The 115,343-nt window shown below is 47.8% G+C and carries 105 protein-coding genes and 1 tRNA gene (1 of these 106 running past the window's edge); 64 read left to right on the top strand and 42 right to left on the bottom strand.

The genetic code is table 11. The features are described from left to right. The 7 genes from ACFW2W_RS16615 to ACFW2W_RS16585 form a co-directional block, all read left to right on the top strand. Window positions 1-204, top strand: the 3' portion of a protein-coding gene (locus ACFW2W_RS16615) for an ATP-binding protein (protein ID WP_378180296.1). The gene continues 2,418 nt to the left of window position 1, outside the view; only the last 204 of its 2,622 coding nucleotides appear in the window; the start codon falls outside the window, past its left edge; the stop codon is at window positions 202-204. A 275-nt stretch (window positions 205-479) separates the two neighbouring features. Further along, entirely contained in the window at window positions 480-3,356 is a 2,877-nt protein-coding gene (locus tag ACFW2W_RS16610; RefSeq protein ID WP_378180293.1) for a GAF domain-containing protein, read from the top strand. Window positions 3,357-3,585: 229 nt separating this feature from the next. Further along, window positions 3,586-3,900 carry an ArsR/SmtB family transcription factor gene (locus ACFW2W_RS16605; protein WP_378180290.1) on the top strand — a complete coding sequence of 105 codons (315 nt, stop codon included), beginning with the start codon at window positions 3,586-3,588 and terminating at the stop codon, window positions 3,898-3,900. A 21-nt stretch (window positions 3,901-3,921) separates the two neighbouring features. After that, the gene (locus ACFW2W_RS16600; RefSeq protein ID WP_378180287.1) at window positions 3,922-4,776 is read left to right on the top strand and encodes a phosphate ABC transporter substrate-binding protein; all 855 of its coding nucleotides are present in this window, start codon (window positions 3,922-3,924) and stop codon (window positions 4,774-4,776) included. Then, the gene (gene pstC / locus ACFW2W_RS16595; protein WP_378180284.1) at window positions 4,757-5,608 is read left to right on the top strand and encodes a phosphate ABC transporter permease subunit PstC; all 852 of its coding nucleotides are present in this window, start codon (window positions 4,757-4,759) and stop codon (window positions 5,606-5,608) included. Before ACFW2W_RS16600 ends, pstC begins: the two co-directional genes overlap by 20 nt. A gap of 115 nt (window positions 5,609-5,723) precedes the next feature. After that, window positions 5,724-6,641 (top strand): phosphate ABC transporter permease PstA, encoded by a 918-nt coding sequence (gene pstA, locus ACFW2W_RS16590; protein ID WP_378180281.1) that lies wholly within the window; start codon window positions 5,724-5,726, stop codon window positions 6,639-6,641. 60 nt (window positions 6,642-6,701) lie between these two features. Continuing rightward, window positions 6,702-7,523: a phosphate ABC transporter ATP-binding protein gene (locus ACFW2W_RS16585; protein WP_378180279.1), complete on the top strand. Its 822-nt coding sequence runs from the start codon at window positions 6,702-6,704 to the stop codon at window positions 7,521-7,523. On the opposite strand, the gene ACFW2W_RS16580 is transcribed toward ACFW2W_RS16585, so the two are convergent. Continuing rightward, a complete protein-coding gene (locus tag ACFW2W_RS16580) occupies window positions 7,504-8,007 on the bottom strand; it encodes a GNAT family N-acetyltransferase (RefSeq protein WP_378180277.1) in 504 nt (167 codons plus the stop codon). The two genes, ACFW2W_RS16585 and ACFW2W_RS16580, sit on opposite strands and share 20 nt — an antisense overlap. Window positions 8,008-8,074: 67 nt before the next feature. Next, the gene (locus tag ACFW2W_RS16575) at window positions 8,075-9,205 is read right to left on the bottom strand and encodes an RNA polymerase sigma factor, RpoD/SigA family (RefSeq protein WP_378180369.1); all 1,131 of its coding nucleotides are present in this window, start codon (window positions 9,203-9,205) and stop codon (window positions 8,075-8,077) included. Between the two features lie 808 nt (window positions 9,206-10,013). Between ACFW2W_RS16575 and priA the strand changes: the two genes are divergently transcribed. Then, the gene (gene priA / locus ACFW2W_RS16570; protein ID WP_378180275.1) at window positions 10,014-12,599 is read left to right on the top strand and encodes a primosomal protein N'; all 2,586 of its coding nucleotides are present in this window, start codon (window positions 10,014-10,016) and stop codon (window positions 12,597-12,599) included. Between the two features lie 29 nt (window positions 12,600-12,628). Here priA and ACFW2W_RS16565 read toward each other — a convergent pair whose 3' ends face one another. From ACFW2W_RS16565 to ACFW2W_RS16550, 4 genes are read right to left on the bottom strand one after another with little or no spacing between them, the layout of a single operon-like run. Continuing rightward, the gene (locus ACFW2W_RS16565) at window positions 12,629-13,357 is read right to left on the bottom strand and encodes a Uma2 family endonuclease (protein ID WP_378180273.1); all 729 of its coding nucleotides are present in this window, start codon (window positions 13,355-13,357) and stop codon (window positions 12,629-12,631) included. A gap of 40 nt (window positions 13,358-13,397) precedes the next feature. Then, window positions 13,398-14,171 (bottom strand): Uma2 family endonuclease, encoded by a 774-nt coding sequence (locus tag ACFW2W_RS16560; protein WP_378180271.1) that lies wholly within the window; start codon window positions 14,169-14,171, stop codon window positions 13,398-13,400. A gap of 33 nt (window positions 14,172-14,204) precedes the next feature. Further along, window positions 14,205-14,888, bottom strand: coding sequence for a response regulator (locus ACFW2W_RS16555; RefSeq protein WP_378180269.1), 684 nt, complete (start codon window positions 14,886-14,888; stop codon window positions 14,205-14,207). Window positions 14,889-14,942: 54 nt separating this feature from the next. Then, window positions 14,943-16,043 carry a sensor histidine kinase gene (locus ACFW2W_RS16550; RefSeq protein ID WP_378180267.1) on the bottom strand — a complete coding sequence of 367 codons (1,101 nt, stop codon included), beginning with the start codon at window positions 16,041-16,043 and terminating at the stop codon, window positions 14,943-14,945. Window positions 16,044-16,288: 245 nt separating this feature from the next. Between ACFW2W_RS16550 and kdpA the strand changes: the two genes are divergently transcribed. The 7 genes from kdpA to ACFW2W_RS16515 all read left to right on the top strand — a co-directional run bounded on the left by kdpA (window position 16,289) and on the right by ACFW2W_RS16515 (window position 26,936). After that, complete coding sequence (kdpA, locus tag ACFW2W_RS16545; RefSeq protein WP_378180265.1) at window positions 16,289-17,980, top strand: potassium-transporting ATPase subunit KdpA; 1,692 nt, start codon at window positions 16,289-16,291, stop codon at window positions 17,978-17,980. A gap of 89 nt (window positions 17,981-18,069) precedes the next feature. Next, window positions 18,070-20,187, top strand: coding sequence for a potassium-transporting ATPase subunit KdpB (kdpB, locus tag ACFW2W_RS16540; RefSeq protein WP_378180263.1), 2,118 nt, complete (start codon window positions 18,070-18,072; stop codon window positions 20,185-20,187). A 48-nt stretch (window positions 20,188-20,235) separates the two neighbouring features. Beyond that, the gene (locus tag ACFW2W_RS16535) at window positions 20,236-20,502 is read left to right on the top strand and encodes a potassium-transporting ATPase subunit F (RefSeq protein ID WP_378180261.1); all 267 of its coding nucleotides are present in this window, start codon (window positions 20,236-20,238) and stop codon (window positions 20,500-20,502) included. Between the two features lie 107 nt (window positions 20,503-20,609). Beyond that, window positions 20,610-21,218, top strand: a complete 609-nt coding sequence (kdpC, locus tag ACFW2W_RS16530; RefSeq protein ID WP_378180259.1) for a K(+)-transporting ATPase subunit C — start codon at window positions 20,610-20,612, stop codon at window positions 21,216-21,218. A 75-nt stretch (window positions 21,219-21,293) separates the two neighbouring features. Then, entirely contained in the window at window positions 21,294-22,427 is a 1,134-nt protein-coding gene (locus ACFW2W_RS16525) for a sensor histidine kinase KdpD (protein ID WP_378180257.1), read from the top strand. Window positions 22,428-22,456: 29 nt separating this feature from the next. Next, window positions 22,457-23,686, top strand: coding sequence for an anhydro-N-acetylmuramic acid kinase (locus tag ACFW2W_RS16520; RefSeq protein ID WP_378180255.1), 1,230 nt, complete (start codon window positions 22,457-22,459; stop codon window positions 23,684-23,686). Between the two features lie 82 nt (window positions 23,687-23,768). After that, entirely contained in the window at window positions 23,769-26,936 is a 3,168-nt protein-coding gene (locus ACFW2W_RS16515; protein WP_378180367.1) for a VIT domain-containing protein, read from the top strand. Window positions 26,937-27,456: 520 nt separating this feature from the next. Here ACFW2W_RS16515 and crtA read toward each other — a convergent pair. Beyond that, window positions 27,457-28,287 (bottom strand): cyanoexosortase A, encoded by an 831-nt coding sequence (gene crtA / locus ACFW2W_RS16510; protein ID WP_378180254.1) that lies wholly within the window; start codon window positions 28,285-28,287, stop codon window positions 27,457-27,459. Window positions 28,288-28,333: 46 nt separating this feature from the next. Beyond that, window positions 28,334-28,909 (bottom strand): leucyl/phenylalanyl-tRNA--protein transferase, encoded by a 576-nt coding sequence (gene aat, locus ACFW2W_RS16505; protein WP_378180252.1) that lies wholly within the window; start codon window positions 28,907-28,909, stop codon window positions 28,334-28,336. 187 nt (window positions 28,910-29,096) lie between these two features. On the opposite strand from aat, the gene ACFW2W_RS16500 reads away from it, so the two are divergent. Then, window positions 29,097-29,426 carry a hypothetical protein gene (locus tag ACFW2W_RS16500; protein ID WP_378180250.1) on the top strand — a complete coding sequence of 110 codons (330 nt, stop codon included), beginning with the start codon at window positions 29,097-29,099 and terminating at the stop codon, window positions 29,424-29,426. Window positions 29,427-29,489: 63 nt separating this feature from the next. Here ACFW2W_RS16500 and rpsN read toward each other — a convergent pair whose 3' ends face one another. From rpsN to rseP, 3 genes are all read right to left on the bottom strand, one after another. Continuing rightward, window positions 29,490-29,792 (bottom strand): 30S ribosomal protein S14, encoded by a 303-nt coding sequence (gene rpsN / locus ACFW2W_RS16495; protein ID WP_378180248.1) that lies wholly within the window; start codon window positions 29,790-29,792, stop codon window positions 29,490-29,492. A gap of 58 nt (window positions 29,793-29,850) precedes the next feature. After that, the gene (gene nth / locus ACFW2W_RS16490) at window positions 29,851-30,567 is read right to left on the bottom strand and encodes an endonuclease III (protein WP_378180246.1); all 717 of its coding nucleotides are present in this window, start codon (window positions 30,565-30,567) and stop codon (window positions 29,851-29,853) included. Window positions 30,568-30,656: 89 nt separating this feature from the next. After that, window positions 30,657-31,748: an RIP metalloprotease RseP gene (rseP, locus tag ACFW2W_RS16485; protein ID WP_378180244.1), complete on the bottom strand. Its 1,092-nt coding sequence runs from the start codon at window positions 31,746-31,748 to the stop codon at window positions 30,657-30,659. Between the two features lie 257 nt (window positions 31,749-32,005). On the opposite strand from rseP, the gene ACFW2W_RS16480 reads away from it, so the two are divergent. The 3 genes from ACFW2W_RS16480 to ACFW2W_RS16470 all read left to right on the top strand — a co-directional run bounded on the left by ACFW2W_RS16480 (window position 32,006) and on the right by ACFW2W_RS16470 (window position 34,034). Then, window positions 32,006-32,077: transfer RNA gene (locus ACFW2W_RS16480), tRNA-Gly, on the top strand. Between the two features lie 276 nt (window positions 32,078-32,353). After that, window positions 32,354-32,770: a hypothetical protein gene (locus ACFW2W_RS16475; RefSeq protein ID WP_378180241.1), complete on the top strand. Its 417-nt coding sequence runs from the start codon at window positions 32,354-32,356 to the stop codon at window positions 32,768-32,770. Window positions 32,771-32,774: 4 nt separating this feature from the next. After that, window positions 32,775-34,034 carry a glutamate-5-semialdehyde dehydrogenase gene (locus tag ACFW2W_RS16470; protein ID WP_378180239.1) on the top strand — a complete coding sequence of 420 codons (1,260 nt, stop codon included), beginning with the start codon at window positions 32,775-32,777 and terminating at the stop codon, window positions 34,032-34,034. An 82-nt stretch (window positions 34,035-34,116) separates the two neighbouring features. Here ACFW2W_RS16470 and ACFW2W_RS16465 read toward each other — a convergent pair whose 3' ends face one another. Continuing rightward, window positions 34,117-34,968: an acyl-CoA desaturase gene (locus tag ACFW2W_RS16465; protein ID WP_378180237.1), complete on the bottom strand. Its 852-nt coding sequence runs from the start codon at window positions 34,966-34,968 to the stop codon at window positions 34,117-34,119. Between the two features lie 172 nt (window positions 34,969-35,140). Between ACFW2W_RS16465 and ACFW2W_RS16460 the strand changes: the two genes are divergently transcribed. Together ACFW2W_RS16460 and ACFW2W_RS16455 are read left to right on the top strand one after the other, a co-directional pair. Then, window positions 35,141-36,370 carry an aminotransferase class I/II-fold pyridoxal phosphate-dependent enzyme gene (locus tag ACFW2W_RS16460; RefSeq protein WP_378180234.1) on the top strand — a complete coding sequence of 410 codons (1,230 nt, stop codon included), beginning with the start codon at window positions 35,141-35,143 and terminating at the stop codon, window positions 36,368-36,370. 75 nt (window positions 36,371-36,445) lie between these two features. Further along, the gene (locus tag ACFW2W_RS16455; protein WP_378180231.1) at window positions 36,446-36,823 is read left to right on the top strand and encodes a GxxExxY protein; all 378 of its coding nucleotides are present in this window, start codon (window positions 36,446-36,448) and stop codon (window positions 36,821-36,823) included. Window positions 36,824-36,895: 72 nt separating this feature from the next. Here ACFW2W_RS16455 and ACFW2W_RS16450 read toward each other — a convergent pair whose 3' ends face one another. Beyond that, window positions 36,896-38,092: a Coenzyme F420 hydrogenase/dehydrogenase, beta subunit C-terminal domain gene (locus ACFW2W_RS16450; protein ID WP_378180228.1), complete on the bottom strand. Its 1,197-nt coding sequence runs from the start codon at window positions 38,090-38,092 to the stop codon at window positions 36,896-36,898. Window positions 38,093-38,325: 233 nt separating this feature from the next. Between ACFW2W_RS16450 and ACFW2W_RS16445 the strand changes: the two genes are divergently transcribed. Continuing rightward, on the top strand, window positions 38,326-39,312 hold the full coding sequence (locus tag ACFW2W_RS16445) for a PspA/IM30 family protein (RefSeq protein ID WP_378180225.1): 987 nt from the start codon (window positions 38,326-38,328) through the stop codon (window positions 39,310-39,312). A 273-nt stretch (window positions 39,313-39,585) separates the two neighbouring features. Here the strand turns inward: ACFW2W_RS16445 and ACFW2W_RS16440 are convergent, their stop codons facing one another. Beyond that, window positions 39,586-40,722 carry a hypothetical protein gene (locus ACFW2W_RS16440; RefSeq protein ID WP_378180221.1) on the bottom strand — a complete coding sequence of 379 codons (1,137 nt, stop codon included), beginning with the start codon at window positions 40,720-40,722 and terminating at the stop codon, window positions 39,586-39,588. Window positions 40,723-41,087: 365 nt separating this feature from the next. On the opposite strand from ACFW2W_RS16440, the gene ACFW2W_RS16435 reads away from it, so the two are divergent. The 3 genes from ACFW2W_RS16435 to ACFW2W_RS16425 all read left to right on the top strand — a co-directional run bounded on the left by ACFW2W_RS16435 (window position 41,088) and on the right by ACFW2W_RS16425 (window position 44,554). After that, window positions 41,088-42,473: a 16S rRNA (cytosine(967)-C(5))-methyltransferase gene (locus ACFW2W_RS16435; RefSeq protein WP_378180218.1), complete on the top strand. Its 1,386-nt coding sequence runs from the start codon at window positions 41,088-41,090 to the stop codon at window positions 42,471-42,473. A gap of 72 nt (window positions 42,474-42,545) precedes the next feature. Continuing rightward, window positions 42,546-42,968, top strand: coding sequence for a TerB family tellurite resistance protein (locus ACFW2W_RS16430; RefSeq protein WP_378180215.1), 423 nt, complete (start codon window positions 42,546-42,548; stop codon window positions 42,966-42,968). A gap of 335 nt (window positions 42,969-43,303) precedes the next feature. Then, the gene (locus ACFW2W_RS16425; RefSeq protein WP_378180212.1) at window positions 43,304-44,554 is read left to right on the top strand and encodes an S-layer homology domain-containing protein; all 1,251 of its coding nucleotides are present in this window, start codon (window positions 43,304-43,306) and stop codon (window positions 44,552-44,554) included. Window positions 44,555-44,805: 251 nt separating this feature from the next. Here ACFW2W_RS16425 and ACFW2W_RS16420 read toward each other — a convergent pair whose 3' ends face one another. Next, the gene (locus ACFW2W_RS16420; protein ID WP_378180209.1) at window positions 44,806-46,299 is read right to left on the bottom strand and encodes an ATP-binding protein; all 1,494 of its coding nucleotides are present in this window, start codon (window positions 46,297-46,299) and stop codon (window positions 44,806-44,808) included. Between the two features lie 444 nt (window positions 46,300-46,743). Between ACFW2W_RS16420 and ACFW2W_RS16415 the strand changes: the two genes are divergently transcribed. Beyond that, entirely contained in the window at window positions 46,744-47,064 is a 321-nt protein-coding gene (locus ACFW2W_RS16415; protein ID WP_378180206.1) for a DUF3155 domain-containing protein, read from the top strand. 154 nt (window positions 47,065-47,218) lie between these two features. Here ACFW2W_RS16415 and ACFW2W_RS16410 read toward each other — a convergent pair whose 3' ends face one another. The 3 genes from ACFW2W_RS16410 to ACFW2W_RS16400 form a co-directional block, all read right to left on the bottom strand. Continuing rightward, on the bottom strand, window positions 47,219-47,752 hold the full coding sequence (locus ACFW2W_RS16410) for a cofactor assembly of complex C subunit B (protein ID WP_378180203.1): 534 nt from the start codon (window positions 47,750-47,752) through the stop codon (window positions 47,219-47,221). A 101-nt stretch (window positions 47,753-47,853) separates the two neighbouring features. Next, on the bottom strand, window positions 47,854-48,207 hold the full coding sequence (locus tag ACFW2W_RS16405) for a PadR family transcriptional regulator (protein ID WP_378180365.1): 354 nt from the start codon (window positions 48,205-48,207) through the stop codon (window positions 47,854-47,856). A 187-nt stretch (window positions 48,208-48,394) separates the two neighbouring features. Next, window positions 48,395-48,988 (bottom strand): hypothetical protein, encoded by a 594-nt coding sequence (locus ACFW2W_RS16400; protein ID WP_378180200.1) that lies wholly within the window; start codon window positions 48,986-48,988, stop codon window positions 48,395-48,397. A gap of 136 nt (window positions 48,989-49,124) precedes the next feature. On the opposite strand from ACFW2W_RS16400, the gene ACFW2W_RS16395 reads away from it, so the two are divergent. Further along, window positions 49,125-49,718 carry a DUF3611 family protein gene (locus tag ACFW2W_RS16395; RefSeq protein WP_378180197.1) on the top strand — a complete coding sequence of 198 codons (594 nt, stop codon included), beginning with the start codon at window positions 49,125-49,127 and terminating at the stop codon, window positions 49,716-49,718. 150 nt (window positions 49,719-49,868) lie between these two features. After that, window positions 49,869-51,161, top strand: coding sequence for a serine--tRNA ligase (serS, locus tag ACFW2W_RS16390; RefSeq protein ID WP_378180194.1), 1,293 nt, complete (start codon window positions 49,869-49,871; stop codon window positions 51,159-51,161). A gap of 111 nt (window positions 51,162-51,272) precedes the next feature. Here the strand turns inward: serS and ribH are convergent, their stop codons facing one another. Together ribH and psbZ are read right to left on the bottom strand one after the other, a co-directional pair. Continuing rightward, window positions 51,273-51,878 (bottom strand): 6,7-dimethyl-8-ribityllumazine synthase, encoded by a 606-nt coding sequence (gene ribH / locus ACFW2W_RS16385; protein ID WP_378180190.1) that lies wholly within the window; start codon window positions 51,876-51,878, stop codon window positions 51,273-51,275. 122 nt (window positions 51,879-52,000) lie between these two features. Beyond that, a complete protein-coding gene (psbZ, locus tag ACFW2W_RS16380) occupies window positions 52,001-52,189 on the bottom strand; it encodes a photosystem II reaction center protein PsbZ (protein ID WP_378180187.1) in 189 nt (62 codons plus the stop codon). Window positions 52,190-52,347: 158 nt separating this feature from the next. Here psbZ and ACFW2W_RS16375 point away from each other — a divergent pair, with 158 nt between their 5' ends. From ACFW2W_RS16375 to ACFW2W_RS16350, 6 genes are all read left to right on the top strand, one after another. Further along, the gene (locus ACFW2W_RS16375; protein ID WP_378180363.1) at window positions 52,348-55,077 is read left to right on the top strand and encodes a CBS domain-containing protein; all 2,730 of its coding nucleotides are present in this window, start codon (window positions 52,348-52,350) and stop codon (window positions 55,075-55,077) included. A gap of 176 nt (window positions 55,078-55,253) precedes the next feature. Then, complete coding sequence (locus tag ACFW2W_RS16370) at window positions 55,254-56,705, top strand: serine/threonine protein kinase (RefSeq protein ID WP_378180184.1); 1,452 nt, start codon at window positions 55,254-55,256, stop codon at window positions 56,703-56,705. Window positions 56,706-56,774: 69 nt separating this feature from the next. After that, window positions 56,775-57,101, top strand: a complete 327-nt coding sequence (locus ACFW2W_RS16365) for a DUF6825 family protein (RefSeq protein WP_378180181.1) — start codon at window positions 56,775-56,777, stop codon at window positions 57,099-57,101. Between the two features lie 132 nt (window positions 57,102-57,233). Beyond that, window positions 57,234-58,988: an ABC1 kinase family protein gene (locus ACFW2W_RS16360; protein ID WP_378180178.1), complete on the top strand. Its 1,755-nt coding sequence runs from the start codon at window positions 57,234-57,236 to the stop codon at window positions 58,986-58,988. A 39-nt stretch (window positions 58,989-59,027) separates the two neighbouring features. Beyond that, window positions 59,028-59,765 (top strand): Stp1/IreP family PP2C-type Ser/Thr phosphatase, encoded by a 738-nt coding sequence (locus ACFW2W_RS16355; RefSeq protein WP_378180175.1) that lies wholly within the window; start codon window positions 59,028-59,030, stop codon window positions 59,763-59,765. A 60-nt stretch (window positions 59,766-59,825) separates the two neighbouring features. Next, window positions 59,826-61,043, top strand: coding sequence for a glycosyltransferase (locus tag ACFW2W_RS16350; RefSeq protein ID WP_378180172.1), 1,218 nt, complete (start codon window positions 59,826-59,828; stop codon window positions 61,041-61,043). On the opposite strand, the gene ACFW2W_RS16345 is transcribed toward ACFW2W_RS16350, so the two are convergent. Then, window positions 61,004-62,266 (bottom strand): glycosyltransferase family 4 protein, encoded by a 1,263-nt coding sequence (locus ACFW2W_RS16345; RefSeq protein WP_378180169.1) that lies wholly within the window; start codon window positions 62,264-62,266, stop codon window positions 61,004-61,006. The two genes, ACFW2W_RS16350 and ACFW2W_RS16345, sit on opposite strands and share 40 nt — an antisense overlap. A 164-nt stretch (window positions 62,267-62,430) precedes the next feature. Here ACFW2W_RS16345 and ACFW2W_RS16340 point away from each other — a divergent pair, with 164 nt between their 5' ends. The 4 genes from ACFW2W_RS16340 (at window position 62,431) to ACFW2W_RS16325 (ending at window position 65,924) form a co-directional block, all read left to right on the top strand. Further along, window positions 62,431-63,354: a hypothetical protein gene (locus ACFW2W_RS16340; RefSeq protein ID WP_378180166.1), complete on the top strand. Its 924-nt coding sequence runs from the start codon at window positions 62,431-62,433 to the stop codon at window positions 63,352-63,354. A 101-nt stretch (window positions 63,355-63,455) separates the two neighbouring features. Then, complete coding sequence (locus ACFW2W_RS16335; RefSeq protein ID WP_378180163.1) at window positions 63,456-64,151, top strand: hypothetical protein; 696 nt, start codon at window positions 63,456-63,458, stop codon at window positions 64,149-64,151. A 3-nt stretch (window positions 64,152-64,154) separates the two neighbouring features. Next, window positions 64,155-64,808 (top strand): FHA domain-containing protein, encoded by a 654-nt coding sequence (locus ACFW2W_RS16330; RefSeq protein ID WP_378180160.1) that lies wholly within the window; start codon window positions 64,155-64,157, stop codon window positions 64,806-64,808. A 78-nt stretch (window positions 64,809-64,886) separates the two neighbouring features. Then, window positions 64,887-65,924 (top strand): UDP-N-acetylglucosamine--LPS N-acetylglucosamine transferase, encoded by a 1,038-nt coding sequence (locus ACFW2W_RS16325; protein ID WP_378180157.1) that lies wholly within the window; start codon window positions 64,887-64,889, stop codon window positions 65,922-65,924. A gap of 83 nt (window positions 65,925-66,007) precedes the next feature. Here the strand turns inward: ACFW2W_RS16325 and trmFO are convergent, their stop codons facing one another. The 5 genes from trmFO to ACFW2W_RS16300 all read right to left on the bottom strand — a co-directional run bounded on the left by trmFO (window position 66,008) and on the right by ACFW2W_RS16300 (window position 72,329). Continuing rightward, entirely contained in the window at window positions 66,008-67,354 is a 1,347-nt protein-coding gene (gene trmFO / locus ACFW2W_RS16320; RefSeq protein ID WP_378180361.1) for an FADH(2)-oxidizing methylenetetrahydrofolate--tRNA-(uracil(54)-C(5))-methyltransferase TrmFO, read from the bottom strand. 155 nt (window positions 67,355-67,509) lie between these two features. Next, on the bottom strand, window positions 67,510-69,012 hold the full coding sequence (locus tag ACFW2W_RS16315) for a site-2 protease family protein (RefSeq protein ID WP_378180154.1): 1,503 nt from the start codon (window positions 69,010-69,012) through the stop codon (window positions 67,510-67,512). 45 nt (window positions 69,013-69,057) lie between these two features. Further along, a complete protein-coding gene (locus ACFW2W_RS16310) occupies window positions 69,058-69,201 on the bottom strand; it encodes a hypothetical protein (RefSeq protein ID WP_378180151.1) in 144 nt (47 codons plus the stop codon). Window positions 69,202-69,249: 48 nt separating this feature from the next. Further along, entirely contained in the window at window positions 69,250-69,372 is a 123-nt protein-coding gene (locus tag ACFW2W_RS16305; RefSeq protein ID WP_378180148.1) for a hypothetical protein, read from the bottom strand. An 11-nt stretch (window positions 69,373-69,383) separates the two neighbouring features. Next, window positions 69,384-72,329, bottom strand: coding sequence for an ATP-binding protein (locus tag ACFW2W_RS16300; protein WP_378180145.1), 2,946 nt, complete (start codon window positions 72,327-72,329; stop codon window positions 69,384-69,386). A 4-nt stretch (window positions 72,330-72,333) separates the two neighbouring features. Between ACFW2W_RS16300 and ACFW2W_RS16295 the strand changes: the two genes are divergently transcribed. Then, on the top strand, window positions 72,334-72,498 hold the full coding sequence (locus tag ACFW2W_RS16295; protein WP_378180142.1) for a hypothetical protein: 165 nt from the start codon (window positions 72,334-72,336) through the stop codon (window positions 72,496-72,498). Window positions 72,499-72,890: 392 nt separating this feature from the next. After that, the gene (locus tag ACFW2W_RS16290) at window positions 72,891-73,070 is read left to right on the top strand and encodes a hypothetical protein (RefSeq protein WP_378180139.1); all 180 of its coding nucleotides are present in this window, start codon (window positions 72,891-72,893) and stop codon (window positions 73,068-73,070) included. Here the strand turns inward: ACFW2W_RS16290 and ctpA are convergent. Beyond that, on the bottom strand, window positions 73,035-74,270 hold the full coding sequence (gene ctpA, locus ACFW2W_RS16285; protein ID WP_378180136.1) for a carboxyl-terminal processing protease CtpA: 1,236 nt from the start codon (window positions 74,268-74,270) through the stop codon (window positions 73,035-73,037). The genes ACFW2W_RS16290 and ctpA overlap by 36 nt on opposite strands. A gap of 181 nt (window positions 74,271-74,451) precedes the next feature. Here ctpA and petB point away from each other — a divergent pair, with 181 nt between their 5' ends. The 5 genes from petB to ACFW2W_RS16260 all read left to right on the top strand — a co-directional run bounded on the left by petB (window position 74,452) and on the right by ACFW2W_RS16260 (window position 79,048). Further along, complete coding sequence (gene petB, locus ACFW2W_RS16280; RefSeq protein WP_378180133.1) at window positions 74,452-75,120, top strand: cytochrome b6; 669 nt, start codon at window positions 74,452-74,454, stop codon at window positions 75,118-75,120. A 177-nt stretch (window positions 75,121-75,297) separates the two neighbouring features. Beyond that, window positions 75,298-75,780 (top strand): cytochrome b6-f complex subunit IV, encoded by a 483-nt coding sequence (gene petD, locus ACFW2W_RS16275; RefSeq protein ID WP_378180130.1) that lies wholly within the window; start codon window positions 75,298-75,300, stop codon window positions 75,778-75,780. A gap of 192 nt (window positions 75,781-75,972) precedes the next feature. Next, window positions 75,973-76,974: a GDP-mannose 4,6-dehydratase gene (locus ACFW2W_RS16270; protein WP_378180127.1), complete on the top strand. Its 1,002-nt coding sequence runs from the start codon at window positions 75,973-75,975 to the stop codon at window positions 76,972-76,974. Window positions 76,975-76,985: 11 nt separating this feature from the next. Then, on the top strand, window positions 76,986-78,140 hold the full coding sequence (locus ACFW2W_RS16265; protein WP_378180359.1) for a glycosyltransferase family 4 protein: 1,155 nt from the start codon (window positions 76,986-76,988) through the stop codon (window positions 78,138-78,140). A gap of 485 nt (window positions 78,141-78,625) precedes the next feature. Then, window positions 78,626-79,048 (top strand): hypothetical protein, encoded by a 423-nt coding sequence (locus ACFW2W_RS16260; protein WP_378180124.1) that lies wholly within the window; start codon window positions 78,626-78,628, stop codon window positions 79,046-79,048. 21 nt (window positions 79,049-79,069) lie between these two features. On the opposite strand, the gene ACFW2W_RS16255 is transcribed toward ACFW2W_RS16260, so the two are convergent. After that, window positions 79,070-79,504 (bottom strand): hypothetical protein, encoded by a 435-nt coding sequence (locus ACFW2W_RS16255; protein WP_378180117.1) that lies wholly within the window; start codon window positions 79,502-79,504, stop codon window positions 79,070-79,072. A gap of 247 nt (window positions 79,505-79,751) precedes the next feature. On the opposite strand from ACFW2W_RS16255, the gene ACFW2W_RS16250 reads away from it, so the two are divergent. Both ACFW2W_RS16250 and ACFW2W_RS16245 read left to right on the top strand, forming a co-directional pair. Then, window positions 79,752-80,102: a hypothetical protein gene (locus ACFW2W_RS16250; protein ID WP_378180114.1), complete on the top strand. Its 351-nt coding sequence runs from the start codon at window positions 79,752-79,754 to the stop codon at window positions 80,100-80,102. A gap of 176 nt (window positions 80,103-80,278) precedes the next feature. Further along, complete coding sequence (locus ACFW2W_RS16245; protein WP_378180111.1) at window positions 80,279-82,498, top strand: pentapeptide repeat-containing protein; 2,220 nt, start codon at window positions 80,279-80,281, stop codon at window positions 82,496-82,498. A gap of 53 nt (window positions 82,499-82,551) precedes the next feature. On the opposite strand, the gene ACFW2W_RS16240 is transcribed toward ACFW2W_RS16245, so the two are convergent. Beyond that, window positions 82,552-82,962 carry a VOC family protein gene (locus ACFW2W_RS16240; protein WP_378180108.1) on the bottom strand — a complete coding sequence of 137 codons (411 nt, stop codon included), beginning with the start codon at window positions 82,960-82,962 and terminating at the stop codon, window positions 82,552-82,554. 265 nt (window positions 82,963-83,227) lie between these two features. Between ACFW2W_RS16240 and ACFW2W_RS16235 the strand changes: the two genes are divergently transcribed. After that, window positions 83,228-84,418, top strand: coding sequence for a glycosyltransferase (locus ACFW2W_RS16235; RefSeq protein ID WP_378180105.1), 1,191 nt, complete (start codon window positions 83,228-83,230; stop codon window positions 84,416-84,418). Window positions 84,419-84,457: 39 nt separating this feature from the next. On the opposite strand, the gene ACFW2W_RS16230 is transcribed toward ACFW2W_RS16235, so the two are convergent. Both ACFW2W_RS16230 and ACFW2W_RS16225 read right to left on the bottom strand, forming a co-directional pair. Further along, window positions 84,458-86,080 (bottom strand): adenylate/guanylate cyclase domain-containing protein, encoded by a 1,623-nt coding sequence (locus tag ACFW2W_RS16230; RefSeq protein ID WP_378180102.1) that lies wholly within the window; start codon window positions 86,078-86,080, stop codon window positions 84,458-84,460. Between the two features lie 399 nt (window positions 86,081-86,479). Then, window positions 86,480-88,090, bottom strand: a complete 1,611-nt coding sequence (locus ACFW2W_RS16225) for an adenylate/guanylate cyclase domain-containing protein (RefSeq protein WP_378180099.1) — start codon at window positions 88,088-88,090, stop codon at window positions 86,480-86,482. A gap of 552 nt (window positions 88,091-88,642) precedes the next feature. On the opposite strand from ACFW2W_RS16225, the gene ACFW2W_RS16220 reads away from it, so the two are divergent. Then, complete coding sequence (locus ACFW2W_RS16220) at window positions 88,643-90,166, top strand: protein kinase (RefSeq protein ID WP_378180357.1); 1,524 nt, start codon at window positions 88,643-88,645, stop codon at window positions 90,164-90,166. Between the two features lie 47 nt (window positions 90,167-90,213). Here ACFW2W_RS16220 and ylqF read toward each other — a convergent pair whose 3' ends face one another. Both ylqF and ACFW2W_RS16210 read right to left on the bottom strand, forming a co-directional pair. Further along, a complete protein-coding gene (gene ylqF, locus ACFW2W_RS16215; RefSeq protein ID WP_378180096.1) occupies window positions 90,214-91,077 on the bottom strand; it encodes a ribosome biogenesis GTPase YlqF in 864 nt (287 codons plus the stop codon). Window positions 91,078-91,140: 63 nt separating this feature from the next. Continuing rightward, window positions 91,141-91,563 (bottom strand): universal stress protein, encoded by a 423-nt coding sequence (locus tag ACFW2W_RS16210; protein WP_378180093.1) that lies wholly within the window; start codon window positions 91,561-91,563, stop codon window positions 91,141-91,143. 176 nt (window positions 91,564-91,739) lie between these two features. Here ACFW2W_RS16210 and ACFW2W_RS16205 point away from each other — a divergent pair, with 176 nt between their 5' ends. After that, window positions 91,740-92,939: a phosphoglycerate kinase gene (locus ACFW2W_RS16205; RefSeq protein WP_378180090.1), complete on the top strand. Its 1,200-nt coding sequence runs from the start codon at window positions 91,740-91,742 to the stop codon at window positions 92,937-92,939. A 93-nt stretch (window positions 92,940-93,032) separates the two neighbouring features. Here the strand turns inward: ACFW2W_RS16205 and ACFW2W_RS16200 are convergent, their stop codons facing one another. Beyond that, window positions 93,033-93,200 (bottom strand): hypothetical protein, encoded by a 168-nt coding sequence (locus ACFW2W_RS16200; protein ID WP_378180087.1) that lies wholly within the window; start codon window positions 93,198-93,200, stop codon window positions 93,033-93,035. A gap of 73 nt (window positions 93,201-93,273) precedes the next feature. After that, a complete protein-coding gene (locus tag ACFW2W_RS16195; protein ID WP_378180084.1) occupies window positions 93,274-93,534 on the bottom strand; it encodes a hypothetical protein in 261 nt (86 codons plus the stop codon). A 532-nt stretch (window positions 93,535-94,066) separates the two neighbouring features. On the opposite strand from ACFW2W_RS16195, the gene ACFW2W_RS16190 reads away from it, so the two are divergent. The 6 genes from ACFW2W_RS16190 (at window position 94,067) to ACFW2W_RS16165 (ending at window position 99,473) form a co-directional block, all read left to right on the top strand. Then, window positions 94,067-94,363 carry a UPF0175 family protein gene (locus tag ACFW2W_RS16190; protein ID WP_378180079.1) on the top strand — a complete coding sequence of 99 codons (297 nt, stop codon included), beginning with the start codon at window positions 94,067-94,069 and terminating at the stop codon, window positions 94,361-94,363. A 9-nt stretch (window positions 94,364-94,372) separates the two neighbouring features. Further along, window positions 94,373-94,864, top strand: coding sequence for a DUF3368 domain-containing protein (locus tag ACFW2W_RS16185; RefSeq protein ID WP_378180076.1), 492 nt, complete (start codon window positions 94,373-94,375; stop codon window positions 94,862-94,864). Window positions 94,865-95,005: 141 nt separating this feature from the next. Next, the gene (locus ACFW2W_RS16180; RefSeq protein ID WP_378180073.1) at window positions 95,006-95,233 is read left to right on the top strand and encodes a type II toxin-antitoxin system HicB family antitoxin; all 228 of its coding nucleotides are present in this window, start codon (window positions 95,006-95,008) and stop codon (window positions 95,231-95,233) included. Between the two features lie 109 nt (window positions 95,234-95,342). Further along, the gene (locus ACFW2W_RS16175) at window positions 95,343-96,761 is read left to right on the top strand and encodes a serine/threonine protein kinase (RefSeq protein ID WP_378180070.1); all 1,419 of its coding nucleotides are present in this window, start codon (window positions 95,343-95,345) and stop codon (window positions 96,759-96,761) included. Between the two features lie 76 nt (window positions 96,762-96,837). Further along, the gene (locus tag ACFW2W_RS16170; protein WP_378180067.1) at window positions 96,838-98,184 is read left to right on the top strand and encodes a type IV pilin-like G/H family protein; all 1,347 of its coding nucleotides are present in this window, start codon (window positions 96,838-96,840) and stop codon (window positions 98,182-98,184) included. Window positions 98,185-98,285: 101 nt separating this feature from the next. Then, on the top strand, window positions 98,286-99,473 hold the full coding sequence (locus tag ACFW2W_RS16165; protein ID WP_378180064.1) for a serine/threonine protein kinase: 1,188 nt from the start codon (window positions 98,286-98,288) through the stop codon (window positions 99,471-99,473). Window positions 99,474-99,495: 22 nt separating this feature from the next. Here ACFW2W_RS16165 and ACFW2W_RS16160 read toward each other — a convergent pair whose 3' ends face one another. Continuing rightward, a complete protein-coding gene (locus ACFW2W_RS16160) occupies window positions 99,496-101,685 on the bottom strand; it encodes a recombinase family protein (protein WP_378180061.1) in 2,190 nt (729 codons plus the stop codon). A 44-nt stretch (window positions 101,686-101,729) separates the two neighbouring features. On the opposite strand from ACFW2W_RS16160, the gene ACFW2W_RS16155 reads away from it, so the two are divergent. Next, entirely contained in the window at window positions 101,730-103,106 is a 1,377-nt protein-coding gene (locus ACFW2W_RS16155; RefSeq protein WP_378180058.1) for a proton extrusion protein PcxA, read from the top strand. A 66-nt stretch (window positions 103,107-103,172) separates the two neighbouring features. On the opposite strand, the gene hpsU is transcribed toward ACFW2W_RS16155, so the two are convergent. The 4 genes from hpsU to ACFW2W_RS16135 form a co-directional block, all read right to left on the bottom strand. Continuing rightward, complete coding sequence (gene hpsU / locus ACFW2W_RS16150) at window positions 103,173-103,766, bottom strand: hormogonium polysaccharide biosynthesis acetyltransferase HpsU (protein WP_378180056.1); 594 nt, start codon at window positions 103,764-103,766, stop codon at window positions 103,173-103,175. Window position 103,767: 1 nt separating this feature from the next. Then, window positions 103,768-104,721 carry a glycosyltransferase family 2 protein gene (locus ACFW2W_RS16145; RefSeq protein WP_378180053.1) on the bottom strand — a complete coding sequence of 318 codons (954 nt, stop codon included), beginning with the start codon at window positions 104,719-104,721 and terminating at the stop codon, window positions 103,768-103,770. Between the two features lie 51 nt (window positions 104,722-104,772). After that, complete coding sequence (locus ACFW2W_RS16140) at window positions 104,773-105,735, bottom strand: glycosyltransferase family 2 protein (protein WP_378180050.1); 963 nt, start codon at window positions 105,733-105,735, stop codon at window positions 104,773-104,775. An 86-nt stretch (window positions 105,736-105,821) separates the two neighbouring features. Next, window positions 105,822-106,559 (bottom strand): hypothetical protein, encoded by a 738-nt coding sequence (locus ACFW2W_RS16135; protein ID WP_378180047.1) that lies wholly within the window; start codon window positions 106,557-106,559, stop codon window positions 105,822-105,824. Window positions 106,560-106,846: 287 nt separating this feature from the next. Here ACFW2W_RS16135 and cobU point away from each other — a divergent pair, with 287 nt between their 5' ends. Together cobU and ACFW2W_RS16125 are read left to right on the top strand one after the other, a co-directional pair. Continuing rightward, complete coding sequence (gene cobU / locus ACFW2W_RS16130; protein WP_378180044.1) at window positions 106,847-107,401, top strand: bifunctional adenosylcobinamide kinase/adenosylcobinamide-phosphate guanylyltransferase; 555 nt, start codon at window positions 106,847-106,849, stop codon at window positions 107,399-107,401. 113 nt (window positions 107,402-107,514) lie between these two features. Then, complete coding sequence (locus ACFW2W_RS16125; protein ID WP_378180041.1) at window positions 107,515-107,928, top strand: hypothetical protein; 414 nt, start codon at window positions 107,515-107,517, stop codon at window positions 107,926-107,928. 26 nt (window positions 107,929-107,954) lie between these two features. Here the strand turns inward: ACFW2W_RS16125 and ACFW2W_RS16120 are convergent, their stop codons facing one another. Next, complete coding sequence (locus tag ACFW2W_RS16120) at window positions 107,955-108,911, bottom strand: ribonuclease Z (RefSeq protein WP_378180038.1); 957 nt, start codon at window positions 108,909-108,911, stop codon at window positions 107,955-107,957. A 359-nt stretch (window positions 108,912-109,270) separates the two neighbouring features. On the opposite strand from ACFW2W_RS16120, the gene ACFW2W_RS16115 reads away from it, so the two are divergent. Next, on the top strand, window positions 109,271-110,416 hold the full coding sequence (locus ACFW2W_RS16115) for a SpoIID/LytB domain-containing protein (RefSeq protein WP_378180035.1): 1,146 nt from the start codon (window positions 109,271-109,273) through the stop codon (window positions 110,414-110,416). Window positions 110,417-110,547: 131 nt separating this feature from the next. On the opposite strand, the gene ACFW2W_RS16110 is transcribed toward ACFW2W_RS16115, so the two are convergent. Then, window positions 110,548-111,867 carry a hypothetical protein gene (locus tag ACFW2W_RS16110; protein ID WP_378180032.1) on the bottom strand — a complete coding sequence of 440 codons (1,320 nt, stop codon included), beginning with the start codon at window positions 111,865-111,867 and terminating at the stop codon, window positions 110,548-110,550. 68 nt (window positions 111,868-111,935) lie between these two features. Here ACFW2W_RS16110 and ACFW2W_RS16105 point away from each other — a divergent pair, with 68 nt between their 5' ends. The 4 genes from ACFW2W_RS16105 to ACFW2W_RS16090 form a co-directional block, all read left to right on the top strand. Beyond that, on the top strand, window positions 111,936-112,574 hold the full coding sequence (locus ACFW2W_RS16105) for a pentapeptide repeat-containing protein (RefSeq protein WP_378180029.1): 639 nt from the start codon (window positions 111,936-111,938) through the stop codon (window positions 112,572-112,574). Window positions 112,575-112,737: 163 nt separating this feature from the next. After that, the gene (locus tag ACFW2W_RS16100) at window positions 112,738-113,958 is read left to right on the top strand and encodes a caspase domain-containing protein (RefSeq protein ID WP_378180026.1); all 1,221 of its coding nucleotides are present in this window, start codon (window positions 112,738-112,740) and stop codon (window positions 113,956-113,958) included. A gap of 444 nt (window positions 113,959-114,402) precedes the next feature. Beyond that, a complete protein-coding gene (gene tnpA, locus ACFW2W_RS16095) occupies window positions 114,403-114,846 on the top strand; it encodes an IS200/IS605 family transposase (RefSeq protein WP_378180023.1) in 444 nt (147 codons plus the stop codon). Window positions 114,847-114,991: 145 nt separating this feature from the next. After that, window positions 114,992-115,343: transposase (locus tag ACFW2W_RS16090; protein WP_378180020.1), on the top strand; the 352-nt coding region annotated here is incomplete at its 3' end.

The raw sequence follows: 115,343 nt of genomic DNA, 5'->3' as shown, positions 1-115,343 counted from the left end.
GACAATGGCTTGGGGATTCCATCTGAGGTTCAGCCAAGACTCTTCGATCCCTTCTTTACGACGAAAAACGTTGGCAAAGGAACTGGGCTGGGTTTAGCGATTAGCTACCAAATTGTAGTGGAAAAACACGGGGGACAATTGGAGTGTATTTCAGCAGCCGGTCAAGGGGCTGAGTTTGCCATCAAGATTCCAATTAGAGTTTAAATTAACTGACCTTCTTAAGAGCGAACCGACAGGTCGGCGCAACGCGCGATCGCGCTGGGGAATTTCCGGACTGACCGAATCTACCACGACGCCGTTGACTCCGTAATCCTCAACCCTAGGCTATTTAGGGGAAATCACCAGGCTCAAGATGCGTTTACCCAGTGGACGGGAAAGAAAGCTAGAAACTTTAGCTGCTGGATAGGATTTATAGCAACTCATTTTATAAAAAATCCCCAAATCTACAGCATTTTTTTAAAAGTTCCATATTTTCACGTATGACTGAAGTTAGTCAGCACACCGAAAATAGATACAGTGCGGAAAAAGCCACAAATATTATAAGCGTCGTGGATAAAGAAATGACTTTCAGTAGAAATACGCAAGTTTTACAGCCAGAATTAGATCGGGAAGGATTGCTGCACCGAATCACTAACCGGATTCGTCAATCCCTAGAATTTCAAGAAATTTTAATCGCAACGGTGGCAGAAGTCAGTTCGTTACTAGAAGCAGACCGAGTCATGGTATATCGGTTTCATGCTGATGAAAGTGGAGAAGTGATTGCCGAATTTATTCATAAAAATCGCCTTCCGTCTTTAAAAGGTTTGAACTTTCCAGCGGATGACATTCCTCCCCAAGCACGCGAACTCTATCGGAAAGTGCGTCTGCGTTCGATTGTGAATGTTGCTTCCGGACTTATTGGTTTATCGCTACTGGATTCTCCAGAAACCGGAGAATCCCTAGAAACCAGAAAGATCCACTATCGCCCTGTAGACCCTTGCCATGTGGCATATCTCAAATCAATGGGCGTGGAGTCTTCGCTGGTGGTGCCGATTCTGCATGGCGATCGCTTGTGGGGGCTTTTAGTCGCTCACTATTCGCAACCGCAAGTAATTTCAGAACGGGAACTGGAAATTGTCCAGATGGTAGCGGATCAAGTGTCGATGGCGATCGCCCAATCAACTTTACTCACCCAAACCCGCGAAAAAACTCAACGAGAAGTCACTCTTAACCGTGTCTCTACCCTGCTGCATTCACTACATACCATTGAGCTGCAATCAGCCCTTGAGGAAACCGTTACCGCTTTGCAAGGTTCCGGTGGCAGACTGTACATAACCCCAGAAACCACTGGCTTGTCAGCGGTGGTATACACCTGTGGCAATCAATTGACGCTAGTAGAACCGGGAGTGGTAGCAGCAAATCCTGCCTCATCCGTTCTAATTGAGCAGCATCCTCTCTGGCAAGAATGGTTAAGTGGGACCAATTTAAACCTCGTTACAGCAGATGCTAGCGGTAGCAGTGGCATTGTGGCGATCGCTGATTTGTATAAACAAACATATTTGCAACCGCTAGGAACCGTATTTCAATCTACTCTGATTCAAGGCGTGTTGATTGTACCCCTCCAACACCGTCAACAGTTGGTGGGATACTTGACCATTTTTCGAGATGAAATTGACACAGAAACGTTATGGGCTGGGCATTTTGACCCCGATACGCGACAAGTCCACCCCCGTAAATCCTTTGAACTTTGGCGACAGCTAAAAAGAGGTCAACCTCGCCAGTGGACTCCGGAAGAGATTGAACTCGCTGATGCTTTGGGCGATCGCTTCTCAATGGCGATTGAGCAGTATGGACTGTACCAAAAGGTGCAGCGTCTGAATGTCAACCTCGATTGTCAAGTCCAAGAGCGTACAGTCAAGTTACAACAATCCTTGGAGTGGGCTAGCGTTCTTAAGCAAGTCATCGACCAAATCCGCAGCACTTTGGAGCTAAAAACCATCCTGCAAACCATCGTGCGCGAAGTCCGGAACCTGTTAAATACAGATCGAGTGATAATTTACCAGTTCACCCGACGCTGGCAAGGCGAGGTGGTTGTCGAAGAGGTCACTTGCAAAACGAAATCAATTCTGGGGCAGGTATATGACGAGAACTGCTTTCCTATAGAGTACGCAATCTTATACCAGGGCGGACGGGTTCGGGCAATTAGCGACGTGCATCAAGCTTCTTTGCAAGCTTGTCATCTCGAATTCTTGGAACATATTCAGGTAAAAGCCAATTTAGTCGTCCCGATTCGCAGAGGGGAGCAACTGTGGGGGCTACTGGTTGCCCATGCGTGTCATGCGCCAAGAGTTTGGAAGGCGGAGGAAGTCGATCTGCTGCAACAACTCGCCGATCAAGCGGCGATCGCGATTCAGCAAGCCGAACTCTACCAACAGCAAGCGGAATTACTCGCTCAAACCCAGCAGCAAGCAGAACAACTCTCTAGCGCCCTCCAAGAGTTACAGAAAACCCAAACCCAGCTAATTCAAACCGAAAAAATGTCGAGTTTGGGTCAACTGGTTGCCGGTGTCGCTCACGAAATTAATAATCCGGTTAATTTTATCTACGGCAATATCAGCCACGTTGATGAGTATACCCAAGATATGCTCAGACTCATGGAACTCTACCAACGGCATTACCCGAATCCCCATGCGGAAATTGTGGAGCGAGCAGAGGCGATTGACATAGAGTTCCTGACTTCGGATCTACCCCAGATGTTGTCATCGATGAAGGTTGGAGCTGACCGCATCCGCCAGATCGTTCTGTCTTTACGCAATTTCTCCCGACTGGACGAGGCTGAGAGGAAGCCTGTCGATCTCCACAGTGGCATCGACAGCACTCTGTTAATCTTGCAACAGCGACTGAAAGCAAAGCCAGACCATGCCGATATCGACGTGGTGAAAGATTATGGAGACTTGCCGCCTATCGAGTGCTACGCCGGTCAGCTAAATCAAGTTTTTATGAACGTCATCAGCAACGCCATTGACGCTCTAGAGCAACGCGATGAATTGCGATCGCTTGAGGAAATTAAAAACTTACCCAGTCAGATTACGATTCGCACTTTTGTGATGCAGGACAACCCAGATGGTATCCCCCGCGTTGTCATTCAGATTAGTGACAATGGCCCTGGCATGAGTGCAGACGTGCAGTGCCAAGTTTTCGATCCCTTTTTCACCACCAAGCCGGTTGGGAAAGGCACGGGTCTGGGACTTTCCATTAGCTACCAGATTGTGGTAGAAAAACACGGCGGTTTCTTTAAATGTATGTCTCAACCCGGTCAGGGTACTGAGTTCTCGATAGAAATTCCCCTGAACAGCCAGTTAGTACAAAGCTGCTAGAACGGCTTACACTCGGAAACCTCCTTTCCTTGCAAGGAAAGGAGGTTCTGTTTTTCAGGTGAAAAATCTGAATTTTCCCGACATCTTGGGAGCAACTGCGTTATCTCAGCATTGGTTAAGAATAGGTTAATTTGTAATTAATAAACAGTTATTGATATAAATATAAGTTGATATCAATCTCGATCCAGGGCAAGCCTGGGTTGGTTCCCAACTTCGCACAGGTGAATCTATGAGTACCCAAAAAGTCTCATCGCAGTCCTTTTGTGCCCAAAAACTGAAAACTTTGGCAGATTCAACGCGGCTTCAGGTTTTAGAACTGCTCATCAGCGGTCCCAAGCACGTTGGCGAGATGAATGCCGTGCTGGGATTGCAACAGAGTTTGCTATCGCATCATCTAAAAGTTTTGCGGGAAGAGGGTTTTGTGACGGCGACGCGAGATGGCAAGGCGGTGCTTTATCAGCTAGCTCCTGCAATCGGTAGGGCAAATGCTGGTCGGGCGATTGATTTGGGATGTTGTTTCCTTTCCTTTGATTCCAATCAATAAAAAAACCTCAATTTATAACAGATGAAAAACCTAAGACTGCTGGTGCCGCTTTCTATGGCGTTGGCGACCTGCTTTTGGCTGCAATCTTGCGGGAAGCCCCAAGAAGCGGCAACCCAGTCGTCTGATAAGTTACAAGGCAAGCTGGTTTTGACGGGATCGAGTACGGTAGCGCCTCTGGCGGCTGAGATTGCCAAGCGCTATGAAACTCAACATCCGGGAGTCCGGATTGACGTGCAAACGGGCGGATCTTCGCGGGGAGTAGCAGATGCCCGTCAGGGGGTGGCGGATATTGGGATGGTTTCGCGAAGTCTCAAAGACAGCGAGAAGGATTTGCAAGCTTTTACCATTGCTAACGATGGCGTCTCGGTCATTCTCAATCAAGACAATCCAGTTAAAAATCTGACCGACAAGCAAATTGTCGATATCTACACCGACAAAATCAATAACTGGAAACAAGTCGGGGGGAAAGATGCGCCGATTACGGTGGTCAATAAAGCTGAGGGTCGATCCACCCTGGAACTGTTTGCCGACCACTTCAAATTAAAGACAACTGACATTCGCGCCGATGTGGTGATTGGCGATAACGAACAAGGGATCAAAACCGTAGCAGGGAATCCCAACGCGATCGCTTATGTCTCCATTGGTTCTGGCGAATATGGTGCCACTCACAATACTCCGATCAAACTGCTGCCAATAGAAGGAGTAGACGCCTCCATCGCCAACGTCAGCAACGGCACATTTCCGATTTCTCGTCCTCTCAATTTAGTAACAAAAACCACACCTACTGGATTGCAAAAAGACTTTATTGATTTTGCCGGTTCTCAAGATGTGCAAGACATTGTGAAGGAGCAATATTTTGTCCCAGTCGCGAAATGAAGTCATACTCGTCTGGATATTGCGGGGAATGGCGATTGTTTCTGGCGCGATCGCTCTTTTAATTCTGCTATTCCTGATCTGGGAAACCTTGCCGATCTTGCAAAATATTGGGCTGACGCGCTTCTTTAACGACCCCTCCTGGCATCCAGCTAGCGAAGAATTTAACCTAATGCCGATGCTGTGGGGGTCGCTGTTTGTGACGGCGGGTTCTGTGCTAGTCGCAACACCATTGGGCATTCTTTCAGCAGTTTTTTGTCACTATTACGCACCCCCGATTCTAGCCAAAATTTACCGACGCTTAATTGAGCTTTTAGCAGGGATTCCCTCAGTCGTTTATGGTTTTTGGGGTTTAGTCGTGCTGGTGCCAATTATCGGGCGGATTCACCCGCCGGGACCGAGTTTATTCGCTGGGATTCTTATCCTAACTCTGATGATTCTTCCCACCATTGCCCTCGTCGCAGATGCCACCTTTGCCAACGTGCCCGCAGATTACCTGCAGGGTGCAGCGGCGCTGGGATTGGGACGCTGGGCAATGGTGCGTGGTGTGGTTTTTCCGGCAGCAAAATCAGGGCTATTAACGGGGATCATCTTGGAGACGGGACGGGCGATCGGTGAAACAATGGCGGTGCTAATGGTTTGCGGTAACGTCGTGCAGGTACCAAAGGGTGTATTTGAGCCAGTGCGGACGTTGACGGCAAATATTGCTCTAGAGATGGCTTATGCCGTGGGAAATCACCGCGCCGCCTTGTTTGTCAGCGGGTTGATATTGATGGCAATGATTGTGGTTTTAGTCGTTGTTGCCGAAACGATTAATCAGGGAGATTTTTATTAATAGGATTCAATGTAGGTTGGGTTGAGGAACGAAACCCAACAAAGGCTTATCAATGTTGGGTTTCGTTCCTCAACCCAACCTACAATTATTCTTACCTGGACGGTATTACACATCTATGACTAAACCCTTGGTAAAATCACCAGTAAAAAGGCGAGAATCAAAAGAAGGAACCCATCTTTTGGGTTTAAAATCTTTACCTGTTTATGAGTTAATTTCAATTGTAGTTGTCTGGGCATCTGTCGCTTTAATAACAGCTTCGCTGTTATGGCTATTGAGCGAGATTTTTGTTTCTGGTATCGGTCAAATTAACTGGGAGTTTCTGACAACAACGCCCCACAATGCTGGTCGAGATGGAGGAATTGCACCCATTTTAGTCTCGACAGCGCTGATTGTAGGAGTTTGCATGGCAGTTTCAATTCCTTTAGGAGTAGGGACTGCAATATTGCTGGCTGAATTTACCTCAAATGAGAGTATTTTGGGGCGGTTGGTGCGCCTTAGCTTGGATGTTTTAGCAGGCGTCCCTTCAATTGTTTTCGGTCTTTTCGGCAATGCTTTTTTCTGTAAAACCTTGGGAATGGGCTTTTCGATTCTTTCTGGTGGGTTGACGCTGGCGTGTATGGTGCTGCCGATTGTGATTCGCTCAACCCAGGAGGGTTTCCGAGGCGTACCGGATGACTATCGACGTTCGGCGGCGGCGCTGGGACTCTCGCGTACAGCAACATTATGGGAGTTACTGCTACCAGCCGCAATGCCTGGATTAGTCGTGGGGTTGCTGTTGGGTTTGGGAAGAGCGATCGCTGAAACTGCTGCTTTAATCTTTACCAGCGGTTATGTCGATCGGATGCCAGAGTCACTGTGGGATTCCGGGCGATCGCTCTCGGTTCACATTTACGATCTCGCCATGAACGTCTCTGGTGGCGAACCAAACGCCTATGCCTCTGCTCTCGTATTAGTCAGCTTTCTATTACTCATTAATGCTGCAATATCTTGGCTAGCAGAGCGTTTTCGGCAATCCCGAATTTGGGTAGCGTAAACCAATCTTACCTCGCGTTCTTCCTTTGCATACTTCGCGTCTTTGCGGTTCAAATTCTTCATGAAACACTCTACAAGCGAAATTCATATCCAAGAGCAAAATTTAGCCTCACTTCCCAGTAATCCACCGGAAATAAAAACCGAGAATTTAAGCCTTTCTTACGCGAATAAACCCGCATTTAAAGATGTCACACTCGCGATTAAATCAGGTGAAATCGCAGCTCTAATTGGCCCTTCCGGTTGTGGTAAAACAAGCTTTCTCTCTTGTCTGAACCGCCTTACCGATTTAACGAACAACTGTCGGTTATCAGGGCGGATTCTGCTGGGGGATCGAGATGTGCAAGAAATCGATGTAATTTCATTGCGCCGCCGGGTAGGAATGCTATTTCAAAAACCCAACCCCTTCCCACTTTCCATTATCAGAAATCTTGAATTTCCGCTTAGAGAACACGGAGTTAGGAATCGAGAAAAAATCGATGAAATTGTCGAAGATGCTTTGCGGGATGTCGGCTTGTGGGATGAGGTGAAGGACAGGCTGAAATCTCCTGCCCTTGCCCTTTCTGGCGGTCAACAACAACGGTTGTGTCTTGCCAGAGCGATCGCACTCATTCCCGATGTTCTCCTAATGGATGAGCCTTGCAGTGCCCTCGATCCGCTTTCTGGTGAAGTCGTAGAGGATTTGATCGTCAATCTGCGCGGCAAATATACAGTCCTCGTCGTCACTCACAATCTGGCACAGGCAAAGCGGATTGCGGATGATGTGGCGCTGTTTTGGGTTCAGGATGGCGCTGGACAATTGATCGAATCCGGTTCAGTTGCCCAGATTTTTGAATCTCCCCAGCACCCTCTAACGGCTGCCTACGTCACTGGCAGAAGGGGTTAAGGGTTGCAGCCATACTCACGAGAGAATCGCCCGTAACGCGGCAAATCCGCCAGTCGGGCAAAACGTCAGCACCCATGCACTTGTAGAATGCGATCGCCGGTTCATTCCAATCTAAAACGCTCCACTCCAAGCGTCCACAGCCGCGAGATAAAGCCAACTGAGCTAGGTGGGTGAGAAGCGCCTTCCCGATCCCCTGACGCCGATATTCCGGGAGTACAAACAAGTCTTCCAGATAAATTCCCGGCTTCGTCAGAAAGGTGGAATAGTTATGGAAAAACAGGGCAAACCCCACGGCTTGCCCCGCATATTCTGCTAGAATTGCCTCGACATAAGGCTTAGAACCGAAGAGATGGTCTTTTAGGGCGTCAGCATTGCCAGTGACAGCGTCAGAGAGTTTCTCATACTCCGCCAGTGCTTTAATTAGCCCAAACAGCACCGACGCATCCCCAGGCTCCGCTGGACGTAAAATCAATTCAGTAGTCATTAGTCATCAGTCAGTGGTCATTGGTCAATCATAAAACTAATAACTAATCACTGATAACGAACAACTTTTACGTGAGCCATCCTTTCAAGCGTTTGGCAACCTGGGGACGCCGCAGTTTCCGCATCGCTTTACTTTGAATTTGACGCACTCGTTCGCGGGACAAATTAAATAAACAGCCCACTTCTTCTAACGTGTAGGGTTCGCTGCTGGTTAAACCATACCGCAGAGATATGACATCTTTTTCCCGATCGGTAAGAACGTCGCCCAACACTTCCCAGATTTCCTGGCGCATCATGGCTTCGCTCATCTGCTCTTCGGGAGATTGATTATCGCCATCTTCCAACAGATCCATCAGTTCCGTCTCTTCTCCCTTCCCGATGCGATGGTTGAGAGAAAGCGATCGCCTTCTAAGTTGCAACAACTGACGCAACTGCGAAGCCTCAATATCTAAAGATTGCGCCAGTTCCTCTTCTGTCGGATTGCGGTGCAGTTCTTGCTTGAGTTCTCGCTGCGCTTTTTTGAGCTTGTTTAACTTCTCGACAATGTGAATCGGCAATCGAATCGTTCTGGCATCGTTGGCGATTGTCCGCGTGATTGCTTGCCGAATCCACCAATAGGCATAGGTAGAAAACTTGTAACCTTTGTCGGGATCAAACTTTTCCGTAGCGCGGTTTAATCCCAGCGCCCCTTCCTGAATTAAATCGAGGAATTGAACACCTCGGTTCAAATATCGTTTAGCAATAGAAACAACCAATCGCAGGTTCGAGCGAATCATCTTCCGTTTCGCTACCCGTCCACGATACAGCAGATGTTCCATCTGCCGTTCCGAGATCCCATCTGCTGCTGCCAGTTCTGCTTTTGTGGGATCGCGTTCCAACTCTTTTTGTAATTTTTCTTGGAGCGCTTCTATTTTGACTAAATATTGGACGCGATGGGCTAATTCCACTTCTTCATCTGGTTTCAGAAGTGGATAGCGTGCCATCTCCTTAAAAAACGCTCCTACAGTATCGTCGGAGATGGTTTTGCGGTATTCAGAGGGGCGGGCATCGGCTAATTTATCGATTTCCTCTGAAATTTCATCTTCAACACTGACGATTTCTATTTCAGTGGTTTCTTCCATTTGCTGGTCGGTAATATCTACAAAATCCCGATCGGATGTAGATTCCACGTCGCTTCGGTTCAGGTCAGCAATATTCATAGCAAGGTCTGAGTCGGTATTGGATAAAGCGAGTTGATGGGAACGGATGCTCTCTTTGTACATATCCATGACGGACTGAAGACAGGCTCTACGAGCATAGACTCAAGGGTCAACTTTATTTTTACTGTCTGGATTCTTTGCTAATTTTGAGCTTCATTTATCCGCTCGTGGCTATGCCAGATCGGTTCCCAGCTTTGTAACACTCAAAATTTTTTTCCAACCTTTCAAGTTACAAATAGCTTTTTAAGGCTACCAGAAAATAGCTTTTTGATTGTTTCCCTGATTACATTTCTCGATTACAGAATCTAGAAGCGCTTTAGATTTGGTATGCGTCTTAAGAAAAAATCAGGGAACATGAAGGTGATGCCCTAGTCTATCAGAAGCTTGCCATCAGCTTTGAGGTCGTAGATAATTTTCAATTAAATTAAATTCAAATCCATGCCAAACCTGGGAATTGTTTGCATCTTTCTGACTCCTAATTCAGGAAAGTTTAAACTTTTTTAAATTTCCTATGCTATTCACACAGGATCTCATATACTTGATAGCTTTCCTCTCTATCGATAGGGAGAAAATAGGCATCCGCGCTCTGCACGATAGATAGAGGATAGCAAGTATACTCACATACAAGCATCCAGGCGGGACATTTGTATCCTACTTTTATCCTAGTCGTTACGACCTCAGACGTTGTTGAATTTCAAGTCCCTCAAGAGTCTACAGCCAGCTAAAATTAACTGGTCTACAGTAAGCGACAAGCATGGCGGTCTGGAGAGCTGGCTGTAGCATCTGGCTGCCAAGGGAGAGGGGGAATATGTCGTCAAATCCCAATGTCGGGCGTTCGGGCATTGTGCTGGAAAGTAGAGCATCCTACGACCAGTCTGATTCTGGACAGAATCGATGGATAGAAGTGCTGGTGGATTGTCCAGAAGCAGAAGCGCAGAAGCGGTTGTATACCTATCGGTTGCCCGCCCAGTTGCAAGTGCAGCCGGGGGATATTTTGAGCGTGCCGTTTGGGGCGCAAGTTTTGGGAGCGATCGCTATCCGGATTTGCGATGCACCGCCGCCAGATTTGAACCCAGCCAAAATCCGGGATGTGGAGGATGTGGTGAGTGCTGGGTTTTTCCCGCCGACTTACTGGCAACTGCTGAACCAAGTCGCAGAATATTACTACACCCAGCTGATTCAGGTGATTCGAGTAGCGCTACCGCCGGGATTGTTAGGGCGATCGCAGCGTCGCATCCGTCTTGCCCCAGGAGAAGGGGAGAGGGGGGGACAAGCCGGACAAGCGGGAAGTGCCAATTACTTGAGTCCATCTGCCTGTCAGATTTTGGAACTTCTGCAAGCTCAACCCTCTGGAGACTACAGCTTCGTCTACCTCCAGCGTCAAGTTAGAGGAGCGTATCGAGCAATCCGGGAGTTATTGCGGGTTAAATTAGTCGAAAGTTACCTGGAACCGCCCAGAACCCAGCGACCGAAGTTACAGAAAGCCGTGACGCTGGTTGCCGATGTTTTTCCCCTCGACTTGACGCAGCGCCAACGGGAAATTTTGGAAGTGCTGCGGCGGCGCGGCGGCGATTTGTTGTTGACTGAGTTGCTGCAAATCTGCAATGCCAGTTCATCCACCATCAAGACGCTGGAGCAAAAAGGCTGTGTGGTCATTCAAGAACGGGAGATGTTGCGAACTTCCGCAGAACCGATCTTGGCTGGGGATCAACCGAAAGCATTAACACCTGCTCAATCTGAGGCGTTAGAAGCGATCGCATCTTTATCTAGTTTTGCGAGGGTGCTGTTGCACGGAGTCACGGGTTCCGGGAAGACAGAGGTATATTTACAAGCGATCGCCCCGATCTTAGAACGGGGACAATCTGCCCTCGTCCTCGTCCCGGAAATTGGTCTTACACCCCAACTCACCGACCGATTCCGCGCCCGTTTTGGCAACAAAGTCTGCGTCTATCACAGCGCCCTTTCCGATGGCGAACGCTACGACACCTGGCGGCAAATGCTGGCGGGTGCAGCCCAAGTCGTCATTGGCACCCGCTCAGCCATCTTTGCCCCACTGCCACGCCTGGGGCTGATAGTGTTAGATGAGGAACACGACTCCAGCTTCAAGCAAGACCAACCCGCACCCACTTATCACGCCCGCACGGTTGCGACTTGGCGTGCCGAGTTGGAAAACTGCCCCCTCGTCTTAGGTTCCGCCACCCCTTCCCTAGAAACCTGGGTGAATATTACGAGTCAGGAGTTAACCTCTTCAACTGAAAACTCTCTTACCCATTACCTCTCATTGCCTGAACGCATCCAATCGCGCCCTCTACCGCCGGTAGAAGTGGTGGATATGCGCCAAGAGTTGCAGCAAGGGAATCGCTCGATTTTTAGCCGGTCGCTTCAGGAAGGCTTGCAGCAGCTACAAGATGAGGGGAAACAGGGAATTTTATTTATCCATCGGCGGGGACATAGTACCTTTGTTTCTTGCCGCAGCTGTGGGTATGTGATTGAGTGTCCTCACTGCGATGTTTCGCTGGCGTATCACCACACTCATGAAGAAGCCGCTGAATTATTGAGGTGTCATTACTGTAATTTTGTGCGATCGCATCCTCAATCCTGCCCCGAATGCGGTTCCCCCTACCTAAAATTTTTCGGCAGTGGCACCCAGCGAGTCGCCCAGGAATTAGCGCAGCAGTTCCCTCAGTTGCGCTATATCCGGTTCGATAGCGACACCACCCGCACCAAAGGCGCTCATCGCACGCTGCTGACGCGCTTTACCAACGGAGAAGCCGACTTGTTAATTGGGACTCAAATGCTCACCAAAGGGCTAGATATATCCCAGGTGACACTGGTGGGAGTTGTCGCCGCTGATGGGTTGCTGCATCTACCCGACTACCGAGCCTCAGAAAGAGCATTTCAAACCTTGACACAAGTTGCAGGTCGTGCTGGTCGAGGCAATGACCCCGGTCAAGTAATTATTCAAACTTACACCCCAGAACACGCAGTCATTCAAGCAGTACGGCGTCACCAGTATCAATCTTTCATCGAGACAGAGTTAGAACAACGAGAGGCGCTGAATTATCCTCCCTACGGACGTCTCATTTTGTTGCGGCTAAGCAGCACCGATGCCGCTGAAGTTCAGGAAACTGCCGAAATGCTAGCAGCGGGGCTGGCTTCAAATACACTCCAGGGGGATAGCAGTTCAGATGCCCATCCCACCAGCCCGATGTATGAGATATTAGGGCCAGCACCGGCGAGTATCTTACGGGTGGCGAATCGATATCGATGGCAGATTATGCTCAAGTTTGCGCCTGATTCGCTGCCAGAATTACCGGATTTCAACGAGTTGCGCCTCCTCTGCCCGTCCTCAGTCAGCTTGACAATAGATGTTGACCCGCTGAATTTGATGTGATATCCAAACCAGAAACCCGGTTTCCGATCTTAAGCTAATTCATCCGGATTAACACCCATTGCCCTCAATCGTTCTGCCAAGCGTTCAGCGCGTTCTTCTGCAAGCTGTGCTATCTCAGTACCGTCTAGCAGCAAGTTTCCCTGAGCATCCCACCAGCGCAACCAGGGAAATTCCATATTTGTATATCGACCTTGCCAAATTCCCAACTCTACTCCTAAAGGCTCAATGGGATAGTGTCCGCGCTCGTTAGGCTGCATCATCTGATAGCGCCCGTTAATTAATTGGTACACTTCCACTCGTGCCAGATTTACTTCATAGATGCCATAGAAGGGAACTCGAATCGCCTGCTCGTAAACCCAAAACTTGCCAGTTATCGGGGTTCTGTCTCGTTCTTGGGAACCATCGCCTGAGACAAACTCCAGCGCCATCAGCGGCGCAACGTATTCTTGCCACAAGACATAAGAACGTCGGTATTGACCGTTCAAAGTCGGCGGGACATTCGGCACATAAAACCAGTCTGGTGCTTCTGCTCCTCTTTCAGGCGGTTCTGTTATCCGCCAATAGATACCGCTATCTCGACCGATGCAATATTGCCCATCGGGATGAATTTGCTGCAAAACTGGTTCTATACAGTGGGTCAGCAGATCGCCTTGGGGCGGTTCTTGAAAGTTTTTCACAAATGTGCCATCCGACTCTGGTAATTGGGTATGGTCGGGAAGGGTGAAACCAATGGGAAATGGTGTTTCTGTTGATGTCATAGGAACTTGCTAATATACCGACCGATCGCGGTTTTTTATCTCACGTTAACTCATCGGGATTAACGCCCATTGCTCTTAACCTTTCTGCTAAGCGTTCAGCGCGATCGCGTTGCTGTTCTATCTGAGATTGAGCCTGCTGATTGCGTTCCCATCCAGTTAACAATAGGTTCCCCTGAGCATCCCACCAGCGCAACCAGGGAACTTCTGTATTTTGGTATCGACCCTGCCAAATTCCTAACTCAACTCCCATCGGCGGAATAAGGTAGCGTCCTCGCTCATTAGCTGGCATTCTTACATAGCGTCCCGCTATCAACTGATAGACTTCTAGTAACGCTGGTCTAGGAGAAGAATCAACAAGCACTCCAGCATCAAAGATGCCATAAAAGGGAACGCGAATTGCCTGCTCATAAACCCAAAACTTGCCACTCATGGGGGTTTGGTCTCGTTCTTCGCTGCCATCTCCAGAGACAAATTCTAGTACAATCAGCGGTGCTATGAGTTCTTGCCAAATTACATAAGAACGTCGGTATTGACCATTTAAAGTCGGCGGGACATTCGGCACATAAAACCAGTCGGGAGCTTTGCATCCGTTTAGCGGCGGGTCAGTTATCCGCCAATAGATACCGCTATCTTGACCGATGCAGTATTGCCCATCGGGATGTATTTGTTGTAAGAGTGGCTGTATAGAGTCGGTGAGCAAAATGCTTTGCGGATGTTCTTGAAAGTTTTGCACGATGCTGCCATCCGACTCTGGTAATTGGGTATGGTCGGGAAGGGTGAAACCAATGGGAAATGGTGTTTCTGTTGAGGTCATAGGAACTTGCTAATATAAATGAATCTTGATTAATTATTCTTGTAGTAACAAATCTACGGCTACTAATCCTTTTTGAATTGCCAAGATGGCGGCTTGAGTGCGATCGCGTACCTCCAACTTTTGTAAAATAGCGTGGACGTGAACCCGAACTGTACCCAAGGCGATATTTAGAAGTTCGGCAATTTCCTGATTTGTCTTCCCGGCGGCAATTAATGCTAAAATCTCCAATTCCCGACTGGTAAGCGGAGTTGCTAAAGGTTCAGCGGTTTTAGATGCAAGTGCTGAGTGTGGATTTTCTGTAAATGCAGCGCGAATTTCTGCTGTCCCCGTTTGATCCCACCATGAGGCACCGGCTGCAACTGAACGTAGTGCTAAAATTAATAGTTCAGCTTCGATTCCTTTGAGACAATAGCCATGAGCGCCAGCAGCAATTAACCGCTCAATTAAAGGCTTTTGGGAATGAGAAGTTAAAACCAAAATCGGCATTTTGGGATGACGCTGTTTAATTTGGCGACACGCTTCAACGCCTCCCAAACCAGGCAATCCCACATCCAACAACACTACATCTGGTAAATAGCAATTCGTCAGTTCCACAGCGGTTTCGCCATCAACCGCTTCTCCAACGACTTCTAACCCTTCCTGTTGCAACCGCATCCGCAGTCCCAGGCGAAACAGTTCATCATCTTCCACTAATAAAATCCGCAACGAAGGTTTCATCTTTAAGGTCTTAAAAGTTAAGTTGCAATCATAAAAATTTTTAATGATTAATTTTTAATTCCCACCGGGTAGTCGAAAGCCAAACATTGCCCCGCGTGGTTTCTGGTTTTCTCCCCAAATTGTACCGCCGTGCGCTTCAATAATCTGACGAGTCAGATATAAACCCAGTCCAGATCCTGTAGCAACGCGATCGCTATGTCCTTGATAAAATCGCTCAAATAGGTAGGGTAACTCTTCTTCTGTGATGCCCTGCCCATTATCGAGAATTTTCACAATTTGATAATCAGCATGGTACTCCAGTATGACTTCTACCTTACCGCCACGCGGGGAATGATTAATGCCATTAGTGAGTAAATTTATAAAGACTCGCTGTAATTGCAAGGCATCTCCATTCACCCACAAAAAGCGGCGAAAATCGGTTGAACCATGACTGAGAGTAATGTACACCCGACGCGAAGAAGCTAAATCTGTCAATGTAGCGATCGCTTCAGTAGCCAAGGTAACTAAATTCACGGGCGAAAGCACCAGTTTTAGCCCTTTGGTATCGTTACGATATACATCCAGCAGCGTCTCCACCAGATGTAATGTCGAAGTGTGAGAACGAACCATCATCGCCAAAACTTTTTGTTGCTGAGACGTACAAGCACCGAAGTGCCCTAATTGGAAAGATTTAATCGTTGCAATCGCGCCTAATAAAGGAGTTTTGAGATCGTGTGTCAAAGTGGAGGCAAAATCTTCACGAAGACTTGCCAGTTGTGTTTGCGATCGCAATTGGGCTTGTTGTCTCTGCATCGCCTCTTCATAACGCTGGTTGCGACGCAGCAACCAGCAAGTCACCGCCAACGCTATCACTGCAATCAATCGGTTTGCCACCGTTGACGGTTGGATCGGTTCAATAGTGGGAGAAAACAAATTTAAGATAGTTAGACTAGCAGCAGAAAGCGTGAGTTTAAGCGTTGCGTGGCGACTCAAGCGCGAATTCGTCAGTAAAATTGGTCCGATATAGAGGTAGCCAAATACATAGGATGGAGGTGTGGAAAACTCCAGCATAATCAAGACAGCAAATGCCCCTGCAATTAGCCAACCCATATTCGAGTGCTGATTTTTTATCACAAGATTTGCTTTGATAGCCACCAAGGTGCGTAACCTCCTCATCAGATTTAGTTTTAACTGATGAACGGCACCACATGACCTATACTATATCCTCAGTTTAGCGACAAACCTGAATCTATACTTGCAGATATAGAAGATGTATTAATACATATATATCTAGGTTATATATGTAATCTAATTGTGGTATTTGTCGCTTACGTATTAGGATGCTAATCAGACAAGTTAAAGATTTATTTGTCTAATTTATCTGCAAGTAAATTGTACTTAGATTAAATTAGGTTTAATTTATGTGGCAAGGCTTCTTTCAAATTGTCATAACCTTATCTATTCTGGTAGTAACAAGTAAGGTTTTGGGCGACTACATAGCTCGTGTATTTAAAGGAGAAAAAACCTTTTTTGACCCGGTAATGATACCGATAGAAAAAGCTATCTACGCACTAGGGGGCGTGCGAAACCAAGACAATCAGACGGGTTGGCAGTATGTCCGTGCCGTGCTTTATACCAACTTGGTCATGGGTATATTAGTTTATCTAATTCTCATACTACAGCAATTCCTGCCCCTAAATCCTACCGGATTAAGTGCCCCCAGTTGGGATTTAGCACTGCACACAACAATCTCATTTTTGACCAACACAAACCAGCAGCATTATTCTGGCGAAACCACCTTCAGTTATGCCAGTCAGATGTTAGCGCTGGGTTATCTAATGTTTACCTCAGCCGCGACAGGATTAGCAGTGGGAATTGCCTTTATTCGCGGCTTAACTGGCAGATCGCTAGGTAACTTTTACGTTGATTTAATCCAATCCATTACGCGGATATTGCTGCCTCTGTCCATCTTAGGAGCGCTATTGTTAATAATTCTGGGCGTTCCGGAAACCTTAGCTAGACCGCAGGTAGCTACCACCTTAGAAAATGGAATACAAATCATTGCCCGTGGCCCTGTAGCCCACTTTGAAAGTATCAAACAGCTAGGAGAAAATGGCGGTGGATTTTTTGCCATCAACTCCGCCCATCCATTTGAAAATCCCAATGGCTTCTCCAATCTGCTAGAAACAATTGCGATGGTTTGCATTCCGGCGTCGCTGATTATAACCTACGGCATCTTTGCCAATAACAAAAAGCAGGGATGGCTGCTATTTTGGATGGTATTTATTATTTATGCTGTCTTGATTAGTATTACTGCCATTGCCGAATATCAAGGAAATCCTCTAGTTAATAATCTCCTGGGAGGACAGCAACCTATTCCCAACTTAGAAGGCAAAGAAGTTAGATTTGGTTGGGCACAGACAGCACTTTGGGCAATTACGACAACAGGAACTATGTGCGGTGCTGTCAACGGGATGCACGATTCTCTAATGCCTCCGGGAGGCTTTTCCACCCTGTTTAATATGTTCCTTCAGATTGTCTGGGGTGGTCAGGGGACTGGAACAGCTTACTTGTTCATCTACCTAATTTTGACAGTATTTCTGACAGGCTTGATGGTGGGAAGAACCCCAGAATTTTTGGGGCGAAAAGTTGAGAAAAAAGAAATCGTTCTTGCCAGCGTCGTGCTACTCATCCACCCGATAGCAGTATTGATTCCCTCAGCCATTACTCTCGCTTTTCCCAACACCCTGGCTGGAATCAGTAACCCCGGCTTTCACGGCATCTCCCAAGTCGTCTACGAGTACACCTCAGCCTCCGCCAACAACGGATCTGGCTTTGAAGGATTGGGCGACGCTACCCTGTGGTGGAACTTGAGTACGTGTTTCAGCCTCTTACTCGGTCGCTACATCCCGATTATCGCCCTGCTGCTGTTAGCCGACAGCATGGCTCACAAACAACCAGTACCCGAAACTAGCGGCACCCTCCGCACCGATACACTTCTATTTACCGCCGTCACAGCGGGAATTATCTTGATTTTAGGCGCACTAACCTTCTTCCCAGTTTTAGCACTTGGTCCTATAGCCGAAGCTTTCCAAATTGCTAAAGGAGGGTAATTTTTAACGCTCTCGGTACGCAAAGTTATAACAACCTTTGTTCAAATTTTGAACCTTGTTTGGGTTTAAACTTTAAGGAATCTTGAAATATGACTTCTAACAATATTTCTTCTCCCCAGCAGCCAAGAGGGGCACGTTCTTCGCGCAAACATACCCCCAAGGTAAATACTAAAGGGCTTTATCAGCGAGCTTTCCGGGATGCTTTTGTCAAGCTCAACCCACGAATCATGCTGAAAAATCCAGTTATGTTTCTAGTGTGGGTTGGCACCATCATCACTGCACTGGTAACAATTGACCCAAATTTGTTTGGCACAGTACCGGGCGAAAACCAGCGGCTATTTAATGGTCTAATTACCGTAATTTTGCTATTTACCCTGCTATTTGCCAATTTTGCGGAAGCGGTGGCAGAAGGACGCGGTAAGGCACAAGCCGACTCGATGCGGGCAACCAAATCGGACACAACTGCTCGGAAATTATTGCCCGATGGCTCAATTGAGGAGGTATCTTCAACTAATTTAAGGCAAGGCGATCGCATTAAAGTTATTGCTGGTGATATCATCCCCGCCGACGGGGAAGTGATTGCTGGTGTCGCCTCCGTCGATGAATCGGCAATTACTGGGGAATCTGCGCCAGTGTTGAAAGAACCAGGCTCAGATATTGCGAGTTCTGTTACAGGCGGCACGAAGATTATCTCCGATGAACTAACTCTGCGAGTAACATCCGACCCAGGTAAGGGGTTTTTAGACCGGATGATTGCTCTGGTGGAAGGCGCAGAACGTAGCAAAACACCCAACGAAATCGCCTTGACGGTATTGCTGGCAGTTCTGACTCAGGTGTTTCTGATTGTCGTAGCAACGCTGCCATCATACGGCAACTACGTAAATAACCCGGTGGGCGTAGCCACGCTGATTGCTCTGTTAGTGGCGTTGATTCCAACCACGATTGGCGGCTTGCTGAGTGCGATTGGGATTGCCGGGATGGACAGAGTCGCCCAGTTTAACGTGGTAGCGACATCTGGACGAGCCGTAGAAGCGTGTGGCGATGTCAATACCCTGATTTTGGACAAAACGGGCACGATTACCCTAGGAAACCGTTTAGCCGAGGAATTTATCCCAGTTAACGGTCATTCGATGGATGATATTGCTAAAGTTGCTCTGGCTGCCAGCGTATTTGATGAGACGCCAGAAGGCAAGTCAATTGTCAGGCTAGCAGAGAAGTTAGGGTCAACAGTGGATTTTGACCGCAATGCAGCTGAGGCAATCGAATTTTCTGCCAAAACGCGCATGAGCGGTACGGATTTGCCCGATGGTGGTGAAGTCCGTAAGGGTGCGGTAGATGCGATCAAGGGATTTGTGCGTTCGCGAAGCGGGGCGGATGCTCTCTCCCGTGATGGTAATCTGGCACCAGACCTCAATGCAGCCTACGAAAAAGTTTCCCGATTCGGTGGCACACCTCTAGCAGTTTGTCAAGGTAGCGACATCTACGGCATCATTTACCTGAAAGATATCATCAAACCAGGTATACGCGATCGCTTTGACCAACTGCGGCGGATGGGCATTCGCACCGTTATGTTAACTGGCGACAACCGAATCACCGCTTCCGTTATCGCCCAAGAAGCCGGAGTCGATGACTTCATCGCCGAAGCTACGCCAGAGGACAAAATCGCCGTCATTCAGCGCGAACAAGCAGCTGGTAAATTGGTTGCCATGACTGGCGATGGCACCAACGACGCCCCAGCCTTGGCTCAGGCTAATGTGGGTGTAGCAATGAACTCTGGCACTCAGGCGGCGAAAGAAGCTGCGAATATGGTGGATTTGGATTCTGACCCCACCAAGTTAATCGACTTAGTGACAATCGGCAAACAACTGTTAATTACTCGCGGGGCGCTGACCACTTTTTCACTTGCTAATGATATTGCCAAATACTTCGCTATTATCCCCGCAATATTTGCTTCATCTGGAATTAACAGTCTCAATGTTATGGGATTAGCTAGTGCCAAATCGGCGGTTTTATCAGCTCTGGTTTACAACGCTTTGATTATTCCCGCTTTGATTCCTTTGGCGCTGACTGGAGTCAAATTCAGACCGCTCACGGCTAATCAATTGCTGCAACGAAATATCCTAATTTATGGCTTGGGTGGAGTGATTGCGCCGTTTATTGCAATTAAAGTAATTGATGTTTTGATTGCTGCTGTGGGTTTGGCTTAAAAACGAACCGCTCCAGGACACAAAAAGAAGGAGTGAACGCGGAGATTTATGAACAGATTTAATTTGAGTGAGATATTTTCGGGGGAAATGGCACAGAGTATTGATTTGTTGAAAGCTCAATGGCGCAAGCAACCTTTGCTGCGGCAACTATTTATTTTGTTGTGCTTGAATCTGCTAATAACGCCAGCTGTGCAAGCCGCAACCGGAGGAACTCTTTCTTCAGGACAAACTTTCTGGTTGATGGCGCTCGGTCTGGTAACTATAACCTTGTCGATTTACCTATTTGTGGTTATTTTCCAACCGGAACGCTTCTAAAAAATAATTTTGAGGTTTGAATTTTGAATTTTTAATAAAACTCAAACCTCTGCAAGCAAGGGCGGGGTTTTCCCGCTCCTACAAAACTCCCATTTTTTAGGTCTTTTATGCGAGAAACCATTAAAGCAATTCGAGTCACTTTAGTTCTCTGGCTTTTAACAGCAATAATTTATCCCTTGTTCACGATAATAGTTGGGCAAGTTTTGTTTTCCTATCAGGCAAATGGTAGCATCATCGAAAATCAAGGACGAGTCTATGGCTCTGCCTTAATTGGTCAACCCTTCTCTTCTCCTGAATATTTCACAAGTCGTCCCAGCACGACGAACTACAGTAGCTTTACAACCGCAGAACGCGATCCAAAGAATATAGGTCAAATCACTGGTGTATCTGGTGCTAGCAACCTTGCTCCTAGCAATCCAGATTTACTCAAGCGGGTAGAAGCAACAACCCAACAATTGAAAGCGTCTGGTATCCAGCCCACAGCCGATTTAGTTTACACGTCTGGCTCTAGCTTAGATCCACATATCAGCGTAGAAACTGCCTATAACCAAGCCGCAAGGGTGGCGGCGGCTCGCTCTTTATCAGCAGATCGAGTTCAAGCATTGATTCCCAAATACACTGATGGTAGATTTTTGGGGATTTTCGGCGAACCTGGGGTGAATGTCCTCAAGTTGAATTTGGCACTGGATAATTTACCATCTGCCAGTAATTCATAGTTCATAGTTCATAGTGAAAGGCAATGAACAATTAACAATCAGCAATGAGCAATGAATAATTAACATTCAACAATTATGATTCCTAAAAGTGAGTTTTCAGGAACGCTGAATTCTAACATTCGTCCCGCCAGACGAGGCAAGCACAAAATATACATTGGTATGGCTCCCGGTGTCGGTAAAACTTACCGGATGCTGGAAGAAGCCCACCAACTTAAACAGGAAGGGATTGATGTTGTCATCGGGGTTCTGGAAACCCACGGGCGCAAGGAGACAGCCCAAAAAGCTAAGGGGCTAGAGATAATACCCCGCAAAACAATTATTAGAGGCGGGATGACTCTGACGGAAATGGATACAGATGCCATTTTGGAGCGTCAACCGCAGTTGGCGTTAGTAGATGAACTGGCGCATACAAATGTCCCCGGTTCTCTACGGGAAAAGCGCTACCAGGATGTTGAGGTGATTCTGGATGCAGGAATTGATGTCAATTCTACGGTGAATATCCAGCATCTGGAAAGTCTCAACGATCTGGTGGCGCGAATTACTGGCGTTGTGGTGCGAGAACGCATTCCCGATCGGTTGTTGGATGAAGCAACGCAAGTGGTGGTGATTGACGTTACGCCGGAAACTTTGGAAGACAGGTTGGTGGAGGGGAAAATCTACGCGCCGGATAAGATAGATCGGGCGCTGCAAAATTTCTTTCAAAGGCGTCATTTAGTAGCGTTGCGAGAGTTGGCGCTGCGGAAAGTGGCGGATAACGTTGAAGAGGATGCGATTACTTCTACACCCAGTGATGGATTTTGCTCAGTTCACGAACGGGTGCTGGTGTGTATTTCGACTTATCCGAATTCGGTGCAATTATTGCGACGCGGGGCGAGAATTACTGATTATATGAGGGGTCGCCTGTATGCGGTGTTTGTGTCCCATCCGGAACGCTTTTTGACGAAGGAAGAAAGTTTATATATTGAAACTTGCGAGAAGCTGACTTGGGAATTTGGCGGGGAATTTTTAAGAGTAACTAATCTTGACGTACCGCAAGCGATCGCTTCTGTCGCTCAAGAGTATCGCATTACTCAAGTGGTGCTTGGGCATTCTCAAAAATCTCGTTGGGAGTTATTCTGGAAGGGGTCTTTTGTCCAGCAGTTGATGCGCTATCTCAAAAATATCGATTTGCACATCATTGCATCTGAACAAACCTCATCTAAACAATGAATACAACTGATTAATTTTTAATTACTAAAATGATGCGTGTAATTGGTTTAATTAGCGGCACGTCGGTAGATGGCATTGACGCCGCTTTAGTAGAGATTACTGGTAAAGACTTGGATATAAAAGTGACTCTGCTAGCAGGAGCCACCTATCCTTATCCAGATGCGCTCTCAAAGCAAATTCTAGAGGTCTGTGGCGGGGCATCTTTGTCAATGGCTGAATTTGCCCAATTAGATGATGCGATCGCTTCCGCCTTCGCTCAAGCCGCCCAAAACATTCAAAACGGCAACCCCCCAGCCGAGTTAATTGGCTCTCACGGACAGACAGTTTTTCATCGCCCGCCCAAAGAGCAGGGGAAAGGGGGAGAAGAGGAGAATTCTATGCTTCATCCTTCACTCAGTCCTCAGTCCTCCGCCCTCAGCACTCCTTTAGGTTACAGCCTGCAATTAGGTCGGGGTGCCTTAATTGCCCACCTGACGGGCATTCCCACGGTGAGTAATTTCCGGGCGGCGGATATTGCTGCCGGTGGACAGGGTGCCCCGATGGTTTCAGGGATAGATGCCTATTTATTGAGCCAGCCTGACAAGAACCGATGTGTTCAAAATATTGGCGGTATTGGTAATGTCACTTACCTACCAGCGCGTCGCGGCAGCTGGCTAGAAGATATCCGAGGCTGGGACACCGGGCCGGGAAATGCGCTTCTAGACCTGGCGGTGCAGTATTTAACGAATGGAGCCAAAAGCTACGATCAAGATGGAGCATGGGCCGCAGCAGGCACAATCTGCACCAATTTAGTAGAGCGATGGCTCCAGCAGGACTACTTCCAGCAGCAACCGCCCAAATCAACGGGTCGAGAGCTATTTAGCTACACCTATCTCCAGCAGTGTATTGCAGATGCCTCTGCTTATGAGCTGAGTAGCGCTGACCTGCTGGCGACGCTGACTGAACTTACTGCTGCGTCAATTGTTCATAGCTACCGCACTTTCCTGCCACAGATGCCTGAGGAGGTGTTATTGTGTGGCGGTGGCAGCCGCAATCTCTACTTAAAGCAGCGGCTACAAGCGACTTTGGAACCCGTGCCGGTGTTGACGACGGATGAAGCGGGTGTGAATGCTGATTTCAAAGAAGCGATCGCTTTCGCTGTTTTGGCATATTGGCGACAGCTAGGCATTCCTGGCAATCTTCCCCAAGTTACCGGCGCAACTTCCGCCGTACTACTTGGAGAAGTTCATCTTCCTACAAAGCTCAAAACCATTTCCTGAGCGCGTTTTCAGCCAATTCTTCATACTAATTTTAGAAATGAAATGGCTAGAATGGCGTGAACGGTTTTGAAAAATGGCTGCTATGACAACCTTTCCGCCTCAAGAAAGCACAGCTCACGATCAGCGTCGGTGTTATTGCCTGAATCCTAATTGTAAGCAGCCAGAAAATCCTGGAAATGCCTCTATCTGCGAAAGTTGCGGATCTCAGTTACTGCTACGCGATCGCTATCGTGCGATTAAACCGATTGGTCAAGGGGGTATGGGGAGAACTTTTCTGGCGGTGGATAAGTCCCAGCCATCGGAACCGCGCTGTGCGATCAAACAGTTTTTTCTCCAACAACAAGGAACTAACAATCGCCAAAAAGCAGCAGAGTTATTCCGTCAAGAAGCAACTCGCTTAGAGGTAGTTGGCAAACATCATCAAATTCCCGAACTGCTGGCATCTTTTGAGCAAGACGATCATCAGTATCTGGTGCAACAGTTTATCGATGGAGAAAACTTAGCTCAAGAATTAGCACAAAAAGGACCATTTAAAGAAGTAGAAATTCGGCAACTCCTGCAAAGTTTGCTGCCAGTGTTGCAATTTGTCCACAGTCAGCAGATGATTCACCGGGATATTAAACCCGAAAACATCATTCGCAACCGTCGAGATGGCAACCTCGTGTTAGTCGATTTTGGCGCAGCAAAGTATGCGACTGAGACGATGTTAGGCAGAACTGGAACGGTTATTGGTTCTGCGGCGTATACGGCTCCCGAACAAGCAAAAGGTAAGGCAGTTTTTGCGAGCGATTTGTATAGTTTGGGTGTTACTTGTATCCATTTGCTAACCCAAATTCCTCCTTTCGATCTGAGCGATACGAGTGAAGATACCTGGGTTTGGCGGCATTTCTTGAAGACGCCAGTGAGTAATCAGTTAGGTAGCATTCTCGACAAAATGTTGCAAACGGGTACGAAGCGGCGCTATCAATCAGCAGATGAAGTGTTGCAAGATTTGAATGCGCGATCGCTCCCAATTACTAAACGTAATTCTAAGAAAAAATGGCTGATAGCCGGTGCCTTCCTGTTGTTTGGATTGGTGGGAGTGCGGTACTTAGTATCTCCTGTGGCGGAGATGGTAACTCAGCAAATTGAGAAGCAAGCGTCTCTGACGGAAGGCAGCTTATTCGCTATCATAGACGGACAGCAGCAAGTGTTTCCGTTGAAACATACGGAAGTAGTGGCGAAAGTAACAGGAAATGTGTCGCGGGTGGAGGTAACGCAGACCTTTGAAAATCCCTTTAATAATCCCTTAGAAGCTGTCTATAAGTTTCCACTTCCCGATGAAGCGGCAGTGGATGACATGGAAATAAAAGTAGGCGATCGCATTATCCGAGGCGTCATCAAAAAGCGCGAAGAAGCGAAGAAAATTTACGAACAAGCTAAACAAGAAGGCAAAACTGCTGCATTATTAGACCAAGAACGAGACAATATTTTTACTCAGTCCTTGGCTAACATCAAACCAGGCGAAAAAATCGATGTGACAATTCGCTACAGTGAAAGCCTGAAGTTTGAAAAAGGTAACTATGAATTTGTCTTCCCAATGGTGGTAGGACAGCGATACATTTCAGGAACTTCAACGAATAATCAAGGCAATACAAACTCAGTTACCGACGCTTCGCAGATAAATCCGCCGACTTTACCAGATGGAACTCGTTCGGGACAAAATATTGGCGTAACGGTGGAAATTGAAGCGGGGGTGCCAGTGAAAGAAGTGCGATCGCCTTCTCATCAAATCCGCACCACTCAAGATGGTCGCATTATGCGGGTTGAATTGAGCAAGGAGAACGCAATTCCTAATAAAGACCTGATTCTGCGTTATCAGGTATCAAGTGCCCAAACCGAGTCCACAGTCTTATCTGAGGCGGATGAACGCGGCGGTCACTTTGCCGCCTATTTAATTCCAGCAGTGGAGTATCAAAGTAATGAGATTGTACCCAAAGATGTGGTATTTCTCATGGATACTTCTGGATCTCAAAGTGGCCCGCCAATCGAGCAATCGAAGGAACTGATGCGCCGGTTTATCAATGGACTCAATCCCGGCGATACCTTTAATGTTATTGACTTTTCCGATAGCACAACGCAGCTATCTTCCACACCTTTAGCGAATACGCCGCAAAACCGTGAGAAAGCCCTAAATTATATCAATCGCCTAGATGCTAACGGTGGCACCGAGTTACTCAATGGAATTCAAACAGTCTTGAATTTCCCCGCCTCACCAGCAGGACGCCTGCGGAGTATTGTCTTGATTACTGACGGTTTGATCGGTAACGACCAGCAAGCGATCGCAGAAATTAAAAAGCGGCTGAAGCCTGGAAATCGGCTTTATAGCTTCGGTGTTGGTCCTTCAGTGAACCGCTTCTTGATCGATCGTCTGGCAGAGGAAGGACGGGGTACTTCTGAAGTTGTTCCCCCTAATGAACCCGCTCAAAAAGTCGTCGAAAAATTCTCCCAACAAATCAACAATCCCGTACTAACAAATATCGAAGTTGACTGGGAAGGGACTGGAAAAGCACCAGAAATCTATCCGCTAAAGGCACCAGATTTGTTTGCCAATCAGCCATTAGTATTGTTTGGACGCAAAGGCGATCGCGCCAAGGGAACTTTGCGAATTACTGGGATCGTCGCGGGTGGCAAACGCTATGAGAAGAAGTTAGCGATTGAATTTGACGGCGGTGGCAATAGCGCGATCGCTCAACTTTGGGGACGCGCCCGGATTAAAGATTTGATGAATCAAATGTATGGCGGCGAAAATCCAACTGCTGTCAAAGCCGTTACAGATACCGCGCTAGCTTATCGGTTGTTGTCGCAATACACTTCCTTTGTCGCTGTCACTGAAGAAGTGCGAGTCGATCCCAAGAAAACTCAGCAGGTACAAGTGCCGGTAGAAACCCCAGAGGGTATGGACGCCGAACCAACTTCTAGTCAAAACGGTAACGTGCCCCCACTCAGCCAAGCACCGCCCCCTAGCAAAGCGCTAGTAGCTAGCAAACCACTAACCGTCAGCAAAGTGCCGCCATCCCAGTCAGCACCCTCAGCAGCCAACAGCGTGCCGCTATCTAGTCCAGCACAGCCATCCAGCCAATCGTCAGCTCCCGATCCAGTGCCCGAACCCAGCCAAATCTTAGGCAACATCTTGGCTATTCTCTTGCTGGGGATGTACTTTGCCTGGAAGCGGTTGAAGGGTTTAAAAAGCACTCCGCCTCGCAACTAATTCCATTTCAAGATACTGCTGTTACATTTCTCGCCCCCCAATTCATCACGGAGTTGGGGAATTTCTTATTTTATAATCGGCAAAAGATATGGGCAATTAAAATGATACGGAACTTTTATTCTTGCTGTCTATTTTTAGCATTTAAAATTGATATACTAACTCAAACAAAATACATTTAAAAATAATTGTAGGTTGGGTTGAGCGCCTAAGCGAAACCCAACCCATGCGAAAATATCGTTGGGTTTCGTTACCTCAACCCAACCTACTAGCGCATCCAGCCTAAAATACTGGGTTGAGAAAATTCGCTAAATCAAAATCTAACTCAAACAAAATACATTTAAAAATAATTGTAGGTTGGGTTTCGCTTAGGCGCTCAACCCAACCTATGCGAAAATATCGTTGGGTTTCGTTACCTCAACCCAACCTACAAGGGTTTTTATTTTTAGAGAGAATTGAATAGAATCGGTGTTAGAGGGATTGATTATCTTGCAATCAGCCAAAAACAGGTGCAATTAAAATTCTATGTACTCCCATTTTCACCGATATTTTTTATTAGCCAAAATCGACAGATTAATCCAAAAATTAATACAGAAGTTAGAGAAAATATCAGCGAACCATCCCCTAAATGCCAATATTCAAAAGCTTCTTTGTTAGACAACCCTGCCAAAACAGTCATCAAAGCCACCCGCATCCCATTTAGCGTAAATGCTACGATGACGGCGACTAATGGCAATAAAATCTTTTCCTTCAATTTAGTAGGAAAAATTAGTAAAAAAACTAAAGTTAATCCCAATAGCTGAAGAATTGTACCTACACCAGAACAAGCTCCTCCAATTTGTACAGAACCCGTTGGCAAACTTAAAATCTCCCCTTGCTGCACAACTGGGAAGCCTAAAAACCAAAGAAGAACAGATGTGAATTTAGCGGTTAATAAAGATACATTTAAAAATTTCAATATTAATTGTTGATTTAAGACGAAAAAAGCCAGAAGCAGCAATTCCCGCCAATATTGCTTTAATCCTTTAACACCAGAGGCAATTAAACCCAAGCCCAGCATTGAAATCAAAGGTGTAACGTGAAGGGTAAAACCATAGGCTGGGTAAAGACTTTTAAAAAGTACCAAACTAATCAGTGCTAACCCAACAATGCTAGAAAAATTGTCGCTTTTCAGCTCTAATGCGTCCCGTTTCTTGCAAAGCAGGGACACAACAGCAACCCAAAATAAGAAACTTGTACTCAGCAGTTCAGTATTACCACTCCTCCAAGTCAAAGTAAGATGAATCGTAATTAAGCCTGCCGCGATCGCTAACAACCAGAATTTCAAGTCTTTAACAAGTTTTAGCCTGCTCATGATTCGATAAAAGTTTTGCTCGGTAGGACTCACCCGCTAACTGCGGCTATACTAAAGAACACCGACGCTGCAACGCTTTCCGTAACAAGACTTGATATTGTGGATCGTTAACGATGTAGGCACCAAAGCGTTCTAAATGGGGATTCATCATTTGGGCGTCAAAGAAAACAAAATTGCGATCGCGCAATCTTTCCACCAACTTCACCATCGCCACCTTTGACCCCTCTGGAATCCGGTAGAACATCGATTCCCCAATAAACGCGCCCCCGATGACAATTCCTAAAATTCCCCCAGCTAGTTCCTCTCCCTGCCAAGTCTCGAAGCTATAAGCCCAGCCCTCTTCGTAGAGTGCCCCATAAATCTCTTGTAGTTCTGGGGAGATCCACGTTGTTTCTCGATCCGCACACCCAGCCACCACACCCTGGAAATCCCGATTGACGGCAACGGTAAAGCGTTCTTGGTTGAGAACACGCCGCAGTGACTTCGGGTAGCGAAACTGCTCATCTAGGGGAACGAGTGTCCTCTGACGACTGGAATACCACCCCAAGCCATTGTCGTCATCCGCCATCAAGAAGTAGCCTTGGGCATACCCCTGAATAATGGTGGGAATATCAAACTCCATGCACTCAGCCCAAGCGGGTTAATGACGTATTATCCGTGTGTATATCTCTAAACAGCCACAAATGGCTGGGTAGATGTCCTGATGAGATAGAGCCATCTTAATATCTAAAATACTGCCCCAACTTTTAGAATCATTGAGTCGGCAGCTGAAATTTAAAAGCTGATAAGCGAAAAGCTGATACGTGAAAATGTCTCAACCCATCCCACCGATCGCCTTACCACCAGCCGAAAATCCTCAGCAGGAGGGCAAATGGCTGCAAAGTGCATTGCACAAGTGGCTTGATGAAGAGTTTATTCCGGAGGCTGTCAATCAGGAGATTGCCCAAAGAGCTTCCCAGATTTATGTCCGCCAGCGGATGGAAGGTGAAAACGACCTGGGTTCTCTGGTGATTGCCATTCTGACAGAGATGCAGGCGTTTGACTTTTCCAAAAGTTTTTATAGCGAGTTTGCGATCGCGAATGCGGTCAGTGAATTGCTCTTAGACAGTCTTGGCATCGACCGCTGTTGCGGTCAATAGTCAATAGTCAATAGTCATTGGTCAAACGTAATCAACTAAAGACTAAAGACTAAAGACTAAGGACTACCAGCTAGACTTGACCACTCCCGGCAACAGACCTTGGTGTGCCCATTCCCGCATAACGTTGCGAGACAGACCAAAATCCCGGTACACGCCTCTAGGACGCCCAGTCACCCAGCAGCGATTCCGCAGGCGCGTGGGCGCACTGTTGCGCGGCAGTTGCTGTATCTGCCGATGAATCGTCAGCTTCTGTTGTTGGGTCGTTGCATTATGAAATTCTTCCTGCAACGTTTCACGCTTAGCGGCATACTTATCTACCAGCTTCTGGCGTTTTTTCTCCCGCTCAATCATGCTCTTTTTAGCCATGAATTATCCTACTTCTTCCCAGCAATAAAGACACCATTCTCCATTCTAGCGGATGGCATCAATTAGAAGCTTCCACAATTTGAGGGGATATGGCGAGGCTAAGATTTACAGAATCCGACGCAGACAAATTGGCAGCAGGACACAAATCCGCGAGGACACAAGCGTGGCACGCCGGATTCCTGGCTGTACAAATTGCCCGACCGTGATAGACCAACCGAATTGACCAATTTTCCCAATCCTCTAAGGGCAATAGTCTCATTAAATCTCGCTCTATCCGCACTGGGTCTGTATGTTCTGTCAAACCCAATCGATAGCTAAGGCGCTTCACATGGGTATCCACCGTCACGCCTTGATTGATGCCGTAAGCATGAGCGAGAACTACATTTGCCGTCTTTCGCGCTACTCCTGGTAATTCCAGCAACAATTCCATTCGTTTTGGCACCTGTCCTTTAAATTTCTCCACAATGAGACGGCAGGCACCTTGAATATTTTTAGCCTTGTTGCGATAAAAGCCGGTTGAACGAATCAGGGTTTCCAACTCAGCAATATCAGCGGTTGCCAAAGCTGGGGCGTCGGGAAACCGAGCAAATAACGCGGGTGTTACTTGATTCACCCGCTCATCGGTACATTGAGCTGAGAGAATGGTTGCGACCAATAACTGTACCGGCGTCTCGTAGTTCAGCGTACAGGGTGCGTCTCGATACAATCGCTTCAAGCGAATCAGAATCTCCAAAGTCCGTTGCTGCTTAGCTGACCATGTACGGGTAATGCTCATAAATTGTCAATTATCGAATTGGTAAGGGCGCACGGTCGTGCGCCCTTACTGGTCAGTTATCCCTTGTTAAGGACGACAGACAACTGCGTTCATTGCAAGAGTTTTTGAACCCACTCCAGGTTAGCAGTGTCTCGAACAATCAAGAAAATTCCCAAACCCAGCAGCAACATCAAACCAGTTTGCATAATCCCATCTTGGATTTGAGTCGGCAAAGGTTTACCCCGCAAACCTTCAATCAATAAGAAAGCCAGCTGACCGCCATCTAGAGCCGGTAGGGGCAAAATGTTGATAATTGCCAGGTTAATGCTGATCAAGGCAGCAAACTGAAACAGATTCGCCGCGTCTGATTTGGCAATACTGGCACCAAGTTCCACAATTTTAACCGGCCCAGCAACCTGATCGGCTGTTTCGCCAAAGTTACTGATCAGTTGTACAAAGCCCTGAGCCGTTAAAACTACGAATTCTTGGTACTTTGTAGCCGCAGCGGTCAAAACTTCCACAGGATTCTTGAGGTGCCGACGGACTACTTTGCCGCTAGGAGCTAGCTGGACACCGATGCGACCTTTCCCGTCGCTTCCGGGTTGCGGTGTCACGGTCAGGGAAATGATTTGACCTTGACGTTTAACGCTCAGCGGGATTGGCTGGTTGGGATTGTTTTGAATGACCTCCATAAGCTTGGGGATGGCTTCCTTGGAGGCTTTCAGTGGTTGACCGTCTGCCAAGAGAATAATGTCTCCTGCTTTGATGCCAGCCTTGAGTGCAGCAGAACTTACCTCTGAGGCGACTTGGGGAACCAGGACACCAGGCTGATAATTAAATTCCTGAACGCCCACTAAACCCAGTTGAGTCGCTAGCAGTAAGTAAGCAAATAGCAAGTTGGCGATGACACCAGCGCTGATGACAATGGCTCTGTCGAGGATGGGTCGGTTGCGTAGTAGATTGGGGTCTTCTGGGGGGATATCACTGTCGGGGTCATCATCGGGGAAACCGACAAATCCGCCTAGGGGAAAAGCTCGGATGGCATATTCGGTTTCCGGTCCCTGGTACTTCCAGAGAATCGGGCCAAAACCGAGGGAGAAGCGGTTGACGTGAATTCCTTGAAGACGAGCTGCCATGAAATGACCCAGCTCATGTACCACAATCAAAAGTGCCAAGACTGCGATCGCCGCAAAAACAGGCATATTAATAATTAATTCAACTAACTACATACTTCTTCATTCTACGGTGTTGCGTCCGGAAGCTGGGTGAGTTGAGAGAAGAGGAGCCGGGAAGTGTCACAAGAGAGGGTGGAAATTCCTTCCTCGCCTCCCCACAGAAATCGCTTCACCAAGCTGTCACACTCTAGCCAACTTCCAACCCCATCGCGTGGGTGATGAAATGATTAAAGATAGTTGACAGATGCTGAGAATTTTGAGAATCTAGATATAGATAAAGTTTTGCGGGTATAGCTCAGTGGTAGAGCGTCACCTTGCCAAGGTGAATGTCGCGCGTTCGAATCGCGTTACCCGCTCTTCTAGTTAAAATCATATAAAAAGTAGCCATTTCTCCAGGCGTAGGTCTCCAGAGGTAGAGAGGCAACATCTGATTATCTATAAGTCGGAGCATTTCTAGGCAAAGGTTTACAGTGTTAAAATTCGCCTAGATGGTCTGTGGCTTCAAGGGCATTCAGTCGTACCCAGTCCCAAGAAAGGCGGTTGCTAGGTGCAAACTAAAAAAGTCTAAGAGACGAACCCGGTTCCGAAAATCCTTAAGTTAACACTTTCATATCTTTGTTTAATTAGCGCTTGTGCCATCTCAGAAAGATCAGAAGATTGACTTAAATAACGATTACCCGTGCCCATGCCGACGTAGAGGGCGTTTAATCCCGATTACGCTGACAGAAGCGTTAGGCTGCGATCGCTGCCAGCAAATCTTTGTGGTAGAAGAGAGTGGGTATGCGATCGAACAACTTTCTACAAGCTATCCCTACAAGCGATCGTGGCGGTGGACGGGTCATCGCTGGAGTACCGCTCATCCAGGTCTTGGGGACAGCTACCTACCCGTGTCCTTAGGAATTATTGCGGTGGTACTGATCGCAGGGCTTTGCTTAGCTCAGATTTCACCTCCAGCCCCTCCTGGTATCATTATTGTGCTGTGTGCGATGGTGAGCGTGCTGGCGCTACTGGTGCCAGCGCTCTTCATCTGGCTGACTCACCGACGTTAGCCCAATGGCAATCAACGCTTTTACTCCCACCCCCGACCCAATGACCGCCGTTCATCGCGCTTATGAAGCTTCCCTGGAATTGGCAACCACCAAGGGAGTAGAGCGTAGCCGTGCTGTTGCAGCGATGGCGCAGGCACTTCAGAGATCCTTAGACGATATTTTGGAAGCAAACACCCTGGATCTGGAAGCTAGTCGGGAAATGGCAGCGCATGAGCTGATTTTAGATTGGTTGAAGCTGACACCGGAGCGGCTGCAAACCACTATCCACATTTTGCAACGGTTAGCTGAGTTATCCGATCCGATCCGGCGGGTGATGAACGCGACTTATCAGCTAGAACACTCGCAAACCTACTCTCAGCTAATGCCGCTGGGGGTAATTGCCTTGATTTACGAAGCCTTTCCGGAGTTAGGAGCGATCGCTGCTGGGATGTGTCTGAAAACTGGCAACAGCCTGATTCTCCGAGGTGGAAGCGAAGCCAGCCACTCTAATACAGTCATTGCCCAAGTTTTACAATCAGCCTTAGAACAGGCGGGTATGCCACCCGGTTGTCTGGAGCTACTACCATCAGATCAAGGCGCTTCCATCCGGGATTTAGTCATCCAAGACCGATACATCAATTTGGTGATTCCCTACGGTCGCCCCAGTTTAGTCCAAAAAGTGATCCAGCTCTCAACTGCACCCGTCTTGAAGTCGGCGATGGGAAACTGCTACCTCTATTGGTCGCCTACGGGTAGCTTAGATATGGCTCGGAACGCAATTTTAGACAGTCATCAGAGCGATCCTGACCCCGTTAATGCGATTGAAAAGGTTTTGATTCATCCAGCTGGCAAACCTTCATCTCTGACGATGCTTTGGAACAGCCTCAAGGAAAAAGGGTTTCAACTCAGAGGAGATAAGGATCTGGTGACACAATTTCCAGATTTGAAACTGACTGAGGAATTGGAGTGGAGTCAAGCCTATCTTGACAAGATTGTGGCTTTCAAAGTGGTAGAGAGTATCGAGGAAGCGATCGCCTGGATTAATCAATACAGCAGCGGTCACGCCGACTGTCTAGTTTCTGAATCCTATCAAGAAAGCCGCCAATTTGCTCTCGGCGTTAATAGTGCCTCCGTCTATCTCAATTCCTCTCCCCGATTTTCGCGTAACCCGAAGGGAGGAGATTCGCTATTTCTGGGAATGTCTAACCAAAAAGGACATCGCCGAGGACCAATTGGCTTGGAATCTTTTACCACCGTGAAGCACGTCGTGCAGGGACACAACTAAAAAGGCAAAAGAGAGAAGGATGGAGGAGAAAACTGTTTCATCCTTCATCCTTTGTTTCCGCTTTCTTTTGCTTTTTTACTATTTATTGTTTACTTTCTTCGGCCAGTTTTACCTTCGAGGCTAAACCGAGCGCCTGAAGGAATTGAATAGTCATCCACGTCAGGTCAATTTCCCACCATTTTAGGCCATGTCGAGCGGAATATTGAAAAGCGTGGTGGTTGTTGTGCCAACCTTCGCCATAGGTGAGTAAAGCCACCCACCAACAATTGGTTGAGCGATCCTCAGATTCGTAAGTGCGATAGCCAAATTTATGCGTTGCACTGTTGACAAACCAAGTGCAGTGAAACACTGCTACGACTCGAACAAAAATTCCCCAAACCACAAAAGGCCAACCGCCCAAGAAGTAAAGAATTAGACCTAAGACAACCTGAATGGGAATGAAATAGTTTTGGAAAAACTGATAAACTGGGTCGCCAGAAATATCTTTAGTAACGCGAGGGATGTCCGTATCCGCAGGGTTTTTATAAAGCATCCAGCCCATGTGACTCCACCAAAAGCCTTTATTGGAATCATGGGGATCTAAGTTTTGATCCGAGTGCAAATGATGGAGGCGGTGTATGCCTATCCAGTTAATCGGGCCTCCTTGGCAGGAAAGGGTGCCGCAGAGAACAAAAAAGTATTCTAACCACTTAGGCGTTTGGAAACTACGATGCGTTACCAGACGATGAAATCCCAGCGTAATTCCCAAGCCACCCGTCACCCAGTGGAAAAAGACAGCGACACCAACTGCAGCCCAGCTGAAGTTACTGGGAAACAAGGCGAAAAGCGCTGCGATGTGTAACGCAGCCATGTAGATAATAATGACCCAATCAGGACGGAGAGGCGAGTCTTGTCTCACCTGTTCTTGAGCTTTAGTTGTGGTCGCAACAGTCATGCAGTAACCTTGATAAGAATTGTGCAGCCCAATCTGCTAAGTGGATTTGGGATTTTGGTCTCGGTCTGTAAGGGCGGCTTGTTTGCCCCGCCTTGACTGGAAATGCAAATTTTTACATTGGCAAAAGCTCCAAAATCTAAAATAAATAAGAAATCTCTTTCTCCAGGTATTGATGAACAGCTTTCAACAGCTACAGGAAGCAGAAAAGGTACTGTTTCCGATTTTTTCCGCAATTGACGCCACAGTCAAGCAAAATCTCAAACGAGTGCTGGAAGCCTTTCGTCACCATCGGGTGGGGGCGCACCATTTCGCTGGTGTCACCGGCTACGGTCACGATGATTTAGGGCGACAGACGCTCGATCGGGTATTTGCCGAAGTAATGGATGCCGAAGCCGCTGCGGTTCGAGTGCAGTTTGTTTCCGGTACTCATGCGATCGCTTGTGCCTTATTTGGAGTTCTTCGTCCTGGAGATGAAATGCTGGCAGTAGCCGGTGCCCCCTATGACACACTAGAAGAAGTCATTGGTTTGCGAGGGCAAGGCCAAGGCTCCTTACTTGATTTTGGCGTTAGTTACAAAGAATTGGCTCTTACTGGCGAAGGAATTATTGATTGCCAAGCGCTGGCGACAGCAGTTAGCGATCGCACCCGTCTCGTGTTAATCCAGCGTTCCTGCGGGTATTCCTGGCGTCCTAGTCTTTCCATTACCGACATCGAAAAAATTGTTTTCCTGGTTAAACAACAAAATCCCCACACGATTTGCTTTGTCGATAATTGTTACGGGGAATTTATTGAAGAACACGAACCAACTGCTGTCGGTGCCGATCTGATGGCTGGCTCTTTGATTAAAAATCCTGGTGGTACTATTGTAACATCTGGCGGCTATATTGCGGGTCGGGCAGACTTAGTAGAAGCCGCTGCCTGCCGTTTGACTGCACCAGGAATTGGCAGTAGTGGCGGTGCCAGTTTCGATCAACATCGCCTGCTGTTCCAAGGATTGTTCCTCGCACCGCAAATGGTCGGGGAAGCCATGAAAGGTAATCACCTGACGGCTTACGTTTTCGATCGGCTGGGTTATGCAGTGAATCCTTTACCAATGGCACCCCGCCGCGACGTAATTCAAGCCATCAAATTGGGTTCGCGTGAGAAGCTGATTGCCTTTTGTCGAGCCATTCAACAGCACTCGCCCATCGATTCCTATGTTGATCCCATACCCGGTGATATGCCGGGATATGAGAGTCAGCTAGTGATGGCTGGAGGCACGTTTATTGAAGGCAGCACCTCTGAATTGTCAGCCGATGGGCCGCTGCGAGAACCATACGTTGTATTTTGTCAAGGGGGAACCCATTGGACTCATGTAGCGATCGCTCTGGAATCTGCGATTGAAGCCGTGGGACCAGCTTAGGATAATTTCGCGCAAAGGCGCAAAGACGCTAAGAAAAACTTTGCGCCTTTGTGTCTTTGCGCGAAACTAAATAATATGACTGAAAACGAGATCGCTAAAGAGATTGTTGATGCTGCCTACAAAGTTCACACCCACCTTGGACCGGGGTTGTTTGAATCTGTGTATGAAGCAGTTCTAGCTTATGAGTTAGAGAGACGAGGGCTGCGGGTAGTTCGGCAGCAGCCTATCCCGGTAATTTACGAGAGTGTAAAACTGGAGGAAGGCTTTCGAGCCGATCTGATCGTCGAAAACAAGGTAATTATTGAACTCAAGTCCTTGGAAAAACTGGCTCCGGTACATAAGAAGCAACTGCTGACCTACCTTCGCCTGACTAACAAGCGGCTTGGCTTGCTGATAAATTTCGGTGAGGTACTGATCAAGGATGGTATTACGCGGCTGGTGAATGGGCTGTAGGAATTATTTCGCGCAAAGACGCTCTCGTCGCAAAGTTTTTCTTAGCGTCTTTGCGCCTTTGCGCGAAACCTTCTAAGATTCTGGTAACTTATACTGCCCGACAATCCGCTTGGCATATTCTGGTACGTGCGCCTCTAACTTCTCCGGATGATTGCGCTTCACATACAAATAATTGCGGGTAAAGTGGGAATCAATTGAGAAACGGGCATACTCTAAACCTTTGGGGCCAATTTTTTCAATCACAACTCCCATCAGCTTTGCCGCCCACATCGGGAGAGTAACGCCTTTATCATAGGCAGGGATACTTTGTTGTACCGCTTCTTTGCGGTTTCCTTGGGACATCACTGGCTGCGTGTCTATCTGATCTTGCACCAAATCCAGCATTTCTTTGCCAGTGTCATTCCGCACCACAATCCACTGCCAGCCAAAAGGTGCGCCCATGTATCCTACTACTAAATCTGCCAGAGAATTGACATAATCAAAGCAGCTCATGCAAGAAGGAGCAAATACATCCTTTAACTGGTTTGTCTTCAGTCCAAAGAAAGGCACCATTTCCATAGAGCCATCTTCGTGCTTGAAGTGAACCCGGAAATCTTGCATAAACTCGTAATGCACCACTGTATCCGGGGAACGGCTGGTGGTTTCTAAGAATTTTTGCAATCCGGCGCGGTTAACATTATCGACGCAGGGCGTACCCAAAACGTAAAGCTTTTCTAGTCCCAGTTGCTTCTCGACTGCGCGTAATGCCTGGATTTGGCAACCAACGCCAATTACCAACAGCCGCTTCATCCCAGATTGCTCAATTTGCTCCAACACCGAGAGATTAGGGGACAGCGTTGGTTTATTCACCCGCGCTGCTAGAATCTCCTCTGGAGTTCGAGCGATTATCGGCATCGGCTGAAATCTGTCTTCCTTAGTATTCTGGACGCAGACGACACCTTCAACCATGCCGCGATTCAGCATTTCGATGGCAATGGTGCTGACAATTCCCGTCCACTGCGCCCCCTCAATTGGCTCAGTTTTCCGCGCCGCCATCATGTCTTGACTAACCCCAAAGTACCAATCATCGGGATTATCCAGATTGCGGCTTCTTCCGTGAGTTTGTTCTTCTAGTTCCGCTATCTGCTGATTAAGAAATGCACACGCTTCCTTGACATAGTGAATATAGTATGTGTCGCACAGCCCGCACTCGCTACATAGTTCTTTAGCAGGGCGACGGCTAGAGGGTTTGAGGGCTTTGGCTTTATCGTGAGGGCGCACTGAGGTCATATTAAGGGCAGTTTATTAACTAAAACATTTACCAGAGCAAGATAGCCCAAAGCTTACTTTTACACAAAAAGCGAGAGAGTTGATGAAGACTTCAGTAATTATTACGAAGCATTAATAATTGACTTAGTTTAATTTTGAGTAAGTTCTACTACCCAAATGCCACTGCGATAGTTATCTGAACTGACACCAGAGCTATGTGAATTCTCATATTCCTCAAAAGGCAAGAAACACTCATGGGATTATTCGAGCGCATTAGTCTAAATGCCAGAGCCAATCTAAATGACGCGCTTAGCAAGGCTGAAAACCTAGAAAAAATTTTGGAGCAGTCCATCATTGATATGCAGGAAGACTTAGTGCAGTTGGGTCAGGCAGTTGCCAGAGCCATTGCGACGCAAAAACGGACTCAGCAACAATACAACCAAGCCCAAACCGAAGCAGATAACTGGCAAAACCGCGCCCAGTTGGCTCTGCAAAAAGGCGATGAGAATCTTGCTAGAGAAGCGTTAGTACGCAAAAAAGTAAATTCTGACACTGCCAATACCCTGAAAACTAGTTTGGATCAGCAAACAGCTCATGTAGAAACCCTCAAGCGCAATTTAATTGTCCTAAAAAGTAAAATTTCTGAAGCCAAACAGAAACAGGATAGGCTCAAGGCACAGGTACAAGCTACCAAAGCTCAGGAACAGCTTCAAAGCGCTGTGGGACGCTTAAATACCAGCAGTGCGATGAGCGCCTTCGAGCGCATGGAAGAAAAAGTTTTGGAATTGGAAACCCGTTCTCAGGTGGTTACTCAACAAACTCCTTATTCTATCGAAACTCGATTGCTGAAGCTTGAAGGTGAGCTTAAAGCTATGAAAGCTCAATTACTAATTCAGCAGACAGCTATTGTAAACAGCCTTACACTGAACTCCACTGCTTTAGAAGAGGTGAGAGATATGCTTCAGGAAGTTCGTTCCCAGTCTAAAACGGAACTGGCTACTAAAGATTTTCTTTTCCAGCCCATGCAAGAACTGATTTCCTATAATTTAGACGAGCAATTTGCCATGCTGGAATCTGGCAGCGACCTTAATGATGAATTGGAGGCGATAAAAGCACAACTGACTGGTTATTCTACAACCCAAGTACAACTACCGCCAGCTAACCAAAATACCACCTCTAAATCTAATTCAGCAGTTGATAACGAATTGGAAGACCTAAAAAAGCAACTAGATAACCTTTAAAAAGTAGACTGTCTCATAGGAAATAGACTCGCTTAACCTGCTTCATTATTGAGGACAGAGCAGGGAAAGAAAGAGCGATCGCTCTTTCTTTCTCTTCCTTCGTGTTCTTTGCGTCTTCGCGGTTCCACTTCTTCCGTACAGCTAGTCTTCGTGGTTCCACTTCTTCCGTACAGCTAGGTAATGTAGGAGCGCGATCGCTTTCCCACCTTCCACCAAAACGCCAAACCCAGCCAGTTTAACTAGCTGGGTTAGCAAATTTATACTACAACCCTATCACCCAGGGCGAACATCAAGACAGCCTTCTGCATAATTCACTTCTGGCACTTTACCCGCAATCATGCGATTTACAGTCTTGCCATTCGTAGACACAAACACGAGACGCAAGTCTTTTTCAGCAAAGCTGCTTGGTTGAACGACCCAGGCTTTACCTTTTTCGCTGTTGAGAAGACGAATTACCTGAATTTGTCCCGGATAAGCAGACTTAATCGTGCTTTCTGTATCGTCAACTTTGATACCATGAACAGTAGTAATTTTATTGGTTTCAATTTCCACCGTAGCGATCCGACCTTCCGTGACCATGAAAGTAACACCCTCAGGCCCCTTTGCTGGCTTGTAATAGTCACAAACGCGATTGGGATTTTGCCGGGATGGTACTATTTGAGTCCCAGCAACGCCTGATGCCTCAGCAACAGTCATGTTAATTTTAACTGACCCAATGCCGTTCATCGATAGTCTCGATTGGGTTGTCAGTTTTTCGGCTTTCTTTAGGCAAAAATTCTCGCCACTTTGATCGCTTAAGCAGTTGCCGTTCCTATCCAGAATAATAACTGAGTTGATAGTTGAAAATTGCTTAAGTGTGGCATTAATAGAGCTTTTTTGACGAGCATCATCTCCAATGCCTCCCGAAACAACCGACTTACAAAATTTCAGTTTAGCAATTCCATTAGTGATGGAAATCGTAAAATCTTTGCCGCAGTTGGAACTGCCTTTGAATTCAATAGGATCGCTCAAACCACGAACTTTTTCCTGACTTGTAGGACCTGCGATTAATTGCTCAATGGCAAACTGGGCTATACTCGGACTGTTTGTTGTTCGCCAAACTGGCTCAACATAAGTGAAATCTTGCCCGCTTTGGGGGTCTTTAGGAAAAAAGACTTTGACATTTTTTGGAGTGGCTTTTACTGGCTCGAAGCTGCTTAGAAGAGCTTGTTTGGTTTGAGCGGTTTGTTCTGAAGAAGATTCTTCTAAGTTTGATTGGGAACGGGTTGCTTCTGTCGATGGTCTGATTGCGGATTTGAGTGTTTCTGAGGATTGTGCGGCATCTGTGACTTGAGTTCCACAGGCACTGATACCCGCAACTGTCAATAACAAGCAGAAAGATAATAAAGTTGATTTGCGGATGCGGTGCATTTTGTCTTTAGAGATAGATGAATGACTAATTTCTTACGTCCTCTATTGTAGAAAGCCGTCAGCAGAAAACTGATGCGGTTGTGTGTCAATACTTCGAGTGACATTAAGTGGAAACAAGCTCTTGTGAGTTGTTTCCTGAAAAAGTAGAAACGTTCTGTCTGGCAAAAAATGGAGTTTGAGGGCTGACAGGGGCTTTCTGAATCTCCTGAAGCCTTCTGGCGGTCACTGGGACAATCGAGAGAGTGACACAGACAGTTGAAGGGAACGTAAAGTCGTTGTTTCAATAAAGACGTAGAGAGAAACCTGCTGAATCAAAGTGAGACAGCAATGCTTCCAAATGCATCTGCTAACGCATACTAAATAGTATGCAAAATCCTCGTCAAATAGCATTTCTGGCACTTCGGGATGTCCACCGTAAAGGCGCTTTTGCTGACGTAGCACTCGACCGACTGCTGCGTCAAGCAGACTTAAGTGCTACCGATCGACGGTTAGTGACAGAGTTAGTTTATGGGAGTGTAAGAAGACAGCGATCGCTCGATGCACTCATCGACCATCTAGGTAAAAAGAAAGCCCACCAACAACCCCCAGACCTCCGCGCCATTCTACATTTAGGCTTATACCAACTTCGTTATCAAGACCGAATTCCTGTCTCGGCGGCTGTTAATACTACCGTGCAATTAGCGAAAGAAAACGGATTTTCTGGACTTTCCGGCTTTGTCAATGGTCTATTGCGGCAGTATATTCGTCTAGCGGAAGGCAAGAAGCCGGGAAACATGGGAGGGGAAGTTCAGGACTTAGAATCTGACCCTCTACATCTGCCAAAAAATCCAGTTGAACGATTAGGCATCTTACACAGCTATCCCGACTGGATTATTGAAGTATGGCTAGAACATCTGGGTTTAGAAGAAACGGAACATCTGTGTGAATGGATGAACCAAACACCGGCAATTGACCTGCGGGTAAATCCCCTCCGCGCTGAGATAGAGAAAGTTGAGGCAGCACTGCAAGCTGCGGGTATCTCAGTTAGTCGCGTGCCCCATCTACCGCAAGCTTTGAGACTAACTGGCGGCACAGGTGCGATTCAAAATTTACCTGGTTTCAGCGAAGGTTGGTGGACGGTGCAAGATAGTAGTGCCCAGCTAGTGAGTTATCTGCTAAATCCCCAACCGGGTGAAGTCGTCATCGATGCCTGTGCAGCACCGGGGGGAAAGACAACGCACATCGCCCAATTGATGGAAGACAAGGGAACTGTTTGGGCGTGTGACAAGACTGCTTCTCGTCTCCGGAAACTGCAAGAAAATGCCAAACGGTTAAGTTTGCACTCGATTCAAATTCAGGAGGGGGACAGCCGCAACCTACCCCAGTTTATCAATCTAGCTGATAGGGTATTACTTGATGCCCCCTGTTCTGGATTGGGTACTTTGCATCGTCATGCTGACGCCCGTTGGCGGCAAACCCTACAGACGGTTCAGGAACTTTCAATTCTGCAAGGCGAACTATTAGATCGAGTGGCTACCTGGGTTAAACCGGATGGCATTTTGGTTTATGCAACTTGTACGCTGCATCCATTGGAGAATGAAGGTGTTGTTCGCGCCTTTTTAGCGAGTCACCCCAATTGGCAGATTTCGCCACCCAACCCCAGTTCACCAGCAGCAGCCTATACTACCCCCGCTGGATGGATCGAAGTCTGGCCTCACCGGCATCAAATGGATGGATTTTTCATGGTGCGGCTACAGCAGAAAAATGGGTAAGCCTCTATGGTAGTTGTGGTTGCAGAAATCTGTTGATGGATTAATCTGTTAGGGGAAATAAGGGAGAAGCCAATGGTAGCCAATTCTAGTGTTAAACAGCTTGTCAAAATTCTCATCGGTGCAGCTTGGATTGATGGCAAAATTCAGCCAGAGGAACGGCAATATCTTCAGCGAGTGGCGAAGGAAAAGGGCATTGCTGACGATCCTGAGATTCAGCCTTTGTTGTATGAACTCGTAGCTGTAAGCCCAAGCGAGGTCTACAATTGGGTGCAAGATTATTTAGGCGATCGCCCCAGCACCGAAGATTACCAGCACCTCATCGAAGCCCTCAGTGCCTTAATTTATAGCGATGGCGAGGTAGCGATCGAGGAAGCTAAACTCCTGACTCGATTACAGCTTCTAGATCCCAACAGTGCCTCCCAGAAGTCAGCCCCTAGTCCTGTCCTCAAAGCTATTCAAAAACTCTACCATCGGTGGGTTGACCATCAGAACTAGCTTTGAGACTAATAGATAAAGACCAGAATTTCGACACAATCATTCCACAAGTTAGGGCACGCTACACATAGCGTGCCTTTTTTTTGCATTCCCAATCTATTGTTATCGGCTTCCAGAGGCTCTGGAAGCCAATTTTTTCTACAACAAGCAACTATTTTTGCAAAATCTGCGTCTTTCCCTCTTGGGGAGTCCAGAACTTTCCTCTGAAACTGTCTATATTTCTATAATCTGTCACGGCAGTAAATAAATTTGTTGAGATTGAAATTTCTAGGAACCTATCAGGTAATCTTAGGTCTAAATAATCAAAGGAATGTGAAAAGTGGAGAAGGTTCTCAATGTCTAACTTAAATCGCTTGAAATCTGGAACAGCTTTACTACTAATGCTGGGAATGTCGGCAGGTTCGATGGCTCCCCTAGTAGAAACAATTGTGTCACCGGCACCGGCTGTTGCTCAAAGTATCAACTTTAGTGATGTATCCTCAAGCTACTGGGCTGCTAGTTTTATTCAAGAGCTGGCACAACGGGATGTAATCGCCGGGTTCCCCGATGGTACGTTCCGACCCAACGATCCGGTGACTCGTGCCCAATTCGCGGCGATGGTTCGTAAAGCCTTCAACAAGAATAAAATCCGCAATGCTGTTAATTTTGTGGATCTTTCATCGACTTACTGGGCATATTCGGCTATCCGCGAAGCTTATGAAATGGGATTTTTGTCAGGTTATCCTGGTAATGTCTTCAGACCCACACAAAATATTCCCCGCGAGCAAGTTCTAGTTTCGTTGGCGAATGGCTTGAATTATACTGCCAGCAGTTCCGTAGCGACTGATTTGCAAGTGTATAACGATGCTTCTTCTATCTCTAGCTATGCTCGCAATAGCATTGCTGCGGCGACAGAGAAGAGCATTGTGGTGAACTATCCGACTCTCCAGACGCTGAATCCAACTCGGAATGCGACAAGAGCGGAAGTGGCAGCTTTCATATACCAGGCATTGGTGAGTTCTGGACAAGTAGCGGCAATCAACTCGCCCTATATTGTCTCTCTTCAGGACACACCACCAGAGAACACGACTGTGGCGATTCCGGCTGGAACCACGATCCCAGTTAGGTACGAGAAAGAAAGAATTCTGGTTACAAAGGACGAGAAGGCACCGCTAACGCTGACGGTGGCAGCAAATATCACCACATCTGATGGAACGGTACTAATCCCCTCTGGAAGTCAAGTGGTTGGTGAACTGCAACCGGCTCAGGGAGGCTCTCAGTTTGTGGCAAAGGAACTGGTTTTCACAAACGGTCAACGGGTGGCTATCAATGCTACTTCTCAAACCATTACCAAAACCCAATCCATTACCAAGGGTTCTAGCGTCACTAATATCCTCAAGAATGCCGCATTAGGTGCGGCGGCGGCGGCGGCGGTTTCCGCTGTAACGGGTGACAAAGCGATCGCTACCGAAGAAGTCTTGGGCGGTCTGGGAATTGGTGGACTCATCGGACTGTTCCTAGGTCGGGATAAAGTCGATCTGATTGCGATTGACCCAGATACCGATCTGAATCTGAAGTTAAATGAAGAGTTAGTGCTGGAGCAGTAATATTTGTCGGATGAAGTGTGCAGTGTGTAATTTCAGATGACCGCTGATTGCTTCATCCTTTAAGCAGATAGGTACAAAAAAATAGGCATTTTCTCGCGCCCGATTTCTTCCCAGAAATCGGGTTTTTAGTGCGAAAGGCTTTTCTGACGTTTATTTGTGCCACACTGCGGATCAAACTTCCAGAGCGACCTTTGAGCTTTGAGTAGGGGCACTCACAAGAAATGCCCCTACGGGAACATGGATCAAACTTCCTAATCGATCTTTGAGCCTTCAGTTGGTAACCAGACAATAAATGTCGTTCCCTGTCCTTGAGTGTGCGGGATACTACGATCGAGCCAGTTGCGTTCGGCGGGGCTAATCACTTCAATTTCGCCCTGCATTTGTTCTACCAAATCTCGCGCGATCGCTAAACCCAATCCACTCCCCGGAATCTCAGTTTCTGCCTGGACGCCTCGGTAATGTCGCTCAAACAAATGCTCTTTATCTTGCACGGGAATGCCAGGACCAGTATCGCTAATTGCGATCGCCTGAAAATCCCCTTGAGATGTTTGTCGTCGATTTCCGGCATGAATGTAAACTTGCCCACCCGCTGGGGTATATTTCAAGGCATTGTCGATCAGATTGCTCAACACCTCGCGCAGCGCTTTCGCATTGGCTTGTACTGGTGGCAAATTGGGGGGAATTTCTGCCAATAAATCCAGATTTTTTTCTTGGGCTAGAGCGCTGGATGTCACCACTAACGGTTCTAAGACTTCAGCTACCGAGCAAGATTCCAGCATCAGCGCTCTCGTCGGAATCGTCTGAGGTTGCAACCCGGCGGGAGAGTTGGGATATCCTAAGTCTTCACATGAAGGGGGAAGCGGACAAGACGGGGCAATTGGCACGGGCACTGCATCGTAGGAACGATCCGCGATTTGCAAGGTAGAAGGCACCAACTCTCCTTCATTTATATCAACTGCCCGATCGAACTGTAGAAGCAACTCTTGCAGGCGATCGCTTTCGCGCACGATACTGTTGGCAACTTCGCGGTTCGCATCTCCGGGTAGCAGTCGTCTGAGGAGCAACTTGCCAAACGTCCGTAAGGCGGTCATGGGATTGCGAAACTGGTGTATCAGATCGTCCATGAGATCGCGCTGTTGAGCCTGAAGACGCCGATGAGTCCTCAGTTGCTGCTCAAACCATTGAGAACGCCGATCCAGAATACAGGCGATCGCTAGTGTATCGGCAATCCGTTCAATCGCGGTTCGTTCTCGCTGGTTCCACGGTCTATCTTCACGAGCCGTCACCAGCAACCCCATCACCACACCTTCATGCAACAAAGGCACCACAATTTGCAAGGGGGAGCCACTCAGGGCGGCATAGGCGAAGAGCGATCGCTGGAGGGGCGATGTCCCCGTGTTTGCCCGCAATTCATCAATGGTCTCTTCTTTTCCGACTTCAGCAGCCGATTCCGTTGAACCCTTCTCAGAAACATCATCGGACTTCTGAGGAACCGGAGACTGTGCCGCTGACAGTAACCGAGGAATTGATGCCAGCGGTCGATCGGAAAATCCCAGAGCCGAAGCCTCATCCGTTTCCCATTCCACCGCTGTCTGTGGGTAAGCAACAACCGGCCTTAGCTTAGTTGGGACGCCCTCTACCAGTTCTTCCGTTAAATACACAACACTCAAGGCAGCTCCCAGTCCTTGAGTTAATAGTGCTACTTGTGATTGGCACAAAGTTACGAATTCTGAACTGGTAGACATAGACACATTCGCTTATACTTGGGTACTTGACAGCGAGGAGAATTGCATTAATCGGGTCGAGTTTTCTTTCGTCGCTCCTGGCACGCAATGGCGCTGAAGCGGCAAAGGTCGTGCAAAGACCTCATTTTTGTTTCTTTTTATTACAAAAATTTTAGCGATCTCTTATGATAGTTTGGTTACAAAACTGCTTCCAAACTGGCTAAATTTTGTCAAGACTGAAGGAATATAGCGCTTTCTACGCTACATCTAGGCTCTAGTTTGGACAAGCTTGCATATATAGCGTCTATTGCCCGTTCTGCTGCTGTCCTATTTTGATTTCTGATATCTGTAATATTTGTATCAATCCGTAAAAAGCGGTTGATATTTTGAACTCAAACCGATATACTTGCGACGGTTTTTGTATCTATCATTACAACTGTCAGATTTAAAGAGGAGGTAAGGAGGTTGGCTAGAAGACGCAAGCGGAAAAGTCGCCGTCGCCAGGAAGGACGTAGAATTTTAGAGCATGTCCCTCAGTATAGTATTGAAAGCGGCGAAGATAAACCAGTCACCGCCGCGCGAAAGTTTATTCAAACCGAGGGAATCCTTCCGCCCGCTTTGCTGCTCGTGAAGCGGAACGAACACACCACAGATCGGTACTTTTGGGCGGAAAAGGGGCTATTTGGTGCCCAATACGTTGAAGAAAATCATTTTCTGTTTCCTAGCCTTAGGATAATCGACAATAGTGTGGAAAAGCCTACCGTTGCCGCTGTTCGTAGCAGCTGAAGTTTTAGGCATTTAAACGTGAAAACTCGGTTGTAGGGGCGGTTTGCGAACCGCCCCTATTGTTTTCAGGAGAAATTTTGAATTTTTCCTTTTAATTAAAACTTTTTTTGATTCGCAGACTGACTATATTTTGGGATTTTTAGCGGGAAAGTCGTCATTCGCAAGGCTTTAATTGGAGTTCGTGTTGCAATTGAGCCAATTCATCACGATGGGCGATGACAGTAATTAAACTTCTTGTCTCTTTTTCGACACCTGCGAATGCTTCCACCTTCAGGGAAACCTGTTCGCTGCGTCCAGCTTTTTTCCAGTAAAAAACGCCAGCTGCTGGTGAAAGGAGAACCAAACCTAGAAAAATTCTAGCTAACTGGGGAAATAGTATTGCTAAAACGAGTGCCAAACAAAGAAAGCCACAAAAAGCTAACAAGCTCAGAAAAATTGCCAAAAACCAGCTGGGGCGGACAAATCCTTGGAATGTAACTTGATTTTGCTTTGCATCCACCGCAGCAATCCGGTAGGCACGACGATCGAAATACTGCTGCAATTGAATTAAAATCGATTCTTCTGGTTGCTCCGCAATCAGTTTCACTTGTTGCGTTCGGTCTTTAGCGGAGGCTCGAATAAAGAAAAATAGACCTACTGCTAACAACAGTGTTAGCAGAAATGTTGAAAAGAGAATTGTCGTATTCACGAATTTCTAGATAGGGCAATGGAAAATAGGCTCTTGTCCAATAGATACAAGATCGCCTATAACCTATAGCCTATCGCAAGAGAGCTTCCTTTGGGATTGGCTCAGATGGCTTGAGAGTCTCTCATTGTATACTCGTCCCAAAGACGAGCCAGGTTCTGAGCCTGTTCCAGACACTCTGGGCGAATTTGATACATTCGACGAGGTCTTCCTCTCCCTTCCACTTTTTTCCAATAACCCGTGATAGCGGCTTGGTCTTCAAGAAATTTTAAGGCGCTGTATAAGACGGTATCAGAAAGCCGATAGGTGGGATATTCACTCTCTAGTCGCCCGATGAGTTCTGTTCCGTAGGATTCTCCACTCATCAAAACTGAAAGGACATAACACACCGCTAGTTCCTTGTTGAGATAAGTGGGAGGAGGGTCTTGAAAAAACTGATAAATATCCTCAAATTTCATCTGCATAATTCACTGAACTCCCAGCCAAACAAATTGGATTAGGATCGGTTTCCCCAAACTAACGATGCCTTTATCAATCAGAAAACACACCCGAAATAACGCTTCTATCACTGCTGTACTGAGACCGCGAACGATCAAAAGCAGCGTGTGATGTCAATAGCAAAATAACAGAACGATACCATCAATTTTAGACACTCAATTCTGGGTTGGTCTGCCAGACTTCACGGATAATTTTGCCATCCCGATCAAATTGCACTTGGTAGGAAAGCGACAGAACCACAGGGGTTCCGTGCTTGGACTGGGCATAGATCGTGATGACCGCTGCGACTGCGCGATCGCGCTGCTGTTGTTTAACAACCTGGAAATCTTGAATTTTGTACTTTGAGAAGAATTCTTGCCAAGCTGGGTAGATGGATTTCCCCTGGTAGACTTCATCCAGCGCGCCATAGGAGCGCATTAAAATGGCATTGTCACTGTATTGGGTGATTGTACGCTCCGGGTTTTCGGTAGCGATCGCTGCCCAATGTTTTTGCGCCACCGAAAGCGGTTTCGGCATCACCGTCCTTTGATAGATTGCCAAACTCCCCACCAAAGCAACTGCATAAGCGACACAGAGTAAATGCTGCCTGAGATTCGGTCGCCGGAATTTCATCATGCTGCTTCCACTTCGAGAGGGCTGCTCTGGAAATGGCAGGTCGTCATCAAAGCCAAGTAAATCAGAAGCCTGCTCTCGAAAGAAAGACGGCGACCTTGGGTTAAAAGTTCTCCAGAGGTTAAACATATTTGAATTTTGCTGCCCCATTGCCTCAAACTGGTGGTTAGGAAGATTACCGTATAAATTTGGGATTGCATTACTTGTTCAACAAAACGCTCTGTTTATAGATAAATCCGGAATTAAACCGATTTAAAATCAATTTATGCGAGAACAGTTTGATTCATCTCCCGTTCCTTCAGCTCTACAGCGAATCGCTGGCGCTTTTCGGATAACTGGCTGGATTGGCTTCTGGGTTCAGTTAGTCCTAGCCGTTGTTTCAACCATAATTTTCTTGTTTGCCATCCCCGCTGCCCAGCCGCGTGCCAGTGGCGCTGCCGCTGCTAGTCCAGGGACGAGTGGCAGTATATTTTTTGCAGTTTGCGGTCTTTTAGTGCTGTATTTCAGCGTTTATCAAGCTTGGCGTTACACCCGTTTGGGCATACAGCTAAAAGATTCTAATCCCAACCTCCGCCCGAAAAAGGCAGATACGATTAAAGTTTTAAGGTTTGGATTACTCGTCAGTTTAGGGGGATTGTTGCTGGCAGTTTTGGGCGCAGAAGCGATTACCGGCACTCTGTTGGCAAAGTCGCTGGCTCAAGCTCAAGGTGGGGTAGCAATCTACGATCCCCAATTTATTAATCGGTTGATTCAACCCTTAGATATTTTTGTGGTGCTGGCGAATACGCATACAATTACCGCTCACTTTGCCGGGATTGTGGTTTCCTTGTGGTTATATAGTCGCATCAACCGACAGTAACAAAGGCGAAGGGTCGAAAGATTGCGGCATCAGCAAGCAAAGAAGGCTGAGAGCGCATCCGGACTAGCGGCTGTATCATCCGGCTGTATCATCCGATCGCGCGATCGCAGTGTATTCTGATTTATTGGCAAAAAAAGCTGGAAAAAATCTGTGCTAGACCTCAAGCAGATACGGGAAAATTCAGAAGGTGTACAAGAGCGCCTGAATCGTCGCGGGATCGGGCAATATGACATACAGCCGATTTTGCAGCTAGACCAGCAGCAACGGGAACTGGAAGCAAAGCGAAGTCAACTCCAAGCTCGTGGGAACGAAATCGGCAAATTAGTCGGTCAAAAAATTAAATCGGGTAGCGATCCCAACGGCTCAGAAATCCAAGCGTTGCGGGAAGAAGGCAACCAAATCAAAACCCAGATTGCCGAACTAGAACCACAAGAAAGAAACCTGAAAGCCGAGTTAGAAGCACTCTTGTTATCGTTTCCTAACTTACCCAGTCAGTCCACACCCATTGGTAAAAGTGAAGAAGAGAATGTAGAAGTCCGCCGCTGGGGGGATGAATACTTGCCTCAAAACTCCGAAATTCTTCCCCACTGGGAAATCGGCGAACAAATGGGAATTCTTAACTTTGAGCGCTCCGCTAAAGTTGCACAAAGTCGTTTTGTCACGCTAATCGGTGCCGGTGCTGCCTTGGAAAGAGCTTTAATTAGCTTCATGCTCGACCGGCAAATCGCTGCTGGATATGTAGAAGTCATTCCCCCCTTTCTGATCAACAGCAAATCTCTCACCGCCACAAGCCAGCTGCCCAAATTTGCCGACGAAAGCTTCAAATGCGCTCAAGATGACTTGTGGCTAGCTCCCACCGCTGAAGTGCCGGTGACGAATCTCTATCGAGATGAAATCTTGGAGGCGTCGCAGCTGCCTATCTATCACTGTGCCTATACTCCCTGTTTTCGCCGGGAAGCGGGTAGCTACGGACGAGACACGCGGGGGCTAATTCGACTGCACCAGTTTAATAAAGTCGAGTTGGTGAAACTTGTCCATCCCAACAATTCACCCGCAGAGCATGAATCGCTGGTACAAAATGCCGAGGCAATTTTACAGGCTTTGAAGTTGCCTTATCGCGTCATTGAGTTATGCACTGGGGATTTAGGGTTTGGGGCAGCAAAGTGCTATGACCTGGAGGTATGGCTACCTTCGGCTGGGAAATACCGCGAGATTTCTAGCTGCTCCAACTTTATGGATTTTCAGGCGCGACGCGGCAGCATTCGTTTCAAAGAAGCTGGAAAGAAAGGAACCCAATTTGTCCACACGTTGAATGGTTCCGGATTAGCAATCGGGCGCACGATGGCAGCAATTCTGGAGAACTATCAACAACCAGATGGCACCGTCAAGATACCAGAAGCGCTGCAACCTTACCTGGGACGAGAAGTGCTAGGTAAAGGATGAAGAATGTCAGGCTTTGCCCTTCCCAAAGGGTGGGATGAAAGACGAGAAATAAATCTTCCTGGCTTACCGACTTTGGGCGGGAAAACCCCGCCCCTGCATTCAGTGCAACGATCAAAGAGAATCAGATGCGTTGCGTTCAACTGCTGAATCTGGAGAAATCGCCAAGTTCGGCGAAACTGGCAGCGCTTGAGTTGTCACCGTATGAACCGCATTATTACCGTAGGGTGCAGCACCTGTATTCCCTTTGAGCTGCTGCATCAAGCTTGCCATCTCTAGGGCATTCATCGCATAGTCCCAGCCGTGGTTACTCTTGATGCCAGCTCTTTCCAAGGCTTGTTGCATCGTATCTACCGTCAGAATGCCAAAAATTATCGGCACACCCGTTTGAAACCCAGCGTTGGCAATTCCCTTGGAGACTTCCGAGGCGACATAATCAAAGTGGGGGGTTTGACCCCGAATGACTGCACCCAGGCAAATCACAGCATCATATCGGCGCGTGAGTGCCAACTGGTGAGCCACCAAAGGCACCTCAAAACTCCCAGGAACCCAAACATAGTCCACTTGAGTGCCTTGAGGATTGACATCGATACCGTGGCGTTTCAGACAATCTTGACACCCCTCCAATAGTTTAGTCGTCACCAGATCGTTGAAGCGACCGATGACGATCGCAAACCGCAGGGGTTGAGTCTGAGTAAACGTTCCCTCGAAAACTGCCATGATTTTAGATATAAGCTTTTTGCCAGTTGTTCTTAGTCATCAGTCATTTGTCTTTAGTCCTGAGTCGGGTGCAGTGGACTGATGACCAATGACCCCTGACCGATGACTGAGTCTGACTATCCTTAAACTACTAAATAGTTTAGGGCACCTGTCAGAAGTACCAGAGCAATCCAAACCCCAGATCCTAAAAGAAGGAGCGGCTTAGACTGAGCCCAGTTCTGAGGAGTGGCATAGGCAAGCGGAACCCCAATGACCATGACGAATGATAAAAAGACTAAAGCAGCTAGTACCAACTGAAATAAAATTGTCATTTTCTCTTCTCCCAAGACAGCAACGGGCTGGCTAGAAATAGTTCAGCCGCAATTCTATACAGTAGTACCGTATCAAAAATCGACACTCATTGGTCATTCGTCATGGGTCATTGGTTATGGATCGTGGGCAAAGGACTAATGACTAAGGACTAATAATGATGAATCTGATTTTGTGCCATACAACAGCGGACTTTGACACCTTGGGAGCGGCAGTGGGGCTAACCCGTCTCCAGCCGGGATCTAGGGTCGTGCTGACCGGCGGTTGCCATCCAGCGGTGCGCGATTTTTTGGCGTTGCACCGAGATGAGTATGCGCTGATTGAACGTCGCTCTGTGAACCCGAAGCAGATTCGGTCGATTGCAGTTGTGGATACTCAAAAGCGCGATCGCGTGGGAAAGGCATCTGAATGGCTGGATTTGCCCGATTTATTGGAAGTTGTCGTCTACGACCATCACCCAGACGGGGAAGGAGATATCCCCGCTACCCGCACCCAAGTTGAGCCGGTAGGAGCAACCACCACTCTGATTGCCGAGCAGCTCCAGCAAGAAGGCATCCATCTGACGCCTTCTGAGGCAACCGTGATGGCGTTGGGAATCCACGTCGATACGGGATCGTTAACTTATGAAGGGGCGACGGCAAGAGATGCGATCGCGTTGGCTTGGTTAATGGAACAAGGGGCAAGCTTGCGCTTAATTGCCGATTATGTTGAGCCGGGTTTATCTCCTCAATTGCAGGAACTCTTGACAGAAGCGCTGGACAACTTGCAAAGAGCGACAACGTGCGGCTATAACGTTTCTTGGGTGCTGCTCAAAACCTCTGACTACGTTCCTGGTTTGTCAACGCTTGCCACTCGACTGCTCGATCTGGGCGAAAGCGATGCTTTATTACTAGCAGTGGCGTATCCCGTGGGGGATGGAGGTGAGGAGCGATTCACGGTCATTGGGCGATCGCGCATTGAAGGTACCAATCTCAATGAATTGTTTCAACCGTTGGGTGGCGGTGGGCATTCCCAGGCGGCGTCGGTGACACTGCGTGGCGTCGATACCCAGGCAACTCTCGATCGGCTAGTCAGTCAGCTAAAAGACCAAATTCCCCAGCCGCTGACAGCACGGGAACTGATGTCATCGCCAGTGCGGACGATTCGCCCTGACACGACAATTGAGCAAGCCCAGAGAATTTTATTACGTTATGGGCATTCTGGTCTTTCGGTCGTTAATTCCGAAGACCAACTGGTGGGGATTGTTTCCCGGCGGGATATCGATCTGGCGTTGCATCATGGCTTTAGTCATGCGCCGGTAAAAGGCTACATGACTAACAATCTGAAGACGATTACCCCGGATACGTCCTTGCCAGAGATTGAATCGATTATGGTGACTTACGATATCGGGCGCTTGCCGGTATTGCAGGATGGACATCTGGTGGGAATGGTTACGCGCACCGATGTCTTGCGGCAGTTGCATCAGGGAAGAGGAAATGGAGCATTAGTCAGTGATGGGAAAGAAAATCCGATTACCAATTACCCATTATCAATTACGAATGCCCATCAACCCCTGACCGATATTTTGCGCGATCGCCTTGCTCCCCCCTTGTGGGAATTTCTCACCAGAGCCTCCCAGCAGGCAGAACAACGCGGCTGGAATCTCTATCTGGTCGGCGGAGGGGTGCGGGATTTACTGCTCGCCGCTGCCCATGAAACCCTGATGCTTTCAGATATTGACTTGGTGGTAGATGGCTTTCACCGCTCGGCGGATGTCGGCGCTGGAGTAGAACTGGCGAAAGCACTTCAACAAACCTACTCAAATGCCCGTCTGGAAGTCCACGGTCAATTTCAAACTGCCGCGCTACTGTGGCACAATGACCCAGTCCTAGACTCTCTCTGGGTGGATATTGCGACGGCTCGAACTGAGTTTTATCCTTACCCAGCCGCGAATCCAGAAGTCGAAGCGAGTTCGATTCGCCAAGATTTGTATCGGCGGGATTTCACCATTAACGCCTTGGCGATGCGACTGACGCCACCCCGTGCGGGTGAATTATTGGATTTCTTTGGCGGAATGCTAGATTTGCGATCGCGCCAAATCCGCGTCCTCCATGCTAATAGCTTTATTGAAGATCCCACGCGCATTTATCGCGCCGTGCGGTTTGCAGTCCGCCTGGGATTTCAGATTGAACCGCAGACGGAAGGGTATATTCGCTATGCGCTAGAGAGTGGAATTTACGAGCGATCGCTCTCTGAAAATAGCAAAGCCCCGGCGCTACAAACACGGCTGAAAGCAGAACTCAAATACATCCTACAAGCGCCTTACTGGAAACCGGCGTTGCAATTACTTGCCGATCTGGGGGCGTTGCGGTGTCTCCATCCCACGCTAGAGTTAAATGAGCAATTATGGAAGCAGGTGCGTTTACTAGATCGGTGTCTGCGCCGGTTTGATCCCCAGAAAACCCTCGATCATTGGCAGATGCGGCTAGAAATTTTAATCGCCTACCTCGCTCCCGAATATCGCGCGAAAGTGGCAATCAATCTTCAATTACCGACAGACAGTATCGAACGATTAGAGCAACTAGATCGCGATCGCGCTTTGGTGGTGAAATTTTTGCCAGAATGTCAGCGACCCAGTCAAGTCGTCTTGCTGAAGCGGTACGAGTTGCCCACGTTGATTTTGATTGCTGTAAAAAATTCGCGTCTGATTCGGCGGCTAATTTGGCGGTATCTCACTATCTGGGCGAATATTCAACCGATATTAAACGGTAATGATTTGAAAGCACTGGGCTACAAACCGGGGCGTGAATTCAAGCCCATGTTAGATCGTCTGTTGGCGGCAACACTGGATGGAGAAATCCGCGATCGCGCTGATGCTGAAAAATTTTTGGCAGAGTATTATCCACTTTGAAGCGGCTAAAAGTCAAAGCCGGGGACGTTTGCTTTAGATGCGCGGACAACAGAAAGCCGGGATCGGGGACACCAGCAGTAGGTAGCCGGGTAATCAACCGCCGCTACCTATTTCCTAGGACTCAAAACTCGGTACCAAGACGGTAGCATAGTTGGGAAAACTGTAACAAATCTTTAATGAACTTAACGGCTGGAGCAGTCCTGAAGAACGGCAAATACGTCCTCGACGCCCCACTGGGTCAAGGTATCTTTGGGATCACCTACCGGGCGACTCATACTCAGTCGGGGAAAGCGGTCGTCATCAAAACCCTCAACGACAGTCTGCGGACTCATCCCGATTTTGAGCGGTTTGGGCAGCAATTTCTTACCCAGGCACGTCGCCTTGCCCGCTGCAAGCATCCTCACCTGGTTCGGGTTCTCGACTTGTTTGAGGAATCTCGGCGATGTTTCATTGTCATGGAGTTTATACCGGGGCAGACCCTGGCTGAATCGCTGCCAGCAGGTCAGATGTTGCCAGAAGCACAAGCCCTTGGCTATATTCGTCAAATTGGCAGTGCCCTAAATGTTATCCACAAGGCAGGTTTACTGCACCGAGATGTCAAACCCCAAAACATCATCCGGCGTCAAGGAACTGATGATGTAGTGCTGATAGACGTTGGTTTTGGCGATGAATTTACGCAGGGAGTGACGCAAACCCAAGCCAATTTGCTGAATCCCGGATATGCGCCAATCGAACAATCTCTTTCCCAGAAAAAACTCACCCCAGCGACAGATGTGTATGCTTTAGCAGCAAGTTTGTATTGCTTGCTGACAGGTCAACCGCCGGTTCCGGCACCGCTACGCGATCGCATCCCACTCCCAAATTTAAGGCAAATTCAACCCAAACTCAGCCCAACTGCGATCGCGGCAATTTTATGTGGCTTGGAAATCAAAGCCGAGAAGCGTCCCCAAAAAGTAGAAGATTGGCTATCCCTGTTGCCAGCTAGCAAGGCTCCACAGGTTCACAGGGCGACCCAAACGGCTCGTCCCCCTGTGAATCTCCCCAAATCTCAGCCTGCCCCCCAAAAGCGGCAACCAGCCAGCAACAAGAAACCGGAGACATCGATTGCCAGCGGAGTGAACTGGAATCTCAGTCAGGATGTGAAGCGACCGGGCAAAACCCGCCCCGCAAAAACTCAGCCTGCTATTGTTAGTGCTGCCCCGAAAAAACTCAAAACAGCGATACGGGCAACCTTCCCGATTGCCCTCGCCAAACTGAAAATCTCGTTAGAGAGTTTCAAGATTCCAGAGGCGATAACCCTTGTCTCTACAAAGCTTGGCTCGTCAGCGGGCATTCCTAGCTTACAAAACTTAAAGTTTCCCAAACTGACACTAGCCAGAGGGCTGATGATCACAGCAGCGATCGCTACCTGTACGGGTGCTGGATTTGGCTTAGCAGTTCGCTTGAACAAAGCAATGGGGCCAGGATCTTCTATCCTGCACACCGAACAATCCTTTCCACCCCGCGACGACTGGCCCATCTCAGACACCCCCGATCCCACTTCCAGCGCTAATCTGCTATCACCCCCCGCTGCCGTTGTCGCACCCGTGCCACCTTCCCCAGGCACACTGCCAAAGCCTGAGCTGTAACCTAGGCTGTAGGTAGTATTGAGAGCAAGCAAGTTATAATTTGTTACGGACGCACAAATAGATTTTTTCATGACTAATCCTGTAGTTCATGCATTTTTTCTCGGCAGAGCGGTTGCAGAAGCTCTGAATGAACAGGTAGAAAACGCCGTCACCAATGCTCTCTCGGAACTCGGCAAATTTGATGCTGAACAACGAGAGTCTTTGCGGCACTTCACCTCACGAGTGACCGAACGCTCTGACGCCCAAGCTGAAACGGTGATGCGGGGGCGAACCACTACCAGCATTGTGCCTCAAGGCAACCAAACCACAGATTTGCAAGCGACGATTGATGAACTTCGGGCAGAAGTCGCTCGCTTTCGCTCCGAATTACAACGCTATCGCAGCCGCTCAGTATAAATTCTGTTAGCGTACCAGCGCTCTGTTCGCGTGCTGAGTGGGAATTCAGTTGTGAGTTGTTAGTTATCCAAAACTCTCAAAACTCAACTGCTCTTGCGCCAATTACTTGAAAAAACCGACTTAGGAATCCGAGTGTCAGCCTATCCTAATGACTCTAAACTGAAGCGATACGCGGCTAGCACGCCGAGTGCCCAGCGTGCCGCTGATAAAGCCCGTAAGGATAAGGCTTATCGGTGGAACCGCGAAAGTTACTCCCACCAACGGCGCTTCTTAGATATTTGGGGGTTTGTTTTAACCTTATTGTTTAAGCTCTGGCGCTACAACAAATCTTGGAGCTATCAGGGCGGAGTTACAGAGGAAAAACAAGTCCACAGACGCAGAGCGCAAGCCATTTGGATTCGAGAGACGTTCTTAGACTTAGGGCCAACTTTTATTAAAGTCGGGCAGCTGTTCTCCACCCGTGCCGATTTATTCCCCTCGGAGTATGTGGAGGAACTTTCTAAGCTGCAAGACAAGGTGCCTGCTTTTAGTTACGAACAAGCTGAGGTGATGATTGAGAAGGACTTCGGCAAGAAAGTTTCGCAACTTTACCGCACTTTTGACCCGATTCCCCTCGCGGCTGCTAGCTTGGGACAGGTACATAAAGCAACTCTCCACAGCGGCGAAGAAGTCGTGGTCAAGGTACAACGACCCGGACTGCGGCAGCTGTTTACGGTTGATTTGCAAATTCTTAGAGGAATTGCCCGTTTCTTTCAAAACCATCCCGACTGGGGTCGAGGTCGTGACTGGCTGGGAATCTATGAGGAGTGCAGCCGAATTCTTTGGGAAGAAATTGATTACCTGAATGAAGGCAGCAACGCCGATACGTTTCGCCGCAACTTCCGCGCCTATGATTGGGTAAAGGTGCCGCGTGTCTACTGGCGATATACGTCGCCACGGGTTGTAACTCTTGAGTACATTCCGGGGATTAAAATAAGTCACTATGAAGCGCTGGAAGCAGCGGGGCTGGATCGAAAGGAACTGGCTCACATGGGTGCAAAAGCTTACCTGCAACAATTGCTCAACGATGGCTTCTTCCACGCCGACCCTCACCCTGGCAATATCGCAGTCAGTCCCGAAGGTGCCCTAATTTTCTATGATTTCGGCATGATGGGGCGGATCAAGTCCAACATTCGCGAGCAACTGATGGAAACGCTGTTTGGCATTGCCCAAAAAGATGGCGACCGAGTGATGAATTCGCTCGTCGAAATGGGAGCGCTGGCAGTGGTTGATGATATGGGACCCGTGCGGCGATCGATTCAGTATATGCTGGATCACTTTATGGATAAGCCGTTTGAAAACCAATCGGTGAGTCAAATTAGTGAAGACCTTTATGAAATTGCTTACGACCAACCTTTTCGGTTTCCGGCGACTTTTACCTTTGTGATGCGAGCCTTCTCAACTTTAGAAGGCGTTGGAAAAGGCTTAGACCCGGAATTTAACTTTATGGAGGTTGCAAAACCCTTTGCAATGCAGCTTATGGCAGATAGTAATGGCAGTAATAGTAGTAGCTTCTTTAATGAATTAGGACGGCAAGCGGCTCAAGTTAGCAGTACGGCTTTGAGTTTGCCCCGGCGGATTGAGGATACGATTGAGAAATTAGAGCAGGGGGACTTGCGAATTCGAGTGCGATCTATCGAAAGCGATCGCATTCTCCGGCGAATGAGTAGCATTCAGTTGGGAACTAACTATACTTTGCTCATCAGTGCCTTCACCCTATCAGCCACTATCCTCTTCGTTCAGGGTTATGTCGGGCTGGCAGTCGTGGTTGCTCTGGCGGCATCTGCCCTAGCTTTTGTCCTCATTCGCTTGCTCATGCGCCTCGACCGATTTGATCGGATGTTTTGATTCGGGTAAAGTAAAGTTGCTGTTGCCAGCAGACAATATATGATTCCTCGCTCCACGGGCCTCTCTGATGCGGGACTTCTTCGTTCCGTCAACCAAGATGACTACCATATCGACCCTGATGGGCGATTTTTCATAGTTGCTGATGGCATGGGAGGCCATGCAGGAGGCCAGGAGGCCAGCCAAATCGCCACTCAGGCTATCCACACCTATCTCAACGAGCATTGGCATTCCGGCGAGACTTGCCAAGCGTTATTAGAAAAAGCCTTCTTGGAAGCAAATCAGGCGATTCTACAAGATCAATCTAATCATCCAGAACGCTCAGATATGGGCACGACAGGCGTTGTGGTGATGTTTCGCCAACAGCAGCCTTGGGTCGCTCATGTGGGTGACTCTCGCCTTTATCGAATGCGAGGGGCAACTCTAGAGCAAATAACTGAGGATCATACTTGGGTGGCACGGGCGATGAAAGCCGGGGAGCTGACTTCCGAACAAGCTAAAATGCACCCGTGGCGTCACGTATTGTCTCAGTGTCTGGGTCGTAAAGATTTGCGTCTGATTGATATCCAACCGCTGGATGTGCAGGCAGGCGACAGACTGCTGCTGTGTAGCGATGGACTCACCGAAGAACTCTCCGATCAGTTGATTGCAACTCACCTCAAGTCTACCTCCTTGAAAAATGCAGCCGCCGCCCTTGTCGAGTCTGCTAAAGATAAGGGGGGCAGAGACAATATCACAGTGGTGCTGGTAGCGATTGACGGCGCGAGTGAGAAGGAATAGCGATCGCGGGGCGCGAGACTTTAGACAGTCCTAGCCGATACAGCAATACTTTAGAGTCGCTTGAGACGTCTTCTTTTTCTCACGGAACGATTTCCCCCAGATATGGGCGGGTTAGCGAGTAGTGCGGGGCGCATCGCTGCCGCCCTCTGCCAGTTGGGCATTGAAGTAGACGTTGTGGCGTGGAGTCGTTACTTGCAACCGGGAGAAGTCCGGAGTTCAGATGTTGCTAGCGGGGCAACCGGGCACGCCGAAAGTCAAAATTTCCAAATCATCAAACATCTCAAAGTCCATCGGGTGGGGCTATATCGCCACTGGGATATGACGATGCCCCATACGCTCAACGTCCTCGACTGGCTGCATCAGTGCCGTGGGTACGATGCTGTTTGGGGGCACTATGTCTTCCCCAGTGGTTTCTTAGCCACTTGGTTTGCAGCGACAAATGGACTTCCCAGCACCGTAAGCGCCCGTGGGAATGATATCGATCGAGCCATGTTTCCACCGGGGGACTTTGCGCGACTGCAATGGACGCTGTTAAACGCCCGTTTGATTACGGCGGTGAGTGCTGATATGGCGCGAAAGATTCAGCTACTCGCCCAGCGGGATGATGTGATGGTTTTGAAAAATGGCGTCAACGAGCGGGTATTTTCGCCCGCCATTGTCGGGGCAACTCATGAATCATCCCTTCTCAGAGCATCTTTGGGCATTGCCCCTGATGAAGCGGTACTGGGATTTTCCGGGGAATTGCGAGAAAAGAAAGGACAGCAGTTTCTGCTGAATGCCTTAACAACAGTCCGCGCCCAACGTCCTGCCTGTTTATTAATTATCGGGGAAGTGCGGGCGTCTCAAGAAGCGGCACTACAACTTTATGCGACTCAGCATCCAGAAGACGCGAAGCGGATTATTATCACCGGACATTTAGAGAGTCCTGCGGCGGTAGCTGGGCATCTGCGGCTGTGTGATGTCTATCTGCAACCGTCCGTGTGGGAGGGGATGCCGAATGCGTTGCTAGAAGCGATCGCCTGTGGTTGTTGCTGTATTGCCAGCGATGCAGGTGGGATTCCAGAGGTGATTGAGCATGGAAAAAGTGGATTTTTGCTGCCTCGTTCCCAGTTACATCGACTGGGTGAGGCGGTGCTGGAGTGTTTAGATTTAGAACCAAGTGCTAGGCGTCAGATTGGGATGGCAGGGCGCGATCGCATTCTCGCTGAATTTTCTCTAAAACATGAAAACCGGCGGCTTCAAACTGTTATCGATCGTTTAATACCAATTTCTTCATAAGCTGCCACCAAAGCATCACCCGCGTGTTTCCAAGTGTAATCATTCTCGATCTGCTGACGGGCATTCCTCGCCAAATTTGTTGCCAATTCCGGTTCTATTTTTAACCTCAGCAAGGCATCTTTAATTGCCTTCGCGGAACCCGGTTTAACCAGCAGGAAATGCACCCCATCCACACCCAATTCTCTCACCACTGGTAAATCGCTAGCAATCACCGGCGTACCTGTCGCCATTCCTTCCAAAATCTTTAAAGGACAACAACCCTGAACCAGATTTCGGTCATTCGGCGTCAATGGAGCCAAAATTACATCAGCAGCATGGATTTTTTGGACGAGTTCCGCTTGCGATACAGGGTCTAAAATAGTGAGATACTCTGCTACTCCCAACTTTAAAGCTAGCTGTTTTAAGGCTAAAAGCTGAAAGTCACGAGCCTGCCCAATTACTGTCAATTCAGTAGGAAAATCGCGGACAGCAAGTGCCAGCGCTTCAACGGCAAGATTGACCCCTTGCCAAGCGGAAAACGTACCGAAATATAACAGGCGAAACCGAGGCTGAGCCTTTCTTGAATCATTTCCAATCTGTAGGGGTGGGGTTTCCTCCTGATAACAAATATTTGGATACTCTACATCCCTAAACTTTGAAGGACAATATGTAAATACATCTAAATCAACTCCATTGGGAATGACGCGGATTTTTGATTCGGGAACACCTCTTGTTTGGAGATAGTTTCTGGTGACGAAACTAGGTGTCAAAATTAAATCTGAGGCTTCTAGACAAATTTGTTCTTGTGTCTTCAATTTATGCAACAATTCCCGATCATCTGCCACTGCTGGATAGCGATACTTGAGTTCAATGGATGGCAATCCATTGACTTCAAAAATTAAGTTATTACATATTTTTTCTTTATTCAGCGCAATGGGAAAACCTTCATAAATAGAACGGATATGCACCGCCTCAAACCACTTATTCTGCCACCAACTGCCCAGCATGGCACGGAAATACAACACTCGGTTAATGAGCGTATCTCCTAGCGCAGGTAACATAGATTGGATAACATGGGGTGATTCCCGCTGATTCGCCGCGTAGGCTGTCGGGGAAACTGTCACTAGCTCAATGTCAGCAAAAGCATCTGCCAAAGCTTGAGTAAAAGCGGCAATATGAATTGCGGCTCCCTTGGGCGCTGGTACGGTATCGAAAGAAATGTAGGCTATTCTAGAATCGTTCATCAATTAGACCATGACTCAATTTTGCCATAAAATTCTAACTTTTTGTAACAATAGTTGCCACTTCTGAGAATGCATCTGCTATCAAAGCGGTTGAGCGTGATTTGATGTAAGCGATCGCTACCTTACGTAATACCCTATTCATTGAGATTAAATTTTTTTTACAAATGCCAATAAATTTAGAAAAGTTTCGCAAAGATTTGACTTATTCTGTGACTGCTACTATTTCTGATATTGTCAAAGACTTAAGTGAAATAGCAACCCTAGATAGAGCCTCAGAGGCAAAGCAGGCAGAGTTTGGTAGTTTGGCAACTAAATGTGTTATTGGGGCGATTAGTTCAATTGTTCTAGCCTTCATTTTAATGATATTTGTAGGAGAACTGCGAGATAGTTTTCAATTATTTGGAACCCTTTTAATATTCTTATTATTTCTGGCTGGTATTGGATGTACAATCGTAGCAATTTATGCAGGGATAAGGCGGAGTAAATATAGGCGATTGAATCTCCCAAATCATCGCTATGAATTAACGAAAAAAGTTTTGGAAATGCTGGAGCGAGATGTGGATAAGGAAGCTAATGTCAGTGTTCATTTAGTTCTCAGTCCAGCTAATCAAAAATCTAAGCTAATTAAAACAGTTGAGCATCCTTTGAAGTCAGGATTTAAGATAGATATTTTCCAAGATGATTGGCTAAAGATGGAAGGACAATTTTTAGATAAAACTCGTTTTGTAGTAACAACTTCTGAGCTAAATCAGACCGCTTATGGATGGAAGCGTTCTATGAGTGGCAAATCAAAATACAAAACAAAGTCGAAAGCTAAGGGATTAGATATCAGTTTAAATTTAACCTATCCGCCACGACGGTACGGAGCAATCAAAGTTTTGAACAATGAAGTAGTGAATGCAGTAAAACTTCCCCAAATGACTAAGGTAAAACGGATGAGAGTGACGGATAAGGAGATAAAATTGGTCGTAAAAATGCCACCTTCTATGTTCTGGGATCAAGAAAAATTGTATCAAACTATCACGATGATGTTTCTCAGCCTTTATCAAGTTCTAAATTTAGCTCGGATGCTATCTAAAGCAAAGTAAGTAAAAACAAAATAGTATTTAGTTTGTTTGCAAAAATCCAGAATTTTTATCTTGCAAACTGTTGCTAAATAAAGAAGTAATTTAGGTTGAAACTTTGAAGTATGAATAAAATGAGTAGAACATTTTTTTCGGGCTTAGCTTTGGCAGCAGTAATACTGCTAGGTTCTTGCGGTAATTCTGTTAAGCAGGCACCGGAAGTATCTACAACATCTAGTCCGCAAATATCCCCAGTCGCCCAGAATAATAACCCGTCATCGGTGGCTACCAGTACAGATAAAATCAAATTTAAACAAGAGGGTGGGACGGAAGATTTTGCCCTGAAAACAGAGGCGGATGGAGCTAAATTAGTTGATGGCAAGGACAAAGAATTAGCTCGATTTAATGTTGATAATGGGGGGAAAGTAAAAATTAAGAATCCTACCGATAAAGTTTTAGGCTATGTTGTAACAAAAGACGGCTACTGGAAGATTGAAAACGCAGATCAGACAAAAGAATTGTATATTCTGCGAAGACAGAATGATGGAGATTACAAGTTAGAAGATGGGGCGAATAAAGAAATTTACAGAATTAAAGCGCGGGACTATGGTTTTGAAATTGAGTCACCGGATAAACAGTCGCTTTATAAAGTAAAAGTAAAAAATGGGAAAGTTTCTCTGATAAATGCAGCCGAAAAACCAGTTTTTTATACAAAATCGCAGGTAAACCCAATTGCGATCGCTAGTTTCGGATTCGACGTTTTAAGCAAAGAACAAAAAGCCGCTTTAGCTTATGCAGTTAATCGTTCGGGAGGGAAATAACCCTTGCAAATTCAACTGAGTTGGATAGATCCAGTCACCGGCGAACGACGAGAACCCGTGTTAGAGACGCCTGTCGCCTTGGGTCGAGAATTTGCCTCAATGCCCCAAGAAATTGATGGCAATCGGGTTGCTAGAATTGTGTTAGCCAACGAGCAAGTAGCTGAATATCATGCTCTAATTGATGTAGCGAATGGCGAGTTAATCGTAGTCGATCAAAATAGCAGTACCGGCACCTTAATTAACAGCGTCAGGTTGCCCAGTAGTACGCTAATAGATGGCGATCGCTTGCAAATTGGTTCCTACGAAATTCAACTCAACCCCAGAAGCAGAGAAGCTACCAGTTCATCGGGAATCGGTGCAAGTGGAGAATGCGATCGCATGGTAGGATTTCTCTTCAAACGCTGCTGCGGACGCACCACAAACATCGGCTGTCCTTACTGTAGTTACCCGGATAATAACCCCTATTACTACGACTATTCCTATTACTCTGGATATGGTAATTATAATCGCGGTTATTGGGGCAGCAACTACTATGACAACCGCGATCGCTATTATTATGACTCTGAAACCGGCAATGTAGATTTCACCGAAGCAGACAATATAAGTTTGGAAGGGGAAATGGACGCAGATTTTGAGATAGATATGGGGGCAAGTTAAATTTTCAACGCAGAGGTACGCCAAGAAAAAATGATTCCTTAGCGTACCTTTGCGTTCTTTGCGTTGAAAACTCAAAAAATGGCAACTTGGTTGATCTATGCTTTAGGAGGTGGTTGGGGACATCTTACCCGTAGCTTATCTCTCGGACGAATTGCCGCCCGTCATCATCGCGTTAAAATTCTTACGAATAGCCCTTATGCAACTTACTTGCGCGATGAGAGTTGCGATGTGCAAGTAATTGCACCTGACGCTGGTTTTGCGGCGACTTGCGAACAAGTGCGGGATGTTTTATTAAACACCCAATACGACTGTTTAATTGTCGATACTTTTCCTCGCGGGTTGGGTGGTGAATTGGCAGATATTTTGCCCCAGTTAAAGCACATTCCCCGAATTTTAATTCACCGCGATATTAGCCCAGTCTATATTCACCGCTTCGCGTTGCGCTCTTTTGTTGCAGAAAACTTTGATGCGGTTATTGTACCGGGAGATGGAGAAGATTTGCCGCTAGCAGATTTACCAATTGTGCATTACACCAGTCCCTGGTTAATTCGCAATGCTGAGGAACTGCCGGATAGAATGAAGGCGCGATCGCTACTTGGTCTGAATTGCGATCGCCCTGGCGAATATAATTTGCGGGTACACAAACAAAGCCCACCGGCGCGGGTTAGAGAAAAGATTATCCTTGTGTGCGCCGCCGGACAAGCTTCCGAATTATCTTTCTTTGGTAAGTTATCAACTCACCTGAATCAAGCTTTTCCAGACGCGGCGGTGCGTGTCTTAGCACCCATTTGTCCAGAGGGATGTCCGCCGCAGTTATGGGTGTCTCACTCGCCGGGAATTGAATGCCTACCGGCGGCTGATATCGTTGTCGGCGGGGCTGGTTATAACACGGTTTATGAATGTGCTGCTGTGGGCGTCCCGTTAGTCGCTTTTGCCTTTAAGCGACTGTATGACCGTCAAAATGTGAGGGCTTTACGATGCGCCTACTGCGTGCAAGAGATTCATGAAGCGATCGCTACTGTGGCAATGCTGCAAAATCATGTATCCAATCGCCCTGTGGATTATCCTAATGGTGCTGTGGAGGCAGTGCGGCTAATTGAGAACCAATTTACCTGAGCGCACAGATTCCCATTATAAAAGTATACCTCTCAAAACAATTTTGAAAAGTATAATTTGATACAAATAATCAAAAAAAACGATTAGGCGATCGCGGCTTTCCAACTCGCTAAATCGGCAAGGGCGCGATCGCGGTAAACTCCATATCGCTCCTGCTTATTGCGAATTCGAGTCGGTAGTTCCGGCAAAATCCCGAAATTAGGCGGCATCGGTTGAAAATGCTTTGGTGACGCCGAACTAATAAATTCAAACAGCGCCCCCATCATCGTCGTTCCCGGTAGCGTTAGCGGATCTTTCCCCAAAGCCAGCCGCGCCGCATTCGTCCCCGCCAGCCAGCCACCCGCCGCCGCTGCCGTATAGCCCTCCGTTCCCACCAATTGCCCCGCCGCTAGTAACGTAGCGCGTTTGTGGAATTGCAAACAAGGCTTTAACAATTGGGGCGCATTGATAAACGTGTTGCGGTGCATCACGCCCAGCCGCACAAACTCAGCATTTTCCAGCCCTGGAATCAGCTGAAACACCCTCTTTTGTTCGCCCCAGCGCAAATTCGTCTGAAATCCCACCAGATTCCACAACTGCCCCGCCTTATCTTCTTGGCGCAACTGCACCACCGCATAAGGACGTTGCGACTGATTTTCTGGGGCGCGGAAATCGCCTTTACGGGCATCAAACAATCCCACCGGCTTCAACGGACCATAGCGCATCGTATCTTCCCCCCGCTGCGCCAGTTCTTCAATCGGCAAACAAGCTTCAAAAAACTTAGCCGTTTCTCGCTCAAAGTCCTTCAGTTCCGTCTGTTCAGCCTTGCAGAGTTCCTGCCAAAAGTGGAGATATTGCTCCCGATTCATCGGGCAATTGAGATAAGCCGCGTCTCCCTTGTCGTAACGAGAAGCCAAGAAAGCCACATCCTGGTTAATTGATTCTCCCACCACAATCGGGCTGGCGGCATCGAAAAAGCTCATGTATTCCATGCCCGTGAACTGCTGCAAATCTTCAGCCAAATCGGGACTGGTGAGAGGGCCAGTGGTGAGGACGACAATCCCTTCTGTGGGGATTTGGCGCAATTCACCGCGTCGTAACTCAATCAGGGGATGATTCGCTAGCGTTTCTGTCAATTCGCGGCTAAATACGCCCCTATCCACCGCCAAGGCACCCCCAGCGGGAACCGCGTGTTCGTCGGCTTTATTGATAATCATTGAGCCGAGACGACGCAATTCTTCATGCAAAAGACCGGCGGCGCGATCGCTCGACATCGCCCCAAAAGAATTACTGCACACCAGTTCTGCCAAGTGTTCTGAGTGATGGGCGGGGCTAAACCGCAGCGGTCGCATTTCGTGCAGCACCACCGGCACACCCGCATTAGCAATTTGCCACGCCGCTTCTGTCCCCGCTAAACCACCACCTATTACATGAATCGGCTGTTTTTCCATCATTTTTATTTGTTTGCTAATGGCTAATGGCTAATGGCAATTACCAATTAAGTAGACAGACTTAATTATTTGTAGGATGGGTAGAATGTTGGGTTTCGTCCCTCAACCCAACCTACAAAACGATCGGGTTTAATTGAGTTCTTTTACTTACCCGATCAAACCTTCAACAACTGCGCGAGACTTCCTGGAACTGGCAATAGAATGCTCACTAAAAGCGCCAAAGCCAACAATCCCCAGAAATCGCGCTTGTTGTCAAGTTCGCTCACATCATTCAGCGCCGGTTCATCAGAAACTGGCATCAAGAATAAGAATATTGCCCAATAAAACAAATCCGGCTGAATCAGAGACAATCCCAGCATCAACAGCCTGCTAATTTGACCAATCATCGCCCCAGTTCGTTGTCCAAACATGGCGTGGACAATGTGACCGCCATCCAGATGTCCCACCGGCATCAACTTAAACGCCGTCCACACAAAACCGATATAAGCCGCCACTCCCACTGGGTGAAGCTTGATTGCCATGTTTGCGGTCAGTTCAGATCCCAGTGCCCATTTACTCAGCAAAGTTAATAACAGAGAAAACCGGGGATTCAAAGAAGTGAAGTTTAAGATACTCGACTGCTCCGACAAAGCAACCACATCCGAGTGCGCCAATCCCCAAAACAACAGCGGTAACGTCACCAAAAAACCAGCGACGGAACTGGCAATGCCCAGATCGAATAACGCTTTGCGGCTGGGTACGGGCGATCGCCGCCCAATAAACGCTCCAAACGTGCCCAGGAAAAAAGGTACGGGGATAAAGTAAGGCAGCGTGGTGCGAATTTTGTAATATTGGGCACTCAGGTAATGACCCAGTTCGTGGATGCCTAAGATAGCCACCAATGCCAAAGCATAGGGCAGTCCTTTTAACAGCAAAGCCGGGTTAGATTGCAGGGCGGCGTTAGAAACTTCTGCAATTTCCACCCCCACTAAAGTAGTGGTAAACAAAGTCACGATCAGCAGCCCTAAGGCTAAAGCCGGTCGTTTTAAAGGTTCGGTTTGCTCTTGTGCCTGCGGGTGAGCTTGGGGATTGGGAACCAGCGCAAAGAACGGACTCCCATTCAAACCTTCTTGAAAGACAACAAAGAAGCGATCGCCAAATAATCTCTCAATATTCTCCCGAATTGTCTGGTACGCCACCTCCGGGTTAGTTCGCAACTTGCCGCGACAAATCACCGCTTGGGGTCGGTAATCGATGTTCTGGAGGTAATAGATAGACCAGGGAAAGCAATTGCGAAGATTGGTTTCTTCCGTTTTATCAATCGGACGAACGGTACTCCCTGCGTCGCCAGCAGAGACAGGCTGTACCTCAGATGGATTCTGAGCTTGGTTTTCCGCCACCATTTCTTGCGGTTTTGGCGGCGGGGTAAAATCTCGACGACCCCACTGAATCAGCAGCCAGTACAATAACGGGCAAATGATAAACGGGGAAATCTCCAAAACTGGCGGCATTCGCTTATCTTCACCGTAGACCAGAATCCAGGCACTCCAAATGAATGCCGGTGTCATCATCACCATCCACAAAAGCCAGACTGGGGTTCGGGTGATGTTGGCAACACTGCGCTTCACGATGAAGTAAGTAACCAGTCCTAATAACAGTAGGAGCAACCAGAGTTCCATGATCTAAATCTGAATTGGTCTACAGGAGAATTAACTGGCTAGCAATTAGCCATTTTCCAGATTGGCAATTAACGTGCCAGCCAATTGCTTAAATGAGCAAAGTGCAAGTAGATTCTCCAGAATACAGCGCCACCATCCCGACTGATAACCCCTCGAAGGAACAGCCGCATCCGGCACGTAAAACTTCAACGCGCTGTCCTTGACACCATTTGTGCCTCTCCACCCAATCGGGACACATTAGATGGAACACCCCATTCCATTGTAGAAAACCCAAGGGATATCCCGATCGATTGTTTTGAAGGTTTCCAGAAAAGGCAGTCGGGAGTCGGTAGATTTCATCCATTCCCGGCGATCGCTCATCCCTTACCACCTCAATTGGGATTTTGGGCTAGAAGATAGACCACGAATACCGTTCCCGCGTCTACCTCCGAATGGAAGCTAATCGTGCCGCCGTGCATTTCCACCAGCTGGCGAGTCAAAGCCAATCCCAACCCAGTCCCTTCGTGCTGCCGATTCAGAGAGCTATCAATTTGTTGAAACGCCTCAAACAAAAGATGCTGTTTCTCCATCGGAATCCCAATTCCCGTGTCTGCCACCTCAATCATCGCCCGGTTGCCCTCATACTGCATCCGCAGCCATACCTCGCCCCCAGGCGGTGTGAACTTTACCGCATTCGAGAGTAAATTCAGCAAGATTTGCCGCACGCGCCGTTTATCCCCCCAAAATTCATCGGCGGGAGGCAACCCAGCAAAATCCCCCGTTAGCTTCACCTGTTGGACTTGAGCCTTTTCTTGCAGCAGTTCCAAACTTTCAATCCCTACCTGACCCAGAGAAAACTGACTGAGGGTTAAAGACGCCTTACCGGATTCAATCTTAGACAAATCGAGAATATCGTTAATCAGATGCAACAGGTGCTGTCCGCTATTGTGAATAATCTTGAGATATTCTTTCTGTTTTCCGCTCAGTTCGCCAAAATACGGTTGCATTAAAGCGGAGGACATTCCAATTACAGACGTGAGCGGTGTCCGCAATTCATGACTCATGGTTGCTAGAAACTCAGTTTTCGCCTGAGAAGCTGCATTCGCGGCAGTCAAGGCATCTTGCAACTGCTCGGTTCTCAGAGATAGCGCCTGCTTCGTCTCCACTAGCTCCGTAATTTCACGGAAAGTCCCCAAGCAAGCATAAACCTCGCCATTGGAGTGCTTCAGCGGCACTCTGAAAGTGTCGAAGTGGTGAATCCCATCTGGGAAAACCAGCGTTTCCTGTTCGTGTAGCGTTTCTCCCGATTCAAAAACCCGCAAATTTTGTTTAACAAAAGACTTGGCAATCAGAGGCGGGAAGCATTCTAGAATCGACCGATCCTGAACGGCATATCGATTGTCAAACCCCATCCTTTGAGCAAAAGCATGATTGCAAAAGCGCAGACGCAGATTCTCGCGCTCGACCACAAAAATGTAGTCTGGGTGAGCGTCAAAAAAACTTTCCAGCTCAGCGGTGCGCTCTCGCACCAAGGCTTCTAGAGTTTGGTTTTGCTCCTGAATTTGTTGGTAAAGGGTTGCTTGGTAGATAGCGATCGCCAGTTGGTCGGCAACAGTCGTGATAAACCTTAACTCCGACTCGTGCCAGTAGCGGGGAAATTGATCCTGAGCGAAGGTTAAGCAGCCCCAAATTTTTTGCTGCCGGTGAATCGGCACCATCAACCAAGCGCCAGGATATTTTGCCGCTAAAGAGCGACTCATAGGGTCATCCACCAAGCGCGTATCGCTCACCTGGACAATCTGTAAATTCCGCAGCGATCTGGAACAATAGTTTTTTTGATCGGGAACGATCAAGTTCATAGCTGTGAGAATATCAGCATGAGCGCGATATTCAGTCAGCGGCTTCCAACACCGCTGCTCCTCTAAATACTGAAAAATCAAACATCGGTCTGCCACCAAAAGATGTCCCAGTTCCAGCGTCACCGTTTCAAAGATATGGGACAGTTCTAAAGAAGCCCGGATTTGGGCAACCAGTCGATTTAATAGCGCCGTATGAGTAATCCGTTCCTCTGCTTGCTGGTAAAGCGTTGCCAGGTTGTGTCCTCGCTCTACCAATTGCAGCGCCAGATGCAGTAATTGCCGCTCTCCCGGCTGCCATTCCCGCTTCTCATCCCATTGCTCAAGCACCAGCAAACCAACGAGTCCAGACGCGCCGTGTAGAGATGCCATCTCTCGCGGCTCGATTTCCTGCGGGTGTGTATGCAACCAGGTCAAAAAGACAGATTGGGCAGCCGTCGAGCCAATGTTTCGCTCAGCCGCCCAAGGGTTGCCCTGATGGTGTTTGAGAAGGCAATGTTCGACATTTGCCCATTCAGGATATTGAGTTTGCCGCGCCGAAACGGGGATAGATGAATCGTGAGCGATCGCACTCCACAGGGTACGCTCATCTTTGGCGCTATAGAACCCAATTAAACACCGACTAACCCCAAAAGCCTCTTGAATCAACACCGCCGAGCGCTGCAAAATTACCTGCGCTCCCTGGCTTGACCAGCTAATGCGTAGCAGTTCTTGCAGTAACTTTTCTGGCTGTTGCCAACTCGGCATTAGAGCGTTGGGAATGGGGGATTGGGCAAGATTCGCCTGGGTTCCCGGCTCCCTAGATAAGGCGGGTTTAGTCCGAATGTCGGTTGGAGAGGCAAGAATTATGGCGTCTTTCCGGTTGTCGGTTAAACTCGCCCCGGCACTGCTACAAGCATCTGCTGCTGCTTTTCCTGGCGTCTGAGTGCTAATTTGACTGGTTAATATAGCACTCACCAGCGTTGATGTGAATTCGCTCTGCAAGCCTGGGAGATTGGGTTGAGGGCACCAATCGGCAATGGCTCGCTCGAAAAGAGGGGAGATTTCTGGGGTTAAGTGCAACCCGCGCGGAATTTCGGCGCAAATGCTGCCCAAAATCGCCGGATCGAATCCAAAACACAGCTCGTAAGTATTGGCGTTTGCTGCTGAATTCTCAGTGGCTTTGTAGCTGTGCAACATCACATTGAAGCGATCGCCCAGTCCCAAAATCACCAACGAGGGCACCTTGCTTTTACTCTCTGGTGTTGACCCCAGGGTTCGAGTTAACTTCCGCAGCTTCAACGAACAAGGCAACCATCTGCGTTTATTCTCACAATGGGTTGCCGATGGCTCCCCCATTGCCAGATTCAAATAACAGTTGTGCGAAGTCAGCAGCTCCGGCAAACCCAAAGCACCGGCTTCTGGGGATGCATACCCCCACCGCTCTCCCTTTGATCCTCTCTCCGGGCACAGATCGCTCGGAGTAAAGTCAGACTTACTCACGGCGATGAGTACCACTCTGGAATCTTGTTGTGAAGCTAAAAACTTCAGCAATGAGTGGGCAACAGACAAAACTGTTGACCGACTGATAGAGTATCTGAGATCGTTTGCCAGGAAAACCATGAGCGCGATCGCTATATTTAGGGGTAAAAACACTCACCAGATGTGGTAAGCGTGCCATAAAAATTAACCAACCGCACGGGTCTGTGCGATCGCGGTTGAAACCCTCTCAGCCTCAGATTTTTCCAGAATCTATTTCCACTCAAGCCGAGCATCGCTTGATTCCCAATTTACTTCACTAGCTTCGGTAAATGCACTATTAAGTTTTATCTAAATTGCAGTCAATTTCCCCTTTTTTGAAACTTTGTCCTTACACAGAACTGAAATAAAAAAACTGAAGGCTGTTAACGTCACCGTTACGCCAGCCGTTAGGCGACATCCGTTAGCGCTTTTAGCGTTCTGTTCGGTGCGAAGCACGGACTGAAAACCTAAGTAAGCAAGGCTTACGCAACAGCACCACATCTGAGGGCAACCACAGAGGGATTGAACCCGAAAAAACGCTATATGTATAAGCTTTGCGTAAGTCCTGGTAAGAATTCTCCTCTCTCTGCCCTCCCTCCTCAGTCCTCAGTCCTGACTCCTCCCTCCTCCCTCCTCAGCCCTCAGCCCTCAGTCCTCAGTCCTGACTCCTCCCTCCTCACTCCCGAATCAACTAGCACCAGCAACGACCGCATTAGCGGTTAACACCTCCAACGCCGTTTTGTATTGCTGGTCTGCTTCCGTACCCACTTGGTCAAGCGTAATTGGCTCCAGAGGCACTTCCCGATCTGGCGTGATGCCTAACTTGTTGATATCGTGGTGGCTTGGCGTTTCGTACTTGGCAACTGTTACCGCTAATCCTGACCCATCTGAGAGGTCAAACAAAGATTGAATTAAGCCTTTACCAAAGGTTCGAGCGCCTACCAATTGGGCGCGACCATTGTCTTGAAGCGCCCCAGCTAGAATCTCGCTGGCACTTGCCGATCCCTGATTCACTAAAACAACTAGGGGAGCGTGGGTAAGTGCTGGTGCAGATGCCTCAAAACTGCCCAAAATGCCTTGTCGGTTGACCGTATAGACAATCGTGCCTTCATCCAACCACATCCGGGCAATCTCAATGCCTGCCTGCAACAGTCCTCCCGGATTATTTCTCAAATCGAGCAGATAAGCTTGTGCCCCTTGTTTCTCCAGCTTGGCGACGGCATTCGCCAGCTCAGATGGGGCGTTGGCACTAAACTGACTCAGGCGAATGTAACCCACCGGGACGCTAGAACGGCTGGAATCTAAGACTGCATAAACGGGGTTGAGGGCAATTCGCGATCGCACTAGCTTAAGTTCTTCAGGCGTTTTTCCCTCCCGTTGCACCACGAGCGTCACCTCTGTGCCCGCAGCGCCCCGCATCCGCGCGGCGGCTTCGTCGAGGGTCAGTTGGGCGCTCTGGATGCCATCAATTTCCAGAATCCGATCGCGCGATCGGATTCCCGCCTTCGCGGCTGGCGAACCGTCAATCGGAGCCACCACTTGCAACTCGCCCGTCTCGGCATCAAGGGCAATTTGCAGTCCCACCCCTTGAAGCTCTCCGGAAGTATTCACCTGTAAACTTCGGTATTGGTCGGGTTTCAAAAACCGCGTGAAGGGATCTTCCAGACTTTTGAGCATATTTTGAATTGCCGTGTAAGTCGCCTCGCGATTAGACAGAGGCTGCTTGATCGCCTTTTGACGCGCCATCCACCAGTTTTGTTGATTGAAACTGTCATCCACGTAAGCATAGTTGACAATTCGCCATGCTTCAGAGAGGAGCTGCTGTTCCTCCGTTAAAGCGATCGCTGGCGAACTCCACCAGCTAAACGCAAAGATAGTTTGTATGATTAGTACGAATACAACCCTTAACACTCGTTTGTGCATGACACTCCAATCCCCCTTTCGGGCTATGTTACATTTTTTGTAGAGGCTACGCCTAGACTTCTATCTATCGCGGTGTCTGGTATCCTCCTTGCCGCTTCAAGCCCCCTAAAAAAGCGGCAAACTGTCTCATGGGGTTGGCTCGTGTCAAAAACAGCAATAAATTTTTAGGAACTCTGGGTTCATGTTTTCTAAGCAGGTAACTGATTCAAAAGCCTACAACTGGTTTGAGGAACGCCTGGAGATTCAGGCGCTTGCCGAGGACGTCACCAGCAAGTATGTACCTCCCCACGTAAATATCTTCTACTGCCTTGGTGGGATTACCCTAACTTGCTTTTTAATCCAGTTTGCCACTGGATTTGCCATGACGTTTTACTACAAGCCGACCGTCGCCGAGGCTTTTTCCTCCATCCAGTACATGATGACGGACGTCAACTTCGGTTGGCTGATTCGCTCCATCCACCGCTGGTCCGCCAGCATGATGGTGCTGATGATGATTTTGCACACCTTTCGGGTTTATCTCACCGGCGGTTTCAAAAAGCCCCGCGAGCTGACCTGGGTAACGGGTGTCATTCTGGCTGTGATCACCGTTTCTTTCGGCGTCACCGGCTATTCACTCCCTTGGGATCAGATTGGTTACTGGGCCGTTAAGATTGTCTCCGGCGTCCCCGCTGCGATTCCCTTAGTCGGCGATCAAATCGTCGAGCTGATGCGCGGTAGTTCCAGCGTTGGACAAGCCACTCTGACACGCTTCTACAGCCTGCACACTTTTGTGCTGCCCTGGCTGATTGCCGTCTTCATGTTGCTACACTTCTTGATGATTCGCAAGCAGGGCATCTCTGGCCCATTGTAAAGGAGCCATCGTCGGGGCGGGGTCTTCCTGTCCCTGCCGAGCGGCCAATGAGGAGAGGAGAGAAAGTGGGAAAGTAATTTTTCTTCCCTCCATTACCCATCCCCCTATCATCCCCTCACCACTTTGCCTCTTGCTTAGCTCAAAGCTTTCAAAACGCATAGGAGAACACATACAACAATGGGAACCCAAAAAAAGCCGGATCTAACCGATCCGCAGTTACGTGAAAAACTTGCCAAAGGCATGGGTCATAACTACTATGGCGAACCCGCTTGGCCCAACGACCTACTCTACATTTTCCCTGTAGTGATTATGGGGACGATTGCACTGTGTATCGGTTTGGCTGTGCTTGATCCAGCGATGATTGGCGAACCGGCAAACCCCTTTGCCACCCCCCTGGAAATTCTCCCAGAATGGTACTTCTGGCCTGTTTTCCAAATTCTGCGGATTTTACCCAATAAACTGCTGGGTATCGCCTGCATGGCAGGGATTCCTTTGGGCTTGATTCTCGTTCCCTTCATTGAGAACGTCAACAAATTCCAAAATCCCTTCCGTCGTCCAGTCGCCACGACAGTTTTCCTCTTTGGAACCCTCGTCACCCTCTGGTTGGGTATTGGTGCCACCTTACCTATTGACACATCTTTGACACTGGGTCTTTTTTAAGACAATCAATTGCGCCTATTAACGCCTGTGGGTTTCAAAAGTAGTGCCTTTGTGCTGCTTTTGAAACATCTACGGGCGTTAAGCATTATCTGGTCGCTTCTGAAAAAGCAAAGTATAAAAGAACATAGGATGCAGCAGCTGCCTGAACCTAACTCCAGCCCCAGAGCAAAATTAAGTGGTTAAACTTAACTCATGGCAAAGACAGCGCTAATTACAGGAATCACTGGGCAAGACGGCTACTACCTCAGCCGCTTACTCTTGGAACGGGGTTATCGGGTGGCGGGGTTGGTACCGCTGCACCGCCAATCGAGTCTGGCTAAACTGGGTTCCCTCGCCAGCCAAATTGAGGTTTGTGCGGTTGACATGAGGGATAGTGCGGCTCTGTTGGCAGTGGTGGAACAACTACAGCCCCAAGAAATTTATAATTTAGCAGCTCCCAGTTTCGTCCCAGATTCGTGGCAAGACCCGTTGGGAACGCTGGACTTGGTAACGGGTACGGCAACCAGGCTGTTAGAGGCAGTGCGGCTGGCTGGATTGAACACGCGGTTTTATCAAGCTAGCAGTTCCGAGATGTTTGGGCAGGTGGATCGGTCGCCTCAAGATGAGAATACACCTTTTCGCCCGATGAATCCTTATGCAGCGGCAAAGTTGCACGCCCATTGGACGATGGTACATCACCGACAGCGCTACGGTTGGTTTGCCTGTAGCGGTATTTTATACAACCACGAGTCACCGAGACGACCTCCAAATTTTGTCACGCGGAAGGTGTCTTTAGCGGCGGCATCAATTAAATTGGGGTTAAGCGATCGCCTGGAAATGGGCAACCTCGACGCCAAACGCGACTGGGGTTATGCTGGCGATCATGTGGAAGCTATGTGGCGGATGTTGCAGGCAGATGAACCGGAAGACTACGTGATTGGGACGGGTCAGTTGCACAGCGTTCGGGAATTGGTGGCGACTGCTTTTGAATGTGTGGGGCTAGATTGGACTCGTTATGTCGTTGTCGATCCCAAGTTTCTGCGATCGGATGAACATTTCTATCTGGTGGCAAATCCAGAGAAAGCCAAGCGCCAACTTAACTGGGAACCACAAGTCAGCTTCGAGGGTCTTTTGGAAAAAATGGTGTTGAAGGACTTGGAACGTTTACAAAGCGCTGAGGTGCCATCCATCGCCCAGATAGAACAAAACTCCTAAAATTCAGGGATATTGAAGTGGGAGAAAATATAGATTATTTAGAGCCGACCGTTAAACCAGCCGCTAACCATATATTTATTTTCCTAGAAGTTTTTGGATGCGAAGGGGGCATTCAATCCTACGTTAAGGATATTTTGCAGTCTTATATCTCATTGGGAAATCAAGCCAAAGGTGAGGTATTTTTGCTACGGGATGGCGCTGGATGCCCAAATCCCTTTGAGGGAAAAAACCTCGAATTTCATTATCTCAAAAGCCAAAATCCCCAAAAGGGACGGTTAAGGCTGGCAACTTCACTGCTAGCGTGTCTGTTGCAACGCCGTCCCCACCATGTTTTTTGCGGTCATATTAATCTGGCACCGCTGGTGAGGGTGCTGTGTCAGCCGCTGGGGATTCCCTATACGGTGCTAACTTACGGAAAAGAGTTTTGGGAACCCTTAGCCAATCGAGAACGAAGGGCACTCAAGCAGGCGGCTGGGATTTGGACAATCAGTCGCTATAGCCGCGATCGCGCCTGCGCCATCAATGACCTAGACCCCCAGAAAGTGCAAATGCTACCCTGTGCGGTGAATGGGAATTACTTTACTCCAGGCCCGAAGCCACCAGCATTGATCGAGCGGTATAATCTTGTCGGTGCCAAAGTTTTGATGACCGTAGCGCGGCTGTGGTCGGGCGATATCTACAAAGGCGTAGATGTCACCATTCGAGCCATCCCCGCGATCGCGCAACTATTCCCAGAGGTCAAATATCTGGTGATCGGTCGCGGCGACGATCAACCCCGACTAGCGCAGCTTGCCAAAGATTTAGGAGTTGCCAACCGGGTTGTATTTGCCGGGTTCGTTCCCACACAAGACCTTGTAGACCATTACCGCGTCGCCGATGCTTACATCATGCCCTCCCAGGAAGGCTTCGGCATTGTCTATTTAGAGGCGATGGCTTGTGGCATCCCCGTGCTATCCGGTGACGATGATGGCTCCGCTGACCCCCTTCAGGATGGACGTTTAGGCTGGCGCGTCCCCCATCGCAATCCCGAAGCCGTGGCAAATGCCTGTATTGAAATCCTCAAAGGGGACGACCGGCGCTGCGACCCTCAGTGGTTGCGAGAACAAAGTCTCGCCTTGTTTGGGAAAGATGCCCTTGCTCAGCAGTTAAAACAGCTGCTTCTTTGAAAATTGCAATTAGGCACTCTTGAAAATAATTGCCGAACTCCCTCTGTTCTCAGACACAATCGATTCTGATTTAGCTTGGTTTTTGCGGAAGCCCCGCGCTATATCCAAAGGATATAGCGTCAGGATGAATAGCAGGCGGTGACGATTCTATCTATGACCAATGCGGTCAGCAAGGGAATATATAAATGAGGAATCGCCAGTTGGTGTTATAATTAACACCTCTGTCCGAGCCGAAAATGCTGGTCAGTCTCTTGAACCTGGAAAATCTAGAATATAGGGTTCCACCCAAGAACAGACATTGATTGTCCTGAACCGTGAGTGGGTAAAATTCTAGCGGTACATAGGTAGAACATACTTTTTGTATTCGTTCCGGCGCGGAGGGGCATCCCGTGTCGTCAATAAAGCTCATTAAATATCCTAAGCAATCGCTGGAGTTGGTGAGAAGCCTACACTTACCCTTCGGGTAAGTGTAGGAGTATGTCACGATGGAAGGAGTCCATACTACCTTGCTTTTGTTGGAGATTGCCGTGAACCAGAACAGCCCAAATACCTTTCAATTCAAGCTTTCTGGCGTCGGCTCTTGGCTTACCCTGCTGCTAATCATTTGGTTGCTGGGATCGATTGGGCTGGGCTGGTTGGTGAAGTCTTTTCTGATTCTGATAGGTTTAATCCTCGTCGCACCAGTCCTTGCCTTCCTGGGCTTTCGCTGGTGGTTGCAACGCAACCTTATTGCCGACCAGTGTCCCGTCTGTAGCTATGAATTTACGGCTTTGAATCGCACCGAGTGCCAGTGCCCGAATTGCGGCGAGTCGCTGAAAATCGAACAGGGACACTTTAACCGTTTGACGCCTCCCGGAACGATTGACGTTGAAGCGGTTGAGGTATCCGCCCGCTCTCTCGAAGACTAAAACCCAGGCAAAAGTTCTTAGTTATTGATTCTGTCCAGTAATCGACAGAGTATAAGGATGCGCGCCACCTGCGCGATCGCCGACATAAACGTTATAATTCCCCCGAAGCCAAACTCCTGAAATTTCCGGCTTATCTCCAGAAGCACTATCTGCCAACACGCAGAACCGTCCTCCTGGGCCATCAACCAGAAGCGTAGGCTCACCACTGCTTTGGACACTCAGTCGCAAGTAGTCGATCCGATCTGCCGTTACCCGAACAACTTGATTCGGTGTCTGGGAGATATAACCGCAATTACTACTTGTTTGACCGCCAGAAGTCCCGCTAAGGACGACCGGATCGTTCGACAACTTCGACGACAGTTCTAACGCTGGGGCATCACTACGAGCCGCAAGAGCGCCTGTTAAGATCAACGCCAAGGTTGTGGGAATAACTATCCATTTGCGAAGCATCTTCATTTTGTCATCCCCTTGCCTTTTTAAGGAAGTCTTACTATAAGTGTCCTACATTAGTAAATAAACGTGTTTCGAGTGTGTTCCTTTTCTCAAAGTGTCACGTATCTTAGAGGGCGTTAAAATTCGCTCTTCTTTAAGTCAAGGTGTTTCCAAAACAGGCTTTTGTTTAAATCACCAAGACAATATACGCTTGAGTGTCAGTTTGTCATTTGCAACCGTCATTTTCTTTTTTCCACTATAAAAACAAAAGATGAATCCTCAAGAAAATCAAGACTGGGAGCGTAAACTCCAAGAACTAGATGCCCAAATCAATCAGAGCCTCCCTCCCTCGCCAACGATAGAAACCGAACCGGGACAACCTCTCCAGGTTCAAACTAAAGAATCTCAATCAATTCAGTCTCTGTTCAACAAAATTTCTAACTGGTTTCAAGGACTTCCTGGTGCTGGTAAAGTTGCTGTTGTCGCCGTCGCAGCTTTGGTTGGTTTTGGGCTACTCAGAAGCGTTTTGTATCTGGTTGCATCCCTGATTAGTCTCGCCATCTTGGCAGGGTTAGTGTATTTGGCGTACAAACTGTTTATTGCCCCCAAGTCCCCCGATTAGAAAGTGTTGATTTTTTTGGTAGCTATGAGGATTATGGACTCTGAACGGGTATATTCGTCTAAGGACGTAGGGCAGGTTCATTGCTAATGCGGATCTTTACCAGCAAAATAAGGGTTGCCTGCTCGGACAAAATCTGCTAAAAGCGAACAGCGAACTGCTATTTGTGGACTGCTCGAATGGCTACCCAAAGCGTGAAAAAAGGCTCGAATCGCAAAAGCCCGTCTTGGCGGATACAGATGCACCGACTGCCACTGGGTACCCGACGGGGTGCTGCCACTATTGTGGAAATCTCGCTGGTGGTTGCGAGTGCTTTAGTTCCCTATAGCATCGGTCTTGCCGCCAAGTTCTGTACGAATGCTGGCGCGTGTGTCTCTCCGGAAACCGTTCCCCTCAACCCAGTGCTAGCAACGACCGAGGATGCGATCGCTAAAACGCTGGCAATTCCCAGACGCGAAAGCAACCAACGGGTTGCCCCACTCACCAACTTGTTTTGGTGCGGGGCGCTGGTGGCTCCTATCGTGGTCGTAGGCTGGCAACTGTATAAATTGGGAAAAACCGGACAAACCTCGCCCAAGCGCTGGCTAGGCGTCCAAGTAGTGCAAGAATCAGGCGACCCGCCAGGATTGATTGGCGCTGTTTGGCGAGAGGGAGTCGGCAGGTGGGGATTGCCGCTTTCGACGGCTTATCTGATTTGGCGCTACAGCGGTGCTTTTCCGGATCTGGGGATTTTGCTGGGATTGTCGGCTTTGATGTGGCTGGGGGAAAATGCGATCGCCCTATTCAATCCCGAACGCCGCACCCTGCACGATAGAATCGCTGGAACCTTTGTTATCGATGGAGCTAGGGCTTTTGTACCCTATCCGGAGCGGAATTCTTCTCAGTCAAACCGACTGCTGCGAAACGGACATCCAGTCAAGCTAGAAGTGCAAAGCAGCTGGACACAGCCAGATGACGGACATCGGGAAACCGTCACTACCATCGTCCTAACTTCTCAATCTCCCAAGCGATCGCTGCATCTTTGGTACTGGATGCGCCAAAACCCCGGTCTGACGCTGATAACGATCGGCTTTTCTTGCATAAGTGCTGTCTTGGGAACCTTTGTCGGTACGCAAATATACATTCAAAGTCAGGCAAATTGGCGCTCATCCAAGCAACAGAATAACAAGGTGTTTCTGGCGCTGGTCGAGCGGTTAAGTCAATCTTCCCCCAACCAATTAGAAGAACGACGGAGTGCTATCCTGGCGCTGGCAAGGTTGGACGACTCGCGTGCGATTCCCTTCTTAGTAGATTTGCTGGGTCAAGAAAGGGTACCCGCTTTGATGGAGGCAATTGGGCAAACCTTGGTCAGTACGGGTCCGGAAGCTTTACCATACTTACAACGCTTAAATCTTTCCCTGCAAAAGGACTCAGCGCTGCTGCAAGGGAGTGGATTAGTGGAGCGACAGTTAATTGCAAGGCGGCTCGTGGGCACTCAACGCGCGATCGCTAAAATTCTTAGCATCTACCCCACTCAAATCCATAACGCTGACCTCAGTCGCACCGACCTCTCGGAGGTACGCCAAGGGCCAGCTCTATTTACCTTAGTTCTAGACAAAGCTGACCTTTCTGGGATTCTCTTCAAAGGAGCCTCCCTCACAGGTGCCAGTTTACGCAATAGCCGCTTCTTGGGTGCCGGTGAGGACGGGCGTCTGGGCACCTTTGACGATTGGATTGCCGACTTCAATGGAGCCGACCTCAAAGAAGCGAACCTCACTGGCGCTCTTTTGAGCGATGTCCCCCTGAATCGCACCAACCTGATCCGTGCCACCTTGAATCGGGCTAATTTATCCAATGCTCAACTCGTGGGAGCAAATCTCAGCAGTGCCAAGCTAATCGGTGCAGATTTGCGTCAAGCAGTTCTAGAAAATGCCAGCCTGACGGGTGCAGATTTAGCGAATGCCAACTTTACCCAGTCCAATCTCTCTAGTGCCCGTCTCGGACAAGTTAGCGCTGTCGGGGCTAAGTTTACCTTTGCGCTGCTGATGAACTCCAACTGGCAAGGAGCAGACCTTTCAGAAGCAGATTTTCAGAACGCCAATCTCCAAAAAGCCGACCTCAGCGCCACCAGACTGGTTGGTGCTAATCTCGCTCAGGCTCAGCTGCAAAATGCCAATTTACAAAACACAAACCTGAGTGCGACAGACCTGCGCGGGGCGAATCTAGCAGGGGCTGATTTGAAGGGGGCAACCTTTGCCGCCCCAAAACCGCTCCAGTCAGATCAATTCATTCAAGAGGCACCCAACTCAGCATCCTTAGCTCGTGTCAAGGGCGTCGATTTTTCCCAAGCCAAGAATTTAGATGCCAAGCAAATTGACTTAATTTGCGACCAAGGAGGGCGTCATCCTCGCTGTCAGTAAATAAGGCAAAAGGGCACTCAGAAACTGCAAGATCCAGCGAGCAAGAAAGTGCCCTAGGGCAGATTGGGCAGATGAACTAATTCCAGTTTGATCCCATCGGGATCGGCAAAGAAGACAGCGTAGTAGCCTAGTGCATACTGGTTGTATTCGGCTGGCGGATCGAGGATTGTAGCGCCCAGCTCAAGAATCAGCTTGTATAAGTTATCTACCTGTTCGCGGCTGTCGGCGTTAAAGGCAAGATGGTGTAGTCCTGGCGAGTAGCGATCGTGAACTTTGTTCGGGGAATCTGGATTCGCGGCAGAAATTAAAATTGCCCCGACATCCTTTGACCACCACATGATGAACTCATCGTTTTTCTCCACCTGCTGGTAGCCCATGAATTCCAAAATTGCGTTATAAAACGGTTCCGATTTCGAGCGATCGCTAACCGTCAAGCTCAGGTGATTCAAGGTACCAAGGGTCATACAAGCCTATCCTCTTTCGGAAGAACAAATGTATTATAAACTCCCGTTTTGCAGGTTGATTCAGACCAGTAAATCCTATTTTTAGCATGGAGCCGATCTCTTGTATCTTGATTTCTGATGCTGTCATGCATCAAAAATATAAGTTTTTATTCCTATCTGCCGAAGGACAGGCAAAAAAAGAATTCTTTGTTTTTACTGTTTAATTAGCTTTGTGCGATCGCATCTAAAATTACCACGAGTCCCTTAAGCCAGTTCATGGTGTCAAATGAAGCTAAGCTTCTGCATGATTGTTAAAAATGAGGAAGCCTCCTTACCACAATGCTTGAATAGCGTCAAGAATGTGGTAGATGAAATGGTGGTGCTGGATACCGGCTCCAGTGACAAAACCGTTGAAATTGCCAGAGAATTTGGGGCGAAGGTTTATCACTTTGAATGGTGCAATGACTTCTCAGCGGCGCGGAATGAGTCGTTGAAGTACGTTCAGGGAGATTGGGTGCTGGTGCTGGATGCGGATGAGGTGCTGAAACCAGAAATTGTACCGCAGATGAAGCAAGCGATGGAAAGCGATCGCCACCTCGTCGTCAACCTAATTCGGCAAGAAGTCGGAGCATCTCAATCGCCTTATTCTCTGGTTTCTCGTCTATTTCGCAATCACCCAGACGTGCGCTTTTCTCGTCCTTACCATTCGCTAGTGGATGATAGCGTTGCCGAACTGTTGCAGCGAGAACCCCAGTGGCAGATAGTTTCTCTGTCGGATGTAGCAATTTTACACTATGGCTATCAACCGGGAGCGATCGCATCTTTAAACAAATTCTCTAGGGCGCAAGCGGCGATGGAAGGCTATCTGGCAAGCCATCCCAACGATCCCTATGATTGTTGTAAATTGGGGGCACTTTATGTACAAACGGGTGAAATCGGTAAGGGAATCGAACTCTTAGAGCGCGGTTTAAAATCAACAGAGATTGATGCTTCTGTTTTATACGAATTTCACTACCATCTGGGCAATGCCTATACTCAGCTAAATAATCTTGCACAAGCGGCGACACACTATCAAGTCGCACTTCAACAGCCAATTCTGCTTAAACTTAAACTGGGCGCTTATAACAATTTGGGCAACTTGTTGATGGCAGCTGGGGATTTCACCAATGCTCAAAAAGCTTATGAAACTACCTTGCAGATTGACCCTAGTTTTGCGGTCGGAAAGTACAATCTAGGCATGGCATTAAAGGCAATGGGGCGTTTGCCGGATGCGATCGCTGCTTACCGCCAAGCCATTCAACGGAACCCGGACTATGCAGAGGCGTATCAAAATCTGGGAGTTGCCCTTTTGAAAATGGGTAACGTATTAGAAAGTTTAGAAGCGTTTGGGAAAGCGATCGCGCTTCACGAACAACACAACCCAGAGGAAGCCGCTAGACTACGCCAAGGATTGCAAGAAATCGGGTTCCAGGTTTAATCTCATCTCAAATGTGGCTAAATGCCATCGTGGGGAGTCTCAATGCCGCTTGGTCTGATAGATTCGTATCGGTCGGTCAATACCTTTGAAACGGTACTCTCCCATCGGAGACAAGCCTTTTGGCTGACGCAGCAAAGAATAGGTGGCTTCACTCACGACACATTCACCAGGGGGACAAATCCCTTCCATGCGGGAGGCAAGATTAATCGTAGCGCCTAATACGGTATAGTCTACTCTCTGAGAGCTGCCCACATCTCCAACCACAGCTTTACCGCTGTTGATAGCTATCCGCAATTGCAGCGGGTGTTGGAAGAACTTACGAGCATTCAGATGCTCTAGACGCTCTAGCATTCCCCAGGCGGCGGCAAAAGCCCGTTCGGCATGATCCGGCTGGGGTTCTGGAGCGCCAAAAAATGCCATAATGCAATCTCCAATAAATTTATCTAGCGTTCCTCTGGCGGCAAAAACTTCTTTGAGCATTTCCTCGAAGAAACTATTGAGCAAATTGGCAATTTCTGTCGGAGTTAAGCGTTCCGAAAGGGCAGTAAAGCCAACAATATCGGCAAAGAGAATACTGATTTCGCCTTCTGCGGGGGTAAGACGACCATCTTCTAATCCTCCTACATTCATAATGTGCTGCACAACTGAAGGAGAGTGATAGCGTTCTAATCGGTGTCGAATGCTGGCTTCGCTTCTGAGTTTCTGTGCTAACAGCCAACGTTGCACCGCCGACGCCACCAGATTCGCTAAAGCTGAAAAAAAGCTGAGGTCTTCATCTCCTCCTTTATTCCAATGGGTAAAAGAAAGATGGGCATCGGCATAAAGAACGCCGACTACCTTATTTTCATCCCACAGAGGAACCGCTAGAGCGCTCTTGATGCCTTTCGCTAAAATACTATGTTCGCCTTCAAACCTTTCATCCATCTGGGCATCAGCGGTTTTGATCGCAACTTTATCAGTAAATACTTTTTGACAAATGGTGCGGCTAATCCAACTGCCATCTGCTGCTAGATTTTGCTGTTGAGAGATATCTCTAGCTGCTGCTTGAAGTAAGTCTAGTTCGCCCGAACCATTGACATCGATCAACAATGCCAACCGATCGATACTATTGAGATCGCGGAAAACAATTTCTTGTATCTGCTGGAAAATTGCTTCGATCGATTCAGCAGAATTCAGACATCTGGCGATATCAACCAAGTCTTTCAGACGAGCGATCGCTTTGTGGGGATTAGCACTATTGCTACCCTCGTCATCAGCCTGTATCCATTGCTGTTGCAGTTCTTTGGCATTGCGAAGGATAGTCACTCCTTCGGAGATCGGATCTGCCTCTATGGGATTGAGTTGAGTCTTTTGTTGAGGAGAATTGGCTAAAAGAACATGGAGAAAAACATGACCCATCTGAATAACATCGCCATGATTCACTCTTTGGGGAGATGCTAGCAGACGGTCATTTAACCGCGTTCCGTTTGTGCTGTGCATATCTTCGACCACCCACACGCCATCCGGTGTATTTAACAACCGGGCATGACAGCGGGAAATTTCAAAATAAGGCAAGTACAGATCGCATTCTGGCAAACGACCAATGATAAATTCCTCTTTATCCACCGTCACGGTGCTTTCAACATTTTCCTCAACTTGTAGGCGCAGCTTGAGTTCAGCCATGACTTCAAACCTCCTTGAACCAAGGCGAACAAGGCGTGCTAAAACTCCTGGACAAAGCAATAGTCAAAGAAAGCACCACAAAGCAAGCGTTTTTCCGGCAATTACTGCCACCATCTTAACTCTGACGAAATCCTTCGACAGATGATACGCTGTGTTGCCATAGGTAGCCGGAAAATTGCAGTCCCATACTTTTCGGTTAACCTTCTCCCCAACCTCTTGCCACCTCTCCCTAATCCGCCCCGACAAGGAGAAGGTGAGAAATAAATTTTTTTGACTGGTGGGGAGAAGCGATAAACTCCTCGATTCCATAGTCGGGAAGGGGTTTGGGGGTTGGTGTCTTAACCGAAAAGTTGGAATCTACCCTTTAGCTCCACCAAAACCCAGACGGGAGCCAGCAATTTAATGCCGCTTGGTTTGATAAACTCTTACAGGTCGGTCGATTCCTTTGAAATGGTGTTCTCCTGTCGTCTGCAAGTCTTGGGAGGGCTTCAGCAAAGAATAAGTGGCTTCACTGACGACACATTCACCGGGGGGACAGATTCCTTCCATGCGGGAGGCTAGATTAATCGTTGCTCCTAAAGCGGTATAGTCTACTCTTTGAGAGCTACCGACATCTCCAATCACGGCTCTACCGCTGTTGATGGCAACCCGGATTTGCAGCGGTTCGCGCCAGACTCGATCGGCATTTAATTTTTCTAGACGAGTCAGCATTCCTTTGGCAGCGGCGAAAGCTCGGTCGGCATGATCCGGTTGAGATTCCGGAGCGCCAAAAAATGCCATTATGCAATCTCCAATATACTTATCTAACGTTCCTCCGGCGGCAAAAACTTCCTGTAGCATTTCCTCGAAGAAATCATTGAGCAATTGGGCAATTTCTGTAGGACTCAACCGTTCCGAAAGGGCGGTGAAGCCAACAATATCGGCAAAGAGGATGCTGATATCAACCTCGGCAGGCGTGAGACGACCGTCTTCTAATCCTCCTACATTCATAATGTGCTGCACAACGGCAGGGGAGTGATAGCGCTCTAGTCGAGTCCGAATGGTTTCTTCGTTTCTAAGTTTCCGCGCTAACAGCCAACGTTGCACGGCGGATGCCACCAGATTCGCTAAAGCCGAAAAAAAGCTGAGGTCTTCTTCTCCTCCTTTCGTCCAATGGCTAGAAGAAAGATGAGCATCGGCATAAAGAACACCGACTACTTTATTTTCATCCCAAAGCGGGACGGCGATCGCGCTCTTGATGCCTTTGACTAAAATGCTCTGTTGCCCCTCAAACCGTTTATCCATCTGGGCATCAGCGGTTTGAATTGCTACTTTCTCGGCAAATACCTTTTGACAAATGGTGCGGCTAATCCAACCGCCATCCGCCGTCAGATTCTGCTGTTCCAAAATATCTCTAGCGGCGGCATTCAGCAATTCCAGTTCGCCGGAACCTTCTACATCGATTAACAATGCCAAGCGCTCAATACTTTGAAGTTCGCGGAAAACGACTTCCTGCACCTGGTAGAAAATTGCTTCGATCGATTCAGCTGCACTCAAATTCTTGGCGATATTCACCAAATCTTTGAGACGAGCGATCGCTTTTTCCTTATTGCTAACTTCGTCTAGCGTACCCTCAGCTTGTATCCATTGCTGTTGCAGCTCTTGAACATTGCGAAAGATGGTGGTTCCTTGCGCCACGGGTTCCACCAGCTGTGTTTTATGGGGTTGAGGAGGATCTCTCAAAAGAATACTCAGGCTAATATCCCCCAGCCAAAGAATATCGCCGTGATTTACCTGTTGAGGCGAGGTGACAGGGCGTTCATTCAATCGCGTTCCGTTTTTGCTGTCCATATCCTCTACTGTCCACACCCCAGAAGGCGTTTTCAAAAAGCGGGCATGGTAGCGGGAAATTCCCTCGAAAGGCAGATGCAAGTTGCATTCTGGCAAACGACCGATCGTAAAGTCATCCCGATTCACCGTAACCGTTCTTTCTGTCTCTCCCTCTCGTAGACGCAGTTTGAGTTCAGCCATGACTCCTATCCCTTTTTGAAGCAAAGCGAACAAGCGTGCAAAAACTCAGCAAAGCAAGGACTTGTGGTTGCTTTCCCTGACTTCCCCCAAAGTTATGGCATTCTCAAAGGCATTTATGCAACCTTGCCCAAGCTACACGCTTAGGGTAGCTTAATCGGGCAAATCATTTGAGTTTTAGCTTTAATGCCTCCGCGCCGTTCAGACTTATCTGGTGACAATGAGGGGTCATACCCCTCATTCCTTGAACAACAGTATCATAGTATTCGCTGGTACCCGATGTCGGGTCGAGGTTGTAGCGAAACGACCGTCGAAACATTGACAAGTGGACACCAGAGAAGAACACGCAAAAGTGCGGTTTTCACGCGCAGCCAATCAAGAGTGCGGAGGGTGAGAGCGATTCCCTAAAGGGGGCGTAACCCTTTCATACTGGTGAGGTAAGAGATGTACATCCGCCTTTGATCCGTGCATATCTGAATTAAACATCCGGAAGATACTGCTTCTTTTTTGGAAAACTCTATTATGTTAAACGGTTTACCTCAGGGCAGCGACACCATGATAGGCATATTACTAGACCAGCGCTACCAGGTGATCCAAGCGCTAGGCCAAGGTGGATTTGGTCATACTTACATTGCCCAAGACACTCGCCGACCTGGGAACCCTAACTGCGTTGTTAAACACCTCAAACCCGCCACTAGCAATCCCGAATTTTTACAAACAGCGAGACGCCTGTTTAATAGCGAAGCCGAAACCCTAGAAAAGTTAGGGAACCATGACCAAATTCCCCGGCTGTTAGCTTACTTTGAGGAGAAGGAAGAGTTCTACTTAGTGCAGGAATTTATTGACGGACATCCTCTGGGTGTGGAACTGCCACCAGGTCAGCAGTGGAGCGAAAGTCAGGTGATTCAACTGCTTTGTGAAGTCTTATCCATTTTGGAATTTGTACACGGGAACGGGGTGATCCATCGGGATCTCAAGCCGGATAATTTAATTCGCCGTACTTCCGATAACAAGTTAGTTTTGGTGGACTTTGGTGCCGTCAAACAGGTGCAGATGCAATCGGTCATCGCTCAAGAAGGGATGAATGAGACGGTTGCGATTGGCACCCCAGGCTATATGCCAAGCGAACAGGGACAAGGCAGACCCCGCCCCAGCAGCGATCTTTACGCCCTCGGCATGATTGGTATCCAAGCCTTGACCGGGCTGAATCCCAGGCAATTAGCAGAAGACCCTGACAGCGGGGAGATTCTCTGGCGGCACTTGGCTCAAGTTAGCGATGGGTTAGCCGCTGTCCTGAACCAGATGGTACGCCACTACTTCAAATTCCGCTACCAGTCAGCAACCGAGGCATTGCGATCGCTCGCCTCGTTAACCAATCCTAATTCCCCGGCAGCGATCGCGGCAGTCTTGAGCCAGAAGGTGCGCGGTTACTGGAAAGACGGTTCTGTGTCGGCTAATAAGGCACTGCGATCGCTCCAAGAACGCACCAATCCCCACCTCTCGCCCAATAACGCCCCTGCTCCTATTTCCGCCCCGGCGCTCTCGCCCCCTACGGACAATACCGTAACCATTGCTACAGGCAATTCATCGGGAAAGTCGGTGGATTCTCCAGCTAGCGTCGCAGATGAAGCAACGCCTCCAACCGTCCCCCCCACGCAGAACACGGTGACAATTGCTCCTGGAAATCCCTCCCAAGCGCCGATTAGTTCGCCGTCTAGCCTGAATTCTGTATTTAAATCCCCCAAAAATTTGCCACTGCTAATTGGGGCAGGCACTGCTATCTTTGTGATTGCAATCGGGGTGATTTTTGCAAGTCGTCAAATACCCTCCTCTGCTGACACTGCTAAAAATCAAATTACCGAGCCAGCTAAAAATGCAGTAAAAAACAGTTGTGTTGTTGTTCTTAGTTCATCCAATGTACGCTCTTTGGATGGACGAAAGAAAACAGGGGATGTTGTGAAAGCAGGAACCAAAGTCTCTGTCACCGGAAAAGAAGAAGGTGGCTGGATAGAAATTAACTCTCCAGTCTCCGGTTGGGTTTGGAAAGGTCGTACAAAAAACACCTGTCCTTCTAAATAGCAAAAGTTCTTACTCCAAGAAATTTAATTGTCAAGAGCTTTTACTATTCAGACTGGTGGTAACTCTAGGGGAATCGCACCTAATAAACCCGTGCGAAAATCATTTAATAGCTGTCGTGCTGTGCGCTCTACATCGCCTTTATGACGTTCATTTGCCACAGCTTGTAGATATTCGTCGCCTGCAAACGAAGTGGGATTTACTCCGTAGCGAGACTCTAAAGACTTCAACAGAAATAAATCGGCATCGGGGGCGTTGAGAGTTTTGAGCAAATCTACTAGCGCAGATGCCACTCGTTGATTGTCGTAAGACGCCTCACCAATATCATCACAAATCGCTAACTTGAAGGCAGCAGGCTGATTTTCTAACTTGGAAGGCAAAACGCCAGGGGCGTCTAAAAGTTCAATCTGATCGGAAATGCGTATCCAGCGCAGCTGGCGCGTTACCCCAGCACGACGGGCGCTTTCTACCACCCGCTTTCCCAATAAACGATTAATTAGCGCCGATTTGCCCACATTGGGAAACCCAATCGCAACGGCACGGACTGGACGAGGAAGCATCCCGCGATCGCTTCTTCGTTTATTCATCTCTACACCCGCTGCCTGCGCCGCCTGTGCTACTGCTGCCACACCCTTACCATGCTGGGCATCTGTGAAATAAGGCGTTTCCCCCCGCTCCCTAAACCACTCTGTCCACAGTTGCCGGACTGCGGGAGAAATCATATCCGTGCGGTTGAGTATCAATACCCTTGCCTTGCTGCCTATCCACTCTGGCACGCGGGGATGGTGAGTAGAGATGGGAATTCGGGCGTCTCGCACTTCCAACACCACATCCACACGCTTGAGCTGTTCTTTAAGCGCTTTCTCAGCCTTGGCAATGTGTCCGGGATACCACTGAATCGAAGGAGTCGTCATAGGATTTTAGATTTTAGATTGAGGATTTTAGATTCAATCTAAAATCCTCAATCTAAAATTTGACTAAGGAACAATCAACACCGGACAAGGAGATAAATTAATCACCCGGTTCGTGACGCTGTCAGTCATGCCTTCTTCAGTCAAACCCAGCCCTCGACAGCCCATCACAATTAAATCGGCGTCAATTTCGTCAGCAACATCGCAGATGGTAAAAGCTGGTTTGCCCTGACGCTCAATCGTTTGAGACTGGATGCCTTGATCGGCAAACAGATTTTGAGCTGTTTTGAGCAGTTCGGCGACAGCTTCTGGCGATGTCATCGCCGCATCTGAAATTAGCGGCGACGCCTCTGGCTCTTGGCTGGGTTCTTCTACCACCGAAAGCAAAATTAATTTACTAGCATACTTTTGCACAATATTTACAACGACATCAGCCGCTTCGCGCGCTTCTCGACTTTGATCGACAGGAAACAGAACAGTCTTGAACATGGCACGCTCCTGTAGAAACCCCAACTCTTGTAAAATGTGGACGGCTAGAGAGCTAGAAATAACCTTACTCCTGCATTTGGTTTGGTCTATCTAGCTTTTGAGGGAAAAGGGCAAACACCAGTGACACGCGGTTGCTAGTGAAGAGTATAAAAAGACGCAATTAGGAGGTTTACGCTGTGTCCAAGAAAACTGTAGCAAATTTATCGGCATCCGATTTATCTGGCAAAAGGGTACTGGTACGGGCGGATTTTAATGTACCGCTGGATAATGGCAACATTACTGACGATACTCGCATTCGGGCAGCTCTGCCTACAATTGAGGATTTAACTTCCAAAGGCGCTAAGGTGATTCTGTCCAGCCACTTTGGGCGTCCCAAAGGTGTAGATGACAAATACCGCCTGACGCCAGTGGCAAAGCGCCTGTCTGAATTGCTGGGTAAAGAAGTTGTTAAGACTGACGACTGTATCGGTGATGATGTCGCAGCTTCGGTGGGGGCGATGCAAAATGGCGACGTGCTGCTGCTGGAGAATGTCCGCTTCTACCCGGAAGAAGAGAAGAATGACCCAGACTTCGCTAAAAAACTGGCTTCAGTTGCCGATTTATATGTGAATGATGCGTTTGGAACAGCTCACCGCGCTCATGCTTCTACGGAGGGCGTGACCAAGTATCTCAGCCCATCGGTGGCTGGGTACTTGATTGAGAAGGAACTGCAATATTTGCAAAGCGCGATTGAAAATCCTCAGCGTCCTTTGGCGGCAATTATCGGGGGTTCCAAGGTTTCCAGCAAGATTGGCGTCATCGAAACGCTGCTGGATAAGTGCGATAAGCTGATCCTGGGCGGCGGCATGATTTTTACCTTCTACAAGGCTCGTGGGCTAAGTGTCGGTAAGTCGCTGGTGGAAGAAGATAAGTTAGAACTGGCGAAGTCTTTGGAAGCTAAGGCGAAAGAGCGTGGTGTTCAACTGTTATTGCCGACGGATGTGGTAATTGCAGATAATTTTGCTGCTGATGCTAACGCTCAAACAGTCAGCATTGACGCCATTCCCGATGGTTGGATGGGTTTGGATATTGGTCCCGACTCGGTAAAATTCTTTCAGGAATCGCTTGCGGATTGCAAGACGGTGATTTGGAATGGCCCGATGGGAGTGTTCGAGTTCCCGCAATTTGCCAAGGGGACGGAAGCGATCGCCCGGACTCTTGCCGATCTCACTAAGAGCGGGACTACCACCATTATCGGCGGTGGCGACTCGGTGGCAGCGGTAGAACAGTTAAACTTGGGCGAACAAATGAGCCACATCTCCACTGGCGGTGGCGCAAGTCTGGAGTTGCTGGAAGGCAAGGAACTCCCTGGTATTGCGGCGTTGGATGAGGCGTAAGCCCTAAGAGTAAACAAATAAAATTCTTGTAGAGACGCGATTAATCGCGTCTCTACGGTTATTGGGATATATTGCTTCGCTGTCGTCCTCCAATCAGCGATCGCATTTGTTGGGTGAGATGAAGAGGCGATCGCGTTTGTTGGGTGAGATGAAGAGGCGATCGCGTTTGTTGGGTGAGATGAAGAGGCGATCGCGTTTGTTGGGTGAGATGAAGAGGCGATCACGTTTGAATGGCTGGGCTTCTACTAAAAAGGTGGGCATTGCCCACCTTTCTTAACTTGGTTGAATGACTAACTTTATCTATAACTAAGTTAATCCTATGCTTGAGTCTTTACTAAGAGGATGAGCCTGATACAGCAGACGCAGTAATATCTATTGCTGTAGCAGTAATTTTGACTGTTATTTGAGTGGCTTTAAATGCAACAAACCAAGCAACCGCAGGAATCAGGAGAGCCGTGGCTATTAGAGTCATTAGTGCCTGCACACCTTTTACTAAATATTCAGGTGTTTCTAATATTCCCCGAAAGGATGCAGTCAACCAATTCAATACAAATTGAATTGGAGCCTTAGCTGCTGTGTTTAGCACTTCTATCATTTAATTTCCTGCTCAATATAAATTCAGGTGAATTTTGTCCAACGTAACAAAACATTTCCTGGGATGTCAAGACAATTAATCGCCGTTCATCATATCTTTATCTTTTTGTATTAACTACTTAATATTAGATATAGCGGTTCTTACTTGAGTGCGGTACGCCTAGACCTAACCCCCTAGCCCCCTTCCCTTGTAGGGAAGGGGGAACCAGAGTCTTGCTCCCCTCCCCGATGCGGAGAGGGGTCTATCTGTACCTCACTCGGATGAGAACCGCTATAGCTTTTTAAAGTTGTATAGATATAACTGATTCTAAGTTTATTAGCTGTTGTATATAGCCTTTATTGTTCGCGGGAGGTAAATCAAGATTTTAGCTCAGTAAGCATTTATGCTTATCATGTTATACCTTACTATTTTGTCAGATGAAAAAAGGCGATCGCCTTTTGCTTAAAATCAGTTGGCATTTATTCTCAGCTTTCAGCATGGAAATTGATAAACTGAGGATGCTTTGCGGACTTATAACACTCTCTAAACCCCAATGAGTAACCTCAATGTTAACTTACAGATACCAAGAGATTTACTTGGAGCGCTTGACATTCCAGAGGCACAACTAAAAGGGTGTATTCTGGAGCTAGTTGCTCTAGAGTTGTTTCGGCAAGAGCGAATCTCGACAGGCAAAGCGGCTGAGTTACTCGGAATTTCCAAATGGGAGTTTATTCAGTTACTCGCACAGCATAATATTTCTTACTTTACAGAGTCACCAGATGAGTTAGCGGCAGAAGTGGCAATGGCTCAAAGTATCTATAAGCGCGATCCCCTCCGGGGGCAAGCGTAGCTATCGCTTATGACTGTTGTTGCTAATGCTGGACCTTTGATTGCTTTAGCTCGGATTGGTCATTTTGCTTTGTTGCGGTTGCTGTACAACGAATTGTACATACCAACTGCTGTTCGAGATGAGGTAGTTTTGTTTGGGGAAACCCGTCCCGGAGCAATTGAGCTAGAGGTGGCTGAATGGATACACATTGTTACAATTGGAAATCAAACTGCTGTTCAACTTCTGAGAGAACGATTAGATAGGGGTGAGAGCGAAGCAATTGTTTTGGCTATTGAGTTAGAAGCCGAGTTGCTATTAATCGATGAAGCAAGAGGGCGACGAGTAGCACAAGCTCAGGGACTCAATTACATTGGCACGGTGGGTGTATTAATTCAAGCAAGGCAAAATACACTGATTGCTGCTGTTACTCCGTTGCTGGATGAATTGATGGCTTCGGGGTTTCACATGAATGAGGTGCTGTATCGAACTGCTCAAGAGTTAGCTAACGAGGCTGAGAACTAATCGACTAGATCTCGTTTGTTGGGTGAGATGAAGAGGCGATCGCTCCCTGATTTCTATAGGGAAGAATGAGATGATGCACCGCGATACTTAGAGAAAGCTTGTCAATCGCGTTTTGGAGAAGCTAGAGGAATCGCAGGAAGAATGAGCCGCTATAGTATGGTCATCCAGTGGTCAGATGAGGATAATTGCTACTTGGTACACCTGCCCGAATTTCCTTGGCAGCAATTTCACACTCACGGCAAGACGTATGAGGAAGCTGCAAAACACGGACAGGAGGTGATTGAGTCTCTGATTGAATGGTTTCAAGAGCAGGGAAAGCCTCTGCCAGAACCAATGACTTTGCCCACCAAGCCGCTAAAAGTTGCGTAAACAAGGGGTTGGGGCGATCGCTTTTGTAAGTATTGAGTGAAATATAGTGGACTTTTAGCGATCGCTAGCTACATTGGAGTAGGTAAGGCGCTAAGGAATCGACAGGGAGATGCTGCAAGCACAGCAGGTATTGCAGGGGCGTTATCAACTCCAAGAGCAATTAGGACAAAATGCTGGGCGTCAAACCTGGCTGGCAACTGACATTGAGGCATCACCACCACAACAAGTCATCGTCAAACTGCTAGCCTTCAGCCCCCAGATGCAGTGGGACGAATTTAAGCTATTTGAACGCGAAGCGCAAGTTCTGAAAAATCTCGATTACCCCAAAATTCCTCAGTATCGAGATTATTTTTCCCTCGATAAACAGGTTGGCGCTGGTTTGTGCTGGTTTGGATTGGTGCAAGAATACATTCCCGGTGCCTCCCTGCAAGAATTATTGAAACAGGGCAAACGCTTTACCGAAGCCCAGGTGCGGCAGATTGCCACCGAGGTGCTGAATATTCTCATCTATCTGCACGAGTTGAGTCCGCCGTTGCTGCACCGCGACATCAAGCCCAGCAACTTGATTTGGGGAGAAGACGAACAAATTTATCTGGTGGATTTCGGCGCAGTTCAAGATTCTGCCGCGACTGAGGGAGTCACCTTTACTGTGGTGGGAACCACTGGCTATGCGCCGCTAGAGCAATTTTGGGGAAAGGCAGTTCCGGCATCCGACTTGTATGCGCTGGGGGCAACTTTGATCCATTTGTTAACCGGCATCGCCCCAGCAGATTTGCCCCAAAAGAATTTACGGATTCACTTTAGCGACAAGGTTAGCCTTAACTCCAATTTTGTACGGTGGATTGAAGCGATCGCCGAACCCGATTTAGAGCAACGATATCGCACCGCCCGTCAAGCACTAGAAGACCTTAAAGCCAATCGTTCTCTCAACGCCCTCCTGCAACAAATTCGTCAGCCTGCTGGCAGTCGCGTTCAGTTTTGGAAGTCTTCTACTCAGTTAAAAATTAAAATTCCTGGGCGGGGAATATTGCTACTTACAGACATTATCGCCTTTACAGGGAAATTGATGCTAGTAGCGACCTCCACAATCTCTCTATTCTTGCTAGGTTTCTTGCTGTTAGGGCTGGCTTGCTTAATATTTTTCATGCTCCTGTCCCTGTTGTCATCGATTCATTTAATGTTTTTGTTGATTTTCCCCATTCTATTAACCCTGATATTGGGTCGGCTATGGATGAGCATACACAATGAATTGTGGAAAATTCCAGCCGATTTGAAATGGCCTCTGCTGAATTACTGGGGAGATTATTGCATTGAATTCTATCTGGATAACTTTGTAATTGAAAGGCAATTGTTCGGAGTGAAATATTTTAGCCATCGGGGAAAAGTTTCTAGCATCAAAAATGTTGAAGCAATTCCTTTGGGAGGAGTCACTATCGAAACTTGGCTGTTGAAATACTGTTTCGCTCAAAACTTGACTGAACCTGAACGTAACTGGATAGCTCGACAGATCCAAGACTGGCTGAGATAAGAACTAATGACCAAGGGCAATCCCCAATTAGGTATTAGCAATCCTTCAATCCTTCAACTAACCAAGGAAAATTATCATGTTGCAAGCAGAAAAGGTCTTACAGGGGCGTTATCAGCTCACAAAACAACTAGGACAAAATGCAGGGCGTCAAACCTGGTTGGCAGAAGATTTAGAAGCAGAACCCAGACAATCGGTAATTGTCAAATTGCTTGCTTTCAGCCCTCAAATGCAGTGGGAGGAACTCAAGCTATTTGAGCGCGAAGCTCAAGTTTTGAAAAATTTAAACCATCCCAGAATTCCGAACTATCGAGATTATTTTTCTCTTGATGAACAGGCGGGCGACGGTTTACCCTGGTTTGGATTAGTGCAAAATTACATTCCCGGCACTTCCCTGCGTCAGCTATTAGATAAGGGCAAAAAATTTACACAAGAGCAGGTACGCTATGTTGCCACGGACATCCTAGAAATTCTGATTTATCTGCACGAATTAAGTCCACCTGTCTTACATCGGGACATCAAACCTAGCAACATAATTTTGGGGGAAGATAGGCAGTTTTATTTGGTTGATTTTGGTGCCGTTCAAGACCGTGCGAAGGCAGAAGGTGTCACCTTTACTGTAGTAGGAACCAATGGCTATGCGCCGCCAGAACAGCTGTGGGGACGTGCAGTTCCAGCATCAGACCTTTACGCACTAGGAGCTACCCTAATTCACTTATTAACTGGAACGCCGCCATCTGAGTTACCGCAGCATCAAATGCGGATTCAATTTAGCGATAAAGTTCGCCTCAATCCCAATTTCAGCAGTTGGATTGAAAAGCTGATAGAGCCAGCTCCAGAAAAACGATTCAGCACGGCACGCGAGGCACTTGAAGCTCTGCAACAAGTGGAATTTAAAAGCTCCTATAGCGAAACAGAGGCTCAGCCAAGGGGCAATTCGGTTCGTTATGGTCGTTTAGCGCTCTTAGGATCGCTGCCATTATTTATTCTCATGTTTGCTGCTGCTATTAAGCCAAATATTTTCGCCAAGACCGCTAAAGGTCAGCAGTCGGAAGCAAAACAATATATTAGCTCGATGAAGCGTGCCCAGCAAGCTTATTTTTTAGAAAACAATGACTTTCCTGATTCGGTTGAAAAACTAGGGATTGGCATTAAAACTCAGACAGTAAACTACGACTATGCAACTCGTGGGTTGGGGAGCAGATCTGTATTCAACTACGGGATAGCCCGGAATTCTAATATCAAAAGCTATATTGGGGCTGTGTTTATAGTACGTGTAAAATACTCATCTGCTGCTAAGAATAAAATGATGACAATGGCAATTTTGTGTGAATCTAATGCTGTTGGTGCTACCCAATTGGCAGAGCCAATTTATGACAAAGGCAGACTAGCCTGTGGTGCAGACACAAGAGAGATAGAAAGGTAGATAAAGGCGCTGTGACAATATGAAAAACCGAATTCATACGCCAAGGCAAATATTAAGTCTCGAAATCCCTCATCTCAGCTTTCTACGGAAAATAACTAATAATGCTGCAAGCCGAACAAATATTACAGGGGCGTTATCAACTCAAACAAAGATTGGGTCAAAATGCTGGGCGACAAACCTGGTTGGCAGATGATTTGGAAACCCAACCTAGCGAGTCGGTAGTTGTCAAACTTCTTGCCTTTGGCGACGAGGTGCAGTGGGACGATCTCAAACTGTTTGAAAGAGAAGCACAGGTACTCAAGCAGTTGAATCATCCGAGGATTCCCAAGTATCGAGATTATTTTTGTATCGATGAGCGATCGCTCTGGTTCGGCTTAGTCCAAGGATACATCCCCGGTGCCTCTCTTAAGGAATTACTCTCACAAGGCAAAAAGTTCAGTGAAAAGGAAGTCCGTAAGATTGCCTCTGAAATTCTTAATATTCTGATTTATCTACACGAACTTAGTCCCTCAGTGCTACATCGAGACATCAAACCGAGCAATTTAATTTGGGGTGAGGAGGGCAAGATATATTTAGTTGATTTTGGCGCGGTGCAAGATAAAGCAGCGACAGAGGGAGCCACCTTTACTGTTGTGGGAACTTATGGCTATGCCCCGATGGAGCAATTTGGTGGAAGGGCTGTTCCAGCTTCAGACTTGTATTCGCTGGGAGCAACTTTAATTCATTTGTTGACAGGTACGGCACCGGCTGATTTGCCTTCTAGGGATTTACGAATTCATTTTTCTCATCAAGTAAGCCTCAGTTCCAGTATGGTTAGCTGGATTGAAAAATTAACTGAACCAGCTCTAGAAAAACGGTTCAAAAGTGCAAAAATTGCCCTAGAAGCGCTGCGATCGGGCAGAAATCTAAACACATCAACGGATATCCAACCTTTAAATCCATCAACACTGGTCAATAATTCTGGGCAAGGCAGTTTATTGGATGAGACAGTACCAGTACCCGATGAAATCAAAGGTTGGAATTGGGGAGCATTTCTGATGCCTTATCTATGGCCTTTGAGCAATCATGTTTGGATTGGGCTTTTAGCCTGGGTACCCAGTGTCGGTTGGTTGATGGGGTTCGCCCTCGGTTCTAAGGGCAATGAATGGGCTTGGAAAAGTAAAAAATGGCGGAGTATTGAACAATTCAAAGCCCATCAAAGAGGCTGGGCGATCGCGGGATTGTTTATCGGGATACCGATGGCTTGGGCATATATCTGGATACTCACCCTTTTTCTCCATTCCCTCTAAAAACCTCGGCAAGATCGCGTTGTTAGCTGAGTGCATAATCAGGGTTCAAAGGAACCGAGGCATTGACTAAGGACAATAAGGGACCAGTTTGCTCCTGTCCATTTGTAGCCAATTCGCTATGGCACAGATAAATTCGCTCTCCCACTCGCCCCAGTAAATCCAGCAAAATCCGCCGCAGTCTTTGCTCATCTGCTTCTTGGGTATCTTCTTCTGTTAGCGGTCCCGACCAATCCTTGAGAAACAAAGGGGCACCGTAGAGAGTGGCAGCACCACCCTTTGACCAGAGGTGCGAACCGGCATCGAGCCAAAATTGCCATCGGTGGAACCGACGAGCCGCCCGATATTGGAAGATCGTTGCCAAAGTCACGGCGTGACGGTCTCGACCGAGGGGACGCACGGGGTAAGGGTTAGCAGTGACGGTGCCGCGACGCAACAAGCAGATAAACCGCTCAATGGTGGTGTAATCTGGGGTTTCAATGCGATCGCTCTGCCTCAGCCTTCCATCGACTTCCCAGTAGTGTTGGGCGGTTTCCATCAGTTCGCGTAAGGCGGCTAGCTGGTCGTAGGGGAGATTGCTGCCTTTCCACAAAAACTGCTGAATTGCCCGGTCAAGCAGGGCGACGCAGTTGGGAATGAGACGCTGTTCCAGCTGACCTCGTTGCACCTCTAGCCACTGCAAAATCTCTTCATAAGCAGCACAGGCTGAGTGTCCCAGCCGATCCCAGCGGGGAAAATACGTCACCGGCAGCAACCGGGGTTGCTCTGGATCGGGGGAATAGCAGTAATCTGCTAATAAACCCGCCCTGACTGGGTCAATCCTTAAGGATGAAGGATGAACGATCGGAGATGAATTTGTGCTACCTCCGGACTCCGGACTGCTGACTCCGGACTCCTGAGTGAGTACCACCAGCATTTCCGCCACGGCATCCCGGTCTACCAGCCGCCCCAAGCCTGGATAAACGAGCGCCAGCAGCGTCAGCAGCGCCCGGATCGTCGGGGAAGCACTCAGAGGGCGCTGTTCGCTCAAGGTTTGGACGGGGATATCCTGGCTGGAGAGGATTTCGATTAAGGTATAGCGAGCGATCGCATCCAAACCAGGGGCAATCACTGCCACGTCCTGAGGCTGCACCTGTCCGCTGTGTACGGCTTTGGCGATCGCCAAAGCGGTTTCTCGCAACAACTGAGCGCGGGAAGTGGTTTGAATCAACTGTACCGACTCCGGTAAGGTCAACAGAAACATGGGGTCGCTCACCGCTTCCACCACCGGCTTTCCGTAAAGTGCCGCCACATTGCTCGGTTGCTGGCTCAAAGTTTCTACCTGACAGCGCCACTCCAGACTGGCAAGATAATTTGGGTCGGCGTTCAAACCGAGTCGCACTGCCCCATCCGGATTATAAGTAAAGGCTCCCGCTGCTCCTTTATCTAAAAGAAAGTTGAATAGATCGCAGGCGATCGCTGGATAATCATCCACATTATCCGCCAGTACTCCCTGATATCGGCGAATCAAGTGCTGCTGATAAGCTTCGTCTGGCAGCAGATAACGCCAATAAAGTTCGCAAATAATCCCATACGTCAGCAATCCCCGTTCCAAACACCATTGCCGCCAATCTATCAGCAAAGTTCCTATTTTCGCCCAGTCGGGACGCTCCACCACCGGATCGTCGTCCCTGGCAAACCCTTGTTGTTCTGCTAAACCTTGTTCGAGAAGACTGGGAATTTCCTCAATGGGTCTTCCTGCGATCGCGCACAGCTGCAACAAGTCCAGAACGCGACGCACCGAACGAGACTCGCTCACCCCCAAAAACTGGAGGCTACCATTATCCAACTCCGGACGCCACAACCGGGTGGCTAACTCCTGCTCAGTTTCCGGGCGCAGTCTGACTGGAAATTGTGCCCTGAGATTCAACCGCTGAATCAACAAAGGCCAAAATAAGATCGCCTCATCCTGAAAGAAACCCAGAGGTGTTTTAGATTGAATGGGATACCGCCCCTGTGTCGCCGTAACCAAGCGGTCAGCTAATTCGCTCCGATTATCATCATTGGCAGCAAAGACTAAGATTGTCGGTGCCTGCGCCCGCCTTCCCGCCTTCCGACGCGAACCTCGCGGTTGAGATTCCCCTTCAGCCCACTGGCAAAACAGATTTACGAGGCGTGTTGTCTTTCCACTGCGAGTCGGCCCGACGATCCAGATGGTCTGCGATTGCGTTAACATTGCTAAACGCTGGGTGATACTTGTGTAATAGCTCGGTTTCTATTATGAAACTATCTTTCTTGACACAGCTCCAATCCTACTTAGAGAATGCCAACCAGTGGTTCTCAGAAACCCCAGAGAGAGCCTTGGATCGGGCATATAAGGCAGCCTTAATGATTAAGGCTTTGGAAGATGAACATTTTGACGGTAAAAAAATCTCCCCAGATTGCCAAAAATACCGTGAAAATGCCATGTCTTATTTTGAAACAAAACTTAAAAATCACTTAAAGACTGCTAAATTTGGGCTGGCAGAGTTTCAGGTCAGCGCTTCAATAGTGACTGGTTCTAATCCAGATTTAGCAAGAAAAACAAAAACGACCGGAGCGGCAAATTCTAGAAGAGAGGATTTTGACCTTCAAGACAAACAATCCATAACTTTAGAAAAACTTAAATTTATTGATGATGTTTTATCTAAATACAAGCCTGGAAAAAATCGTTCCTCATCAGCCTTAGTCCCCGTCCCTAAATCTAAATCTGTAGAAGTGAACTTGAGGAATGTTGACCGGATTGAAGCCAAGAATCTAGTCAATCAGCCAACTTTGTTTCCTACAGACGAACGAGTGGCTGAGGAGGCTGAAACAATGACTGATACAACCAGTTTTGTGCCTCGCTCAATCTTGAGTACGCTAGATCGACTCAAGAGAAACTTTGACCCCAACTCAGAAGAAGAAGTTGTTCAAAGTTTTCGCACCTCCCAAACGAAAACCATTATTTCTATTCGGTTTATTTTAGTTTTAATTTTAGTTCCTCTATTAACTCAACAAGTAAGTAAAACTTTCTTGGTTGGGCCTCTCGTCGATCGCTTCCGGGAGCCAAACAAAACTGAAATCTTCCTAAATGTCGATCTGGAAGAAGAGGCTTTTCAGGAATTACAAAGATTTGAAGAATTACTAAAATTTAAAAGTTTAATCGGTGTCGCTCCTCAACTATCTAAGGAGGAAATGGAAGAAGAAGTCAAAGGGAAGGCATTAAAAATTGGGGAGGAATATAGTCAAAGAAGTGCCAACGCTATCAAAAATGTTTTTGCCGATCTAATTGCAGCTGGCTCTCTTTACTTGTTACTTCTTAATAGCCGAAAAGAAATTGCAATTTTCAAAGCTTTTATAGATGACGTAGTTTATGGTCTCAGTGACAGTGCTAAAGCTTTTATTATTATCTTGTTCACTGACATCTTTGTAGGGTTTCACTCTCCTCACGGCTGGGAAGTGATTCTGGAAGGAATGGCAAGGCATTTAGGCTTACCAGAAAGCAGAGATTTTAACTTTATATTTATTGCCACCTTTCCTGTCATTTTGGACACGATATTTAAGTATTGGATTTTCCGCTACTTAAACCGAATCTCTCCGTCAGCCGTTGCTACTTACCGGAATATGAATGAATAGTTAAAAATTAAAAATGCTTGCATTTAAAAATTAAAGAAGAGGTATTCTTTCCCCCATTTTTAATTTCTAATTTTTAATTTCTCTGGGGTAGTGGGGACGGCAGGGGGTGCCCCAGCAAACCTGCTGGGGTGGAATGTTGCCGAAAACGCTGCTACGTGCCCCAATCACAGAATTCGCTCCGATTTCAACCCCAGGCGCAATAAAGCAATCTGTGGCAATCCAGACGCCGTTGCCAATCGTGATACTGGCTGTCATCAGCTTGAAAGCTGGGTCTTGGATGTCATGACTGCCGGTACAGAGGTAGCTTTTTTGGGAAATGACGCAGTGCTGACCGATGTGAATGCGGTCAAGGCTGTATAAAACGACATCATCCCCAATCCAGCTGTAGTCTCCGATTTCGATTTTCCAGGGATAAGTAAAGCGGGCGGTTGGTCGGATGACTAAGCCGGTGCCAATTTTTGCTCCAAACAGGCGCAAAAGCCAGCAGCGGATGCCACTAAAGGGATGGGGAGTTAAGGGGAAGGCGATCGCTTGTACCAACCACCACAGCAAGACAAACCAACCCGGTCGTCCTCTGTCAAACCAGGATTGGTCGTAACGGCGTAAATCAACGAGAGATTCCGACGCGATCGCTGGCGGTTGTTCGCCTGGTTCCAACACCCTACACGCTTCCTTTTAATGAATCTGGCTGGGGTACCGGTTGGGGAGGCACGGAGGAGGCAGCCGCTACGTTCAACTGACCGCCAAACTCCATCAATTCATAAAGTTTGACGCCAATTTGATACTCGTATTGACTCATCAGCCGTGCATAGATGTATCCAGGTTTCCCATCCAAAAAGCCTCGCTGAATAATGTAAATCAAAATAAACCGGATCAACGGTTTGAAGGGGAGGCGCACCCAAGTTTTTTTGAGATACCGCTTGCGCTGTACCGCATCCCCAAACAAATTAGCGCCAATCGTGCCGCTTTCGTCTTTGCCGGTCAGGATATTTAAATAAACGCGGGCTTCCCAGTTCGAGTAGCGGTTATGTCGTTCCAGCCAGTGGAATATGTCCCGAAAGTCAATGTGCAGCATATCGTTTTTCAGATAGCCTGCTTTGCCTTGCAAAATGACGTGTTCGTGAACTTCGTTGTCGCCTGTGTTGCGAATTTCTTCTGTCCCCAAGTTTTCGTAGCGACCTGTTTTGTGCTTAAACAAACGCAGGTTCCAGTCGGGATATCTACCGCCATGTTGAATCCATTTACCGAGGAAAAATACTTTGCGGTTCAGGTAGTAGCCTTCGTATTCTGGATTCTGAATGGCAGTTGCAATTTCATCCCAGAGTTCGGGGGTAATGCGCTCATCACAATCGACAATTAGTACCCATTCGTTACCAAAAGGCAGATTGTCTAAAGCCCAGTTTTTCTTTTTAGGCCAGCGACCGTTGAAGTGAAATTGAACAACTTTTGCGCCGTAACTTTCGGAAATTTCAATCGAGCGATCGCTACTTTGGGAATCTACGACAAAAACTTCATCAGCCCTGGCTACACTCTCCAGGCAAGCCGCCAGATTTGCTTGTTCATTTTTAGCGGGAATCAGAACCGAAACGGGAAGTTTGGAGGGGGTGGAGGTCATGACCATGAAGGATGAAGGAACAATTAAAAATTAACAATTAAAAATTAAAAACTAAGATTTTTCTTTTTTAATCTTTAATTCCGACTCTGGACTTTGCACTTTGAAAGGAGCAGATAACATCCCTTGAATTGCTGCACTCAAATAACCCATCTGACCGTAGGCATACACCAGATTGTCGAACCGTTGGGCGGGATCGCCAAAATATTTAACAGATTTGTAGAGACCTCGCACGATTCGTTCGCCTCCCAACAATAGCTGGCGCGGTCCTGCCTTACCAGCGATTTGTTCGCGGTAACATTCACTGATGCCTTGCCACCAGCCCCGGCTGAAAAACCAGGCTTGTTCAAGGCGTTCGGGAGAGACATTGTGGGCAACTAAGGCGTCAGGCAGATAGGCAACTTGCCAACCCAATTTCAGTGCCCGTTCTGTCATGTGTAATTCTTCATTTGATAACAAATTTTTGCCGACTCGACCCAGATTAACATCGAACCCCCCAATTTGCTCTAAAAAGGTACGTCTGAGCGAGTAATTTAAGCCTCTGGGGGTCATACCGGCTTGTTTGATATAGACGATGGAATCTCCTAAATCGTATGCTCCCAGACACCCTGATAGTCCGGGGGAAAGCCACTGAGGAGGCGTGGTGCCATCGGGCCAGATTAAGGTGACTTTGCCACCGGCGATCGCTAGTTTTTCATTGCTTTGATAAGCATCATAGAGTGCCGACAGCCAAGATGGGCTAGCAACGGCATCATCATCTAGATAGGCGAGAATTTCACTTTTGGCTTCCTTGGCACCCCTGTTGCGGGCGACAGATAGACCTGTAACGCTTTCGTAGACGTACTTTACACCCGGTCGGGCTTTGACTATTTCGGATGTGCGATCGCTGGAGGCATTATCCACCACCACCACTTCAAAATCCGGAAAATCTTGATTCAGTAAGCTATCAATGGCAGCACCTAAATACTGCTCTCGATTGTGAGTACATATAATCGCAGAAATTTTAGGCTCTGTCATAAATTTGGGGTTAGGGCTAGATCAATTAAAAATGCAAAATTAAAAATTAAAAATTGCAGAAATTCCTAATTTTTAATTTTTAATTTTTAATTCTCACTTAGATGACTATGTAGAACAACGAGTGTTTCCGCCAGTTGACTGAGGCGGGTTTCCAGATCCTCTTTGCGATTCAGCAGCAGGCGCAGCTTTTGATAACGAGCGATCGCTACACTCACACTCGGAATCTGTTCGGGTGGACAGGGACGCGACCAAAATTGACCATTCTCATCCATTCCTACAAGGCGGTATCCAGTCCGTGGAGATTCACAAGTCACCTTTTCATCGGGTTGATTGCACAGTTCTTCTACATAGTCCATCAGCTGGTGTACTGACTTGGCATGACCCTTTTCTACCGCCTGACGCAGCGCCTCAACGCCAACCTCCGGTTCGCGGGAATGAGACTCTAACCAACCATCAACAATCGGCCCTTCTAGATAAATATCTTGAATTTGGCGCAAGATTTGATGGAGTTCCTTCTGCCAACCCCCGACAATCACTTCAATTTCTTGCAACAGAGTCATCGCCAAGGCAGGATTGGCAGCGTTCCGATGGTTGGTGAAACTGGGAGGTTTTAATTTTGGCAGGACTGGCGTCTTGCCAGATTGCTTTTGGTCAGCGAAAGGCTGTACCGTCATCGAAATAGAGCGATTGGCATCTGATGATGCCTCTGAACCCCAACCCATCGTATCGGGCTGATTTTCCCAAGGGGACGGGTTGTCGATGACAGGACTTTGATCCGCCAATCGATCCAGTGTTGTCTCAATCCGTTTTAATTCTGGTTTCATAGTTATCTGACGCCACTCCTGCAAATCAAACCTGTTAACTGCCGCTAGAATCTCTAAAAGATTGGGATTGTTGCTTTTCCTGGGTTTTTGTTTCTATTTTATTTGTTTATTTGTCTGGTAGGATTAACGGTCTCAATGGACACAACGAAAATTTTGGGAAGTCTGACCGCTAGAATAACCCAGACACTGTACAGGTGGGTAAGATACAAATTTTGCCACTGTTGAATTTAACTTTAATGCACAACTCGCCGGAAACGGGTGAAAAAGTTCTTCGTGACCTCATCTGAATGACTTCTATTAAGCATTTAATCTTAGTGACTGGCCCAGCCCGTTCTGGCAAAAGTGAGTGGGCGGAGACTCTGGCAATGCGTTCGGGTAAGCCAGTTATCTATGTGGCAACGGCTCAAGTTGACCCCAACGATCTAGAATGGCTTTCCCGAATTGAACAACATCGACGACGACGCCCTAGCGAATGGGCAACGCTGCAAGTGCCGATAACACTGGCGGCAACGATTCGGGCATCTCAGAATTCTAGTTGTCTCCTGGTTGATTCTTTGGGAACTTGGGTGGCTAATTTTTTAGACCAAGACGATGAATCTTGGGAGAGGACGTGCCAGGAGTTGCTGGAAAGTTTGGAAAGTAGCGTCAGTGATGCGATCTTGGTGGCAGAGGAAGCGGGGTGGGGCGTTGTTCCCGCCTATCCCCTCGGTCGGGTGTTCCGCGATCGCTTGGGAGGGCTGGTGCGTCGAGTAGGCGCGATCGCTAACCCAGTCTACTTAGTTACTGCCGGTCACGTTCTCAACCTGAGCCACCTGGGAACGCCCTTACCAAAATTATCATAGGCGCTAGCATAGAAAAACTTAAAGGCAAACTGGCAATTGCCAATGACTCATGGCTAATTGAGAAAAAGCTAGTTGTTCATTACCCTATACGTATTACCGTTAACTGCGTTGTTATGGCATCTCAACACCAAGTCAGAGAGTATCTTGCTTATTGGTTTCAGTTAGGCAAAAAAGTTTTGATTCGTAATGGTCAAGAAGCGCTGCTGCTGCAACCCGTGATTCGGGGCGATCGCTACTCTCAAGAATTTGAAAACTGCTGGCAGCAAATCCTCTCCCCAGAGTCAGGGGACTGCTACTTAGAGGGCACCGAAGAATCGATTGCCCAGTTGCTGACACCGGCATGGGATATGTCGCCCTGTTCTCGTTGCACCATGCCCGTACCCGTCCGGACTGCGGGAATGCCGCCTTTGCTGTGTCCCTGTAACGATCTCACGGGCTGGCCCAACACGGAAGTTCCACTACCGCGATCGCCTGTCAGCAATCAAAATCGTCTCGTTGAAATACGCGACCGGCTTCGGAACAATTAAAAATTAACGATTCCCTTGTTTAATTTTTAATTCCTAATTCCTAATTCCTCCTGCCGCCGCCGAGGCACCTCATAATTTAGAAAATCATAAGCCAATTCTGTACTCGGAAAAATGGCACGCGCTTCCTTGAGCAGGTCATCCAGCCCAATTGCATTACCGGGGGCATAGCGGGGGCTGAAATGGGTCATAATCAGATGCTTAACACTAGCAGCATGAGCAACTTGAGCCGCCATCGTTGAAGTGGAGTGCAAGCGATCGAAAGCTAGCTGGGCATCTTGATGGGCAAAGGTAGCTTCGTGAATTAACACATCCGCATCCCGCGAAAGTTCCACCGCCTCGTCGCAATAAACCGTGTCGGTACAGTAAACAATTTTGCGACCGATTTCTGTCGGTCCGCACAAATCTGCCCCATGAATTTGCCGCCCATCTAGCAGCGTCACAGTTTCGCCGCGTTTGAGTTGCCCGTAGACCCGACCCGGAGGAATCGAGAGTGCTGTAGCCTTTTCCACATCGAAGCGCCCTGGACGGTCTTTTTCAGTGACTCGGTAGCCAAAGGCAGTGACTCGATGCTTCAGGGGACCACAGGTGACGATAAATTCTTCGTCTTCATAGACCACTCCCGGTTGTACGGTGTGAACCTGAACCGGGTAGGAAAAATGGGTTGAAGAGTACTGCCTGCAAGCACGGAGGTATTCATTGAGACCGGGGGGGCCGTAGAGGTCAATGCGTTGAACATTGCCAGCCAAACCACAGCTTGCCAAAAGACCCATTAAGCCGAATGTATGGTCTCCGTGCATATGGGTGATAAAAATACGGTTCAGTTGACCGATTTTCAAGTCACTCCGTAATAGCTGGTGTTGGGTACCTTCGCCACAGTCAAACAGCCAGAGTTCTCCTCGTTGAGGTAGCCGTAAAGCCACGCTGGACACGTTGCGCGATCGCGTCGGTACACCGGAACTTGTCCCTAAAAAAGTAATTTGCATTTTGGCAAGAAAACGGTCGCAAAGTCTAGGAATTGCCTCCCGTAACTATCCTGACACAGCATCTGGGGAACACGCAGTTCCTCTGAAGACTCAGGATAAAAGTTCACAGGATTGATTAGTAGCACTCCGGCAACAAACATGGTAAATATATCCACGTTAAGAAAAGTCAGCGGGTTGTGCCAATTTACAAGCGGATTTGCTCTCAAGGGTCTTGAATTCAGTGAAGTTTAAGGACAGGATTCTGGCTCTCAATTTAACTGGAATTTAATGATGAGTATACCTAGCACTCCCTTTGGCATCGTGTGAGGAAATTTTAATAAATGATAACTAAACAGCTTCTAGGCAAACAGAAATCCTTCATGCTTCAGAATTCATGCTTCATCTTACCCTTCTTGAAGGCGTCCTCCGGGCGGCTACATCCTTCTAAATGGTGGCTGACTTTCTTGTTGTGGCTCATGCTGGTTGCTCCCGCTAAAGCGATGGAACTGCGCGTGGCGATTCAAGAAGGTGTCAGCAAGATTACCGTGGGCAGTTCCACCAAAGCCGTAATCCGCGATAGTGCTGGTCGAGTGGTGGGAGAAATGGCGGCAATGGATGGCATGGAAGCCCGTGCTACAGGCGGTGGTGTGGCGCTGGGCGGAAAGCAAAGCACGCAACTGTTGGTGGAACCGACGGGTGGCGGCTATGTTTGGATCGGCGATCGCTGGTATCGGGGACGCACTCGATTGGTTCCCACTGGCAAAGGACTCACCGCCGTCAACCAAGTTGATTTAGAACAATATCTTTACAGCGTCTTAGGCTCGGAAATGAGCGCTAATTGGCCTCTGGAAGCCCTGAAGGCGCAAGCTGTCGCCGCTCGTTCCTACGCCCTGTATAAGCGCCAAACTGCTGGCAATAGTGTTTTTGATGTCGGCGATACCCAGACTTGGCAAGTTTACAAAGGTCTGGAAACCGAAGCTGAGTCAACGCAAATGGCTGTGAATGCCACCGCTGGGCAAGTATTGACCTACAACGGTCAAATTATTCTCGCTGTCTTCCACTCTGCTTCTGGAGGACACACGGAAAATGTGGAAAATGTTTGGTCGCAACCCCTGGCTTACCTGCGCGGCGTCCCAGACTACGACCAAGGGACACCGGGCTACCAGTGGCAGAAAAGCTTCTCCCGCAACGAACTCAGTCGGCTTCTAGGTGTGAGCAACGTTAAATCTCTGGTACCGGAACGCACTACCCCCAGCGGACGGATTATGACGATGAAAGTGGTTGGGAGTGGTAGCACGCGGCGGATGAGCGGAAGTCAGCTGCGTCAAGCGCTGAACCTTAGGAGTACGTTGTTCACCGTTAGTTCCACAGGAACGGGTTTTCAGCTCAACGGTCGTGGTTTTGGACACGGTCTTGGTTTAAGCCAGTGGGGGGCTTACAATTTAGCTCAGCAGGGGACAAACTACCAGCAAATTTTGGGGCACTATTACCAGCGCACCGCGATCGCCAGTATGAAAGTGCAGTAGGGGGCAACTGTTTCCGCCCCAAAGCAGGCGGTAGCCACACTCGTGACATCGCTTGGCTCACCCAGGAGCGATCGCTACAATTAAAAATTAAAAATTAAGTTTCCCCATTTTTAATTTTTAATTTTTAATTGTTAATTATTTAGGCGACGCTGCCATTCTGCATCAATCTTATCGGCTTGCTCGATCTCCTGTTCTATAAGCTCGGTTTCGGTCGTGTAGGCTAAGTCCTCGCGACCGATTACTGTTTTAGCGGCAAATTGTTGGGCATAAGCAATTTTCTTGTGCAAAGCAGAATTGGCTTGATTCAACAAGATGGCTCGTTCTTGTCGTTGTTGATTTCGGGCTTCAACTCGCTGATTTCTCCACTGAATCCAGAAATAGCGAATTAGGGGAATTGACAGGAAAGCGATGCCGTAGCTGAGTAAAATCCAGTAAATTGACTGTACGAAGGCGATGAGTCCGCCGGATTGGGCTAATTGAATCCCTATCTCACCCCGCAACAGGGAATTGAGAACTAAAGCACCGATAATATTCACGGCACCTAGCCCTGCGGATAGCATAATTTGTCCGCTATCGGCTTGGCTAAAGCGCCAAGGACGCTCTCGGAGATAAGCACCTACCGGCTGCGAATTTCGCTCTTGCGCTGTAGTTTGTAATTCTGGGAAGTGATAGACGATTTCTCCATCTGGGCTGACTTCCGGTTGCCCGTTAAAACGGGTGAGGACACTCAGCATATAATCTTCGTATTCTTTGCCCCAGCCTTCGCCAATGTCATCGAGATAAGGTGCGATTTGTTCGGCTGTCACGGCACCCTGGTTATTGCGAATTACAGTGGCGATTTCTTGCCAGCGGCGTTCTTCTAAATCGGCATTGGGATTCCCATCGCCAAATAGGAAGGAGAAGACGGCTTCTAGGAAGTTCATCTGTCTCTTTCCTTCGGGGGATGAGACACGACGCTGCTGGTAGCGATCGCTATAGTCTGGATAGAAAAACCACCAGATGTCAGGACCAAACCAGAAGTGGGGCATAAACACCATACCGCCGCCGCCGTGAGAGTGACCGCCGCCGGAATCATCGCTATCGCGGCTGCTGTTGACGGCGATTAGAATAACCGCGATCGCTACAAAGATTAGGACAATGGAAGCAATCAGGATAATCCCGAAGGAAATCCTGATCAGGTAAAACAAAACCTTCCAAATTTTTTCCCACCATTCCTTCAGTCGCAGCCGCAAGAACTTATTGCGGAGAACTGTCCGGAAATTCTTAGGGAAAAGGTAGACGATCTCGCCGGTTTCTGCTACCTGCAAGTGTCCACGGGCGTCGGATGCTAAAGCTAGTAATCCAGCCTGAGCCATGTTGACATTTAACCCAGCTTGGGTTGCCACATCGCCAACCGTGACTCGGTAGCCCAGGTGTTCAACTGCTTGCATGAGGGTGGGATTGGGAGCCATGTGCTTTCCTCAAGGACGAAGGCTACTATCACCAGTATAAAATCTTGGCAAATTCCAGCAGGCAGATTATGAAAGGAACAAGACTCGCGATCGCTCTTAGCGTATGCCACACTAACGCAGATCGGCGCTTCGCTACGCTAACGCTAACGTGGCTGTTCGCTCTTTTATTCTCACTTTTGGGATTAGCAACACCACTCAAAGCCGCCAATCTGGAACACGTTAAACAGTTGCTAAAAACTAAACAATGTCCTCAGTGTGACTTGAGGGGTGCTGAGTTGAGAGATGTGGACTTAAGGGCGGCTGACTTGAGGCGTGCTAATCTCGCCGGTGCCAATCTCAGTGCTGCCGATTTAAGGGGTGCCAATTTAGGGGGGGCGAATCTAGGCGGTGCCAGCTTGATTAATAGCGATCTCAGCGGTGCCAATTTGAGCGGCGCTAATTTGAATTTAGCTGCGTTGATTAAAGCCAATCTCACCAGTGCTAACCTTGCCGGTTCTGCGTTAACGATGGCGAAGTTACCGGGCGCTGATCTCACAAAGGCTGATTTGCGGCAAACTAATCTCATTAGTGCTGACTTGAGCAATGCCATTCTCCGAGGAACAGACTTGCGGGGGGCGGATTTGCGAAATGCTGATTTTGAGAATGCAATTCTGGAGGGCGTCCAGCTCAATAGTGCAATTCTCCCGGATGGCACTTTGCATTATTAGCTAATCGTTGAACTGCTAGTAGATATTCCCGAAAAAATTGATGTCTCTATTTAAATTAGTCTTCATAAGATGTTACTGTTACAGATTCCGATACAAATTCCTGAATTAGCAGATAAACGCTTAAGGTAGAAACACCTTAAAAAGCATTATAAATAGGGTGATTATGGCACGAATTTCTCGCCGTCATTTCTTCCAATTCGCTGGCTCTACTCTGGCAACCTTAGGGCTAAGTCAGCTAAATATTCATCAACAAGCGGAAAGCTACGGCAAGGTTCTGGCACAAAGTACCCCGCGCAAAATTGCTTTACTCGTCGGCATCAATAAGTATTCATCTCAACCTTTGCGGGGATGTGTCAGTGATGTGGAATTGCAGCGTCATCTCCTGATTCACCGCTTTGGTTTTAATCCCAAAGATATTTATACCCTGATAGATGAAAAAGCCACTCGCTCTGGCATTCTAGAGGCATTTGAAGAGCATCTGATTAAGCAAGCCAAGCCTGGGGATGTGGTTGTATATCACTACTCAGGGCATGGTTCCCGCGTTCTCGATCCAGATCCTATGGTTGTTAGTTCAAGTAACGACAAGAATGGATTAAATGGCACTTTCGTCCCGGTTGATGCTTCGCTACCTGTTGGATACCCAGAACAAGGCGGTGTGGTGAAGGACATTATGGGACACACCTTGTTCTTGCTGATGTCAGCTGTGAAAAGTGATAATTTCACCGCTGTTCTAGATAGCTGTTACTCTGGCGGTGCCACTAGGGATCGTCGAGTGCGATCGCGCGATGGAGGCAGCAAGGTACAGATTTCTCCAGAAGAAAAATTATACCAAGAAAAGTGGCTGTCACGTCTGAATCTTTCTCGCGAAGAGTTTGTTAGGCGATATCAGGCGGGAGTTGCCAAAGGAGTTGTCCTGGCGGCAACAGATCCAAATCAAACTGCGGCAGATGCTAAGTTTAATGGCTTCTATGCGGGAATCTTTACCTACCTATTGACGCAGTATCTCTGGCAGCAAACCAGCACAGTTGAAGATGCGATCGCCTACGCTATTCAAAATCTACCTAAGGAATATAACCAAACTCCCCGTTTTGAGGTGAAAGTTGCCAGTGGGTATGAAAAGCAACCCATCTATTTCATCAACAACCCAAGTTTATTAGCAAATGCAGTAATTACCGAGATTAAAGGGAATAAAGCGACGTTGTGGTTGGGTGGCTTTGATGAAAAAGGTTTAGCAGATTTGGCTAATGGCACGGTGTTTACTATTATCGGTGCTGGGGGACGTAGTTCGGGTAAAGTAACGTTGCGATCGCGTAATGGCTTAATTGGAATAGCGACAGTGGAGGGGGTTGTTGCACCTGGAACATTGTTGCGGAAGGTGGATTAATTGTGTGTAAGCTGTCTTGCCTACATCCGCCAGCGATTTAAATCGCTGGCTCATAGCGCAAGTCCTCTTTAGAGGACTAAACAAATCAAATTGAAATTTTGGCTCTTTTTAGTCAGTTTCAACTGACTTGAGCTATTAGCCTGGGGTTTAAACCCCAGGCGGACTATCTTGAGCTATTAGCCTGGGGTTTAAACCCCAGGCGGACTATCGGATAAGCGAAAAATGTGGCTAAATTATGTTAAACAACACACACGCCAGCGATTTAAATCGCTGGCTCATAGCGCAAGTCCTCTAAAGAGGACTAAACAAATTAATTGCTATTTTGGCTCTTTTTAGTCAGTTTCAACTGACTTGAGCTATTAGCCTGGGGTTTAAACCCCAGGCGGACTGGCAGGCTAGCGAAAAATATAGCTAAATTATATTAAATAACAGCGAATAGTTTTAATGGCTCTTTGGCGACTTTACTACCATCTTGTTTGGGCGACGAAACAGCGGCAACCTCTGATTAGTCCTGACAGAAAAACTAAACTTTATGATTACATTATTGGCAAAGCTGATGCTCTCGCTTGTATCGTTCATGCAATCGGTGGCATAGAAGATCATATTCATCTAGTGGTTTCCATTCCCCCGACTTTATCAATTGCTGATTTTGTTAAAAATATAAAAGGTAGTAGCGCCCATTATCTAAATCATGCATTATCTGCTTCTCCAAATAAATTTGGTTGGCAAGAAGGATATGGTGTGTTTTCTCTGGGAGGTAAGCAACTGGATCAAGCCGTAGCATACGTTCAAAATCAGAAAGCACATCATTTGAACGCGACTACTGTAACGTCTTTGGAAGAATATAATCATCAAGATGATTCTCCGTCCCATTGGTATCCCAGATAAAAGACGCATCAAATTTAATTCAGTCAGCCAGGGGTTTAAATCGTTGGCTGATAGCGCAAGTCCTCTTAACGGGACTTAAACAATGAATTAAAACCAAATGAGTTATGATCCATGCCAGATAAGAAGTTCACGTTGAAAAATACCCATGAAGGAAACTACACCCGACGCAATGCCTCCATGCTTTGAGAAATGGTGCAGTCGGTTTGATGATGTTTTCAGCCATCAAGCCCAAAAAAAAGGGTTTAGGCACTATTTGGGAGGACTATTGGGGGAAAGTGAGCGAAAAAATTTAACTCAAATGTCGAACAACGCAGTAGGAGTGGTTTACCACCAATTGCATCATTTTTTAACAGAAGCGACCTGGGACTTAGAAAAAGTTAACGAGCGAAGGTTGCAAGTAATGCAGCAATGCAGCCAAACAAAGGTAAGAAGAGGATTTACGTTAATAATAGATGATTCCGGGCATAGAAAAAGTGGCAAAGAGACGGCTGGAATCG

It is taken from the genome of Coleofasciculus sp. H7-2, assembly GCF_042747725.1.
Taxonomy (GTDB): domain Bacteria; phylum Cyanobacteriota; class Cyanobacteriia; order Cyanobacteriales; family FACHB-T130; genus FACHB-T130.
This window is presented reverse-complemented; position numbering and strand designations above follow the sequence as displayed.

What these genes read in the sequence shown, in the direction of transcription:
- ACFW2W_RS16610 (WP_378180293.1), top strand. Translation starts at nt 480, where the DNA reads ATGACTGAAGTTAGTCAGCACACCGAAAATAGATACAGTGCGGAAAAA.
- ACFW2W_RS16605 (WP_378180290.1), top strand. Translation starts at nt 3,586, where the DNA reads ATGAGTACCCAAAAAGTCTCATCGCAGTCCTTTTGTGCCCAAAAACTG.
- ACFW2W_RS16600 (WP_378180287.1), top strand. Translation starts at nt 3,922, where the DNA reads ATGAAAAACCTAAGACTGCTGGTGCCGCTTTCTATGGCGTTGGCGACC.
- pstA (WP_378180281.1), top strand. Translation starts at nt 5,724, where the DNA reads ATGACTAAACCCTTGGTAAAATCACCAGTAAAAAGGCGAGAATCAAAA.
- ACFW2W_RS16585 (WP_378180279.1), top strand. Translation starts at nt 6,702, where the DNA reads ATGAAACACTCTACAAGCGAAATTCATATCCAAGAGCAAAATTTAGCC.
- ACFW2W_RS16580 (WP_378180277.1), bottom strand. Translation starts at nt 8,007, where the DNA reads ATGACTACTGAATTGATTTTACGTCCAGCGGAGCCTGGGGATGCGTCG.
- ACFW2W_RS16575 (WP_378180369.1), bottom strand. Translation starts at nt 9,205, where the DNA reads ATGAATATTGCTGACCTGAACCGAAGCGACGTGGAATCTACATCCGAT.
- priA (WP_378180275.1), top strand. Translation starts at nt 10,014, where the DNA reads ATGTCGTCAAATCCCAATGTCGGGCGTTCGGGCATTGTGCTGGAAAGT.
- ACFW2W_RS16565 (WP_378180273.1), bottom strand. Translation starts at nt 13,357, where the DNA reads ATGACATCAACAGAAACACCATTTCCCATTGGTTTCACCCTTCCCGAC.
- ACFW2W_RS16560 (WP_378180271.1), bottom strand. Translation starts at nt 14,171, where the DNA reads ATGACCTCAACAGAAACACCATTTCCCATTGGTTTCACCCTTCCCGAC.
- ACFW2W_RS16555 (WP_378180269.1), bottom strand. Translation starts at nt 14,888, where the DNA reads ATGAAACCTTCGTTGCGGATTTTATTAGTGGAAGATGATGAACTGTTT.
- ACFW2W_RS16550 (WP_378180267.1), bottom strand. Translation starts at nt 16,043, where the DNA reads ATGAGGAGGTTACGCACCTTGGTGGCTATCAAAGCAAATCTTGTGATA.
- kdpA (WP_378180265.1), top strand. Translation starts at nt 16,289, where the DNA reads ATGTGGCAAGGCTTCTTTCAAATTGTCATAACCTTATCTATTCTGGTA.
- kdpB (WP_378180263.1), top strand. Translation starts at nt 18,070, where the DNA reads ATGACTTCTAACAATATTTCTTCTCCCCAGCAGCCAAGAGGGGCACGT.
- ACFW2W_RS16535 (WP_378180261.1), top strand. Translation starts at nt 20,236, where the DNA reads ATGAACAGATTTAATTTGAGTGAGATATTTTCGGGGGAAATGGCACAG.
- kdpC (WP_378180259.1), top strand. Translation starts at nt 20,610, where the DNA reads ATGCGAGAAACCATTAAAGCAATTCGAGTCACTTTAGTTCTCTGGCTT.
- ACFW2W_RS16525 (WP_378180257.1), top strand. Translation starts at nt 21,294, where the DNA reads ATGATTCCTAAAAGTGAGTTTTCAGGAACGCTGAATTCTAACATTCGT.
- ACFW2W_RS16520 (WP_378180255.1), top strand. Translation starts at nt 22,457, where the DNA reads ATGATGCGTGTAATTGGTTTAATTAGCGGCACGTCGGTAGATGGCATT.
- ACFW2W_RS16515 (WP_378180367.1), top strand. Translation starts at nt 23,769, where the DNA reads ATGACAACCTTTCCGCCTCAAGAAAGCACAGCTCACGATCAGCGTCGG.
- crtA (WP_378180254.1), bottom strand. Translation starts at nt 28,287, where the DNA reads ATGAGCAGGCTAAAACTTGTTAAAGACTTGAAATTCTGGTTGTTAGCG.
- aat (WP_378180252.1), bottom strand. Translation starts at nt 28,909, where the DNA reads ATGGAGTTTGATATTCCCACCATTATTCAGGGGTATGCCCAAGGCTAC.
- ACFW2W_RS16500 (WP_378180250.1), top strand. Translation starts at nt 29,097, where the DNA reads ATGTCTCAACCCATCCCACCGATCGCCTTACCACCAGCCGAAAATCCT.
- rpsN (WP_378180248.1), bottom strand. Translation starts at nt 29,792, where the DNA reads ATGGCTAAAAAGAGCATGATTGAGCGGGAGAAAAAACGCCAGAAGCTG.
- nth (WP_378180246.1), bottom strand. Translation starts at nt 30,567, where the DNA reads ATGAGCATTACCCGTACATGGTCAGCTAAGCAGCAACGGACTTTGGAG.
- rseP (WP_378180244.1), bottom strand. Translation starts at nt 31,748, where the DNA reads ATGCCTGTTTTTGCGGCGATCGCAGTCTTGGCACTTTTGATTGTGGTA.
- ACFW2W_RS16470 (WP_378180239.1), top strand. Translation starts at nt 32,775, where the DNA reads ATGGCAATCAACGCTTTTACTCCCACCCCCGACCCAATGACCGCCGTT.
- ACFW2W_RS16465 (WP_378180237.1), bottom strand. Translation starts at nt 34,968, where the DNA reads ATGACTGTTGCGACCACAACTAAAGCTCAAGAACAGGTGAGACAAGAC.
- ACFW2W_RS16460 (WP_378180234.1), top strand. Translation starts at nt 35,141, where the DNA reads ATGAACAGCTTTCAACAGCTACAGGAAGCAGAAAAGGTACTGTTTCCG.
- ACFW2W_RS16455 (WP_378180231.1), top strand. Translation starts at nt 36,446, where the DNA reads ATGACTGAAAACGAGATCGCTAAAGAGATTGTTGATGCTGCCTACAAA.
- ACFW2W_RS16450 (WP_378180228.1), bottom strand. Translation starts at nt 38,092, where the DNA reads ATGACCTCAGTGCGCCCTCACGATAAAGCCAAAGCCCTCAAACCCTCT.
- ACFW2W_RS16445 (WP_378180225.1), top strand. Translation starts at nt 38,326, where the DNA reads ATGGGATTATTCGAGCGCATTAGTCTAAATGCCAGAGCCAATCTAAAT.
- ACFW2W_RS16440 (WP_378180221.1), bottom strand. Translation starts at nt 40,722, where the DNA reads ATGCACCGCATCCGCAAATCAACTTTATTATCTTTCTGCTTGTTATTG.
- ACFW2W_RS16435 (WP_378180218.1), top strand. Translation starts at nt 41,088, where the DNA reads ATGCAAAATCCTCGTCAAATAGCATTTCTGGCACTTCGGGATGTCCAC.
- ACFW2W_RS16430 (WP_378180215.1), top strand. Translation starts at nt 42,546, where the DNA reads ATGGTAGCCAATTCTAGTGTTAAACAGCTTGTCAAAATTCTCATCGGT.
- ACFW2W_RS16425 (WP_378180212.1), top strand. Translation starts at nt 43,304, where the DNA reads ATGTCTAACTTAAATCGCTTGAAATCTGGAACAGCTTTACTACTAATG.
- ACFW2W_RS16420 (WP_378180209.1), bottom strand. Translation starts at nt 46,299, where the DNA reads ATGTCTACCAGTTCAGAATTCGTAACTTTGTGCCAATCACAAGTAGCA.
- ACFW2W_RS16405 (WP_378180365.1), bottom strand. Translation starts at nt 48,207, where the DNA reads ATGAAATTTGAGGATATTTATCAGTTTTTTCAAGACCCTCCTCCCACT.
- ACFW2W_RS16400 (WP_378180200.1), bottom strand. Translation starts at nt 48,988, where the DNA reads ATGTTTAACCTCTGGAGAACTTTTAACCCAAGGTCGCCGTCTTTCTTT.
- ACFW2W_RS16395 (WP_378180197.1), top strand. Translation starts at nt 49,125, where the DNA reads ATGCGAGAACAGTTTGATTCATCTCCCGTTCCTTCAGCTCTACAGCGA.
- ribH (WP_378180190.1), bottom strand. Translation starts at nt 51,878, where the DNA reads ATGGCAGTTTTCGAGGGAACGTTTACTCAGACTCAACCCCTGCGGTTT.
- psbZ (WP_378180187.1), bottom strand. Translation starts at nt 52,189, where the DNA reads ATGACAATTTTATTTCAGTTGGTACTAGCTGCTTTAGTCTTTTTATCA.
- ACFW2W_RS16375 (WP_378180363.1), top strand. Translation starts at nt 52,348, where the DNA reads ATGAATCTGATTTTGTGCCATACAACAGCGGACTTTGACACCTTGGGA.
- ACFW2W_RS16370 (WP_378180184.1), top strand. Translation starts at nt 55,254, where the DNA reads ATGAACTTAACGGCTGGAGCAGTCCTGAAGAACGGCAAATACGTCCTC.
- ACFW2W_RS16365 (WP_378180181.1), top strand. Translation starts at nt 56,775, where the DNA reads ATGACTAATCCTGTAGTTCATGCATTTTTTCTCGGCAGAGCGGTTGCA.
- ACFW2W_RS16355 (WP_378180175.1), top strand. Translation starts at nt 59,028, where the DNA reads ATGATTCCTCGCTCCACGGGCCTCTCTGATGCGGGACTTCTTCGTTCC.
- ACFW2W_RS16345 (WP_378180169.1), bottom strand. Translation starts at nt 62,266, where the DNA reads ATGAACGATTCTAGAATAGCCTACATTTCTTTCGATACCGTACCAGCG.
- ACFW2W_RS16340 (WP_378180166.1), top strand. Translation starts at nt 62,431, where the DNA reads ATGCCAATAAATTTAGAAAAGTTTCGCAAAGATTTGACTTATTCTGTG.
- ACFW2W_RS16335 (WP_378180163.1), top strand. Translation starts at nt 63,456, where the DNA reads ATGAATAAAATGAGTAGAACATTTTTTTCGGGCTTAGCTTTGGCAGCA.
- ACFW2W_RS16325 (WP_378180157.1), top strand. Translation starts at nt 64,887, where the DNA reads ATGGCAACTTGGTTGATCTATGCTTTAGGAGGTGGTTGGGGACATCTT.
- trmFO (WP_378180361.1), bottom strand. Translation starts at nt 67,354, where the DNA reads ATGGAAAAACAGCCGATTCATGTAATAGGTGGTGGTTTAGCGGGGACA.
- ACFW2W_RS16315 (WP_378180154.1), bottom strand. Translation starts at nt 69,012, where the DNA reads ATGGAACTCTGGTTGCTCCTACTGTTATTAGGACTGGTTACTTACTTC.
- ACFW2W_RS16305 (WP_378180148.1), bottom strand. Translation starts at nt 69,372, where the DNA reads ATGAGCGATCGCCGGGAATGGATGAAATCTACCGACTCCCGACTGCCT.
- ACFW2W_RS16295 (WP_378180142.1), top strand. Translation starts at nt 72,334, where the DNA reads ATGAGTACCACTCTGGAATCTTGTTGTGAAGCTAAAAACTTCAGCAAT.
- ACFW2W_RS16290 (WP_378180139.1), top strand. Translation starts at nt 72,891, where the DNA reads ATGTATAAGCTTTGCGTAAGTCCTGGTAAGAATTCTCCTCTCTCTGCC.
- ctpA (WP_378180136.1), bottom strand. Translation starts at nt 74,270, where the DNA reads ATGCACAAACGAGTGTTAAGGGTTGTATTCGTACTAATCATACAAACT.
- petB (WP_378180133.1), top strand. Translation starts at nt 74,452, where the DNA reads ATGTTTTCTAAGCAGGTAACTGATTCAAAAGCCTACAACTGGTTTGAG.
- petD (WP_378180130.1), top strand. Translation starts at nt 75,298, where the DNA reads ATGGGAACCCAAAAAAAGCCGGATCTAACCGATCCGCAGTTACGTGAA.
- ACFW2W_RS16270 (WP_378180127.1), top strand. Translation starts at nt 75,973, where the DNA reads ATGGCAAAGACAGCGCTAATTACAGGAATCACTGGGCAAGACGGCTAC.
- ACFW2W_RS16260 (WP_378180124.1), top strand. Translation starts at nt 78,626, where the DNA reads ATGGAAGGAGTCCATACTACCTTGCTTTTGTTGGAGATTGCCGTGAAC.
- ACFW2W_RS16255 (WP_378180117.1), bottom strand. Translation starts at nt 79,504, where the DNA reads ATGAAGATGCTTCGCAAATGGATAGTTATTCCCACAACCTTGGCGTTG.
- ACFW2W_RS16250 (WP_378180114.1), top strand. Translation starts at nt 79,752, where the DNA reads ATGAATCCTCAAGAAAATCAAGACTGGGAGCGTAAACTCCAAGAACTA.
- ACFW2W_RS16245 (WP_378180111.1), top strand. Translation starts at nt 80,279, where the DNA reads ATGGCTACCCAAAGCGTGAAAAAAGGCTCGAATCGCAAAAGCCCGTCT.
- ACFW2W_RS16240 (WP_378180108.1), bottom strand. Translation starts at nt 82,962, where the DNA reads ATGACCCTTGGTACCTTGAATCACCTGAGCTTGACGGTTAGCGATCGC.
- ACFW2W_RS16235 (WP_378180105.1), top strand. Translation starts at nt 83,228, where the DNA reads ATGAAGCTAAGCTTCTGCATGATTGTTAAAAATGAGGAAGCCTCCTTA.
- ACFW2W_RS16230 (WP_378180102.1), bottom strand. Translation starts at nt 86,080, where the DNA reads ATGGCTGAACTCAAGCTGCGCCTACAAGTTGAGGAAAATGTTGAAAGC.
- ACFW2W_RS16225 (WP_378180099.1), bottom strand. Translation starts at nt 88,090, where the DNA reads ATGGCTGAACTCAAACTGCGTCTACGAGAGGGAGAGACAGAAAGAACG.
- ACFW2W_RS16220 (WP_378180357.1), top strand. Translation starts at nt 88,643, where the DNA reads ATGATAGGCATATTACTAGACCAGCGCTACCAGGTGATCCAAGCGCTA.
- ylqF (WP_378180096.1), bottom strand. Translation starts at nt 91,077, where the DNA reads ATGACGACTCCTTCGATTCAGTGGTATCCCGGACACATTGCCAAGGCT.
- ACFW2W_RS16210 (WP_378180093.1), bottom strand. Translation starts at nt 91,563, where the DNA reads ATGTTCAAGACTGTTCTGTTTCCTGTCGATCAAAGTCGAGAAGCGCGC.
- ACFW2W_RS16200 (WP_378180087.1), bottom strand. Translation starts at nt 93,200, where the DNA reads ATGCCCACCTTTTTAGTAGAAGCCCAGCCATTCAAACGTGATCGCCTC.
- ACFW2W_RS16195 (WP_378180084.1), bottom strand. Translation starts at nt 93,534, where the DNA reads ATGATAGAAGTGCTAAACACAGCAGCTAAGGCTCCAATTCAATTTGTA.
- ACFW2W_RS16190 (WP_378180079.1), top strand. Translation starts at nt 94,067, where the DNA reads ATGAGTAACCTCAATGTTAACTTACAGATACCAAGAGATTTACTTGGA.
- ACFW2W_RS16185 (WP_378180076.1), top strand. Translation starts at nt 94,373, where the DNA reads ATGACTGTTGTTGCTAATGCTGGACCTTTGATTGCTTTAGCTCGGATT.
- ACFW2W_RS16180 (WP_378180073.1), top strand. Translation starts at nt 95,006, where the DNA reads ATGAGCCGCTATAGTATGGTCATCCAGTGGTCAGATGAGGATAATTGC.
- ACFW2W_RS16175 (WP_378180070.1), top strand. Translation starts at nt 95,343, where the DNA reads ATGCTGCAAGCACAGCAGGTATTGCAGGGGCGTTATCAACTCCAAGAG.
- ACFW2W_RS16170 (WP_378180067.1), top strand. Translation starts at nt 96,838, where the DNA reads ATGTTGCAAGCAGAAAAGGTCTTACAGGGGCGTTATCAGCTCACAAAA.
- ACFW2W_RS16165 (WP_378180064.1), top strand. Translation starts at nt 98,286, where the DNA reads ATGCTGCAAGCCGAACAAATATTACAGGGGCGTTATCAACTCAAACAA.
- ACFW2W_RS16160 (WP_378180061.1), bottom strand. Translation starts at nt 101,685, where the DNA reads ATGTTAACGCAATCGCAGACCATCTGGATCGTCGGGCCGACTCGCAGT.
- ACFW2W_RS16155 (WP_378180058.1), top strand. Translation starts at nt 101,730, where the DNA reads ATGAAACTATCTTTCTTGACACAGCTCCAATCCTACTTAGAGAATGCC.
- ACFW2W_RS16145 (WP_378180053.1), bottom strand. Translation starts at nt 104,721, where the DNA reads ATGACCTCCACCCCCTCCAAACTTCCCGTTTCGGTTCTGATTCCCGCT.
- ACFW2W_RS16140 (WP_378180050.1), bottom strand. Translation starts at nt 105,735, where the DNA reads ATGACAGAGCCTAAAATTTCTGCGATTATATGTACTCACAATCGAGAG.
- ACFW2W_RS16135 (WP_378180047.1), bottom strand. Translation starts at nt 106,559, where the DNA reads ATGAAACCAGAATTAAAACGGATTGAGACAACACTGGATCGATTGGCG.
- cobU (WP_378180044.1), top strand. Translation starts at nt 106,847, where the DNA reads ATGACTTCTATTAAGCATTTAATCTTAGTGACTGGCCCAGCCCGTTCT.
- ACFW2W_RS16125 (WP_378180041.1), top strand. Translation starts at nt 107,515, where the DNA reads ATGGCATCTCAACACCAAGTCAGAGAGTATCTTGCTTATTGGTTTCAG.
- ACFW2W_RS16120 (WP_378180038.1), bottom strand. Translation starts at nt 108,911, where the DNA reads ATGCAAATTACTTTTTTAGGGACAAGTTCCGGTGTACCGACGCGATCG.
- ACFW2W_RS16115 (WP_378180035.1), top strand. Translation starts at nt 109,271, where the DNA reads ATGCTTCAGAATTCATGCTTCATCTTACCCTTCTTGAAGGCGTCCTCC.
- ACFW2W_RS16110 (WP_378180032.1), bottom strand. Translation starts at nt 111,867, where the DNA reads ATGGCTCCCAATCCCACCCTCATGCAAGCAGTTGAACACCTGGGCTAC.
- ACFW2W_RS16105 (WP_378180029.1), top strand. Translation starts at nt 111,936, where the DNA reads ATGAAAGGAACAAGACTCGCGATCGCTCTTAGCGTATGCCACACTAAC.
- ACFW2W_RS16100 (WP_378180026.1), top strand. Translation starts at nt 112,738, where the DNA reads ATGGCACGAATTTCTCGCCGTCATTTCTTCCAATTCGCTGGCTCTACT.
- tnpA (WP_378180023.1), top strand. Translation starts at nt 114,403, where the DNA reads ATGGCTCTTTGGCGACTTTACTACCATCTTGTTTGGGCGACGAAACAG.